The 115,343-nt window shown below is 65.2% G+C and carries 99 protein-coding genes, 3 tRNA genes and 2 pseudogenes (1 of these 104 only partly in view); 37 read left to right on the top strand and 67 right to left on the bottom strand.

Translation table 11 applies throughout. From position 1 onward, the window contains the following. Positions 1-18: 18 nt before the first annotated feature. From U743_RS07370 to U743_RS07415, 10 genes are all read right to left on the bottom strand, one after another. On the bottom strand, positions 19-1,644 hold the full coding sequence (locus U743_RS07370) for an aspartate:alanine exchanger family transporter (RefSeq protein WP_043766921.1): 1,626 nt from the start codon (positions 1,642-1,644) through the stop codon (positions 19-21). Positions 1,645-1,787: 143 nt separating this feature from the next. Then, on the bottom strand, positions 1,788-3,011 hold the full coding sequence (locus tag U743_RS07375; RefSeq protein WP_198021970.1) for an aminotransferase-like domain-containing protein: 1,224 nt from the start codon (positions 3,009-3,011) through the stop codon (positions 1,788-1,790). A gap of 587 nt (positions 3,012-3,598) precedes the next feature. Next, a complete protein-coding gene (locus tag U743_RS07380) occupies positions 3,599-4,387 on the bottom strand; it encodes an OmpA family protein (RefSeq protein WP_198021971.1) in 789 nt (262 codons plus the stop codon). A 116-nt stretch (positions 4,388-4,503) separates the two neighbouring features. After that, a complete protein-coding gene (locus tag U743_RS07385; protein ID WP_052367670.1) occupies positions 4,504-4,905 on the bottom strand; it encodes a DUF4398 domain-containing protein in 402 nt (133 codons plus the stop codon). A 331-nt stretch (positions 4,906-5,236) separates the two neighbouring features. Next, on the bottom strand, positions 5,237-10,870 hold the full coding sequence (uvrA, locus tag U743_RS07390; RefSeq protein WP_043766924.1) for an excinuclease ABC subunit UvrA: 5,634 nt from the start codon (positions 10,868-10,870) through the stop codon (positions 5,237-5,239). A gap of 220 nt (positions 10,871-11,090) precedes the next feature. Next, entirely contained in the window at positions 11,091-11,633 is a 543-nt protein-coding gene (locus tag U743_RS07395) for a hypothetical protein (RefSeq protein ID WP_043766928.1), read from the bottom strand. A 126-nt stretch (positions 11,634-11,759) separates the two neighbouring features. Beyond that, positions 11,760-12,410 carry a glutathione S-transferase family protein gene (locus tag U743_RS07400; protein ID WP_043766933.1) on the bottom strand — a complete coding sequence of 217 codons (651 nt, stop codon included), beginning with the start codon at positions 12,408-12,410 and terminating at the stop codon, positions 11,760-11,762. Positions 12,411-12,539: 129 nt separating this feature from the next. Continuing rightward, positions 12,540-13,220 carry a hypothetical protein gene (locus tag U743_RS18035; RefSeq protein WP_156966363.1) on the bottom strand — a complete coding sequence of 227 codons (681 nt, stop codon included), beginning with the start codon at positions 13,218-13,220 and terminating at the stop codon, positions 12,540-12,542. A gap of 183 nt (positions 13,221-13,403) precedes the next feature. Then, on the bottom strand, positions 13,404-14,714 hold the full coding sequence (locus tag U743_RS07410; RefSeq protein ID WP_043766938.1) for a lipase family protein: 1,311 nt from the start codon (positions 14,712-14,714) through the stop codon (positions 13,404-13,406). Then, positions 14,714-16,297, bottom strand: a complete 1,584-nt coding sequence (locus U743_RS07415) for a M28 family peptidase (protein WP_198021972.1) — start codon at positions 16,295-16,297, stop codon at positions 14,714-14,716. Before U743_RS07415 ends, U743_RS07410 begins: the two co-directional genes overlap by 1 nt. Before the next feature lie 207 nt (positions 16,298-16,504). On the opposite strand from U743_RS07415, the gene U743_RS07425 reads away from it, so the two are divergent. The 3 genes from U743_RS07425 to U743_RS07435 all read left to right on the top strand — a co-directional run bounded on the left by U743_RS07425 (position 16,505) and on the right by U743_RS07435 (position 20,069). After that, positions 16,505-17,338, top strand: coding sequence for a helix-turn-helix domain-containing protein (locus tag U743_RS07425; RefSeq protein WP_043766944.1), 834 nt, complete (start codon positions 16,505-16,507; stop codon positions 17,336-17,338). A gap of 188 nt (positions 17,339-17,526) precedes the next feature. After that, positions 17,527-19,212, top strand: a complete 1,686-nt coding sequence (locus U743_RS07430) for an alpha/beta fold hydrolase (RefSeq protein WP_043766947.1) — start codon at positions 17,527-17,529, stop codon at positions 19,210-19,212. Further along, entirely contained in the window at positions 19,209-20,069 is an 861-nt protein-coding gene (locus U743_RS07435; protein ID WP_084191429.1) for an alpha/beta fold hydrolase, read from the top strand. The genes U743_RS07430 and U743_RS07435 overlap by 4 nt, the downstream gene beginning before the upstream one ends. 148 nt (positions 20,070-20,217) lie before the next feature. On the opposite strand, the gene U743_RS07440 is transcribed toward U743_RS07435, so the two are convergent. From U743_RS07440 to U743_RS07455, 4 genes are all read right to left on the bottom strand, one after another. Further along, a complete protein-coding gene (locus U743_RS07440; protein WP_043766950.1) occupies positions 20,218-21,690 on the bottom strand; it encodes a hypothetical protein in 1,473 nt (490 codons plus the stop codon). A gap of 151 nt (positions 21,691-21,841) precedes the next feature. Then, positions 21,842-22,321 (bottom strand): acyl-CoA thioesterase, encoded by a 480-nt coding sequence (locus U743_RS07445; protein ID WP_052367676.1) that lies wholly within the window; start codon positions 22,319-22,321, stop codon positions 21,842-21,844. Positions 22,322-22,389: 68 nt separating this feature from the next. Continuing rightward, entirely contained in the window at positions 22,390-23,904 is a 1,515-nt protein-coding gene (locus tag U743_RS07450; protein WP_043766953.1) for a SulP family inorganic anion transporter, read from the bottom strand. A 351-nt stretch (positions 23,905-24,255) separates the two neighbouring features. Next, complete coding sequence (locus U743_RS07455; RefSeq protein WP_043771593.1) at positions 24,256-24,603, bottom strand: tRNA-binding protein; 348 nt, start codon at positions 24,601-24,603, stop codon at positions 24,256-24,258. A gap of 243 nt (positions 24,604-24,846) precedes the next feature. Here U743_RS07455 and ilvB point away from each other — a divergent pair, with 243 nt between their 5' ends. After that, entirely contained in the window at positions 24,847-26,547 is a 1,701-nt protein-coding gene (gene ilvB, locus U743_RS07460; RefSeq protein WP_043766956.1) for a biosynthetic-type acetolactate synthase large subunit, read from the top strand. A gap of 103 nt (positions 26,548-26,650) precedes the next feature. Here the strand turns inward: ilvB and U743_RS07465 are convergent. Next, positions 26,651-27,075: pseudogene (locus tag U743_RS07465) on the bottom strand (GNAT family N-acetyltransferase). A gap of 94 nt (positions 27,076-27,169) precedes the next feature. After that, positions 27,170-27,580 carry a hypothetical protein gene (locus tag U743_RS07470; RefSeq protein WP_043766959.1) on the bottom strand — a complete coding sequence of 137 codons (411 nt, stop codon included), beginning with the start codon at positions 27,578-27,580 and terminating at the stop codon, positions 27,170-27,172. Positions 27,581-27,921: 341 nt separating this feature from the next. On the opposite strand from U743_RS07470, the gene U743_RS07480 reads away from it, so the two are divergent. Then, positions 27,922-28,767: a hypothetical protein gene (locus tag U743_RS07480; protein WP_043766967.1), complete on the top strand. Its 846-nt coding sequence runs from the start codon at positions 27,922-27,924 to the stop codon at positions 28,765-28,767. A gap of 153 nt (positions 28,768-28,920) precedes the next feature. Here the strand turns inward: U743_RS07480 and U743_RS07485 are convergent, their stop codons facing one another. Beyond that, entirely contained in the window at positions 28,921-29,229 is a 309-nt protein-coding gene (locus U743_RS07485; protein ID WP_043766970.1) for an EthD family reductase, read from the bottom strand. A gap of 360 nt (positions 29,230-29,589) precedes the next feature. Between U743_RS07485 and U743_RS07490 the strand changes: the two genes are divergently transcribed. The 3 genes from U743_RS07490 to U743_RS18705 all read left to right on the top strand — a co-directional run bounded on the left by U743_RS07490 (position 29,590) and on the right by U743_RS18705 (position 31,841). Next, on the top strand, positions 29,590-30,039 hold the full coding sequence (locus U743_RS07490; protein WP_052367677.1) for a fatty acid desaturase: 450 nt from the start codon (positions 29,590-29,592) through the stop codon (positions 30,037-30,039). 33 nt (positions 30,040-30,072) lie between these two features. Next, a complete protein-coding gene (locus U743_RS07495; RefSeq protein ID WP_043770774.1) occupies positions 30,073-31,041 on the top strand; it encodes an IS5 family transposase in 969 nt (322 codons plus the stop codon). Positions 31,042-31,112: 71 nt separating this feature from the next. After that, on the top strand, positions 31,113-31,841 hold the full coding sequence (locus U743_RS18705) for a fatty acid desaturase (RefSeq protein ID WP_198021973.1): 729 nt from the start codon (positions 31,113-31,115) through the stop codon (positions 31,839-31,841). Positions 31,842-31,899: 58 nt separating this feature from the next. Here the strand turns inward: U743_RS18705 and U743_RS07505 are convergent, their stop codons facing one another. The 3 genes from U743_RS07505 to U743_RS07515 all read right to left on the bottom strand — a co-directional run bounded on the left by U743_RS07505 (position 31,900) and on the right by U743_RS07515 (position 35,563). Beyond that, entirely contained in the window at positions 31,900-33,177 is a 1,278-nt protein-coding gene (locus tag U743_RS07505; RefSeq protein WP_052367681.1) for a PQQ-dependent sugar dehydrogenase, read from the bottom strand. 683 nt (positions 33,178-33,860) lie between these two features. Beyond that, a complete protein-coding gene (locus tag U743_RS07510) occupies positions 33,861-34,736 on the bottom strand; it encodes a diguanylate cyclase domain-containing protein (protein ID WP_043771604.1) in 876 nt (291 codons plus the stop codon). Between the two features lie 107 nt (positions 34,737-34,843). Continuing rightward, positions 34,844-35,563 (bottom strand): SIMPL domain-containing protein, encoded by a 720-nt coding sequence (locus tag U743_RS07515; RefSeq protein WP_043766973.1) that lies wholly within the window; start codon positions 35,561-35,563, stop codon positions 34,844-34,846. Between the two features lie 372 nt (positions 35,564-35,935). Between U743_RS07515 and U743_RS07520 the strand changes: the two genes are divergently transcribed. The 4 genes and pseudogenes from U743_RS07520 to U743_RS07535 all read left to right on the top strand — a co-directional run bounded on the left by U743_RS07520 (position 35,936) and on the right by U743_RS07535 (position 40,200). Further along, positions 35,936-36,814, top strand: a complete 879-nt coding sequence (locus U743_RS07520) for a haloalkane dehalogenase (protein ID WP_043766976.1) — start codon at positions 35,936-35,938, stop codon at positions 36,812-36,814. An 88-nt stretch (positions 36,815-36,902) separates the two neighbouring features. Next, complete coding sequence (locus tag U743_RS07525) at positions 36,903-38,093, top strand: OmpP1/FadL family transporter (RefSeq protein WP_043766979.1); 1,191 nt, start codon at positions 36,903-36,905, stop codon at positions 38,091-38,093. Positions 38,094-38,578: 485 nt separating this feature from the next. After that, positions 38,579-39,847 (top strand): annotated as a pseudogene (locus U743_RS07530) (cytochrome P450). Between the two features lie 32 nt (positions 39,848-39,879). Continuing rightward, the gene (locus U743_RS07535; RefSeq protein WP_043766981.1) at positions 39,880-40,200 is read left to right on the top strand and encodes a 2Fe-2S iron-sulfur cluster-binding protein; all 321 of its coding nucleotides are present in this window, start codon (positions 39,880-39,882) and stop codon (positions 40,198-40,200) included. Between the two features lie 115 nt (positions 40,201-40,315). Here the strand turns inward: U743_RS07535 and pyrC are convergent, their stop codons facing one another. From pyrC to U743_RS18715, 9 genes are all read right to left on the bottom strand, one after another. Next, positions 40,316-41,374 carry a dihydroorotase gene (pyrC, locus tag U743_RS07540; RefSeq protein WP_043766985.1) on the bottom strand — a complete coding sequence of 353 codons (1,059 nt, stop codon included), beginning with the start codon at positions 41,372-41,374 and terminating at the stop codon, positions 40,316-40,318. Positions 41,375-41,439: 65 nt separating this feature from the next. Continuing rightward, entirely contained in the window at positions 41,440-42,246 is an 807-nt protein-coding gene (locus tag U743_RS07545) for an alpha/beta fold hydrolase (protein WP_052367683.1), read from the bottom strand. Between the two features lie 35 nt (positions 42,247-42,281). Further along, positions 42,282-42,839 carry a hypothetical protein gene (locus U743_RS07550; protein WP_043766990.1) on the bottom strand — a complete coding sequence of 186 codons (558 nt, stop codon included), beginning with the start codon at positions 42,837-42,839 and terminating at the stop codon, positions 42,282-42,284. 100 nt (positions 42,840-42,939) lie between these two features. Then, a complete protein-coding gene (locus U743_RS07555; RefSeq protein ID WP_156966366.1) occupies positions 42,940-43,608 on the bottom strand; it encodes a class I SAM-dependent methyltransferase in 669 nt (222 codons plus the stop codon). A 22-nt stretch (positions 43,609-43,630) separates the two neighbouring features. After that, entirely contained in the window at positions 43,631-44,032 is a 402-nt protein-coding gene (locus U743_RS07560) for a hypothetical protein (RefSeq protein WP_043766994.1), read from the bottom strand. A 95-nt stretch (positions 44,033-44,127) separates the two neighbouring features. Then, a complete protein-coding gene (locus U743_RS19055) occupies positions 44,128-44,802 on the bottom strand; it encodes a hypothetical protein (RefSeq protein WP_156966367.1) in 675 nt (224 codons plus the stop codon). 24 nt (positions 44,803-44,826) lie between these two features. Then, complete coding sequence (locus U743_RS18710; protein WP_084191432.1) at positions 44,827-45,591, bottom strand: S1 family peptidase; 765 nt, start codon at positions 45,589-45,591, stop codon at positions 44,827-44,829. Between the two features lie 669 nt (positions 45,592-46,260). Continuing rightward, positions 46,261-47,292, bottom strand: coding sequence for an IS30 family transposase (locus tag U743_RS07570; RefSeq protein WP_084191256.1), 1,032 nt, complete (start codon positions 47,290-47,292; stop codon positions 46,261-46,263). A gap of 306 nt (positions 47,293-47,598) precedes the next feature. After that, positions 47,599-48,348, bottom strand: a complete 750-nt coding sequence (locus tag U743_RS18715) for a cytochrome b/b6 domain-containing protein (protein WP_084191433.1) — start codon at positions 48,346-48,348, stop codon at positions 47,599-47,601. Between the two features lie 226 nt (positions 48,349-48,574). Between U743_RS18715 and U743_RS07575 the strand changes: the two genes are divergently transcribed. Then, the gene (locus U743_RS07575) at positions 48,575-49,540 is read left to right on the top strand and encodes an integron integrase (RefSeq protein ID WP_043766999.1); all 966 of its coding nucleotides are present in this window, start codon (positions 48,575-48,577) and stop codon (positions 49,538-49,540) included. A gap of 231 nt (positions 49,541-49,771) precedes the next feature. Here the strand turns inward: U743_RS07575 and ligA are convergent, their stop codons facing one another. Genes ligA through smc form a run of 3 tightly spaced genes read right to left on the bottom strand, consistent with a single transcriptional unit; the run spans position 49,772 to position 56,093 of the window. Continuing rightward, complete coding sequence (gene ligA / locus U743_RS07580; protein ID WP_043767003.1) at positions 49,772-51,817, bottom strand: NAD-dependent DNA ligase LigA; 2,046 nt, start codon at positions 51,815-51,817, stop codon at positions 49,772-49,774. Beyond that, a complete protein-coding gene (locus tag U743_RS18040; RefSeq protein WP_052367686.1) occupies positions 51,814-52,596 on the bottom strand; it encodes a cell division protein ZipA C-terminal FtsZ-binding domain-containing protein in 783 nt (260 codons plus the stop codon). Before U743_RS18040 ends, ligA begins: the two co-directional genes overlap by 4 nt. Next, positions 52,593-56,093 (bottom strand): chromosome segregation protein SMC, encoded by a 3,501-nt coding sequence (smc, locus tag U743_RS07590; protein WP_043767006.1) that lies wholly within the window; start codon positions 56,091-56,093, stop codon positions 52,593-52,595. The genes U743_RS18040 and smc overlap by 4 nt, the downstream gene beginning before the upstream one ends. 302 nt (positions 56,094-56,395) lie before the next feature. Here smc and queF point away from each other — a divergent pair, with 302 nt between their 5' ends. Next, entirely contained in the window at positions 56,396-56,821 is a 426-nt protein-coding gene (gene queF, locus U743_RS07595; protein WP_043767009.1) for a preQ(1) synthase, read from the top strand. A 106-nt stretch (positions 56,822-56,927) separates the two neighbouring features. Continuing rightward, complete coding sequence (locus U743_RS07600) at positions 56,928-57,416, top strand: Mpo1 family 2-hydroxy fatty acid dioxygenase (RefSeq protein ID WP_052367688.1); 489 nt, start codon at positions 56,928-56,930, stop codon at positions 57,414-57,416. A 19-nt stretch (positions 57,417-57,435) separates the two neighbouring features. Here U743_RS07600 and U743_RS07605 read toward each other — a convergent pair whose 3' ends face one another. Continuing rightward, positions 57,436-58,224: an HAD-IA family hydrolase gene (locus U743_RS07605; protein WP_043771618.1), complete on the bottom strand. Its 789-nt coding sequence runs from the start codon at positions 58,222-58,224 to the stop codon at positions 57,436-57,438. 129 nt (positions 58,225-58,353) lie between these two features. Between U743_RS07605 and gluQRS the strand changes: the two genes are divergently transcribed. After that, the gene (gluQRS, locus tag U743_RS07610) at positions 58,354-59,277 is read left to right on the top strand and encodes a tRNA glutamyl-Q(34) synthetase GluQRS (protein WP_052367689.1); all 924 of its coding nucleotides are present in this window, start codon (positions 58,354-58,356) and stop codon (positions 59,275-59,277) included. Positions 59,278-59,353: 76 nt separating this feature from the next. Beyond that, positions 59,354-59,845, top strand: a complete 492-nt coding sequence (gene phaR / locus U743_RS07615) for a polyhydroxyalkanoate synthesis repressor PhaR (RefSeq protein ID WP_052367691.1) — start codon at positions 59,354-59,356, stop codon at positions 59,843-59,845. Positions 59,846-59,856: 11 nt separating this feature from the next. On the opposite strand, the gene kdsB is transcribed toward phaR, so the two are convergent. The 4 genes from kdsB to msbA are packed head-to-tail and all read right to left on the bottom strand — an operon-like array spanning position 59,857 to position 63,670. After that, the gene (gene kdsB / locus U743_RS07620) at positions 59,857-60,609 is read right to left on the bottom strand and encodes a 3-deoxy-manno-octulosonate cytidylyltransferase (protein WP_043767012.1); all 753 of its coding nucleotides are present in this window, start codon (positions 60,607-60,609) and stop codon (positions 59,857-59,859) included. Between the two features lie 7 nt (positions 60,610-60,616). Then, positions 60,617-60,808 (bottom strand): Trm112 family protein, encoded by a 192-nt coding sequence (locus U743_RS07625; RefSeq protein ID WP_043767015.1) that lies wholly within the window; start codon positions 60,806-60,808, stop codon positions 60,617-60,619. A 36-nt stretch (positions 60,809-60,844) separates the two neighbouring features. After that, the gene (lpxK, locus tag U743_RS07630) at positions 60,845-61,867 is read right to left on the bottom strand and encodes a tetraacyldisaccharide 4'-kinase (protein ID WP_052367692.1); all 1,023 of its coding nucleotides are present in this window, start codon (positions 61,865-61,867) and stop codon (positions 60,845-60,847) included. 3 nt (positions 61,868-61,870) lie between these two features. Continuing rightward, positions 61,871-63,670, bottom strand: coding sequence for a lipid A export permease/ATP-binding protein MsbA (gene msbA, locus U743_RS07635; RefSeq protein ID WP_052367694.1), 1,800 nt, complete (start codon positions 63,668-63,670; stop codon positions 61,871-61,873). A 91-nt stretch (positions 63,671-63,761) separates the two neighbouring features. On the opposite strand from msbA, the gene U743_RS07640 reads away from it, so the two are divergent. Continuing rightward, entirely contained in the window at positions 63,762-64,112 is a 351-nt protein-coding gene (locus U743_RS07640) for a histidine triad nucleotide-binding protein (protein WP_043767019.1), read from the top strand. 320 nt (positions 64,113-64,432) lie between these two features. Beyond that, entirely contained in the window at positions 64,433-65,152 is a 720-nt protein-coding gene (locus tag U743_RS07645) for a uracil-DNA glycosylase family protein (RefSeq protein ID WP_043767021.1), read from the top strand. A gap of 10 nt (positions 65,153-65,162) precedes the next feature. Here U743_RS07645 and U743_RS07650 read toward each other — a convergent pair whose 3' ends face one another. Genes U743_RS07650 through gltX form a run of 5 tightly spaced genes read right to left on the bottom strand, consistent with a single transcriptional unit; the run spans position 65,163 to position 71,016 of the window. Further along, the gene (locus U743_RS07650; RefSeq protein WP_052367695.1) at positions 65,163-65,684 is read right to left on the bottom strand and encodes a DUF1499 domain-containing protein; all 522 of its coding nucleotides are present in this window, start codon (positions 65,682-65,684) and stop codon (positions 65,163-65,165) included. Next, complete coding sequence (locus U743_RS07655) at positions 65,671-66,570, bottom strand: M23 family metallopeptidase (protein ID WP_052367697.1); 900 nt, start codon at positions 66,568-66,570, stop codon at positions 65,671-65,673. The genes U743_RS07650 and U743_RS07655 overlap by 14 nt, the downstream gene beginning before the upstream one ends. 26 nt (positions 66,571-66,596) lie before the next feature. After that, a complete protein-coding gene (locus U743_RS07660) occupies positions 66,597-67,664 on the bottom strand; it encodes a calcium/sodium antiporter (RefSeq protein ID WP_043767024.1) in 1,068 nt (355 codons plus the stop codon). Next, complete coding sequence (gene thrS, locus U743_RS07665) at positions 67,661-69,586, bottom strand: threonine--tRNA ligase (protein ID WP_043767027.1); 1,926 nt, start codon at positions 69,584-69,586, stop codon at positions 67,661-67,663. Before thrS ends, U743_RS07660 begins: the two co-directional genes overlap by 4 nt. Further along, positions 69,583-71,016 carry a glutamate--tRNA ligase gene (gene gltX, locus U743_RS07670; RefSeq protein WP_043767030.1) on the bottom strand — a complete coding sequence of 478 codons (1,434 nt, stop codon included), beginning with the start codon at positions 71,014-71,016 and terminating at the stop codon, positions 69,583-69,585. The genes thrS and gltX overlap by 4 nt, the downstream gene beginning before the upstream one ends. A gap of 49 nt (positions 71,017-71,065) precedes the next feature. Here gltX and U743_RS07675 point away from each other — a divergent pair, with 49 nt between their 5' ends. Continuing rightward, the gene (locus U743_RS07675) at positions 71,066-71,977 is read left to right on the top strand and encodes a 6-carboxytetrahydropterin synthase (protein WP_232226743.1); all 912 of its coding nucleotides are present in this window, start codon (positions 71,066-71,068) and stop codon (positions 71,975-71,977) included. 157 nt (positions 71,978-72,134) lie between these two features. Here the strand turns inward: U743_RS07675 and U743_RS07680 are convergent, their stop codons facing one another. Then, complete coding sequence (locus U743_RS07680; protein WP_052368406.1) at positions 72,135-72,614, bottom strand: transcriptional repressor; 480 nt, start codon at positions 72,612-72,614, stop codon at positions 72,135-72,137. 49 nt (positions 72,615-72,663) lie between these two features. Here U743_RS07680 and hisI point away from each other — a divergent pair, with 49 nt between their 5' ends. Then, a complete protein-coding gene (gene hisI, locus U743_RS07685; RefSeq protein ID WP_043767034.1) occupies positions 72,664-73,140 on the top strand; it encodes a phosphoribosyl-AMP cyclohydrolase in 477 nt (158 codons plus the stop codon). On the opposite strand, the gene U743_RS07690 is transcribed toward hisI, so the two are convergent. From U743_RS07690 to U743_RS07700, 3 genes are read right to left on the bottom strand one after another with little or no spacing between them, the layout of a single operon-like run. Beyond that, positions 73,137-75,407, bottom strand: a complete 2,271-nt coding sequence (locus U743_RS07690; protein WP_043767037.1) for a DNA internalization-related competence protein ComEC/Rec2 — start codon at positions 75,405-75,407, stop codon at positions 73,137-73,139. The genes hisI and U743_RS07690 overlap by 4 nt on opposite strands. After that, positions 75,365-76,102, bottom strand: a complete 738-nt coding sequence (locus U743_RS07695; RefSeq protein ID WP_043767040.1) for an ABC transporter ATP-binding protein — start codon at positions 76,100-76,102, stop codon at positions 75,365-75,367. The genes U743_RS07690 and U743_RS07695 overlap by 43 nt, the downstream gene beginning before the upstream one ends. A 9-nt stretch (positions 76,103-76,111) precedes the next feature. After that, positions 76,112-77,362 (bottom strand): lipoprotein-releasing ABC transporter permease subunit, encoded by a 1,251-nt coding sequence (locus tag U743_RS07700; protein ID WP_232226744.1) that lies wholly within the window; start codon positions 77,360-77,362, stop codon positions 76,112-76,114. Positions 77,363-77,451: 89 nt separating this feature from the next. On the opposite strand from U743_RS07700, the gene U743_RS07705 reads away from it, so the two are divergent. From U743_RS07705 to U743_RS07715, 3 genes are read left to right on the top strand one after another with little or no spacing between them, the layout of a single operon-like run. Then, positions 77,452-77,811: a hypothetical protein gene (locus U743_RS07705; protein WP_043767046.1), complete on the top strand. Its 360-nt coding sequence runs from the start codon at positions 77,452-77,454 to the stop codon at positions 77,809-77,811. Positions 77,812-77,846: 35 nt separating this feature from the next. After that, complete coding sequence (locus U743_RS07710) at positions 77,847-78,857, top strand: agmatine deiminase family protein (RefSeq protein WP_043767049.1); 1,011 nt, start codon at positions 77,847-77,849, stop codon at positions 78,855-78,857. A 4-nt stretch (positions 78,858-78,861) separates the two neighbouring features. After that, positions 78,862-79,752, top strand: a complete 891-nt coding sequence (locus tag U743_RS07715; protein ID WP_043767052.1) for a carbon-nitrogen hydrolase — start codon at positions 78,862-78,864, stop codon at positions 79,750-79,752. Between the two features lie 293 nt (positions 79,753-80,045). On the opposite strand, the gene U743_RS07720 is transcribed toward U743_RS07715, so the two are convergent. From U743_RS07720 to U743_RS07740, 4 genes are all read right to left on the bottom strand, one after another. After that, a protein-coding gene (locus U743_RS07720; protein ID WP_408607396.1) for an IS3 family transposase occupies positions 80,046-81,184 on the bottom strand; the annotation gives its coding sequence in 2 pieces (ribosomal slippage) (positions 80,046-80,929 and positions 80,929-81,184; 1,140 coding nt in all). A 495-nt stretch (positions 81,185-81,679) separates the two neighbouring features. Further along, positions 81,680-82,396, bottom strand: coding sequence for a DNA polymerase III subunit epsilon (gene dnaQ / locus U743_RS07730; RefSeq protein ID WP_043767059.1), 717 nt, complete (start codon positions 82,394-82,396; stop codon positions 81,680-81,682). Next, positions 82,393-82,842 carry a ribonuclease HI gene (gene rnhA / locus U743_RS07735; protein ID WP_043767062.1) on the bottom strand — a complete coding sequence of 150 codons (450 nt, stop codon included), beginning with the start codon at positions 82,840-82,842 and terminating at the stop codon, positions 82,393-82,395. The genes dnaQ and rnhA overlap by 4 nt, the downstream gene beginning before the upstream one ends. Next, positions 82,839-83,576, bottom strand: a complete 738-nt coding sequence (locus tag U743_RS07740; protein ID WP_052367699.1) for a class I SAM-dependent methyltransferase — start codon at positions 83,574-83,576, stop codon at positions 82,839-82,841. Before U743_RS07740 ends, rnhA begins: the two co-directional genes overlap by 4 nt. 43 nt (positions 83,577-83,619) lie before the next feature. On the opposite strand from U743_RS07740, the gene gloB reads away from it, so the two are divergent. The 11 genes from gloB (at position 83,620) to U743_RS07795 (ending at position 95,229) form a co-directional block, all read left to right on the top strand. Beyond that, positions 83,620-84,384 (top strand): hydroxyacylglutathione hydrolase, encoded by a 765-nt coding sequence (gloB, locus tag U743_RS07745; RefSeq protein WP_043767065.1) that lies wholly within the window; start codon positions 83,620-83,622, stop codon positions 84,382-84,384. Next, positions 84,384-85,436, top strand: a complete 1,053-nt coding sequence (locus U743_RS07750) for a transglycosylase SLT domain-containing protein (protein ID WP_052367700.1) — start codon at positions 84,384-84,386, stop codon at positions 85,434-85,436. The genes gloB and U743_RS07750 overlap by 1 nt, the downstream gene beginning before the upstream one ends. Positions 85,437-85,530: 94 nt before the next feature. Beyond that, positions 85,531-87,837: a tetratricopeptide repeat protein gene (locus U743_RS07755; RefSeq protein WP_156966369.1), complete on the top strand. Its 2,307-nt coding sequence runs from the start codon at positions 85,531-85,533 to the stop codon at positions 87,835-87,837. After that, positions 87,834-90,653, top strand: coding sequence for a tetratricopeptide repeat protein (locus U743_RS07760; RefSeq protein ID WP_052367702.1), 2,820 nt, complete (start codon positions 87,834-87,836; stop codon positions 90,651-90,653). Before U743_RS07755 ends, U743_RS07760 begins: the two co-directional genes overlap by 4 nt. Further along, complete coding sequence (locus tag U743_RS18045; RefSeq protein ID WP_052367704.1) at positions 90,637-91,344, top strand: tetratricopeptide repeat protein; 708 nt, start codon at positions 90,637-90,639, stop codon at positions 91,342-91,344. Before U743_RS07760 ends, U743_RS18045 begins: the two co-directional genes overlap by 17 nt. 35 nt (positions 91,345-91,379) lie before the next feature. Further along, positions 91,380-91,736 (top strand): hypothetical protein, encoded by a 357-nt coding sequence (locus U743_RS07770; RefSeq protein ID WP_156966371.1) that lies wholly within the window; start codon positions 91,380-91,382, stop codon positions 91,734-91,736. 49 nt (positions 91,737-91,785) lie between these two features. After that, positions 91,786-92,412 (top strand): MotA/TolQ/ExbB proton channel family protein, encoded by a 627-nt coding sequence (locus U743_RS07775; RefSeq protein ID WP_043767072.1) that lies wholly within the window; start codon positions 91,786-91,788, stop codon positions 92,410-92,412. Continuing rightward, positions 92,409-92,897: an ExbD/TolR family protein gene (locus tag U743_RS07780; RefSeq protein ID WP_052367705.1), complete on the top strand. Its 489-nt coding sequence runs from the start codon at positions 92,409-92,411 to the stop codon at positions 92,895-92,897. The genes U743_RS07775 and U743_RS07780 overlap by 4 nt, the downstream gene beginning before the upstream one ends. Continuing rightward, positions 92,894-93,427 (top strand): biopolymer transporter ExbD, encoded by a 534-nt coding sequence (locus U743_RS07785; RefSeq protein WP_043767075.1) that lies wholly within the window; start codon positions 92,894-92,896, stop codon positions 93,425-93,427. The genes U743_RS07780 and U743_RS07785 overlap by 4 nt, the downstream gene beginning before the upstream one ends. Then, positions 93,424-94,377, top strand: coding sequence for an AgmX/PglI C-terminal domain-containing protein (locus U743_RS19060; RefSeq protein ID WP_043767078.1), 954 nt, complete (start codon positions 93,424-93,426; stop codon positions 94,375-94,377). Before U743_RS07785 ends, U743_RS19060 begins: the two co-directional genes overlap by 4 nt. Before the next feature lie 54 nt (positions 94,378-94,431). Next, on the top strand, positions 94,432-95,229 hold the full coding sequence (locus U743_RS07795; protein WP_043767080.1) for an enoyl-ACP reductase FabI: 798 nt from the start codon (positions 94,432-94,434) through the stop codon (positions 95,227-95,229). 163 nt (positions 95,230-95,392) lie between these two features. Here U743_RS07795 and U743_RS07800 read toward each other — a convergent pair whose 3' ends face one another. From U743_RS07800 to U743_RS07845, 10 genes are all read right to left on the bottom strand, one after another. Then, positions 95,393-96,667 (bottom strand): dicarboxylate/amino acid:cation symporter, encoded by a 1,275-nt coding sequence (locus tag U743_RS07800; protein WP_043767083.1) that lies wholly within the window; start codon positions 96,665-96,667, stop codon positions 95,393-95,395. Positions 96,668-96,696: 29 nt separating this feature from the next. After that, on the bottom strand, positions 96,697-98,610 hold the full coding sequence (locus tag U743_RS07805; RefSeq protein ID WP_052367707.1) for a SurA N-terminal domain-containing protein: 1,914 nt from the start codon (positions 98,608-98,610) through the stop codon (positions 96,697-96,699). 107 nt (positions 98,611-98,717) lie between these two features. Next, positions 98,718-98,794: transfer RNA gene (locus U743_RS07810), tRNA-Asp, on the bottom strand. Between the two features lie 23 nt (positions 98,795-98,817). Beyond that, positions 98,818-98,893: transfer RNA gene (locus tag U743_RS07815), tRNA-Val, on the bottom strand. A gap of 25 nt (positions 98,894-98,918) precedes the next feature. Continuing rightward, on the bottom strand, positions 98,919-99,191 hold the full coding sequence (locus tag U743_RS07820; protein ID WP_043767085.1) for an HU family DNA-binding protein: 273 nt from the start codon (positions 99,189-99,191) through the stop codon (positions 98,919-98,921). A 246-nt stretch (positions 99,192-99,437) separates the two neighbouring features. After that, on the bottom strand, positions 99,438-101,831 hold the full coding sequence (lon, locus tag U743_RS07825; RefSeq protein ID WP_043767088.1) for an endopeptidase La: 2,394 nt from the start codon (positions 101,829-101,831) through the stop codon (positions 99,438-99,440). Positions 101,832-101,949: 118 nt separating this feature from the next. Then, positions 101,950-103,218 carry an ATP-dependent Clp protease ATP-binding subunit ClpX gene (gene clpX, locus U743_RS07830; protein ID WP_043767090.1) on the bottom strand — a complete coding sequence of 423 codons (1,269 nt, stop codon included), beginning with the start codon at positions 103,216-103,218 and terminating at the stop codon, positions 101,950-101,952. 105 nt (positions 103,219-103,323) lie between these two features. Beyond that, positions 103,324-103,950, bottom strand: coding sequence for an ATP-dependent Clp endopeptidase proteolytic subunit ClpP (clpP, locus tag U743_RS07835; RefSeq protein ID WP_043767093.1), 627 nt, complete (start codon positions 103,948-103,950; stop codon positions 103,324-103,326). A 40-nt stretch (positions 103,951-103,990) separates the two neighbouring features. Further along, entirely contained in the window at positions 103,991-105,319 is a 1,329-nt protein-coding gene (tig, locus tag U743_RS07840) for a trigger factor (protein ID WP_232226745.1), read from the bottom strand. Positions 105,320-105,397: 78 nt separating this feature from the next. After that, positions 105,398-105,482 (bottom strand) — tRNA-Leu (locus tag U743_RS07845). Positions 105,483-105,637: 155 nt separating this feature from the next. Here U743_RS07845 and mfd point away from each other — a divergent pair. Further along, on the top strand, positions 105,638-109,063 hold the full coding sequence (mfd, locus tag U743_RS07850) for a transcription-repair coupling factor (protein ID WP_043767096.1): 3,426 nt from the start codon (positions 105,638-105,640) through the stop codon (positions 109,061-109,063). Continuing rightward, entirely contained in the window at positions 109,060-109,650 is a 591-nt protein-coding gene (locus U743_RS07855; RefSeq protein WP_043767098.1) for a CsiV family protein, read from the top strand. Before mfd ends, U743_RS07855 begins: the two co-directional genes overlap by 4 nt. On the opposite strand, the gene U743_RS07860 is transcribed toward U743_RS07855, so the two are convergent. The 7 genes in view from U743_RS07860 to rlmD are tightly spaced (at most 42 nt apart) and all read right to left on the bottom strand, a layout consistent with a single transcriptional unit that may run on beyond the window. After that, the gene (locus tag U743_RS07860) at positions 109,647-111,395 is read right to left on the bottom strand and encodes an EAL domain-containing protein (RefSeq protein WP_052367708.1); all 1,749 of its coding nucleotides are present in this window, start codon (positions 111,393-111,395) and stop codon (positions 109,647-109,649) included. The two genes, U743_RS07855 and U743_RS07860, sit on opposite strands and share 4 nt — an antisense overlap. Positions 111,396-111,437: 42 nt before the next feature. Then, entirely contained in the window at positions 111,438-112,178 is a 741-nt protein-coding gene (locus U743_RS07865; RefSeq protein WP_043767100.1) for an S-methyl-5'-thioinosine phosphorylase, read from the bottom strand. Further along, the gene (locus U743_RS07870; protein ID WP_052367709.1) at positions 112,175-112,783 is read right to left on the bottom strand and encodes a hypoxanthine-guanine phosphoribosyltransferase; all 609 of its coding nucleotides are present in this window, start codon (positions 112,781-112,783) and stop codon (positions 112,175-112,177) included. The genes U743_RS07865 and U743_RS07870 overlap by 4 nt, the downstream gene beginning before the upstream one ends. Further along, complete coding sequence (gene nagZ / locus U743_RS07875) at positions 112,780-113,787, bottom strand: beta-N-acetylhexosaminidase (protein ID WP_232226747.1); 1,008 nt, start codon at positions 113,785-113,787, stop codon at positions 112,780-112,782. The genes U743_RS07870 and nagZ overlap by 4 nt, the downstream gene beginning before the upstream one ends. After that, positions 113,780-114,265: a L,D-transpeptidase gene (locus U743_RS07880; protein WP_043767101.1), complete on the bottom strand. Its 486-nt coding sequence runs from the start codon at positions 114,263-114,265 to the stop codon at positions 113,780-113,782. Before U743_RS07880 ends, nagZ begins: the two co-directional genes overlap by 8 nt. Continuing rightward, on the bottom strand, positions 114,262-114,741 hold the full coding sequence (locus tag U743_RS07885) for a CYTH domain-containing protein (RefSeq protein ID WP_043767103.1): 480 nt from the start codon (positions 114,739-114,741) through the stop codon (positions 114,262-114,264). The genes U743_RS07880 and U743_RS07885 overlap by 4 nt, the downstream gene beginning before the upstream one ends. A 2-nt stretch (positions 114,742-114,743) precedes the next feature. Further along, on the bottom strand, positions 114,744-115,343 hold the 3' end of the coding sequence (rlmD, locus tag U743_RS07890) for a 23S rRNA (uracil(1939)-C(5))-methyltransferase RlmD (protein WP_043767105.1). The gene runs 717 nt beyond the window's last position; only the last 600 of its 1,317 coding nucleotides appear in the window; its start codon lies beyond the right edge, outside the window; it ends in the stop codon at positions 114,744-114,746.

Genomic DNA, 115,343 nt, shown 5'->3' on the forward strand with positions numbered 1-115,343 from the left:
CTCCATCCAGCCAGTACATCACACCACTGCCCCCAGCGCGACCAGCGCGAGGTGCATGCCCTGCACAAGCGCGATAACCAGGATGAGCGCGACCGGGTATACCGACGAATAAGCGACAACCGGGCGCTCGGAGGCGTCCACCTGGCGAATGATGTCGAGGCCGGGCGTGAAGGTCATGCCGCCGCAGATCACACCGAAGCACTCGCTTACCGGTATGCGCATGAGGAAGTGGCCGACCAGGAAGCTACCCGCCATCGGCACCACAGCGAAGAGCATGGCGTAGAAGGCGTAGAAGATGGCCTGTTCATCCAGCGACTCGATGAAGCTCTGGCCCGTCTCCAGCCCCACCTGCACGAAGAACAGCGCCAGGCCGAGCTCTTTAAGCACAGCGGTGGCGTTGCGTGGGAATCGGCCGATGAAGTTTCCGATGCGCCCGAAGTGGCCGAATACGAGCCCGGCAATGAGTGCGCCACCGGCAATACCCAGCGAGAAAGGGCCCAGTGCCGGTATCGGAACCACCAGTCCACCGATGGCAAAGGCCAGGAACAGAACCGCCGCCAGCGACCCGATATCAACACGGCGCTGCACGGTGTGATGCTCGTGGCCGAGAAACAGCTCGAGCTGATCCAGCTGATAGCCCGTGCCCACCGCCACAACGACGTCTCCGAAGATCAGGACCTCGTCCTCGGAGGGCACGAACTCGACATTGGCCCGGATCACCCGTGTCACCGAAGCGTTGAAGCGCAGTCGCACTCCCAGATCACGCAAGGAGCGGTTCACGACCGAGGTGTTCTCCACGACGATCGAACGCGTATCCAGCTCCGATTGCTGGTCGAAGCCTTCATGAATCTCTTCGCCCAGCTCGCTACCGACCGCGGCAACGCTCTCCGGCATGCCCTCCAGGCGCAGTATGTCGCCACGTTGCAGCACCGTGCTGCCACCGGCCGAGCGCACGGTCAGATCACGCAGGATGCCGGATACCGCCACATCGTGTTGCTGGAATATCTCCGCTTCGCGCAGCAATTTGCCGTGAAAAGCCTCGTTCTGAAGCTTGTACACGGCAGCATGCAGCGGGCTTCGCGCCTCCAGCTCCGCCGCCATGCGCGTACGCAGCACGCGCACCGCAACGCTGATGAACACGATGACACCGATCAGCCCGAAGGGATAACCGACGCCGTAGCCGAAGATGACCTCCTGTTCAGGGCTGAACTGCAAGGCGCTGATCAGCGCCGGACTCGAAGTGAAGGAGCCTGCGAAGAGACCGAGCCCCACACCGACCGGAATCCCCGTGATGGCAATGATCGCGACGGTGCTTACGCCGGCGATCGCCAGCAGCACGAGGACATTCGATATGTAGCGCCGCCCGTGCTGCTTGAAGGCGCGGAAGAAGGTCGGTCCCGCCTCCAGGCCCACTGACAGCAGGAAGAGCACGATGCCGAGATCGGCCAGAACGTGGATCGGCTCGAACTGAAAGAAGTAGCCGGCGATCATCGCGACGATCAGCACGCCACTCGCGCCGAAGCCGACGCCCTTGATGGTCAGATTGCCGAAGCCGATCCCCAGCAGGACGATGAGGAAGGTGACGACCAGGTCGGACTTCTGAAAGAAGATCTGGATCGGAACCAGCAGGTCGCTTTCGCCCATCTTCCACGTCTCCCTGCGCGCGCGGATGCCGTGCGCATCCGGTTTCTATACGCGCAGCGTAACAAGGCGCTGCCGCATACCCCCTACTCCCACATCTCGCGCGACCTGCACACACTGCATGGCACGTCAGTCGCCAGCGCAGCTCAGCGCCCGTCAGCTGCGATCGATTGCGACGCCGTGTCCATGAGTGAATGAATCGCCCTGCCCAAACGCTCCATGCCGACGAAGATCGTTTCCGTGTCGGCACAGGAAAAATTGAGCCGCAGTGTCGAATGCCGGCTGCCGCGCACGTAGAAAGGGTCGCCTGGGACAAAAACCACTTTGTCCTCGAACGCGCGCTGGAATAGATCCATCGCCGTCAGCCCTGCCGGCAGCTCCGCCCACAGGAACATCCCGCCCTCCGGGTCCGTGGCCTGGACCTCCGGCGGGAAGTACTCGCGCATCGCATCTTGCATGGCCCGGCACTGCCGTCCATAGACCTCGCGAATGACGGCGATGTGCGCTTCCGGATCGTTGTCGCGCAGATACTGATGCACGATGCCCTGCGTGAAATGGCTGGTATGAAGGTCCGTCGCCTGCTTGGCCGCGAGCAGCTTCTGCATCAACGGCGGTGGCGCCACGATCCAACCGAGCCGCAGCCCTGGCACCAAGCTCTTGGAGAAGGACCCCAGCAGCACGGTGTGTTCGGGAAGCAGCTTCAGGAATGAGGATTTGGGCTGTCCGCGGAAGCGCAGATCGCCGTAAGGATCATCCTCGATCAGCAGGGTCTGCGTGCCTTCCAGTACCTGCGCCAACTCGCTCCGGTTGGCCTCCGAGTAGGAAATGCCCGATGGATTCTGGAAATTGGGGACCGTGTACATCAGCTTCGGACGGTGCTCGGCAAGCTCCGCGCGCAGCGCATCGACATCCATGCCCTCTTCCGAAACCGGCACTGGCAGAAAGCGAGCGCGGTACATGGAAAAGGCCTGGATGGCACCCAGATAGCCCGGTTCTTCAATGACCACGGGGTCGCCGTCGTTCAGGATGACTTTGCCGAGGAGATCAAGCCCCTGCTGCGAGCCGCTGGTGATGAGGATGTCTTCCACCGGCACATCCAGATTCGCCTTCTCGCGATAACGCGCCGATATCTGCTCCCGCAGACCGGGATGACCCTCGGAGCTTCCGTACTGGAGCACATCGCGCCCGTGATCGTCGAAAAGGCGCGCCGTCGCGTCCTTGAGCGCGGCAACCGGAAACAGCTCGCGATTCGGCAGACCGCCCGCGAAGGAAATCACCCCCGGATCCATAGCCACTTTCAGGATCTCGCGAATGAAGGAACGCGGCACATCCGCGATGCGGTCCGAGAAGATGCGGTCCAGCTCGGTCATGACTTGGTTTCAGTGCAAGCAGAGCGCATCACGATGGCGCATTCCGGCCTCTGCCGCCAGCTTCCTACATCAGCCACCCTGTCGCGGCGGGCGACGGCCGCTGCGCACAATGGCACTGCTGCCTTCCGGCGCGAGCTTGCACGCCAACCGCGATGGGGTGCGCTGCCTTCCTGAAGACCGGGACCGACCGACTATCGCGCACCAGCGATTCCGACCAGCCTCATCCCAGGCCGAGAAAGCCCAGGATTGCGAAGACGATGACCACCAGGCCGACGATATAGATGATGTTGTTCACGATGACTGCTCCTAAGAGGGCGAAGAGGAGGCGGCTCCGGCCTAGCGAGTGCTTGAAGCAATAGCGCGTCGGGAACGGATGCTGCCTTGCTCATTGACAGTTGCAGAAGACGCCTTGCGGCGTCGGTTCACCAGCGAACATTGCGCGGGCAAGATTGCTGTGCCCGCGGGCATCAGCAGCGCCGGCGCCATGACAAGCTGCCCGGCGACAACGACCGAGCGGCCGCACAAACGAAAAAGGTCGCCCTCACTCCCGTCGAGGAGTGAGGGCGACCTTTCCGCCCGACTAGTAGCTACTGGCCCTGCGTGTTGTGGGCCTGGGTTGGGTGGGCGATGATGACCTCCACCCGCCGATTCTGCTGGCGACCGGCCGACGTGTTGTTGTCCGCTATCGGCCGCGCCTCACCGATGCCAGCCGTGGCAAGGCGGTTGCCCGCAACGCCGCGTCCGACAAGGTAGTCGCGGACGCTATCGGCACGTCGCAGCGACAGCGCACGATTGTAGTCGGCGCTGCCGGTGCTGTCGGTATGGCCCTCGACCTCGACCGTGCGCTCGGAGTACTTGCGCAGGAAGTCCACCAGCTGATCGAGGTTGCGTCCGGCGCCCGCCTGAAGGGCGTCGCTGTTGGTCGCGAACAGCACATCGCCAAGCGTCAGCACGATACCGCGTTCCGTGGCTTCAGCCTTGAGATCGTCGATCTGCTGCTGCAACTCACGCGCCTGGCGCTCGGCCTCTTCGGCAGACACAGCCTGCTCGGAACGTGCCCGGTCAGCGGCCGCATTGGCCTGACTGGCATCAGCGTGAGCCTTGTCTGCTTCCCGTGTGCGGGCGTCCAGACGGGCGCCATCACGTTCCTGGGCCAAGCGAGGGCGCTCCGACTCGGCGTGCTTCGCGGTCGCTCGGGCGCGGGCAATCGCAACCTTCTGCTCGGCAAGGTAAACGCGGTGCTCACCCAGCTCGGATTCGCTCTCGGACAAGGGCTGCTCGGCAAGACGCACCGCCTCCTCCGCGTCACGGATCTCGACCCGTGCCCGCTCCGCCAGCTCGGGTTCATTCTGTAGCGATACCAGCTTGCCACGCACGTCCGCGGCCCCCTGCGGGGCAACCGGTCCGGTCGCACAAGCGGTAAGCACAAGGGGGAGCGCCACGAGCATGGCGAACACGCCACCCCGTCGTCCCGGGTTTAGAGTCATAGTATTCATTGCTGTTCTCCAGTCCGCTTCATCTCTTCACGCAGAGCTTTCGCGGCCTGTTGCATTTCCTGATTGATATCGGTTGCCTTGGTGGCCTCGGTTCTGGCTGTGGCCAGCTCGGCGGTCACCCGGGCGCGATGTGCCGAGCGTTCGGCCGCCACCATGTCCTCTGCAGCGACAGCCACTTCGGCTTGCTTGAGGTGCTGCTGTGCGTCATCCAGCTCCGCGGGGGCGTACTGCCGGGCTCCGGACTCTTGCGCGATGCTGATGGCATCGCGTGCTTTCGTCATATCGCTGGTCGGCGGCATCGGCGTCGTGGCGCAGGCGGCCAGAAGACCACCCGCAAACAATGTGGCGGCGCCCTTCCACGCGAAGCGAAACAACCCAACCTTGTTCGTGCATTCCATAATCGTGCTCCATTTGCAGCAGGGAACTCGCGCTGGCTATCAGCACGATGGATTCCGGTTCCAACGCTTCGTTGTTGCCGGAGTTCCCTTGAACAGGAACACTAGGACGCAGACAGCTTCGCGGTCTGTGCGGTGCCGCGCACTAAGCGGCTACAAGCCATTGTCAAACGATGGGATTCGCTCTGCGATGGTGTGGCTATCGGGTCGCTCGCGACGGCGAGGCGACAACCACCGATTCCCAACGAGATCGCCCGACTCACCCAGACCCAGCTCGTGACGCGCATCCGCGCGCTACAACCCCCTGCCCGGCATCCCTTCCACGGGCCCGATCTCAGGCACGCTGCCGCGCAGGGCCATCGCGCCGCTGGTGCTCTGCCAGGAAGGCCTTCAGCACACGCACCGTCTCGCTCTTGCGCCGGGTCCTGACGACCTGCTCGGGCGGCCCTTCGACGACTACCCGACCGCCCGCGTCGCCGCCCTCGGGGCCAAGATCGATGAGCCAGTCCGCCTCGGCGATGACATCGAGGTTGTGCTCGATGAGGATGACGCTGTGGCCGGCATCGACGAGGCGGTGCAGCACGCGGATGAGGCGCTCGACGTCGGCCATGTGCAGCCCGACCGTGGGCTCGTCGAGGATATAGAGCGTGTGCGCCTGCTTGTCGCGCCGCAGATCCGGGCGGGCCTTGGTCAGTTCGGTAACGAGCTTGATGCGCTGCGCCTCGCCGCCGGAGAGCGTCGGGCTCGGCTGGCCCAGTGTGAGATAGCCGAGGCCAACCGCCCGCATGAGCTCGAGGGCGTGGTGAATCTTCGGATAGGCGCTGAAGAAGTCGACGGCCTCGTCGACACTCATCTTCAGCACTTCGCCGATATGCTGACCGCCGTAGGTCACCGCCAGCGTCTCCGGGCTGAAGCGATCGCCGTCGCAGACCTCGCAGGGCACGGAGACGTCCGGCAGGAAGTTCATCTCCACGCGCCGCGCCCCCTGCCCCTCGCAGGCGGGGCAACGCCCCTCCTTGGTGTTGAAGGAGAAGCGCCCGGCCGTATAGCCGCGCAGGCGCGCCTCCTCGGTGCGAGCGAAGAGATTGCGGATTTCGTCCCAGAAGCCGATATAGGTCGCGGGGCATGAGCGCGGCGTCTTGCCGATGGGCGTCTGGTCAACCTCCAGCACCCGCTCCAGCGTCTGCCAGCCCTCAATGGCGTCACAGCCCTGCGGCTTCGGCTTGCGACCCGCGCGCCTGGCGGTGAGGCGCCGGAGGTTGTCGTGCAGGACACCGCGTAGCAGCGAACTCTTGCCGGAGCCCGAGACGCCCGTCACACAGACCATACGTTCCAGGGGGATGGCAACGTCCATGCCTTGGAGATTGTGCAGAGTCGCACCACGCACCGTGATCATCTGCTCGGGCGTGTCGCTGCGTCGATGCTCCAGCAAGGGATGACGTATGGGATCAGCCAGACAGCGGCCCGTGATCGAGTCCGGATTGGCGATCAACTCGGCCACGCTACCCTCGGCCACCACCCTGCCCCCGTTCACGCCGGCCCCGGGTCCCAGATCGACAACGTGCTCGGCGCGACGGATGGTCTCCTCGTCGTGCTCGACCACCAGGATGGTGTTCCCCTTGCCCTCCAGCCGGCCGAGCGTGTCCAGCAGCATGCGGTTGTCGCGCGGATGCAGTCCGATGGTCGGCTCATCCAGGATGTAGCACACGCCCTGCAGATTGGAGCCGAGTTGGGCGGCTATGCGGATGCGCTGCGCCTCGCCGCCGGACAGCGTCGGCGCGGCCCGGTCCAGGCTCAGATAGTCCAGGCCCACCTGCCGCAGAAAATCCAGGCGGGCCCGGATCTCGGGCAGGATGTCGCGGGCAATGGCCGCCTCCCGCTCCTTGAGCTTGAGCTTGCCGAAGAGCTTCTCGGCCTGCTTGACGGATAGCTCGGTGTAATCGGCGATCGACCAATCCTGGAAGCGCACCGCGAGCGCCTCCGGCTTCAGCCGCCGGCCTTGGCATGCGGCACAGGCGCGGACTTCGCCTGCCTCACCGTCTTCCAGCCACTCGTTCTCCTCGCCGGTCTGATCCTCGTCGAATCCGGTCAGGGCCAGCCCCGTGCCGAAGCAGCTCCCGCACCAACCGTGCTTGGAGTTGTAGGAAAACAGCCGTGGATCCAGCTCGGGAAAGCTGCACCCGCAACCCGGGCAAGCGCGCTCGGTGGAGAGGATGCTCTCGCCGCGCGCCGTCGCCAGCTTGAGGGTCCCCTGCCCGAACTCGAGCGCCCTGGCGATAAGCGCATCCAGCTCGCCCTCGGTGCCGGCGGTGAGCTTGAGCGTGCCCACCGGCAGATCGATGTCGTGTTCCTGATGGCGCGCCAGGCGTGGCCAGTTGTCGGTCGGCAGGTAGTCGCCGTCCACGCGCAGCGTGGCGAAGCCCTTGCGCGCGGCCCACTGGGCGAGTTCCGTGTAATAGCCCTTGCGCGCGACCACCATCGGCGCCAGCAGCGTCACTTTGCGGTTGCGTGCTTCGCGCAGGATGCGGGCCCGGATCGCTTCGGGCGTCTGCTGGCGGATGGGCACCTCGCAGTCCGGGCAGTACTGCGTGCCCAGCTTGACGAAGAGCAGGCGCAGGAAGTGGTAGAGCTCGGTCATCGTCGCCACGGTCGACTTGCGACCGCCGCGACTGGTGCGCTGCTCGATGGCCACCGTGGGCGGGATACCGAAGACGGCGTCGACATCCGGGCGAGAAGCCGGCTGAACGAACTGCCGGGCGTAGGCGTTGAGCGACTCCAGATAGCGGCGCTGGCCCTCGCGGAAGACGATGTCGAAGGCCACGGTGGACTTGCCCGATCCGGACAGCCCCGTGATCACCGTGAGCCGGTTGCGCGGAATGCGGATATCGACGTTCTGCAGGTTGTGCTCGCGCGCGTGATGGATGGCAATGGCGGGTGGCAAGGCCGCCGGCCCGGGCGCCGGTACAGCGGCTTCGGCGACGATCGGCGCGTCCAGCGCAGTAGTGGATCGTGCTCCCGCCCGCGTGGCTTCCGTGCCGATGCGGGCACGCGCATCGAGATAGTCCCTGAGCGCCTGGCCGGTGTGGCTGGCCGGCGCGGCCATGATCGCCTCGGGCGTTCCGGCCGCGACCAACTCTCCACCGCGATCGCCGCCTTCCGGGCCCATATCGATGATCCAGTCCGCGGCCGCCATGACGTCCTGGTTGTGCTCGATCACCACCATGGAGTGGCCGGCGTCCAGCAGCCGGCGAAAGGCGATGAGCAGCGTTGCCACATCGTCCATGTGCAGGCCGGTTGTCGGCTCGTCGAAGAGGAAGAGCAAGTGCTCGCGACCCGCGCGATGCGCGCCCGCCTTCGCCAGATGTCCGGCGAGTTTCAGGCGCTGGGCCTCGCCGCCGGACAGGGTCGGCACCGGCTGACCCAGCGCCATGTAGCCGAGGCCCACCGCCTGCAAAGGCTCCAGCCCCCGCAACACCTCCGGGTAATCGCCGAAGAAGGCCACCGCCCGGCTCACTGTCATTTCCAGCACCTCGGCGATGGAACGCGGCCCCGTGTCGCAGCCCACGGACGGCGCCAGCGTCACCTCCAGCACCTCCGGCCGGAAGCGGCGTCCGTCACAGTCGGCGCAGCGCAGGTAGACGTCGGAGAGGAACTGCATCTCGACGTGCTCGAAGCCGTTGCCACCACAGGTGGGACAGCGCCCCTGCCCGGCATTGAAGCTGAAGGTGCCTAAGGTATAGCCGCGCGCCTTCGCCTCCGGCTGAGCGGCGAAGATCTTGCGGATGGCATCGAAAGCACCGACGTAACTGGCCGGCGTCGAGCGCGTGGTCCGCCCGATGGCCGACTGATCGATGAGCACGACGTCGTCGATGCGTTCGTGCCCGGCGATGGTCTTGTGTGCCCCGGGTGCCTCGCCGGGATGGCCCTTGATCTCGCACAGGGCTCGGTAGAGCACTTCGGCGATGAGGGTGGATTTTCCGGAGCCACTGACGCCCGTGACCACGACCAGACGATTCAGCGGCAGATCGACGTCGACGTGCTTGAGGTTGTGCGCGGCCGCGCCGCGGATGCGCAGACACTCGCGGGCGGCCGGCGCCTTCGTCTCGTCGCGCCCCGCTACTGCGGGGGACGCATGGGGCCGAACCACCTGGCGCCGGCCGCTGAGATAGTCGGCAGTCAGCGAATGCTCGGCGCGCATCAGCTCGGCGGGCGTGCCCTGGAAGACGATCTCACCGCCGCGCTCCCCCGGACCGGGACCGATATCGAGCACCCGATCGGCAGCGTGCATGACCTGCGGATCGTGCTCGACCACCAGCAGCGTATTGCCGGCGTCGCGCAACCGGTGCATGACGCCGATGATGCGGTCCATGTCGCGCGGGTGCAGGCCAATGCTGGGCTCGTCCAGCACGAAGAGGGTGTTGACCAGCGAGGTCCCCAAGGCCGTGGTCAGGTTGATGCGCTGCACCTCGCCGCCTGACAGCGTCCGCGACTGGCGGTCCAGGGTGAGGTAATCCAGGCCGACCTCCACCAGATACTCCGTGCGCCCCCGGATCGCCTCCAGCAGCAGGTCCGAGGCCGCGTCCAGCGGTGCCGGCAGATGCAGGTGCCGGAACAGGCGCTGCGCACGCGCCAGCGGAAGGCCCATGATGTCGGCGATATTGAGCCCGGGCTGCTGCTGCAGCGTCGCCTCCGAGAACCGCGCGCCGGCGGGCATGAAGCGCTGCGCCGGCTCGAGGACGGCGTCCGCATCCGACTTCGAGCCGACACGCCACAGCAGCGCCTCCGGCTTCAGGCGCGCGCCCCGGCATGCCGGGCACTGGTCGTAGGAACGATAGCGCGACAGCAGCACCCGGATGTGCATCTTGTAGGCGCGCGATTCCAGCCAGTCGAAGAAGCGCTGGACGCCATACCAACCGCCGCGATGCGAGTGCCAGCTCCAGTCCGCGTCGCCCCGAATGACCCAATCCCGGTGGCTCTTCTCGAGCTTCTTCCAGGGCACATCGGTGGGCACATCCGCGCGCTCGCAGTGCCGGATGAGGTCACGCTGGCACTCGAGATAGCTCTCGGTCTGCCAGGGCTTGATCGCGCCCTCTGCGAGCGATTTGTTCTCGTCCGGGATGACCAGCCGGTAGTCGATACCCATGACGCGACCGAAGCCGCGGCAGGTGTCACAGGCGCCCATGGGCGAGTTGAAGGAGAAGGTATTGGGAATGGGATCGCCGTAGTCGCGGTCGCAGTCCGGGCAGTGCAGCCGCTCCGAGAAGCGCCAGTGATCGCTCGGCTGGCGCTCGTCGTCCAGCGGCAGGACGCTGAGGTGGCCCTGGCCCGCGCGCAGGGCCGCTTCCACCGCTTCCGTGATGCGATCCCGGCGCTCGGCTTGCAGCCGCACCCGATCCTGGGTGACGCGCAGGGTGTCGCCCGCTACCGTCTCGACGCGGTTGTAGCCTTGGCGATCGAGTTCCGCGCGTAGCTTGTCCTCCGTCACCTCACCACTCAGCGGGATGTCGAAAGCGATCAGCGCACGCCGGCCCGCGCCGCGATCGAGCAGCTCGGCAACGATGTCGTCTGGGCTGTCACGGCGGACTTCGCGGCCGCAGCCCTGGCAGAACAAGCGTCCGGCGCGCGCGAACAGCAGCTTCAGGTGATCGTTGAGCTCGGTCATCGTGCCCACGGTCGAGCGCGAACTCTTCACCGGATTGGTCTGGTCGATGGCGATGGCCGGCGGGATGCCCTCGATGGCATCCACCGCCGGCTTGTCCATGCGATCGAGGAACTGGCGCGCGTAGGGCGAGAAGGTCTCGACGTAGCGGCGTTGGCCCTCGGCGTAGATGGTGCCGAAGGCCAGCGAAGACTTGCCCGAGCCACTCGGCCCGGTGACCACCGTCAGCTCGCCCAGCCGCAGCTCAAGGTCCAGATTCTTCAGGTTGTTCTGGCGCGCGCCGCGCAGCCGGATTATCTCGTCGGCCATGAAAACTCTCCGCCAGGGTCGGGCGAGGATAGGCGATGCGCAATTCTCGGTCGAAGCATGGCGGGCGTCAGTGTCCCCCGGCCTCGACGTCTCGCCGCTGTGCCGATGGGCGAAGCGTGATCTCCCCGCCGTTCAGTCAGATGGGCGCAGCGAGCCCCTCGCCCGCGCACAAGGTAGCGAAGCGGCTCTCCACAACAGCGTAGTCCGCTACCGCACGCGCTCAGTCATCGAAGCAGACATCGAGCCCTTCGCCGGCCACGGTCAGGTCCTCCATGACCATGCTCGCCTTCAGTCGGATGCTCGGGCACTGGATGGCCCGCCCGTCTGCGTCCCGGCAGCGCAGCGAATCCAGTTCTAGCCGCAGGCTGCGACAGCTATGCCCGGCAATCTCCGGCAGCGCGATATCCCGCGCCCACATCCCGGTGCCGTTGTCCTGCAGCTTGGCCGCGAAAGCCGCCTTGCGCACGACCTCGCCAGCCGCATCCAGCAATCGGGCTTCGCCCTCAAGCGCGCGCAGCTCGCTGTTGGCTGCGATATAGAAGGACAGCTCGGCCTCGCAGGGCGTCTGCACGGCAAAGCCTTCCGCCCCGGAATCGATATTCAGGCGGCCCGGCTCGCTCGTCTTCCGCGCCTCACAGCGCGGCTGACGATGATCGCCCGGCACCGCCTCGGTGCCGAACAGGCTCGCCATAATGGCGAGCAAGCCGGCAATGCCGAGGGCCTGTCCAAGCCTGCGCCAGCGTCGGCTGAAGGCAGCCGTCATCGCTCGAGCATGCCGCTACTCCAAGCCAGCCATTGCGCCCCTGGCCCACCAGCCATGCCTCGACCTCAGCGACTGCGCGTGATGCTCCAGTCTAGCGATGTGTGACCCGTCAGCCGCCAAGTCGTTCTAGAGACGCATGCCGATCTCGCGCCAGCTCGGCGACAGCGAGGCCTCGGCGCTCGGCCTGGCGTTCACGCGATCGAACCACTGATGCAGGGACTCGAGCGCGTCTGGAATCGGCTGACCGACGCTGCCCACGAAGTCCAGCGCGCAGTACAGAACGATATCCGCCAGCGAGAAACGATCGCCGCACAGAAACTGCCGGCCCGCTAGTTGCCCATCGATCCATTCCATGCCGGCGCGCGCCTTGCGCTTCATACCGTCGGCGGCATCCGGCAGACAGAGAATGCGGTCGCGGAAGAGCTCGAGGCCCTCGGCGTAGCGGAAGCCGGCATAGGCGAACTCAGTGATGTTGAACTCGACGCGACGCAGCCACATGCGCGTCTCGGCGCGCTCGCGAGCGTTGCTACCGACGAGCGCCGTATCGGGATACAGCTCTTCCAGATACTCGCAAATGGCCACCGTCTCGCCGAGCCATGTCCCGTCGTCCATCTCCAGCGACGGAAGCTGGCCGGCCGGGTTGTGCTCCGTATAGGGCGGACGCCGGTTCTCGCCCCCGAAGAGATCGACCTCCTCGAGCGGCAGCTCGATGCCCTTCTCATGCAGGAACATCCGCACCTTGCGCGGGTTGGGCCCCACGGCGTTCAGCAGTTTCATGGTGTCTCCTCGGTTTCGTTGTTTCTCGGCCAGTCACGCGCCTGGCCCCGCGCGTCGTTCGACAGTTTGAACAGAGGCACCCTTCCCCGGCCCACTCGTTCGAGTAGGGGCTACCGCGCCAAGGACGGATCAGCGCATAGAAGCCGGCACCGTGCTCGGAACGCGCATTGCCTGCCACCCGCCTGCGGATCCGTCCTGCGCCACCCCTGCGCATTCTCCGGGGTCGGGGTTGGCGGCGGCAGCATCGGCATCGGCCACCATGCGCGCAGCTGGGCCCAGCCCCCAGACCGCCAGACCGACGAAGAAGACTAGCGGCAGCATGTGCGCGTAACCGGCAAGACGGGCCCGCGCGCCACGCCGTATCCGGGTCGGCTTGAACACCCGAGCACCACGGGGCGGATTTTGGCCGTCCCGAATGATGCGCCATCCGCGCCATCCGCGCCATGCCGAAGGCAGGCCGAGCAGAGCAGCGCAACCGAGCGGCAAACCCGCGAAGAGGGCATAGATCAGGACGGTCGTTCCCGGCACGCCAAACAGCTCGCGGCAATGCGCGGTTTCGGCGACCTCTTCCAGGGCCGGAAAGCCAACGCGCTCCATGACCACCATCAGCGGCAGGAGCAGGCCCAGCGTGATCGCAATGAAGGCGACCCGTTGCTTCGTCGAATACAGCTCAGCGTACTCGGCACCCTCGGCGCCATCGGCGAGCGATGGCTCGGCTCGCCCAGCATGCGCTTTGCCACCGCCCAGCCTACGCGCAGCATAGGCGGCCCCGACCGCCGCCGCGCAGCCGAGAAGCGCCAGTGCGGCCATCTCCCAATAGACCATTCCCCCGCCTCTGCCCGCGATCCTCGCGAGACCGGCTTCGACTCGTTCCAGCGAGCCGCGACCATTCATCTCGGCTCGCCACCCGATCGCGCATTCTCCGGCTTGCAGCCGACGCTGTCATGCCCCTACCGCCGAATCGCGGTTAGATGGCCGAACGAAACAGCGAGCCTAGAACCCCCAGCCAGCCAGTTCAGCAACGATGTCGCGGTAGAGGCCGACGCGGCTGAACTCGAAGGCGCTGTTGTCCTCGCCGAGGCAGCTGACACCCTCCATGCCGGGCACCTCGGAGCTGCTGTAGGCCATGTGATCCAGGCCCGGATGCGGTTGCTCGGGATCATTGCTGCTGGCGCTGACCCAACGCGGGATCACTGGGGTCGCGCCACCGCCCGCTGCCGGCCCGTAGGTGGTGAATCGCTGCGAATCCACCGAGATGTTGCCGTCGTTGGGGCCTTCTCGGTTGTTCACGATCTCCCAGTAGAGGCGACTTTCCATGTAACAGGGATGATTGATGTCATCGATCTGCGAGCTGAAGCTCTGGTAGAGGACGGGATGGGCCGGATCCTCGGGAAACGGATAGCGCTCGTTGAAGCTGGGCGGGCACTGTGTCTGATCCGACGGCTCGCACTCCATGTCGGTGGTCACCGTCATGTACTTGCGCGTCAGCGCCACCACCGACTCACCGCCCTGCAGGATCAGCGCCTGATTCTGGAGCAGTGAGGCAACACCGAAGGCCGCGTCCAGCACCAGCGAGCGACAGCCGGGCTGCGTACAGGCCAGCAGCAGCTCCTGCACTGCCTCGGCCTGGGCGGTGCCCTTGTTGGCGCCGGCCATCGACGTCCAGCTGGCGACATGGCGGTACATCAACTCGCCGCTGAACTCGTTGCGCACGGCCGCCAGCATGTAGCGCGAATCCGCACAGCCCTGCGAGTGGCAGATGATGTTGAACTGCAGCCCCTCGCGACAGCTCTGCTCGTCCGCGAAGCCGTTGCGTGCGCGCAGCTCGGGGCGAGCGCAGTAGTCCAGGGTGGCGGCGTGCACACCCTCGACGACCTGCGGATCCGTTCCCTCGCAGAGGATCTCCTCGATGGTTTCGCCGGCGCACTTCTTGTAGAGCAACCGCCCGCGCCGCTCATGCGAGGCGAAGGCCAGCTTGTCCGGCTGATAGACGACCACGCCCTCGGCCTCCAGTGCCTTCTTGACGCCGTAGCGCTCGAACTCGTTGACCGGATGCGGTTCATCTCCCTGAAAGCTGGTGTCGGCGATGCGCGACCAGGCGTGCGAGAACAGCACCGGCCAGCGGGTCTGCACGGCCTTGCCGGTGCTGTCCGGCGACTGCGCGAAATAGCTGCCATCCGGCCCGGCGCCCTTGCTCAAGCCCATGTCCTGACCGGTGGGCTGTGCGCCACTACCGTCCGAGCCGCAGGCGGCCAGCAGCAGAACCAGCAATGTGGCCGCCAAAGTCTTCCATCGCGTGCGCATCAGTCTTCCGCCAGGGTGTCGAAGAGGATGTCGGTCAGCAGCCCGGGAACAATGGGCACGCCGATGGCGTTGGAGGGGGTTTCATCCATCGCTTCGATCAGCTCGGCAAAGGCCTCGGTCACCGGAACCAGATCCTCGCGATGCACCTTGTCCAGGGTGTCGGCTTCGTCATACATATAGTTCGGGCCGGCAATCAGCGAGACCGTCGGCACGCCGGCCGCACAGATGAAGCCGGCATCGGTGGGCATAAGGCCGGCCGGGCACAGCACGTGCCCCTGCAGCAACGCGGTGCGCCGCAGGTCGTACTTCCGCACCACGTCGATAAGCTTCAGCTTGAGTTGCGGCGCGAGATTCTCGATGACGCCGCGAATCTCCGGCTGATCCGTAACCACCAGCTCGCCATCGTCGCCGATCAGCCCCTGCTTGCCGATGTGCTCCAGCGTGACGTTGGCGACGATGTTGTAGGGCGTCTCCTCATTGATGATGTACTTGTAGGTGAAGGCCTTGTGCGCCTGATAGCCGGTGAAATGGCTATCGAAGGTTGCGAACATCATGGTCTTCTCGCGGGATTCGGCCGGCTGCGAGGCGAAGTACTGCGCCTGCGCCAGCACTGCAGCCGTGCCGCTGCCGTCCTCCACCGCGCCGTAGAAGACCGAATCGTGATGCGACTGCACCATGATCGTGTCCTTGGAGGCGCCGGGCAGGAAGCCGATCACGGTACGTGCCTCGGCCTCCTCGCGGCTGCCATGCAGCTCGAGCGTGGCCTCGGGCGACTCCGATTCGGCCATCATCTCGCGGATGCGCGCGCCCTCGGAAGGCGACACCCACATCCCGGGGATCGTGACATCGGTACCCCGGTAGTACTCGTTGTGATAGCGATTGGAATCGAAGTAGTCCGCCAGCACGCCGACGAACCCGGCCGCTCCGGCCTCCATCGCCGCCTCGGCGAATGATTCGTAGGTTGTGATGAAGGGGTTGCCGGTGAAGAATGAAGGCTCCACCACGGTTAGTCCGGGATCCCAGAGGAACTCGATGAAGGGTGTGAATCCGAGCGGCGGCAGAATGAACTTCAGATCGAAGAGCAGGATCTTGCCCTCGACGTCCTGCTGCGCCAGTTGCACGGCAGTGCCCCGGCCGACATCCACGATCTCGGCGGTGAGCCCGTCCGGACCGGTGGAGAAGGTCGAGGCCTCGTCGGTGGTCACGAAACTGTGCGCGGCAGGATAGGCGTCGACAGCTTCCCCGTTGACTGCCAGGCCGTGGCTGCTGAACTGCCAGTTCCAGGAGGTAACGGTCTCGTAGTGCACATCCTCCAGCCCCAAGGACTCGAACTGGCACTTGACGTACGCTGCCGCCTTCCTGCCCTCCGGCGTACCGGTACGGCGATAGCCGATACCGACCAGATCCTCGATCCAGCCGAAGATGCGGTCCTCGCTGGGCATGCCCTGCGCTGCCGGGGAGGTGTCGCGCGCGCACTCGCCCGCCGAAGCGCTCCCCGATGGGCCGGTCTCGCTGCCGCTGCAGGCCGCGAGAAACAGGGTGACGCACGCGACAAGCGCCCAACGCTTCGAGCTCGGTTTCACTGCTCTCCTCCGGTGGGCGTAACCTGTACGCCCTGATTGTTCTGGGGTGCCGGCACGGCGATGCGTGCCTCCGCCACACAATCTATTGCGCCCGAGCCCGCGCGACTTGTACCAAACGCCGGAAGCGCTGGTATCAGATGACGAAATCGTTACAGGCAAGCCCATCGAGGAGACAAAACGCCGCATCCGACGGCGGATACCGCAGCCATGACGAAGCAGAACCGACCGGAGCACCCGGCCCCAGCCGGGGTAAAGATCTATTACTGGCCGTGCAGCCTGCTGCTGACGGCACCTTCACTGCTGCTGGATCGCCCCACCGGCCCACTGTCCGCCACCCTGCGCATCGCCTGCCGCGAGCCCTACACCATTGAGGTCGCCGGCGAGACCTGCGTCACCCGCGCATCGCTGGTCGCACCCAAAGCCGAACGCAAGCGCATCATCGCGCCCAACAGCGATATCGCGCTGTTCTACCTGCCGCTGCAGGCACCGCGGCACGCCGCGCTACGCGCCCTCATCAGCGACCGGAAGCTTGTCGACCTGCCCATCGAGCCCTTCGAGCCGCTGCTGCCGCGCATCCGTGCCGCCATGCAGGAAGTGCAGCCGGCGACCGAGATCAAGGCGCTGGTGCGCGACGTCGTCGAAGCCATTACCGGTCAGCCCGTGCCCGAGCAGGACGACATGGACCCGCGCATCGCCAAGGCCTGCGCCGTCCTCGACGAACTGCCGCTGCGCGACGCGCAGATTCGGACCGTTGCGAGCCGCGTGCATCTGTCGCCGTCGCGGCTGCGCGAGCTGTTCCGCGAGGAAGTCGGCTTCACGATCGGCGAATACGCCCGCTGGCGGGCGGTGTGGCGCGCCGTCCTCTACTGGAAGCGTGGCCTGACCCTGACCGATGTCGCCCTGGAGGCCGGCTTCCATGATCTTTCCCACGCCGACAAGGCCATCAACGAAGTCTTCGGCATCAATCCGTCGACCCTCATCGACCCACAGTTCGTGACCCTTATCAACTGCGAGCAAGACGACCACGTGCTGGTGCAATAGCTCGACAACGGCATGGGTGCCCCCTACCCGGCGCTCACCGAGAGGGCGGCCCCATCCACGCAACCCAGGCACACTGAACGCGCTCGTCGCCCAACACTCCCAACCATAAAGGGCAAGCTCCGCGCCCCGACGGCTGTCATGCCGGCAACGTCAGCTAAGGCGAGGCTGCTGAGCCCAAGGAGACCCCCATGAACGATAGTCGCGAGAAGATTGCCAGCCGCAGCGCAGAGGCCATGCTGGGCCCGAACCCCGTCGTCGGCATGCGGGCACGGCACGTCCTTGGCGAAGGGCTCAAGGCCTTGGGACTGCTGGCGCGCCAGCCACGGCTGACGGCGCGCACGGGCGCGCATCTGGCCGCGAGAATGGCTGAAGTGGCGCGCGGAGACTCCGCGCTGGCCCCTGCCCCGCGCGACCGCCGCTTCAAGGACGAGGCCTGGGAGAACGAGGAGGCCTACCGCCGCTGGCTGCAGGCCTGGCTCGCCTGGACCGAGACGACGCACGAATGGGTGGAGCAGCAGCCGGGGCTGAGCAAGTACGGCCGTATGCGGCTGGAATTCCTGGTCGACCTTCTGAACGATGCGATCGCGCCCTCGAATTTCCCGTGGCAACCGGTCGCGGTCCGCAAGTTCCGGGAGACCGGTGGCGCCAGCGCGCGTGCGGGCCTGAAGAATTTCCTGACGGATTTGCGCGAGAACCGTGGACTGCCGTCACAGGTGGATCGTCGCCAGTTCAAGCCGGGTGAGAACCTCGCCACAACCGAAGGCGCGGTCGTCGAGCGCAACGAGGTCATGGAGCTGATCCAGTATCAGCCGAAGACCGAGAAGGTCCACGCTGTTCCGCTGCTGGTCGTGCCGCCCCAGATCAACAAGTACTACGTCTTCGACCTGAGCCCGGAGAAGAGCCTGGTCAAGGGATTGCTGGAGGCCGGCTTCCAGGTCTTTGTTGTCAGTTGGCGCAACCCCACCAAGGAGCACGCCGACTGGGGCCTGGCCGAATACGCCTCGGCCATCGAATCCGCCGTCTCGGTAGCCTGCAACATCACCAAGCAGAAGCGCGTCAACATGCTGGGCGCCTGCGCTGGGGGCATCACGCTGGCCGCCTTCGTGGCGATGCGCCGGGCCGTCGGCGACGAGCGCATCAATTCAGTCACCATGCTCGTCAACGTGCTCGACACCGGCGCGCTGGGCGATACCGCCCTCGGCCTCTTCGCCGGGCCGCGCGCGGTTGACGCCGCCAAGCGACTATCCAAGCGCAAGGGTGTGCTCGATGGCAAGGACATGGCGACCGCCTTCGCCTGGCTGCGGCCAAACGACCTGATCTGGAACTACTGGGTCAACAACATCCTGCTCGGCAACCCGCCCCCGGCCTTCGACGTGCTGTACTGGAACAACGACAGCACCCGCCTGCCCGCCCGGCTGCACGCCGAGTTTCTGGATATCTACAAGAACAACGCCCTGACCGAACCGGGCGAGCTGCGCCTGCACGGCGTGCCAGTCGATCTGGCGCATGTCGATTGCGACAGCTATCTGCTCGCCGGCACCAGCGACCACATTACGCCCTGGCGCGCCTGTTACCGCAGCACGCTGCTATTCGGCGGCGACACCACCTTCGTGCTCTCCAACAGCGGGCATATCCAGAGCATCCTGAACCCGCCCAGCAACAAGAAGAAGTCCGAGTTCTGGGTCGCCCCCGGCGGTGAGCCCGATCCGAGCAAGTGGCACGAGAACGCCGAGCACGTCGAGGGGAGCTGGTGGCCGCATTGGTACGCCTGGCTCGCCAAGCGCTCGGGCCGCAAGCACGAGGCACCCGCCACAGTGGGCAATGACGCCTACCCGCCGATGGAAGCGGCGCCCGGCCGTTACATCTTCGAATGAGCGACGCTCGCCGCGTTACCAAGCCCACTGACGATTCGCTGCTGCGCGACGCCGGTATCGAGACCGGCGAAGTCCTGGTCGGCAAGCAGCGGCTGCGCTATGCCCTGCGGCCGGGGCACGGTGCACCGCTGCTCTTCTGCAACGGCATCGGCGCCAATCTGGAGCTGGTCGTTCCACTGCTGCGCAAGCTCGCCGAGAGACCGGTGGTGATCGTGGATCTGCCCGGCACCGGTGGTTCACCGTCCGGCTGGTTCTGGCCAAGCCTTCCGCGCTACGCGCGCATGGTCGTCGGCGCGCTGGATCAGCTCGGCTTCGACGGTCCCTTCGCAGTTGCCGGCGTCTCCTGGGGCGGTGGCCTGGCCCAGCAGATCGCCCGCGACTACAAGAAGCGGGTATCGCATCTGATCCTGATGGCCACCAGCCCCGGTATCACCATGATGCCCGGCAAGCCCTCCGCCCTGCTGCGCATGATGACGCCGCAGCGCTACTTCTCGCGCGGGTACATGGCCCGCCATGCCGCCACGCTCTACGGCGGCGAGATGCGCAACCGCCGCGATCATGCCCTGCAGCACGCCTACAGCACGACCGCCCCCAGCGGCCGCGCCTACATCCAGCAGGTCATGGCGATGTACCAGTTCTCCAGCCTGCCCTGGCTGCGCTGCATCCGCTGCCCTGCGCTGGTGATCAGCGGCGACGACGACCCCCTGGTGAGGCCCGTTAATGCCCGCATCCTGGCGGCCGTGCTGCGCGACGCGCAGCTGCACATCGTTCCGGGGGGCGGCCACCTGTTCATAACGCTGCGTCCAAATGAAACGGCGGCCCTGATCGACACCTTTATCGGAGCCGAGCCCCGATGATTCGGGGCGAACCGCGAATCGATGCACGCAACGCGCATTGGCCGCGATTTGCAGCTCGCAGGCCCAGCGCCATTCTTAAGATGGCAGCTCGCGGTCAACCGATAGCGGTTCCTGCGCTACCCTTCTCACGCTTCAGCCGGTCGGCTGCCTAGCGCTCGCGGCGCGACAACAGCCGGCTGGTTGGGCTGCGCATGCGCGCCTTCAGGCCGGTGACCGCTTCGAATTCGCCCGAAACCTGGCGCTGCTGAACCGAGCCGTCGCCGAAGGTATCTATGGCATTCATGGTCAACGCAAAGCTACCGGCGACGCTTTCATCACTGACGTCGTCAATCGTCACCGAGCCGGTGTCCGTGCTGGCGTAGATCGTCAGCGAATCGCCCTGCTCGATCACGGCTAAGGCCTGGTAACTCTGCGCCTGCGCCTTCAGCGCCTCGGTCGACATCGCTTGCAGCGTCTCGGTGCTGGCCTGCGCAGCGGTATCGAAACGGCCTGGCCCGGGCGATCCGTGGTGTGGGCGCATCAGCATCAGCATTCCCTCGGCGCCTTCGCCGTCATTGAACACGCTAGCGATCGCCAGGTCGCCGATCTCGTTCACACGGAAATGGGAAGAATCCGCCTTCAGCGCCAGCGGTACCGGCCCACTCGTACCGAAACGAATTGCTGCGCTGCCGTTGCCGTTGCCGTTGCCGTTGCCGTTGCCGTTGCCGTTGCCGTTGCCGGCCGGAGCCTGGCTCAGCATCTCGGCCAGGACCAGCGCTCCGGCAGCCACGCGGTCCTGTGACTCGGGGATGGCCGGCCATCCCGCGTAGTGCGTCATATCCGTATCTGGCGCCGCCTTGGGCTCCGAAACTTCGACCGTAACCGGACCATCGTTCGTTTCGAGCCTGCTACGCACTAACATCCCGGCGGAGTGCAGCTTGTCATTCAAACGCACGTACACAGCCTGATTCACACGCTCTCCGCCCTCAGAGCAGAAGCAGACGAAACGCTGATCATTGCCGATCTGCAGTGGAAGCATTTGCAGGGGCGAGAACGGGAAACGCTCGGCGAACCAGAAATCACGACGCGACTCGACGCGTTCCTCGGTTCTTTCACCGTCGTCGTGGTCGATGCGCCGATAGTTATAGGACACGGTCAGCGTGTAATGCCGAGTCGCCAGTCCAGCGACCTTGCCATCCTCTTCACCACGCACCCAGTCAACCGACAGATTCTCTATCCACCACTCGCGCTTGTAGGACTCATCGCGCGGACCCGGCGGATCGATCAGCTGAGAGTAGTGCCTGCCCTCCTCCAGGGGTTGCGGCTCGTTGATGCGGAAATACCACCGATTCAGTCGCTGCCCTTTGGCCAGCTGCCCGCCCGTACGCGGACCGGAGGCATAGGGAACCCCGGTATAGGCCATTGTTTTGCCGCCGCTTTCCGTCTCCCGGAAGGCTGACTTATCCGCCGGATTGGCGACGCCGACGGACAGGTCCTCCGTCTGGTGCACCGTTATCGTATGCGGCTCCTGGTAATAGAAGGGCGCGTTGATCGCGTAAAGAATAGGCAGCGACTCCGGCGCAGCACTCGCCAGCGGCGCGGCGATCGTCAGCAGAATCAGAGAAAGGCGTTGACTTCGCACTGGGGAGCCCCGGATCCGCTTGAGTGCGATCGCGCAACGCTCCGAGCTGCCTATCTCTGATGGACCGCGTGGCTTTCACACCCTCCGAACCATGCCACAGGTTGCATTCGCCAAACCAGCCGTCTCACGGGCCGGGCGAAAGCGCACGCGCCTATTCCAGAAGCTCCGCCGGCAGCGCAGGCGACACCGGCTCCGAACCCGTCACTTCCGCGAAGACTTCGGCGGGGTTGACCGTTCCAGCCGCCCCCGAGAAGGCGCAGCGCAGCTGGCCACTGGCGACCACTTCCTCGCCGCGCAGGAAGTCTTGCGCCACGAAGAAGCGGCGCTCGGTCCAGCCCAGGATCTGCGTACGCAGCGAGAAGCGCTCCCAGGGCTGCAGTGAGCGGCGGTAGTCCATCGCGCAATTAGCCACCGGAATACCCAGCCGCCGACGCATCGCAACGCGGGCGATACCGGTACGCAGGAAAAGCTCGTTGCGCGCCCGGTTCATGAGCTGCAGGTAGCGCACATTGTCCATATGCAGGCCGATGTTGAGATCAGTGGGCCAGACGAGCGAAGACACCACCAGCGGCGCATCGAGTGCGAGCCGCGGCTGGGTGGTCAGGCGCAGGGCGCTGCCGAGAAGGCGCATTGTTCTATCCAGGGAACTAGTGGTTAGGCACTCGCCTCAGAAGGCAGCGAATAATAGCGAAGCCAGCCTCAGGCGAGTTTGTCATCCGCCACGCGATAACGCGGATCCTCGTAGTAGTCGACGACGATCATGCGCCGGGCCTTGTCCATGAGTTCCGTGCAGTCCGGGCTGAGATGGCGCAGCGACAGGTGCTTACCGGCCCGCTGGTAGCGCTCGGCCAGGGCATTCACGGCTTCGATCGCCGAATGATCCATCAGCTTGGCGTTGCGAAAGTCGATCTCGACCTCGTCCGGGTCATCGCGCGGCACGAACTGCTGCTGAAAGCTCGCGACCGAGGCGAAGAACACGGTTCCTTCCACCTCATAGATCTTTCGGCCATCCGGTCCCTCTCGGCTGTTTACGCGCACCTGCTTGGCGTGCTCCCAGGCAAACACCAGCGCCGAGACGATGACCCCGACCACCACGGCCGCGGCAAGATCCACCACTACCGTAACGGCTGCGACCAGCAACCCGACCAGCACATCGGCGCGCGGCACCTTGCCGAAGAGCCGGAAGCTGCCCCATTCGAAGGTCTTCTCGGCCACGACGAACATCACGCCAATCAGCGCGGCCAACGGGATCTGTTCGATCAGCGCCGAGCCGAACATGATGAAGGACAGCAGGAATAGCGCCGTGGCCACTCCGGATATCCGGTGAAGCGCGCCGTTGCTGACGTTGATCATGCTCTGACCGATCATGGCGCAGCCGCCCATGCCGCCAAAGAAGCCGGTCACGACATTGGCTGCACCCTGCGCCGCGGAGTCCTTGTTGGGACGGCCGCGCGTCTCGGTCATGTCGTCGATGAGATTGAGCGTCAGCAGAGACTCGATCAAACCGATCGCGGCCAGAATCAGCGAGTACGGCAGAATCACGCGCAGCGTCTCCAGATTCCAGGGCACTGACGGCACGTGGAAACTCGGCAGACCACCCGCAATCGAACCGAGGTCCCCCACCGTCCGGGTGTCGATGCCAAAGCCCAGCGTCAACAAGCTGACCGCCACGATGGCAACCAGCGTAGCCGGCACGGCCTTGGTCAGTCGCGGGAAGAGATAGATGATGGCCACGGTCAGCGCCGTCAGCCCCATCATCGTGTACAGCGGCATACCGGACAGCCAGACCTGCCCACCTTCCGGGCCTTCCACCTTGAAGTGACCGAACTGCGCCATGAAGATCACGATGGCCAACCCGTTGACGAAACCCAGCATCACCGGGTGCGGCACCATCCGGATGAACTTGCCGAGGCGACAGGCGGCGAACACCAGCTGGAAGACGCCCATCAGCACCACGGCCGCAAACAGATACTCCACGCCGTGAGAGGCCACCAGACTGACCATCACAACAGCCAGTGCACCGGTCGCACCCGAGATCATGCCCGGCCGACCACCGAAGAGAGACGTGATAAGCGCCACGATGAAAGCTGCGTAAAGCCCCGTGAGCGGTGAAACCTGCGCCACCAGAGCGAAGGCCACGGCCTCCGGCACCATCGCGAGCGCAACCGTCAGGCCGCTGAGAATATTGGTCTTGAACACGGCCGGAGACATCATCTAAGCACTTTCCTCCAGATAAAAAGGGGCCATCTCGGCGACGGGCGTCGTCGAGCCAGTAAAAAAACGGAATCGCGGTGGAGCGGGAGCGGGTCAGGCGCTATCGCACCAGCGCGCCTCAAAGCCAAGGCGCAGCAGTACCGCTACAAGCACCGCATGCTGCAGCGCACAATTGTCCACGAATCACAGGCTGGAGTCCACCCCGAGACGATGCGAATCAGGTGCCCTAACGGCTGTTTGCGCCCTCGGACTACATGCCCATAACGCGCAACAGGACCCAGGCTGAGTACTCATTGCGCCGCGCTCGTCGCTGAACCGTCGCACCACGCGTCGGCTGTTCGGCAGCCGCCATCACGCCAGGCGCGCACCATTCGGCACCGGCGCATCGGGCACCGCCAACACCACCGCACCGTCCTCGCGGTGGAGGCCGGTCACCAGGCACTCGGAACGCATGGGGCCGATCTGCTTCGGAGGGAAGTTGACCACCGCCAACACCTGACGACCCACGAGATCGTCGGGCTGGTAGCAATCCGTGATCTGGGCACTGGACTGCAGAACGCCGACCTCGGGCCCGAAATCGATGCGCAAGCGGTAGGCGGGCTTGCGTGCCTCGGGAAAGGCACGCGCTTCGACAACGGTCCCGGCGCGTAGCTCGACGCGCTCGAAGTCACTCCACTCGATGGTTTCCCTTGTCACCATGCGCTCCACCTGCATCGGTTCGAGCAATGATCTTAGCGACGGATTGACGATCAAGGTCGAGCCGCTTATCTTTAGCGTATGCATAACGCAGATTCCCTCACCGCCCTTCTGGTAGTAGCTGCCGTCGTCTCGGACGTCGCGCGGTAGGGGCTGCCTGCATTCATTTCTCAACCCCCGCCGGCGCAGCCGGCGGGGGTTTTTTGTTTCTGCCGGTATGCGTCCGCGGGTTCCCAAGGAACCGACATGGACACCGAAAACGCTTTACCAACCGGCGCGCAATGGATCACCCGATTTCTGGAGGCACGCGGCGTGCGTCGTGTCGCCGGCATTCCCGGCGGCGCCGTGCTACCGCTCTACCGCGCCCTCGCAGACGCCGGCATTGACCACGTCCTGACCCGCCACGAGCAGGGCGCCGCTTTCGTCGCGCAGGGCATGGCGCGCGTCTCCGGCCGCGCCGCGGTCTGCATCGCGACTTCCGGCCCCGGTCTTACCAACCTGCTCACGGCGCTGGCTGACGCCCACGCGGACTCGGTGCCACTGGTGGCAATCGTCGGTCAGGTGCCGCTCGCGTTGCGCGGCACCAACGCTTTCCAGGAAGTGGACACCACCGCGTTGGTCGAGTCGATCTCAAAGAGCTGCATCGCCATTCGCGACGCAGCCGGGCTACCCGAGTGGATGCACGAGGCTTTTCGCATCGCGGAGAGCGGCCGTCCCGGCCCGGTGGTAATCGAACTGCCCAAGGATCTGCAGACGGCACCTGTGCCGAATATCGATACCTCGCCGAGGACCCCCGCCACGCCGGCGGTGTCGCTCGACGGCGAGTTGCTGAACCAAGCCGCGACGATGATTGATCGCGCCAGGCAACCGCTGCTTTACCTCGGTGGCGGCTGCCGCGGCGCATACGAGCATGCCCGACAGCTCGCCGAGCGCAGCGACATTCCGGTGGCAACCACGCTCATGGCCCTGGGCGCCCTGCCCCACGGCCACCCGCTCGCTCTCGGCATGCTGGGTCAGCATGGCGCGCGCTCGACCAATCACGCCATCAACGAATGCGATCTGCTGATCGCGGTCGGCGCCCGCTTCGACGACCGCGTCACGGGCCGCGCCGACACCTTCGCACCGCGTGCACGTGTCATCCATATCGATATCGATCCCCGCGAGCACGGCAAGATTCGGCGCCCGGAACTCGCCCTCGAGGCCGACGCCGGCGAAGCTCTGGCCGGGCTGGCTGCACGCGCCACAATCGTCGAACGAAACAGCTGGCGAGCGCGCATCGAAACCCTTCGTGCGCAGGATCGCACGCACCCCGCGGCACCGGCAGGCCAGCTGGCGCCGCAGGATTTGATCCGCGCCTGCGCAGCCGCGCTTGGCCCCGACACCATCGTCACCACCGACGTCGGCCAACACCAGATGTGGGTGGCCCAGCACTACCCCTTCGCGCGTCCGGACCGCTGGTTCACCTCAAGCGGGTTGGGAACGATGGGCTTTGGGCTGCCGGCAGCTATCGGCGCCGCTCTGGCCGAGCCGGACAGCCGCGTGCTGTGCGTTTCGGGGGACGGCTCGTTGCTCATGAACGCCCAGGAGCTAGCGACGCTGGCCGAACGTGGACTGGACGTGAAGATCGTCGTCATGGACAACGGAGGTCTGGGTCTGGTCCGCCAGCAGCAGGCCCTGTTCTACGAGCAGCGCTACAGCGCATCCGGCTACGCGCGCACGACTGACCTGTGCGCCCTGGCGCGCGCCTACGGCGTCACGGCCATCGACCTGGACGGCGAAGCCGAGCCCGAAGCCGCCCTTGTGAAAGCGCTCACCGCGCGGGGCCCGGTGCTCGTGCGTGCCCCTATCGACCCCGACGCGCGCGTGCTGCCCATGGTGCCAGCCGGCGCCTCAAACACCGAGCCCGTCGACTACGACGCGGTCAGCGAGCTTGTCGAGTCCTGTTAGCGAAAAACGGCCGACGTCGCGCTACAGGAGGCGCGGCGTCGGCCACTCCGCTCCATCAGGTGGAACCGTTTCGCACCATCCGCTCGAGACCAGTAAAGCTGACCTACTCCCCTTGGTCTGCTACCGGGATATCGAAATGCATAACCTCCTCTCGCAAGCCAAGCTTGAAGTAGAGGGCAATAGCTGCCAGATCCTCGACGCCCGTATCCGCCTGCACGGAAATGACATAGGCGCCGCGCGTGGCACCGATCCGGTTGAGATTATCGATCAGTGCCGTCGCAATACCGCAGCGCCGAGGCTCCGAGACAACCACTAGGTCATACAGATTGATCTCGCGACGCGCCTGTTCGAACTTCTTGAGCTCGTAGGCCGCGAGACCACCGACGACCCGCACGCCCTCCATCGCCACCACCGCAATGAAGGTGTCGCCACCGAGCAAGCGCCGCGTGTAGTCCTCGCCGTCCTGCTTCCGGCGTAGGCATCCTGCTGACCGAGGACCTCGCCAAAGGTATCGAGCAGCGCGTCCATCAGCCCCGGGTCCTCCGGCCCAGGCTGCCACAGGCTGTATTGGTTGCTAGTTGCTGAGGCCCTCACTCTGTCCCAGACCACACCGACACCAACTTCACCGCACCGGTCGCAAGCCCCAAAGTGAAAGCACCGCCGCAATCACCGAGGCGACGCCCACGCTGCCCAGAAGAACCAGCACCACAATTTCAGCGATCCCTGAACCTTCCAATCCTCCGGAAGCCAGCGGCGTTGCGCGCCCGGCCCCGAAAACCGCGCCCACCAGGCACCCGAGCCAGTTGGCATAGCTGGAGTAGATCCACGACCATTTCAGCCATTGCTGCTGCATACCGGACAGCTGGAAGTGCTTCCAGATCGCCCCCACCGCAATCAGCAACACGCCGCTCATCATCCCAATGGTGTGCGCAGAAAGCGCGAGCCTCGGAATTGCCATTGCGGGCACGAAGAAGGCCCCGACGAGCGACAAAAGGACGAGCACGAAGGCCCACCGAAACAGGCTGATATTCATTTCCCCTCTCCGATAACTACGGCATGCCCCTGATCAAGCGCTGCCCCTTCCCCCGCTTAGCCACGACGGTTGCTGGCAAGGCCGCGTAGCACGAAGGATACTGCGACTTGCGCATTGCCAGACTGCCGCCAATCAGCCCCGCAAAAGCCATCATGAAAAGGAGCCCGTCGAGCAGCAACACCATGATGAATCGCAAGGATGGATGACTCATCGACTCACGGCAGTTAATGCTCGACGACAGTCCGGGCTCAATATCTGGACGGTGTTCCGAGGGTGCTACGGAGCGTGCTTGCGATCTACACTCGAAACACATTCGTCTACAGGCAAGGACGCGTAAACCCATGCTCCAGCAGGTCGCGTTTCTATTGGCCGGTTTGACGCCCGTACTCGCTCTGGCTTCTCCTATCACGGTGGGCGGCGTGCCTGTCGAGATGCCGAACCCGGAAGGGTTTGTGGCGGTCACTGATGATATGACCGAGCTTGCCACGCTACAGCGACGTTTCGTCGCCCCCGGCAACAAGCAATTCGTCACTTTCATCCCCCATGAGGCAGCTTCGAACGCCCGACAGGGCGGCTTGCCGGACTTCGTGCGCCGTTTCAGCGTCCAGACCGCGATCGACATCGCCGACCTTGATGTCGCCGCAGCGGATTTTCGCCAGCTTCAGCGCACGATCCGCGAGCAGAACGAAGAGATATTCGCCTCCAATCAAGCCGAGATGAAGGCTGTGATGCAAGACATCAACAAAGGGCTCTCAGAGGACCTCGGCCAGGAGCTCAATTTGTCGATGGGAGAGGCTGTCCCGCTGCCCCCGCATAGGGAGACTGATCGTACGATCGCCTACAGCATGATCACGCGTTTCGGAATCAATGACGCATCCGGCCAACCGACGAACATGCTGGTGGCAGCCACGACCACGGTCGCGCACGTCAAGAATCGGATCCTCTTTTTCTACACCTACGCGGATGCGGACTCTCTGACGTGGACTCGGGAAGCCTCAGAGCAATGGGTTGATAAGGTGCTCACAGCCAATCCCGTTACTCATAAGTTCCGGGTCAGCACACTCTGGAACCGCTTTGTCACCCGGATCGACTGGGCGCAAGTTCTAGGTAGCGCCGGCGCAGGCGGACTGCTGGCACTCGCGGTCAGCTTGGTCCGCACGCGACGACGACGCTCCAACGACTGCTGACCCTCAGCTATTGCTAGCGCCTGCGGCAACTCAACCTGGCCACACACCCCGCCGTATCGATCCGGGCGCAGAGGATGTCGAATGAGAAACTGACCGGCATCGACCCGGCCAGCGCAGGCAGTAGGCGCGCGAAGCCCGCCGTGAGGCATTCCGCTACTCCAGAACCTCATCGATCTGCATGATCGGCTGGATGTTGGTGAAATTCGGAACGTCGCCGATGATCTCCGCGCCGTGCTCGGCCATCGTCGCCTGAAAATCCTCGACCGACTTGATCCAGAAGTTCGCCATACAGACGAAGGCCGGTGCCGAACCGTCCGGCGACGCGACTCCCTTGCGGATCTCTGCCTTGACCGAGTTGTCGCCGACATAGCGCGCGACCAGCGGTACATGCTGCTTGGCGTAGTAGTCGAAATCGAAGCTGGCACCGTCTTTCTGGGGGTAGGCAACGGAAACGCAGAACATGGATCGTGCTCCTTCTGGTCAGAGATCAAGGCAAGCATCCCATCGGCAACTCTGAGAGGCTGACGGACACTTGCACCGCGACAACAGACCTCAGCGTGCCGTAATCCCGAAACGCGTGCACGCAAAGGCATTCTGCACATGGCCGTGGATGACCTCGAGCCGCCCTGAGAGCGCTTCGCCAATCCGTGCGACGACGTGCTGACGAAGGCGGCCCCATCCTGAGGCGGGCGCGCAAGGCCAACACGACCGCACTCCTTGATCTGGATCAAGAAGCGTGGCGATGCAAGCGCGCAGGCTTCGTTCCGCTCCATTCAATATTCATGACGCGTCTCCTCTGGAGTGTCGTCAGGGACGCAGAACATGCCCGATTCCGCTGCAACAAACCCGGCTGAAGCCACGACCTCCGCCGACCCGCTGCACCAGCTCCGGCGCACGAACTTGCGCGAGGTACGCGCCACCGTAAAACCGGATCGGCTGGAACGATCCACTGCTCGCGCGTTGTTCGGGCTCGGCGTGGATTTCACCGGCTATCTGCTGTGCATGGCCGGTGTCTTCGTGGCGGATGCGCTGTGGCTGCAGGGGCTGAGCGGGCTCGGTGCAGGCTGCTTCGTGGCCTTTCTTTTCGTTTGGGCGCACGACGCCGCGCACGGTGCACTGTTCGAGAACCGGCGCCTCAGCGAGTTCCTGGGCACCATTGCGATGCTGCCCTCCCTGAATGTCTACCGACTGTGGGCCTTCGGGCATAACCGGGTGCATCACGGATTCACGTCGCTTAGGGAAACTCTGATCAATCGCCCCGATCTGGGATGATGCCGGGGCACGGAGACGATGGTGAGCCAGTCGATGAAGCAGCGGACGTTCGCGGATCTTGAGCAGGCGCACAAGAAGAAGGTGACGCGCCGCGAGAAGTTTCTGGCGGAGATGGATGCGGTTATTCCGTGGTCGCGCCTGGAGGCGTTGATTGCGCCGCACTACCCGAAGCCCAAGGCGGGCAAGCCGGGGCGCCGGCCGCTGTCGCTGGCCACCAAGCTGCGCATCTACTGCCTGCAGCAGTTCTACGGGCTGTCGGATCCAGGCGCCGAAGAGGCGCTTTACGACTCCGATGCCATGCGCCGCTTTGCCGGCATCACGCTGACGGATGAGGCGGTGCCTGACGAGAGCACGATCCTGCAGTTCCGGCGGCTGTTGGAGCGGCACGGGCTGGCCGAGCAGATCTTTGCCGAGGTCAATGCCCACCTGCGCGAGCGGGGCCTGATGCTGCGCGAAGGCACGCTGGTGGACGCCACGCTGATCCACGCGCCCAGCTCGACGAAGAACCAGAGCGGTACGCGGGATCCCGACATGAGTCAGACGCGCAAGGGCAACCAGTGGTACTTCGGCTGCAAGGCGCATATCGGCGCCGATGCCCACAGTGGCCTCGTGCACACCGTTATCGGCACAACGGCCAAAGTCGCCGACATCACCCAGACCGAAGCCCTGCTGCACGGCGAAGAACGCATCGTGCTGGGCGATGCCGGCTATCGACGCACGGGCCGCAGCCTGGATGCCCCGGCGCCCGATAGTGGACCGCGCATCGTCACGCCTTACGTGCGCAGTGCCGGCAAGGCGCTGCTGGAATGGCAGCGCGCCGCCAACCGACGTCTGGCGTCTCTGAGAGCCCGGGTCGAGCATCCGTTTCGGATTGTCAAATGCCAGTTCGGCTACACCAAGGTCCGCTATCGCGGCCTGACCAAGAACACCGCGCACCTGCACAGCCTGTTTGCCATGGCCAACCTCGTGGCGGCCCGAAGACAGCTGCTGGCGGCAGGATAGGTGCGTCCAATGACAACGAAATCGGGCTTCTGCAGAGGCTGAAGCCCCCGAAACAGCCTTCATTTCACCCGGTGTGCAGCCTGCAATGTCTTCGCGGTCACTCATCCGACTTTGATCAGACATTCCTTAGCGCCATCGACTGGATCTGGCGCCCCTGGACCCCACAGGAGTACGCCGACGCCTCCCCCCGGGCGCGCTGGCTGTATCGCATTGAACGCTCGCTTCCCGGTTGCGCCCTGCACTACCTTCGACGCGTGTGGTGGGACGGCATGGTTCGCTTCAACCCGGGTCAGACACCGGAGCAGCGGCGCTCGATGCGAGTCGGCAAAGGCATCACTCTGGCCTTCTTCATCGTCATAAGCGCCATCGCCTGGCGCTACGCGGGGGGCTGGGCTGGCGTGCTCGCCGGCGTGCTGGTGCCCTTCATCGTCTTCAACTACTTCATCGCCTTCTTCGTCTACCTTCACCACACCCACCCGCACATCCCCTATTTCCTCGATCGCGAGCAATGGGGGCCGGCAATCGGTCAGGTCTATTGCAGCACCGTGATTCACTTTTCACGGCCGATGGCGTGGCTGACGCACAACATCATGGTGCATGTACCGCACCACGTGCACCCGCACATCCCCTACTACCATCTGCCTGCCGCCTACGCCGATATCAAGGCGCGCTTCGGCGGCTACATCCATGAATACCGCTTCCGTTGGCGCGACGTTGCGAAGATCTTCAATCAGTGCAAGCTCTTCGACTTCGAGCAGCGACGCTGGTACCGATTCGACGGCTGCCCGGCTGCCGCTTAGAGAGGAGCAGCGCGGCGCTATCCTCCCGCCCGGCATGACATAGCAGACCCGAGCGCATTCACTTCAGGCCGACGATGCGCAGAATCTGATCGCCGTTTCGGCGGCAGTGGTTGGGGTTCCAGGCCAAGCGCCCGCGCGTGTCGCAATTGGTGGTGGTGACGTAGAGATAACCGTCGGGGCCCTCCGCCACGGTGCGAAGGCGTCCATAACGCTGCTTCAGGAACACCTCGCGCTTCTCGACCAGGTACGGGTTGTCGGGGCTTAGCTGAATGCGGTGCAGATGCTGCCCTTCATCGGGCAACCAGGGCAGGCCTTGCGTAGCGGTAAAGAAGCTTCCGGTCCACTCCGGAATGGCGTCGCCACGATAGAGAGTGGCGCCACCGGGCGGGAAGGAGCGTTCCCATACGACCACGGGCTCGGTGATACCCGACGCTGTGTCGCACCCATGCACCTCGGGCCATCCGGAGTTCTCGCCGGCCTTGAGAACGTTGAACTCATCCCAACCCTTCTCGGTGGGTCCGCCATCGTCATTGAACGTCGGGCCGTGCTCCATCACCAGCAGATGGTGCGCGTCGAACCAGTCAAAGCCCTGCGTGTTGCGAATGCCGGTCAGGAAGACGTAGCTCCCGGCTGTCGGATTGTCGTCCGGTATCGAACCGTCGAGGTTCATGCGCAGCATCTTGCCGGAGACGTCGTCGGGCACCTGCGCCAGCGGTGCTTCGTAGGCGCCCACACCGAGGTAGAGCTTCCTGTCGGGACCGATGCGCATGCACCCACCGGCGTGATGAATGCCGCCCGGAATGTTGTCGATGAGAATGCGGTCGAGCTCGGCACTGCTGAAGTCCTCGGACATCGTGAACAGGCCCAGGCGGTTGATCAGGGAGTCGTCGGGCTCGCGCGCAGTCCAGTACATGTAGAAGCGCCGGTTCTCGGCGAAGTCCGGATGCAGCAGGACGCCCAACAAGCCGCCCTCGCTGCCCAGATCGCCGAATTCCTCAGCCCACGTGATCTGCGCGATGTCCACCTCGGCCACAGCACTCGTCTGCAACTGACCATTCCTGACTATCCGCAGCTGGCCCTTGTCGCGCTCCGTGAAGACCATATCCCCGTTCGGAAGCCAGGCAAGGCCCCAGGGAATCTCGACCCCCTCCACCACCACCTCGACCTCGATCTCGGGCCCCGCTTCAGCGCCGTCACCGGCCACCGAGGGAACGAGCTGACAGGCCAGCCGGGACTGTTCAAGATTCGACGTGTCCTGGCCGCAACCAATCAGCAACAGAGCCGAAAGCAGGAAGTAGCCGGTCGTTGGACGCAGGAGCTGCGCGTGACGCCGCATGCGGGGCACCGGGATGGATATATACCCGCAATAAGTAACATATGTTTGTTTTGTGGGCAAGCGAAAGCCTGTTCCCACGCAACTGGACCCAGAACGAAGACGAAGCGCCGAAGCGCTTCCGCCGGAACAGCCCGTCACTGAAAAGCTGAACGACCGCGCGCAGCGACAAGCGAATCGCACCTTGACGCGCTGTCACGCGAGTCGGTTTGGCTCACGCGGGCACAGCATCGGAACCACCCCTACTCAATGGGTCGTTGCAAGAACCTATTCGTTCGCTGTGACGCGGTCTGAACAGGCGGACAGTTCGGCCCGATAGCCTTCAAAGCAACGCGCGTCGGCAGACACTCCCGGGCGGGTCAGTCCTGCATTGACCAGAGCCGCCCGACCGGGTGCGGTCATTTCGACCGCGCCCAGCGCACCGATCGATTGATAGGCATTGCGGCAGCTGGAAGTCAGGCGCTCATCAGATTGTCCTGCCAAAGGCCCCGGCCAGGGTGGTAAGGGATGCGTTCATCGAGGTTCAGCGCACTGCCGAGTGCGTTCCAGCATCGGCCCATGCATGCCTTCATGTCTTCCAGCCCCTTCATTCCGCAACTTTTCAGTACTTCCGAACCGTCGGACACTCATCAGACAGATCAATGGAGACGCGCTCCGTCGCTGTCATATCCTGCTTGATCGTAGCCCTAGTGGGACCGTCTCCCAGATCCCGAGCGATGCCTTTTCTGCCGGTACATGTCGTTGTCTGCGTAGCTCAGCAGGGAATCGGCATCCTCGCCATGCTCTGGATAACAAGCCACGCCGATGCTGCAGGACAGCGCCCTTATCTCGCCGAATTCGGTATCCAATGGCTCGGTCATGACCGTACCAATCTGTTTCACCTTCCTGGAAACGGCATCCGCCGACTGGATTTCGGTCAACAGTACGACGAATTCATCACCGCCCATCCGGGCTACCGTGTCCGTCTCGCGTACGCAGCCTTCCAGTCGTCGTGCGATCGTGCAGAGCACACGGTCCCCCACCGCATGTCCATGGGTATCGTTAATGGACTTGAACTCATTCAGATCCAGAAACAGCAAGGCCAAACCGCCCTGATAGCGATGCGCCGCACGCAGAGCCATTTCCAGTCGATCATTGAGCAACGATCGGTTACTCAGCCCGGTCAGCGGATCATGATGGGCGAGGAAATGCAGGCCTTCCTCAGCCTGTCTGAGGGCCGTCACGTCCCGAGCCACGCCGATCCGCACGCCCTCCTCCTCGGACCAGCGGGCAGACCACAGAATGTGGACGGTGGAACCATCTTTGTGGATATAACGGTTCCGGAAGTCGCGGTGCGGCTGACCACTCATGACCCGGACGATAGAGGCCCGTGTAACCGCCAGGTCGTCAGGATGCATATAGTCGGTGATCGGGGTGCCGATCAGCTCGTCGGCACGGTAACCGAGCAGTGCCTCACAAGCATCACTCACAAAAGCGATCCGGTCGTCTTCGTCGATCACGAAGACCGCATCCATTATCAGATGAATAAGCTTAGGGTAAAGCGACTCTAGGTCAATGGGCATAATTCGGTGCAACTTGCTTGCCCGCCCCGGCATCACCTCTGCATCGGCCGCGGCCGTTCACTGTCTTATGGCTGCCGGTAGGGCTTCGCCTGCCGGCAGCCGGTGCGTCAATCCTCCAAGGCGTAATCCACGGTGGTCACCACGCGCACGCGCTTGACTTCCGGCGTATAGCTGTCGAGATCATTGATGGAGAAATAGCCCTGCGTAGCGCGACGGATTTCACCTACGCTGCTGCCCGCATCCTGTGCGAACTGCTGCGCGGCACGGCGGGCGTCGGCAGTGGCCTCGGCAATCATCTCCGGCTTGATAGCCTCGAGGCCCGTGAAGAGGAACTCGGTGCGGTACTCGTAAGTGGGTGACAGCAGCACGCCTTCGCGCACCAGCTCGTTGACCCTGGACACCGTTTCGCGCACACCGGCGACATTGCTGGTGCGCAGCAGAACGGTGGCTTCTGCGGAGTAACGCAGCTCCGGACGGCGGTCGCCATAGGTATTCCGCGCATGATCAGTGATGCGCGGCGTGGTGACGCTGATATCGGCCTCGTTGAAATCTGCGGCGAGGAGGAAATTGCTGATGCGCTCACGGTCCCGTTCGAGGCCTTTCTGCAGTTCACCGAGGGTATCGGCATCTACGGTGTAGTTGAGCGGCCAGAGCGCAAGGTCCGCCGGGATCTCGCGTTCCGCCAGGCCGCGCACGGTAACGGTGCGCGAAGACTGCTGCCAGATGTCGGCTGCCTGGGCGATGTAGCGCCCGCCGCCAATGAGGCCAACGATGAGCCCCAGGGCGACGAGCGCACCAAGGACCGCGGAACTCCGGCTATCGCCCATCGCGAGACTCCTCAATCGAGACCCCCATCTTACGGCGCCTGGCCACCGCGTGTAACAGCGCCATAAGGCTTCGCCCCGAGGTTTTTGCGCTTGTCGTGGCCCCGAGGCCACCGTACTGCCGGAGGCCACAACTTCCGAACGGAAAACCGCACCGCTACAAGAGCAATCGCTGCCCCTGGAACTCGGGCGATTCTTCGCCTTTTTCCTGTTGGACCCCACGCCCCCTTGGGCAGCCCTGCCTTTCGGCAGGGGGTGCGTCGGCATCGTGCAAGGCATGCTCCGCACGCTATCCACAGAGGGACGGCGAGCGCGAAGCGATGGCAACGCACCATCCGCTCGACGTACACAAGAATGCAACGAGGAGGGTCACCCATGCCGTCAGAGCTACCGTCGCAGCAGCGCGTCACCATCAACGGCCTTTCCATGGCTTACGCCGAAAGCGGCCGTGGAGCCCCGATCTGGTTGCAACACGGCAACCCGACATCTTCCTACCTGTGGCGAAACATCATTCCGCACCTCAGCGAGCTCGGGCGCTGCATCGCCCCGGATCTGATCGGCATGGGGAATTCCGACAAACGCCCTGGCCAGGATCCGGACCGCTATCGCTTCGTCGAGCACCGCGCCTTCATTGATGCCTTCATGGATCAGGTACTGCCCGACGAGCCCGTAATCCTGGTCCTGCACGACTGGGGCTCGGCGCTGGGCTTCGACTGGGCGCGCCGCCACCCCGAGCGGGTGCGCGGGATTGCCTACATGGAGGCCATCGTCAAGCCACTGAGCTGGGAAGAGTGGCCCGAAGGCTTCCGAGAAACCTTCCAGGCTCTGCGCAGCCCTCAGGGCGACAGCATGATTCTCGAGCAGAATCTGTTCGTCGAGAGCATCCTGCCCAACGCGATCCTGCGCGATCTCAGCGAAGAGGAAATGGCGTGCTACCGCCAGCCCTTCCAGACCCCGGGCGAAGACCGCCGCCCCACACTGACCTGGCCCCGCGAGCTTCCGATTGCCGGCGAGCCCGCCGATGTCGTCGATCTCGTCACGCAATACGGCAAATGGCTGGCAAGCAGTCCGGTACCCAAGCTGTTCATCAACGCCGAGCCGGGCGCGATCGTGACCGGCAATGCCCGGGACTTCTGCCGCAGCTGGCCGAATCAGCAAGAAATCACGGTACCCGGCGTGCATTTCGTGCAGGAAGACGCGCCCGACAGCATCGGCCAGGCCATCGCGCAGTGGATCACGCGCCTCGGCAACTAGCGCCACAAGCCGGAAAGCGGAGCCGGCCCGTAGCGCCAAACGCAGCCGGCCCAAGCAGCCGGCGCACAGAACAAGGGGAAAAGCAGCCATGACTCGAATCGACACTCGCGCCCTCGGCAGACTGACAGGCGCCCTGCTCGCCTGTACGGTCATCTCGGCGCAGGCCTCACTCATCGTATCGCCGCACACCGCGACGCGTGACGGCGACCTTGCCGGGGCAGCCGGCGCCTCACCGGACGACGCCGGTAGTGCCTCGCTGACGAATCCGGCCGGCGTCGTCGGTCCGCTGAGCAAGCAGATCGTCGGCGCTGTCGCAGCCATCAGTTTCACTGCGCATTACCGCGACGACCGACGCGGCTTCGACCAGATCAGTAACGAGACCCCGCTTTTCATCAATCTCTGGTACGGCCTGGGCGAAGTGGCGGGCTGGCACATGGGCATCGGCGCCTATGGCTCGGTAGGCACCGCCTTCGATTTCGCCGCAGACGGTGGGCAGGACACGCCTTTCCTGGGCAAGCTCGCCCTCGTCAACGTCGGCTTCCTGGCCGGACGGCAGATCACGCCCGATTTGCGCGTCGGCCTGCAGATCGCGCCCAACTACGCCGAGCAGAGCGTGAAGCTGCCGAGCCCCCTGGGGCCGGTCGAGTTCGACGGCCTCAAAGGCGCCGGCATCGACGGTGCGCTCGGTTTGGTCTATGACCCCTCCGAGAAGCTCTCCTTGGGCCTTAGCTATCGCACCCGCGGTTACACGCGGCTGGAAGGCGACGGCCACGTCGGCGGTACGGAACAGGACCTCGTCCTGGATCTCTATACCCCGCAAAGCGTAACCGCGGCCTTCGATTATGAAGCCATGCCCGGGCTGCACATCATGGGGCAGACCAAGTGGACGCGTTACGACGACTTCGAATCCGGCCATTTCGACTTCGAGAAGAGCGACCCCCTGGATCAGCCCTATATCGCGAATGCCACCAATCGTTTCCGCCATTGGCTGGCCGTCGAGTACACCGGCCTCAGCAACCGGGTGCTGCGCATCGGTTATACCCAGGAGCCGTGGATGATCGAACCCAACGCGGTGCGGCCGACGCTGTTCGATACGGCCGACAAGATGATCATGGTCGGCTACGAGATGCAGTACGAAAGCTACAACATCGGCTTCACGTACGGATATACCAGCGGGCGCCAGCGCGACATATCCCCTGAGCAGAACCCCGATTTCGCAGGCAATTACCACAGCGAAATCCGCACCGGTTTCGGTGTGCACTTCACCTGGAAGCCGTAACGCAATCGAATCAGAAGTCACATCGGGGTAACGGGAAAGCGCCAGGTCGCGCGTCCTTGACCAATATCTCTCCCGTAATGGGGCGGAGGGCCTGAGGCCACCGCCCCTTTTTTGGTTTGCCCGCCGTACCGGACATCGCACCACCGTGCCCGAAACGAACCACGGCCTCCGTCGTTAGGTGCGTCGCAACGCTTCTGCCGAAACAGTTGCATCCCCTCGCGTGCGTGGTGGTCTCATGGGGCTCTAAGACCGCGAGGCGCTAGACGCGCACGCCAATTGCCTGCAGCGAGGATCTCCGCTCAACCACGCACCGCTCGGTCACCCGCTGCCCCAAGGCTTCCACGGTCACCGGATGCAGCGACGGCGCCGCAAATACCCTCCCTAAGGCAGGGGCTGCCTCCGTATCCGGGGCCAAATCTTTCCCCAGGTGCTACGACGACATCGTCGTGATTCCAATCCACCAATGCACCCGGAGGCCAGACACCATGGAAGCAAGCGTCGCGCAGCGTGAAGATGCCCACTCATCGGAGGCCTATATCGGCCCCATTGAAGCGATTGACGTCAGTCAACCGGAGCGCTTCGCCGAAGACAGCATGTGGGACTACTTTTCACGGCTGCGCAACGAGGACCCCGTTCATTACTGCAAGACCAGCCAGTTCGGCCCGTACTGGTCGGTGACGAAGTTCAAAGACATCATGCATGTCGAGACGCACCCCGAACTGTTCAGCTAAGAGAACCGGGACGGCGGCATCACCATCATGAGCGACAATTCTATCGGCAGCCTCCCCATGTTCATCGCCATGGACCCGCCGAAGCACGATGAGCAACGGGCCTCCGTAAGCCCCATCGTCGCACCAGACAATCTTGCACGCCTTGAGTCACTGATACGGCAACGCACACGCGACGTCGTGGAAGGCCTCCCGATCGGCGAGAGCTTCGATTGGGTCGAGCGCGTCTCGATAAACCTTACGACCAAGATGCTGGCCACGCTTTTCGACTTCCCGTGGGAAGACCGGCACCTCCTGACCTACTGGTCCGATGTCGCGACGACGCTTCCCGGCGCCGGCCTCATCGAGTCAGAAGAAGAACGCCAGAAGCCAATGCAAGACTGCGCGGTCTACATGACGCGGCTCTGGAACGAACGCGTCAATTCGGAACCGGGCAACGACGTTCTGTCGATGCTCGCGCACTCTGACAAGACACGATGCATGAATGAGGCCGAATTCCTCGGGAATATCTTCCTCCTCATCGTGGGTGGCAACGACACGACACGCAATTCCATGAGCGGCGGTCTCTATGCATTGAACCGCTATCCCGAGCAGTACAAGAAGTTGTGCCAGCAAAAAGATCTGATCCCGAGCGCAGTCTCGGAAATCATTCGCTGGCAAACCCCGCTGGCTCATATGCGGCGCAATGCGACCGCTGACACGGAGCTGGGTGGCAAGGCCATCAAGAAGGGCGACAAGGTTGTCATGTGGTACGTCTCCGGCAATCGCGACGAGGATGAATTCGACCGGCCCGAGGAGCTGGTCATCGACAGGCCGAGTGTTCGTCGGCACCTCTCATTCGGATTCGGCATTCATCGCTGCGTAGGCAACCGGCTTGCCGAGATGCAGCTGCGGATCCTGTGGGAGGAGCTACTGAGCCGCTTCCCCAACCCCGGGCAGATCGAAGTGATCGGCGAGCCAAAGCGCGTGATGTCGTGCTTTGTCAAGGGTTATGAATCCCTTCCCGTCCGCATCCATAACGGATAACCCACTACGACTCCGGAGACAACGAGTTCATCATGGTAAAAATCACGTTCATTGCGGCAAACGGGGCCGAACGGACCGTCGAGACCCCCGACGGCACCTCGATCATGGAGGCGGCAACCGGCAATCTTGTTCCCGGCATCGACGGCGACTGCGGTGGCGAAGCCGCTTGCGCCACCTGCCACGTCTACATCCGCCCCGAATGGGCGGACCGGCTTCCCCCCATAGGGAGTCAGGAAGAGACCATGCTGGGGGTCGTGGACGGGCGCAAGGAAAACTCCCGGCTCGGGTGCCAGATCACGCTCGGCGAGGAGCTCGACGGCTTGGTCGCGGAACTACCGCTAGCACAGCATTAGCCCCGCCTGCGACGGGGACTGCCTGTCTTTATCCGCCCACTGATTTCCGGAATTCGGCCGACGCACGCCTCACGGTCGCTCCGCTCCTCTGGCGTCGCGGCCCGACCCGCCTCGCTCAGTCCGCGCGAAGCACGCGCCAGCCGAGACTCTGGCCGGCATGGAAGGGTCGGATGCGCAAGCCGCCTGCCTCGACGATCTCCGGCACCGTCCAGGCGCAGCGCTCCAGCGTCACGCTGCCCTCGTTCAGTGGCAGGCCATAGAAGCGCGGCCCGTTCTCGGAAGCGAAAGCTTCGAGTTGCTCCAACGCCCCTTCCTCCTCGAAGACCTTGGCGTAGCTTTCCAGCGCCACCGGCGCGCTGAAGATGCCGGCGCAGCCGCAGGCACTTTCCTTGTCGGCAATCGCGTGCGGCGCGGTATCCGTGCCCAGGAAGAACTTCGGGTTGCCCGAAGTAGCCGCCTCGCGCAGGGCGATGCGATGCTGCTCCCGCTTGGCCACCGGCAGGCAGTAGTTGTGCGGGCGGATGCCGCCCACCAGCAGATCGTTGCGGTTGAGCTCCAGATGGTGCGCGGTGATGGTCGCAGCCACGCGCTCATCCGCGGCACGCACGAAATCCACCGCCTCGCGCGTGGTGATGTGCTCGAAGACCACCTTCAGCGCCGGAAAGCGCGCCAGCGTCGGCGCCAGCACGCGCTCGATGAACACGGCCTCGCGGTCGAAGATGTCGATATCGGCATCCACCACCTCGCCGTGCACCAGCAGCGGCATGCCGATTTCCTGCATGCGCGCCAGCACCGCATCCAGCCGACGGATATCCGTCACGCCCGCGGCCGAGTTCGTCGTGGCACCCGCCGGATAGAGCTTGCAGGCCGTGAACACGCCTTCCGCATGACCGCGCGCGATCTCTTCGGGGTCGATCTCGTCGGTCAGGTAAGCCGTCATCAGTGGCGTGAAACCGGCCTGCGCCGGCACCGCCGCGAGGATGCGATCCCGATAGGCGCGTGCCGCGTCCACCGTGGTCACCGGCGGGGTCAGATTCGGCATGATGATCGCCCGCGCAAAGGGCCACGCCGTGTGCCGAGCAACCATCGTGAGCGTATCGCCGTCGCGCAGATGCACATGCCAGTCATCGGGGCGGCGCAGCACAAGGCGCTCGGCAGAGGGGTCGACCGGCATGGGTTTTATCCGCAGGCAAACGGCGCCGAAGTCTAGCAGGGAGCCGCTGAAGGCCCGCTAGCCCTTCACCCGCGGATCCCTTCGATAAAGCGCGCAAGATCGGAGGCAAAGCGCTCGGGCTCTTCCCAGTGAAGACCGTGCCCCGCGCCCGCGTAGACCACGAGCCGCGAGCCGGCGATGACCGCGATGAGAGCATCCTGGTCCGCTCCGGGAACCATGGCGTCGGCATCCCCCCAGACGAGCAGCGTCGGCGCCCTGATCGTGCCGAGCGCCTCCGAGAAATCGCCTTCCAGTACGCCGGCCACCGCGGCCCGCCACACGTCTGCCGGCAGCTTCAGACTCTCCTGCACGATGGTCTCGAAGAAGGCCTGCGGCATCGGCTGTGCAAGCGTGCTTTCCTGAAACTCGCGCACGAAGCCCGGATCCACCGGATCCTGCATCGTCGCCACCACCTCCGAGAGCTCCCGCGGAACCGGACTCTTCGGCAAGCTCGCGAACGCGGCTATCAGGACAAGCCCCCGGACACGGTCCGGGTAATCAACAGCGAAGCGCTGCGCAACGGCACTGCCCAGCGAGTGGCCGACAACGACGGCAGCTTCCACGCCGAGTGCGTCCATGAAGGCCGCCACGTCCGCCGCGTAATCCTGGAAACGGTAGCCCGCCTCGGGTCGACTCGAATCACCATGCCCCCGCAGCGTCAGGGCGAAAGCACGAATCGAGCCCGGTAGATGCGGCAATACCCGTTCATAGGAGTACCAGGAATCACTGAGCCCGTGGAGCAGCACTACGGGGGTGCCCGCGGCATCACCCTGCTCGGCGTACTGAAGGGTCACGCCAGTGGGCAGCTCGACAGATGGGGTCTGGGGCGCCATCTCCGCCTCCTTTGCTCATGCCGATGCTCAGCAATCTAAGGCCGCGCTCGCGCTTCGAGCGCACGCAGCGCACTGATTGCTGCGAGCAGCATGAAGAAAGCACCGGGGATAAACAAGATGCCGTAGCCGGACATGCCGACAGCAATCTGTGCCGTGAGCAGCGCTGCCGCAAGCGCCTGGAAAAACGGGCGGATGCTCATGGCAAAGAAGACGAGCGGGAAAAGCACGATCAGGACCGGCAACGAGAAGAAAATGGCGGCTCCCCGGCGGCGTTGCCGCTGCCACTGCCTCGCCACATCGCCTTCCATGACCACCGTTTCATCCGGTGCGGCAACGGGAGCTGATTCGATTCTGATCTGAGCGCCCTCGGAAGCCACAGGACCGGGCGATTGCGTCTGAAACAGATAGCCCGAAGCGAGCGCCGTAAACACCACTGCCAGCGCAACCAAGACCTGCTCAGGCCGATTCTGACAAAGCGGCAGGATCTTCCTCTTCAACAGCACAACGCGAACCAGTGACCAAAGCGCCACGGCCAAGCTTGCGACAACCACGAAGGCGCCCGAATGCAACATTGCCGTGACAAACGCGTTCACGCCTTTGCCTCCCAACGCCTGCGTTCAGCAGCGTTCACGGCAACAACCTTTGTCGCTGGCAACACGGCGAACCAGCCCAAACGCGCGCTGCAACGCCCCGTCAGCTTCCGCCTGCACCAGGCTTCAAGGCATTGAGCGTGTAGGCCCAGCGCCAGCCCAGCTTCTGCAGCGGCACGAAGCCGTGCGTCCTAAGGCATTCCGCGACCTCCTGGGCGTGCTCGAAATCCGGGTCGGGATGGTGCTCCGTGATGGACAGCACCCCACCCGGCCGCAACACGCGCGCGGCTTCCTGCAGAAAGCCTTCGCGATCTTCGATCTCGCCGAACACCGTCACCAGGAACAAGGCATCGAAGGCCGCATCGGCAAAGGGCAGCGCCTTGCCATCCGCCTGCCTGGTCGAGAAATTCCGGATACCGGCAGCCTTCAGCTTCTCGGCGCAGATATCCAGCATCTGCTGCTGGATATCGAGCAGCGTCAACGTCCCCTGCGGAATCTTTCGGGCGACCTCCACACTGTAGTAGCCCGACCCCGCCCCGACTTCCAGCACCTGCGCATCCGGCGCAACCGGCAAACGCTCAGCCACCGTGCGAGCCGACATGATCACGGCACGACCGGGAAGATCCAGTACCCAAGTCATCTCGTGCGGAAAAACGCCCCGCCCGAACGCGCGAGACCATGTCTCCAATTGATTGATTATTTTCATAAATTCCCTTCTATAAGCGGCCTCCAAAGAAGACCCGCGGTGCGCACACACCGTGGCGCGACGCACATGCTGCTACCGGCCCCTCATCCTACAGCCAGCCCCTGACCTTCGCGGCCAACCAGGGAGCCAGAGCCGTAACCAACAGCACCAAGGGCCAGATGTTCCCACCCTCGAATGAATAGGCCTCGAGGAGTACGGACAGGGGCTTGCCCTGCGCCAAGCCGAATGAAAACTCAAAGACGAGCGTCAGCACCAGCCACATAAGACCGATACCAATTAGCTGACTACCCCCGAGAACACCAAGCCAAGGTAGCGACAGGTACGTCACGAACAGGATGAGACAAGAAAGCAGCACGCCACTGACCACCAGGCCCGGTACCTCGCCCAAAGTCGCGGTCAGAACAACCTCTCGAAACATACCGTTGGCAATGGCTAAGCCGAGGATAGCCACCCAGACAGAAAATGCTTTTCCGACTACTGCCAGCGCCATATTTCTTCGTTGAAACCTAACGCGAAGCTAAGCGGCGCCACGACAGTGGCGTCCGGTGGACCGCCGTCAGGCCGGGAACAAACTTAAGCGACTTGTTAAATAATTTCGAACTCATGATCTCCGTACGCTCCAAGCAGGACATCCTCATGGGTTTCTTCCATTTGATTGTCAAAATAGCCCCAGTGCGTAAAGCCGAGCTTGCTCGCCAAACCAAGCACTTCGCGAACTGCAGCTCTTGAGACCCTGTGGTCGATGGCTACACTTCTTTGAAGTGGCAAGCTATCGGTGCCGAAGCTTGTGCATGAAACCACACCTGCAGACGATAGCTCATTCTTTATACTTTCAAGATCACCAAAGTTTTTATTAACACCGAAGCTCAATTCCTTTATCAACTCACCCTGACTGTCTGAGGTAGTGGGCGTAACTCTATCCTCCAGCTCGCTAAGTTTTTGAAATATCTCTGTAAGCTGGAAATCACTTTTTGGAACTTTTACCGTTTCATTGGTCTTTTGACTCAAATACGTTGAATAGTAATGATCTTCCTGCAGTTCCGGTCTAAATTTTGTTTGGAGACGAAAAACTGAAAACAAAAACAAAGGAACATTAAGAATTGCCGCCAGAACAAGAGAAACCGACTCGAAAGAACCTTGCTCCATATTGGCAGCGGCAAAAAGAAACCCACTGTTAACCGTAAAAAGCCCAGCCAACCACGCACCAAGTAGTTGGATGGGCTTGTTAATTTTCTCTGGGCTTATCTTGGATGCGGTCATAGAAATCCAACTTTAACGCGTGAATTAGCCCGCGGCATCGGAGCCGCTCCAGAATCCATCCCAACCCTCCGCCTGGATGGCCGGCAGTATTCCGTGATGCGACAAACAAACATAAACCGGCTCAATCGAGATTACGGCAAGATAACCAGATTCCGCCGCCGCGTCCCCCTCAACCAGTGACTCCGTAACAACACCCAACGAGAAGTCCCACTCAATGAGGCACGGCCCACCACTGAAGCCACCACGAGCAATTGAAGAAACAATAAAGTGAGGATGTCCACCAGTGTACTTATCAATGATGGCGTTGACCTCAGCTCGGCTTGCGATAAGCGTGGGCTCACCGGAAAACGGAACCGGTGGATATCCCATGACTACGACTTCTGCTAGAGAAAACGCTTCGTCATTTATCCAGTCGTCCAGATGTGAGCCCATAGGAATAACTGGGCACTCCAAGCCTTCGACCACAAACGCGGCAATATCGACCGAATCGTCAGGATGAAACATTGGCCCGCGCACCACTCGACCAGCCGACGGGAAAATCGACCGAACCTTACCTTCGACTCCATGGATGGTCGTATTCCCGCTCTCATCTGGCACATATCGTATAATGGTATTCGCCACCTCAAGAATCTGGTTCCCATCAACTACGTGGCGCGCAGTAACGAACACGCCTTCTCCTACATGGAACGCGGATCCAACGGACTGATCCCCATTAGGCAGTTCAACGCAGACGTAAACGACAGCAGCCGCATAGCTTTCAAATAGTTCGCGTGGGGTAAGTGATGGCATGAAGTAGGAGAGCGGGCTAACGCCGCGTTCACCGGCTTGTCCGGTGCAACGCTTGGTTATCCGTATTATCTATCGTATACCACTTGCATGGGCCACCCTCGTTAGCCCGCCACGAACTTGCAAACTTCACTAGAGTGCTCCCGAAGAAATGCCTGTTTATTTGGTAACGGCTCGGTAGCGTGCGGCGGTGGCTGATCCATAAACGAGAAATGGCCGGCACCTTCAGTAATGCGAACATCCACTGCTTGCGAACCACTAATGGCATGAGCCAGCCATTCAGTTTGGCCAGGAGGAGTGATGCTATCCTCGGAACCCACCCATGCCAGAATTGGAACTCTTACCGCATCAAGTGCACCAGGCGCTTGGAAAAAGCCGGTGGGTGACGCCAATAGAGCGAGCCGAGTCAATCTGCTATCCGGTACAATATTAACGCGCCGACCAGGTCCCAACCACATCTGTGCTCCCGCTAGAGCGATAAGCGTGGCTGCGCCGATAGAGTGTCCAGCACCTGATACTTTAGCACCGGGCTGAGCGAAGGCGTCTAGAGCGAGGGATAAACGTCTTGCGCGAAGGATCAAATCTGTTTCGCTAGGCATTGGCGAGGTAAGTCGCTCAAAATGTGGTGCGACCACCGTGAAGCCTGATTTAGCGAGTGAGCCCAGGCTGGTCTCAAGAATCAAGTGCAACGCTTTCGTGAAATTTCGCCATTTCGTGGGCCATGACTTCTTCAGGCGTTTGCCAGTCCAGGGTTTTGCGTGGTCGCCCGTTGAGCAGGCGGGCGATGTCGTTGAGCTGGGTCTGGCTGACCGAGGAAAGGTCGGCGCCCTTGGGCAGGAATTGGCGCAGCAGGCCGTTGATGTTTTCGTTGCTGCCACGCTGCCAAGGCGCGTACGGGTCGGCGAACCAGATGTCGAGCTTCAGGCGTCGGGCGAGCTCGTCATGACGCGCCATCTCGCTGCCCCGGTCGTAGGTGAAGCTCTCGCGCATGAAGGCGGGGACCTTCTTCATCTGACGGGTAAAGCTCTCCAGCGCCGCATCGGCGCTGCAGTCGGCCATCTTGCAGAGCACGACGAAGCGCGTCTTGCGTTCGACCACGGTGCCGACAGCCGAGCGGTTGTAGGCGCCCTTGATGAAATCGCCTTCCCAATGGCCCGGCAGTTTGCGCTGCGTCACATCCTCGGGGCGATGAACGATGCGCAGATCGTCCGGCACCACCATGCCGCCTTTGCCGGCGGCGGTACGCCGTTTCTGGCCGCGCTGCGGCTTGTGCTGGCGCAGCGCCTCGACCATGGCCTTCTTCAGCGCCCCCTTGGGGTGCGCGTAGATGGCCGCGTAAATGGTCTCGTGGCTGATCTGCCAGTCAGATTCGTCGGGAAACATGCGTTCCAGTCTGCAGGCGATCTGCTCCGGCGACCAGGCGAAATAGATCAGGCGGTCGTGGACGTACTGCCACAGCGGCATGCCGGGTTGCAGCTTCCGATGCCGCCCGCAACGATGTCGTCGCTGCCGGTAGGCCGCACTCGCTGCCGTGGCGTCGTACGCCTTGCCGGCCAACGCATTGCGCCGACACTCGCGCGATATCGTCGACGGCGAGCGCCCCAACCGCCGGCTGATCTCTCGCGTCGTAACCTTCTGCTCAGCCAAGAGCATGATCGCCGCCCGTTCCTCCGCCGAGAGATGGCGGTAGCTTCTTCTTGTCATCGCAACACCGTATCTGCATCAGAGGTGGGTGTTGCACTTGGTTATTGAGTCTAAGAAGAAGTGAGGAGTGACGTGCCGGATCGCCTCCCGATCCTACTGCGAAAAGCACCACCCGGGAGACACTTGTGGCTTCGAATACCGAGACTTCAAATGACTCGGCCCCATCCTGCAATATCTGCGTCTGCATTAAACTTTTGCTCCTTGCGCCGATTGATGCCGATACGGATAACGCCGCGCTCACCGGCAAATTTGGAGCGCAGCGCAAAATTTGTCCGAGTGCAGCGCTTTGTTAGACACAAAAACTAACTAACTTTCACCATGGTCGGAATCATTCTCATCTATAGGTTTTTGGCTCAATATCTTTTTACCAGTGAACATCGCAGAAATTATGCTCCCGCCCTCTCTTACTTCAGTTAGTATTACCGCTGCAATATGTAAAAAGATGACAAAGCCCAAGACGAAGAAATTGTATTCATGAGTCGTAATAAATGGTTTACGGAAGGAACGCATACGTTCGTAGGCTGCAGCGTCATACATTTCCCGCGCATAAGGCACTAATGTATCCGGGTTAACGCTAGGCGCGGCTATCCACTGCGCAATCGAGCCCCCAAAAGGAGGGTAAAATAAATCTGTGCCGGCTAAAACTAACCCAGTGATCGCTTGGATAGCAAGAAGTATAAACAAAACAAAAACACTTAAGCGCCCCAGTGGATTGTGGCCAAGATATTGTTCGGGCCGACCGGAAATAAAAGCGATAACATAGCGATGCACTGCCTGCTTAAATCCCTTTCCTCCGGGCAGAATGGAGCGCCATCTGGCATAACGATTTCCCCAAAAAGCCCAAATAAAGCGCCAAAAAAGGTTCAAGACAAAGATATAGCCAATTAGGGTATGAACTTCTTTTAGCGAAATTTTTCCGTCATCAGATAAGCCGAGAGAACTTGAATTGAGAATCACCAGGCCCACAGCCATAAGACTGAAAACGCACAGCACGTTAATCCAGTGAAACCATCGAGTCCAAGAATCCCATACAGCATAAGATTTCAGATCATTCATAGAAATTATCCTAGTTGTCTAACAGTGATTGGGCTGCACGCTGCATGATTGCATCACACTGCGCGCTTCATAACTCCGGGGCGCCACGGATGTGCAGTTCGCACGTTCCTTAAATATTTCAATAAGTTGGCGCATACCGCTCGAGCGCGGCTTGTGTTCGTTTGACTGCGGCATTTTGCTCATTCAATAATACTGTATGTATGTTCACCATGCGTGAGGGCCAGTCATGGATGGGCACATTCGGCGTCCGCGACTGCGGGAGCAGCTTCGCGAGGTCATTCGAACCCGTCGCTACAGCCGGCGCACAGAGAAGACGTACTGGTACTGGATTCGGTACTTCATCCGCTTCCACGGCATGCGGCATCCGTCGGAGATGCGCGAGGAGGAAGTACGCGAGTTCCTGACCTGGTTGGCAACGCAGCGCAACGTCGCGGCGGCCACACAGAATCAGGCACTGAACGCGCTGGTGTTTCTCTATGCCAGGGTGCTGGATCAGCCTTTGGGGGACATCAACGGCACGGTACGGGCGAAGCGCCCGCCGCGACTGCCTGTGGTGCTGTCGCATGCAGAGGCGCGAGAAGTGATCGGCGGACTGGGGACTCCATACAAGCTCATGGCTTCTCTGATGTATGGCGCCGGATTGCGGGTAACCGAGTGCGCGCGTCTTCGGGTCAAGGATCTGGATTTTTCGCGGCGGGTGATCACGGTTCGTGATGGCAAGGGCGGCAAGGATCGAACGACGCTTTTGCCGGACTCTCTGATCGCGCCGTTGCAGTCCCGCGTTGAATCGATAAGCGCTGGGCACCGCGAACGACAGGATGGGGACGAAATTCCGGTAAGCCTTCCGTTCGCGCTGCGCCGCAAATACCCGAATGCGGGCACGTCGCTGCAGTGGCAATGGTTGTTCCCTTCCGATGGCCTGTGCCGGGACGACGATGGTCGCGTCGTGCGGCACCACATCCATGTCAGCAGCGTGCAACGGGCCGTGAAAGCTTCGGTAAAACGCAGCGGTGTTCACAAGCCAGCCGGTTGCCATACCTTCCGCCACAGCTTCGCCACCGAGCTGCTGCGCCGTGGCACCGACATTCGAACGGTGCAGGAATTGCTCGGGCACTCGGATTTGCGCACCACGCAGGTATACACGCACGTGCTCGGACGCGGGTTTGCGGGGGTGACGAGCCCGCTCGGCTAGCAGCCTACCCCGCAATTCCGGACCCCGCCTTAGGCGGCCAGTTCGCACCGCCGTCCGAGCGCCGAGCGTGAAACGGAAGCGCGCCCTCGCCGACACTCTCGCTTCCGAAGAAATATCGATTGGTCAAACGCTGCGCATCTGCGCGCCCCGGCATCCCCCGCCCCCAACGCCACGTTGACTGGCAGCGTGCCGGATCGTCGCGCGGAAATCCAACGCGCCTACCGGATCAGCTCATTGCAGTAGTGACTGCAATTGCTCCCAGCCGATCACGGTCACACCCAGGCTCTGCGCTTTCTCCAGCTTGCTGCCGGCGTTTTCGCCAGCCAGCAGGTAGTCGGTATTCTTCGAGACCGAGCTGGATACCTGGCCGCCCTGGGACTTGATGAGCGCGGCGGCCTCGTCGCGGGTGACGTCGGGCAACGTGCCGGTGATGACGAAGCGCTTGCCGGCCAGGGCGTCGCCGCGCGGGCTCTTGGGCTCGGGCCAGTGGATGCCGGCTGCCAGCAGGGCGTCGATGACGGCCTGGTTGTGCGGCTCCTTGAAGAAGTCGCAGATCTCGGCGGCGACGACCGGGCCGACGTCGGGCACGGCGGTGAGCTGGGGGAAGCGCTTGGTGGCGGGTTTGATGTCGCGCGTGCCGTCGTCCGCTGCGGCGGCTTCGCGCAGGGCCTCGATGCTGCCGAAGTGCTCGGCCAGGGCCTGGGCGGTGGTTTCGCCGACATCCGGGATGCCCAGCGCGAAGAGGAAGCGTGCCAGCGTGGTGTTGCGGCTCTTGTCGATGGCGGCCAGGAGATTGTCGGCGGACTTGTCTGCCATGCGCTCCAGGCCCAGCAGGGTGTCCTTGTCCAGCTTGTAGAGGTCGGCCGGGGTTTCGACCAGGTCCTGATCCAGCAGCTGGGTGAGGATCTTGTCACCCAGCCCGTCGATGTCCATGGCGCGGCGGGACACGAAATGCGCCAGGGCGGCGTGGCGCTGCGCCGGACAGGACAGGCCATTGGTGCAGCGCGCGACCACCTCGCCTTCCGGGCGCGCGACTTCGGCGCCGCAGACCGGGCACTGGTCGGGCATCTGCGCGCGCCGGGCATCCTGGGGGCGCTTCTCGGGGATGGCGCGGACGACCTCCGGGATGACATCGCCGGCGCGGCGCAGCACGACCGTGTCACCAATGTGGATATCCTTGCGCAGCATCTCGTCGGCGTTGTGCAGCGTGGCGTTGGAGACCGTCGCGCCGCCGACGAAGACAGGCTTCAGCCGTGCCACCGGCGTGACTGCGCCGGTGCGGCCGACCTGGAACTCGACGGCCTCCAGCACGGTTTCGGCTTCCTCGGCCGGGAACTTGTGCGCCAGGGCCCAGCGCGGGGTACGCGCGAGGTGGCCAGCCTCTTCGCGCAGGGCGATGTTGTCCAGCTTGTAGACGACGCCATCGATGGCGACGTCCATGATGTGGCGGAATTCCAGCAGACGCTTGTAGTGCGCCAGGCAGCCTTCGACGCCGGAGACGAGGGCGGCATAGTCGCTGGTCGAGAAGGCCCACTGAGCAAGACGCGCGATCAGGTCGGCCTGGGTGGGCAGGCCCAGCTCGCCTTCGCCGCTGCCGAGGGCGTAGGCCATGAAGGACAGCGGCCGGCGGGCGGTGACGGCGGGGTCGATCTGACGCAGGCTGCCGGCGGCGGCGTTGCGCGGGTTGACGAAGGTTTTCTCGCCGTTGGCGGCCAGTGCGGCGTTCATGCGCTCGAAGGCGGACTGCGGCATGACGACCTCACCACGGACCTCCACCAGCGCGGGCGCGTCGGCGCCCAGGCTCAGGGGAATGTCGCGCACCGTGCGTAGGTTGGCGGTGATGTCCTCGCCGGTGCGACCGTCGCCGCGGGTCGCGCCGCGCGTGAACTTCCCCTGCTCGTAGCGCAGCGTCACGGCCGCGCCGTCGTACTTGGGCTCGGCGAAGTAGTCGAGCTGCTCGCCGCCCACCAGATCGCGCAGGCGGCGGTCGAATTCATGGACTTCGTCGGCATCGAAGGCGTTGGCCAGCGACAGCATGGGCGTGCTGTGCTGCACCGTCGAAAAAGCGTCCGACGGTGGCGCGCCGACGCGCTGGGTGGGCGAATCCTCGCTCTGCAGCTCGGGGTGGGCGCGCTCCAGCTCGACCAGCTCGCGGAAGAGCCGGTCGTACTCGGCGTCGCTGATGGCGGGGGTGTCGTCCTGGTAGTAGCGGCGGTCGTGCTCGCGGATGGTCGCGCGCAGCTCTTCGATACGCGCGCTGGCCGCTTCGGCGCTCATGCCCGTCGCTTGTGCCAGTCCAGAACGTCGTTGCGCAGGCGCTGGGCGGCCTCGGCATCCAGTGGACGGCGCTGCTCGTCGAGCAGCACTGCGTCCAGGCTCTCGGCGATGCGACCAGCCGTAGCGAGGACATCGTCGATTACCGCCAGCGGATCATCCTGGCCGTCGAGGAGCGCGAAGAGGCTCAGGCCCGGTGTCTCGAAGCGGTCGGCCTCGCCCGGGTCCAGATAGCCCGGCTTGCGCATGTTGGCGACATGGAACCAGGTGGTGCCATTCACGCGGCGCTCGTAGGTCAGGCGCTCGCCGGGCTCCAGGCCCAGCCCGTGCAGGCAGCGGTGGATGGCGGGGCCGGCGATGGGCTGGCCCTCGCTCTGCACCAGAAAGAGCGAGACGATGTAGTCGTCCTGCGCCGGTGCGGGGCCGGCATCCTTCTTGGGCGCCGGCGACTCTGCGACGGGCTCGGGTTCAGGCTCAATCTCAGGCACAGGCCGCGGCTCCGGAACCGGCGCGGACGCCGGGGCGGGAGCGGTGTCGGCCTCGGGCGCCTGCGCGGCGCGGCGCTTGCCGCCGACGCTGCGCGGTTCGCCGACACCGAACTCGTCGAAGCCACCGGCAGCGCGTTGGGATTTGAGCAGGTCGAGCTGTTCCTCGCCGCCGCCGCCATCGACGCGCGGCGCCTTGCGCTCGCGCGGCGCCTCGTTGCGGCGATAGCTGACAAAGCCGACCACCGCGATGGCGACCAGCGCGAAGATGAGCAGGGACAGTTGTAGTGCAGTCAAGCGGCTTCTCCGGCCAGGCTGGCGGCTTCCTGCACGTTGACGCTGACCAGGCGCGAGCTTCCCGGCTCGGCCATGGTCACGCCGTGCAGATGCTCAGCGAGCGCCATCGTGATCTTGTTGTGGGTAATGATGACAAACTGAACGCTCTGGGACATCTCGCGGATGACATCGCAGAAGCGGGTGACGTTGGCATCGTCCAGCGGCGCATCGACCTCGTCGAGCAGGCAGAAGGGCGCCGGGTTCAGCTCGAAGAGCGCCAGCAGCAGCGCCACGGCCGTCATCGCCTTCTCGCCGCCGGACAGCAGGTTGATGGTGGTGTTGCGCTTGCCGGGCGGCCGCGCCATGACGCGCACACCGGCGGCCAGCAGGTCGTCGTCGGTCAGTTCCAGCGAGGCTTCACCGCCACCGAAGAGCTTCGGAAAGCGCGCCGAGAAGCGGGTGTTCACCATCTCGAAGGTCTCGCGGAAACGCTGGCGCGTCTCGCGGTCGATCTTGCGGATCGCCTCTTCGAGGGTTTCCAGCGCCTCGGTGATATCGGCGTGCTGCTTGGCCAGTTCTTCGGCGCGCTCCTGGGTCTCGGTCAGCTCGTCGATGGCCGCGAGGTTGATGGCACCCAGCCGCTCGATGCGCCGCTGCAGCTGCGCCAAGCGCTCCTGCCAGGCTTCGGCCTCGGCGCCCTCCTCCATCTTCTCGGCTACTTCGGCGCGCGTCACGCCGAATTCCCCGAAGCGCGCGGCCAAGGTCTGGCGCTTGGAGTCCAGCGTGCTGTAGGCCAGCCGCGCCTCCTGCAGGGCGGATTGCGCCGTTTCGCGCTCGCCCTGCGCTTTCTGCTCGGCCAGACGCGCCTGCTGCAGCGTCTGCTCGTGATTCTCCATTTCCGTGCGCGCCGCCGCCAGCGTCTTGCGCGCTTCCTCCTGCTTGCCGCGGGCAGCCTCGACGGTCTTCTGGGCCTCGGAGACCGCCGTCTCGCGCGCCGGCTCCTGGCGACGCTGAGAGAGCGTCTCGGCGAGCTGGCGGGCGCGCGAGGCTGACTCCTCGGCCTGCTTGCCGGCGGACTCGGCCTCGCTCTGCGCCGCGGCCAGACGCGCCTGCAGGTCCGAGACGCGCTTCTGCTGCTCGGCCAGCTTCGTGCGCGCGGCTTCGCGCGCCTCCCGCGCCTGCTTCTGGGCGGTGGCGAGCTGCTCGCGCTTCTCGCTCAGCGCCCGAGCGCGGGCTTCCTGCTCGGCCAGCGATTCGCGCAGCTGCGCGCAGTCGGCCTCACGCTCGGCGTGCTCGCGCTCGACCTCGGCCAGCGCCTCGTCCAGGCGCTGGCGCTGGGCACTGTGCTGGTCGAACTGTTGCTGGGCCTTGTACTCGGCGGTCTGGGCACGGGCGTGCGCCTCGCGGGCGCGTTCGGCCTCGGCGCTGGCGCTGCGTCGCGCGGCCACGGCCTCGGACTGCTCGGCGGCGGCGGCCTCGGCGCGCGTCTCCAGATCCTGCAGGCGGGCACTGACATCGGAGAGTGCGGCCTCGATGCGCTCCAGCCTGCGGCTGCGCGCGATGACGCCCTCGCCCTCGCCTCGGGGTGGCGTCCGCAGCCAGCCGCGCGCGCGCCAGACGCCGTCGGGCGTGACCACGCTGACGGCGTCGTCGGCAGCGTCGAGCACGGACTGGGCGCTGGCAGCGTCACGCGCGCAACGCACATCGACGAGCAGCGCACGCACGCCGGCCGGGGCGTCGACCTGTGCGGCCAGCGAATCCTCGTCACCAGCGCCGCCGGCGGCGGCGTCGCGCACCACGGCGGCACCGGCTTCGGGCGCCTGGTCAAGGGCGGCCAGGGACTTATCCAGATCAGGCGCCAGCGGTGCCTGCAACAGACGGCCGAGCACATGCTCGACAGCCGTTTCCCAGCCCGAGGCGACGCGGATGCGTTGGCCCAGGCGCTGCGCCTCGCCGAGCCCAACGGCGTGCATCCAGTCATGCAGCGCCGGGTCGTCGTCGCCCAGTGCGGCGGACTGCAGTGTCTGCAGCGAAGTCTGCTCACTCTGCAGGCGGGTGTGCTCGTTGCGGCATTCGGCGAGCTGCTCCTGCAATTCGCCGCGGGCGGACTCGGCCTTTTCGGCGCGCGACTCGGCCGCCTCGGATGCCTCGCGCGCGGCCTTGAGCTTGTCGGCAGCCTCGGTGGTGGCCTGGCGCGCGGCTTCCAGCCCTTCGGCGTCCGGCTCCGGCGTGCGCGCGCGCTCGGCCTGCAGGCGCTCGCGCCGCTGATTGAGCTGCTGCAGACCGGATTCCCGCTCGCGCAGGCGCGTGCGCTCGCCGGCGAGCTGCTCCAGCGGCTCGCGGCTTTCGCTGTCGTGGGCGGCCAGCGCGTTGTCGGCCGCCTCGGCGGCGGCCTCGGCCTGCTCCAGCGCATTGCGGGCGTCTGCCAACTCGCGCTCGGCGGCTTCCCGCTCGGCCTGCAGCTGCTGCTGGCGGTTGCGCGCCGTTTCGGCCTGCTGCTTGGCCTCGGCCTGGCGCGCCTCGGCACGCTGCTGCTCGTCGCCGAGATTGGCGATCTCGCGATCGCGCATCTCGGCCAGCTCGCGCGCGTGGCGCAGGGACTGCTCGGCACGGGCGGTCTCGGCCTCGGCGGCGTAGTAGGCGCTCTGCGCTTCGTTGAAGCGGCCTCTGGCGGCCTCCAGCTCGGTCTCGGCGCGCAGGCGCGCGTCGCGGGCCTCGTTCAGCGCGACGCCGGTGCTGCGCTCGGCGGCCTCACCCTCGCGCACGCGCTCGGCGGCGGCTTCGGCCTCGGCCTCGGTGTCGCGGGTGTTGAGGAAGTGGATCTCGACCTTGAGCTTTTCCTCCTCCTCGCGGTAGCGCTTGTACTTCTTGGCGTTCTCGGCCTGACGTTCCAGCGCCCGGGCGCGGGCGCGCACCTCGCCCAGCAGGTCGTCGAGACGCGACAGATTCTCGCGGGTGCTGCGGATGCGCGATTCGGTCTCGCGCCGGCGCTCGCGGTAGCGCGAGATGCCGGCGGCTTCCTCCAGCCACTGGCGCAGTTCCTCGGGCTTAGCCTCGATCATGCGCGAGACCATGCCCTGTTCGATGATGGCGTAGCCCGAGCGCGTACCCAGGCCGGTGCCCAGGAAGAGGTCGACGACGTCGCGGCGCAGACACTTGGAGCCGTTGAGGAAATACTGCGACTGGCCGTCGCGCGTCAGCTCGCGCCGCACGGCAACTTCACTGTAGTGCGCGTAGGGCCCCTGCAGCGTGTGGTCGCTGTTGTCGAAGGACAGCTCGATGGAGGCGCGGCCAACCGGCTTGCGCGAGCGCGAGCCGTTGAAGATGACGTCCTCCGAGGAGGCCGAGCGCAGCTGCTTCATGCTGGATTCGCCCAGCACCCAGCGCACGGCGTCGATGATGTTGGACTTGCCGCAGCCGTTGGGTCCGACCACCGCCGTCAGATTGGACGGCAGCGGCAGCGTCGTGACATCGACGAAGGACTTGAATCCGGCGAGTTTGATCTGCGAAAGGCGCATGCGGCGGGTTCGGACACCGGCTGCAGAAGATTGGTCGGACCTGACGGAACCGCTATTTCCGGCAGATCGGGTTTCAGCCCGATGACAGCGCCTGCAAATGGGCGGGGCTGTCGGGCTGAAGCCCGACCTACGGAGATGTCGGAAATATCAGGATGTCGGAATTATGACGCGATGAAGAATCATTGCGGTGCCCTAGTGTAGTGCCTCGCGCCGAAGCATCCGCTCGCGTGCGGGCGAACAGGCCGCGCCGGGGCCCGGGCGCTGGTTTAGCATGAGCGCCCCACCCCTCCCCGCCAGCCGTCATGACCACGCAGCCCGACCGCAGCCTCGAGCGCTTCGACAACCCCGCGCCGCAGCGCGACTACACCATCCGCATGCGCCTGCCCGAGTTCACCTGCCTGTGCCCGAAGACCGGCCAGCCGGATTTCGGCACGCTCTATCTCGAGTACGTACCGGAGGCGCACTGCCTGGAGCTGAAGGCGCTGAAGCTCTACGTCTGGGCCTTCCGCGACGAGGGGCACTTCCACGAGGCCGTCACCAACCGCATGCTCGACGACATGGTCGCGGCTATTTCCCCGCGCTTCATGCGCCTGACGGCGGTCTTCAACGTGCGCGGCGGCGTCTACACGCACGTCGTGGTCGAGCACCGCGCCGAGGGCTGGCAGGGCGCGCTGCCGCCGGCGGCCTGGCATTCGGACCCTACCGCGGCGGCACTGCCGGGCGGCTGAGCCGTCACGACTCCGACAAATCCATTACGCAGAATCTACGAGTGACGCGGCACGATGCCGGGTGCACCATTGTGTACAGTCATTCACACCCCGGATTCGCTCCACGATGAAGACACTCAACCAGTATCTCGACGCTTACGGCGTCAGCCACCGCAACCCGACGAATCGGCTTATCCATTTCGTCTGCGTGCCCCTGATCTTCTTCGCCACGTTGGGGCTGCTGTGGTGCCTTCCGCTGGGCGCCTGGTTCGGGTTGGAAGGCGCAATCGCAGATTGGGTCAACGGCGCCACTGTTCTGGCTGCGGTGTCGGCACTGTTCTACCTGCAACTGTCGTTCAGCGCGGCGCTGATCATGGGTGGTTGGCTGACCGTCAGCATCGGCGGCATCCTGCTCATCGCGGCCAGCCCGCTGTCGCTGCTCTGGACCAGCGCAGCGATCTGGGTGGCGGCCTGGGCCGCGCAGTTCTACGGCCACAAGGTCGAGGGCGCCAAGCCCTCCTTCGCCGAGGATCTGCTCTTTCTGCTGATCGGGCCGCTCTTCGTGGTGGATGAGCTCTGCGGCGGCTTCTTCACCGAGACGCCGCAAGCGCGCTAACGCGAGACCGGAGGCGCGCTCAGGCCAGACTGGCGTGTCGCTGCTGCGCGGCGCGCAGATCCGCCAGCGTCACCCAGCCTTCGTTGAGCAGCGTCGGCCGCGCCAGTGTGGTTGGCGCTTCCGGCTCGCCGAGGCTATCGACGACCAGATCCGCGCCGGAGAAATCCTCGTTGCGCGTGATCTTGTTGAGGGTCACCACCGTGGCCATGCCGGCATCCAGCGCCGCACGCAGACCAAGGCGCGAGTCCTCCACCGCGATGGCTTCATCCGGCTGTACGCCGAGTTGGCGCATGGCTTCAAGGTAGAGATCCGGCGCCGGTTTCTTGGCGTAGCCCTCGTCGCCGCATAGAACAACGTCAAGCTGGCCGCCGATGGTCTTGCCCAGGCTGTGCGCCAGCAGCGAGGCCACCGTGCCGCGGCTGGCGTTGCTGACCACCGCCAGCTTCACGCCTGCCGCGCTGGCCTCGCCGATCAGTCGCTCGACACCGGGGCGCAGCGGCACCTCGCCCTTCTCGACAATCTTGTGGAAATGCTGCGCCTTGCGCGCATGCAGATCGCGGATCAGAGCCTCCGGGTCGCTGGTGTCCAGCTCCATGGCCTCGGGCCATTCCGGCTCGTAGCTCTGCATGTAGTGGCGCAGACGATCGCGCCCGCCGCCGGGGTGCTGCAGGAGGTCGCGGTAGAGCTTCGCGGTCCAACGCCAGCCGAGACCGGCTTCGCGAAAGGCGCGGTTGTAGGCCGGACGATGACCGAGAGGCTCGGTATCGGCAAGGGTGCCGTCGAGATCGAAACAGATCGCCCGAAGCATGTTCACCGCCGAGCTGTTACGCCCGATCTGCCCGGAGCTGTCCGGTTGTTCTGATGCCGCTGTCTGCGTCTCCATCGCTGTAATAGCTTAGCAATACCGGCTGCCCGCCGCTGCCCTACCATGCCCCTCATGACGGCCTCTCATCCGGTCTACCGCGGCCGCTTCGCCCCCACCCCCTCCGGACCGCTGCATCTGGGCTCGCTGCTGACCGCGTTGCTCAGCTATCTCGACGCGCGCGCGGCAGGCGGCGCGTGGCTGTTGCGCATCGACGATCTCGACGGCCCGCGCTGCGATCCAGCACACAACGACCGCATTCTCCATCAGCTGGAAGCGCATGGCCTGTACTGGGACGAGGCGCCGCGCTACCAGAGCGCACATCGCGCCGAGTACGTTGAGGCACTGGCCGAGCTGCGCGCAGCCGGGCGCGTTTACGGCTGCGACTGCACGCGCCGACGCCTCAAGGATGAATCCACCACAGGCGCGTGGGGGCCGGTCTACAGTGGCCGCTGCCGCAGTCGCGGCCTGGCTGATGACGGCGACGACGGTCTGGCGCTGCGCCTGCGTGCGCCGGTCGGTGCAGCGCGCCTGGAGGACGACTGGCAGGGCGTGCTGAGGGGCGACTGGCAGCGCGATGTCGGCGACTTCGTGCTGCAGCGGCGCGACGGCATTCCGGGGTACGCGCTGGCCTGCGCGGTGGACGAGCGCGCCATGGGTATCACCCATGTCGTGCGCGGCGCGGATCTTCTTGTGCCCACCTTCATGCACTGGGCCGTTCTGGACGCGCTGCGCCATGCGCGGCCGCGCAGCCGACATGGTCCGCTGCTGCAACGCGCTGACGGCGCCAAGCTCTCCAAGCAGAATCACGCTGCGCCCATCGACGAGACACAGGCCGCCGCCTCGCTGCTGTGGTGCTGCGGCTGGCTGGGCGTCGCGCCCAAGGAAGCGGATGCAGGCAGCGCGCCCGCCGACATCCTGGACGCCGCCGTGGTCAGCTGGCGCGCGCGCACCGCCTCCTCTGTGCCGCAAAACATCGTTGTCGACAACGACACGTAATAGTGCACACATAACGCGCGTGCTAACGTCCCCGCCGATTTATAATGCACCGCAGCATTTTCCGGACAGGGCACCCATGAGCGACGTGCGCGTCATCAAGAAGTATCCGAACCGCCGTTTGTACGACACGGCCATCAGCCGCTACATCACACTGGAGGAGATCCGTCAGCTGGTGCTCGACAACCGGCCCTTCCAGGTCATCGACAAACGCACCCACGACGACATCACGCGCTCGATCCTGCTGCAGGTCATCGCCGAGCAGGAACAGGGCGGCGACCCCATCTTTCAGACCGACCTTCTCAAACACATCATCCGCTTCTACGGCGACCCGATGCAGGGCAGCATCAGCCGCTACCTGGAGCTGTCGATGCAGATGTTCCTGGAGAAGCAGCATCACTTCTCGGACCAGCTTCGGACCATGCTCGGCCGTGCCGAGCAGCCCTTCCATCAGCTGCGTGAGATGGCCGAGGAGCACGTGCCGATCTGGCGCACGGTGCGTCGTGAATTCTTGAAGAACCTGGGCCGAGAAAAAGCCGCGCGCGACGCGCGAAACGGCCAGAAGCAGTAAGCCGCCGGAGCTCAGTCGCCGGCGAGTAGCGCGCGCACCGATTCCAGATCCGCTTCCGTATCAACGCCGCGCCCCGGCGCGGCGACGACCCGCGCCACCGCGATGGGCATGCCCTGCTCCAGTGCGCGCAGCTGCTCCAGCGCCTCCAGCGCCTCCAGGATTCCGGGCCGCAGGCTGGCGAAGCGGCGCAGCGCCGCCACCCGATAGCCGTAGACCCCGATATGGCGCAGCGCGCTTTCCGGGCAGTCGGCGCCATCGGCGTCGCGCGGGAAAGGGATGCGCGCACGCGAAAAGTAAAGCGCCCGGTCACGCGCGTCGCAGACAACCTTGACGACATTGGGGTTGGCGAAGGCCTCCGGATCCGAAAGAGCGTGCGCACAGGTACTGATCGCGGCCTCCGGATCCTCCACCAGCTTGCTCGCGCAGGCCGCCACCACCTCGGGCGGCATCATCGGCTCATCGCCCTGCAGATTGACGATGCAGCGATCGTCCTTCCAGCCGCGCGCGGTGGCGACCTCATGCACGCGGTCGGTGCCGCTGTGATGCATGGGCGAGGTCAGCTGTACATCGGCACCGAATGCGCGGCAGGCTTCCACCACGCGCTCGTTGTCGGCAGCGATAACCACCGAGCGCGCTCCGGCCTCGACCGCGCGGTCATAAACATGCGCGATCAACGGCCGCCCGCCAATATCGGCAAGCACCTTGCCGGGCAGGCGCGTGGAACCCAGCCGCGCCGGGATGACGACGTCGAAGTCGGCGCTCACAAACGACTCAGTCGCGGACCTGGTCCAGCTCGGCTTCGCTCAGCGTGCGCGCTTCCTCTTCCAGCATGACGGGGATGCCGTCACGCACGGGATAGGCCAGCTTGCCGGCCTTCGACCACAGCTCCTGGTCGGCCTCGCGCCAGATCAGCGGCGCACCGGTCACCGGGCAAACGAGAATGTCGAGCAGATGCTTGTCCATGAAGAGCCTGGGGCAGAGAAAGGGAAACGATAGCGCTTATGCGCGCAGCGCGATGCGGGTCAGCAGTCCGTCGATACGCGCCGCACCATCACCGGCCCACTGCAGCCGCGCGGCCACGGCGAAGCAGGTGCGGCCGACGACGCGCTCGGGCGGCAGTTTGACGGCGTCCTTCTCGGTCATCAACAGCGGCGAATCGCCGGCGGCCGCCAGCACGGCATCCGGCACGGTTTCGTGATCGGCCAGCGGGTGCGTGACGACATCGAGGCCCGCTTCGCGCAGCGCCGTGAAAAAGCGCTCCGGATCGCCGATGCCGGCGGTAGCGTGCACGCGCTGGCCATTGAAGGCGGACAGCGGCACATGCCGGTCGTCGGCCATCGCCAGGGCCTCGTCCAGTATCAGGTCGAAGCGCGCACCGTTGTGCGCCGCGCGCAACGCTTCGCCGCGCTCACCGGAGCCGTTGACAGCCACCAGATCGCAGGCCGCCAAGCGCGCCTCCGGCTCACGCAGCGGCCCGGCGGGCAGGCGCCAGCCGTTGCCCAGACCGCGCCGACCGTCGACCACGCAGAGCTCGGCTACGCGCGGCATGCGGTAATGCTGCAGGCCGTCGTCGGCGATGACGAAATCGACATCGCCACGCTCGGCGAGTTGCTGCACAGCCTGGCGCCGGTCGCGCGCCACGCAGACCGGCGCGCCCGTGCGACGCGCAATGAGTAGCGGTTCATCACCGACCGCGCCGGGGTCGCTGTCGGCGCGCACGAGAGCGGGCGCCGCCCCTGCCCGGCCGTAGCCACGGCTGACCACGCCGGGACGAAGCCCGCGCGCGCGAGCGCGTTCCACCAGTTCGATGCACAGCGGTGTCTTGCCGGCGCCGCCGGCGGTGATATTGCCGACCACAACCACTGGCAGCGGCAGCGCTTCCACGGCTGCGCGCTGGCGGGCAGCACGGCGGTCGGCGATGCGGCCGTAGAGCGCGGCCAGCGGGCGCAGCGTCGCCGGAGGCGGCGCTTCGGCGTACCAGAGCGCGTTGCAGCGCGCCTCGATGGCTGCCCGCAGGCTCATGTTCTAGGCATCCGCAGCAGCCTCCGCGGCGGCTGTGCCTTCGGCCTCTTCGCGGAACTGCATGGCGTAGAGGCTGGCGTAGACCCCGCCGTGGGCGAGCAGCTGCTCGTGCGTGCCGACCTCCATGATGCGGCCGTCGGCCATGGCGACGATTTGATCCGCGTCACGCACGGTGGAAAGCCGATGCGCGATGACGAGTGTCGTGCGCCCCTCCATCAGCCGCGCCAGCGCGCCCTGGATGTATCGCTCGGATTCGGTGTCCAGCGCCGAGGTGGCCTCATCCAATAGTAGCAGCGGCGCGTTCTTCAGCAGCGCGCGCGCAATGGCGAGACGCTGGCGCTGGCCGCCGGAGAGCAGCACGCCGTTGCTGCCCACATGCGTTTCCAGACCGTCGGGCAACTTCTCGATGAATTCCCACGCGTAGGCATCGCGAGCGGCCGCCTCAATGGTGACGTTGTCCGGACGCGGCTGCAGGCCGTAGGCGATATTGTCGGCAATACTGGCATTGAAGAGCCGCACCTGCTGGTCGACCATCGCGATCTGGCTGCGCAGCGCGCGGCGGTTGTAGTCGCGCAGATCCTGGCCATCGAGCAGAATGCGCCCGCCGATCGGATCGTAGAAGCGTGGCAGCAGAGACAGCAGCGTCGACTTGCCGGAGCCGGAGCGCCCAACGAAAGCCACGGTTGATCCCGACGGGATGTCGAGCTCGACTTCCTGCAGCACAAGCTCCTCGTGGCCGGGATAGCGGAAGTCCACCGACTCGAAGCGCAGCGCACCGTCGACTTGCGTCGGGTGCAGCGTGCCGTCGTCGCGCTCCGGCTCGGCTTCGAGCATGCCGAAGATTTCCTGCGACGCCGCGATGCCGCGCTGGATGCGCTCGTTGACGCGCGTCAGCTCCTTGATCGGGTTCATCAGCGACAGCATGGCACCGACGTAGGAAACAAAGGTGCCCGGCGTCAGCGACTCGATCATCCCCGGCGTGGTGGCGTAATAGACCACCGCGGCCAGCGCGAAGGAGGCAAGGAACTGGACGATGCCGGAGGACATTGCCTGCGTCGCCGCAAGCTTGATCTGCAGTTTACGATTCTGGCGATTGGCGGTCAGGAACTGGCTGCGCTCGAACTCCTCGCCGCCGTAGATCTTCATCGTGCGCTGGCCGGTGATGACCTCTTCAGCGACGTGGTTCAGACCGCCCACCGAGCCCTGAATGCGCGTCGAGATCTTCCGGAAGCGCTTGGCAACGTAATTGATGATCAGCGCCACGAAGGGCACCACCGCCAGTGTGAAGAGCGTCAGCCGCCACTCCAGATAGAACATCAGGCCGAGCAGACCGATGACCGTCAGGCCTTCCTTGATGATCGCCGTCAACGCCGTCGTGATCGACTCAGCCACCTGCTCGACGTGATAGGTCAGCCGCGTCAGCAGCTGGCCGGAGCTGTTGTGGTCATAGAACATCACCGGCAGCGTCAGCAGGTGATTGAAGAGATCCTGGCGCAAATCCCGGATGACGCCGCGGCCGACATAGGCCATGCCGTAGAGCGCGCCGAAGTTGGAGCTGGCGCGCAGCAGGAAGAGGCCGATGATCGCCAGCGGAATCCAGGTCACATCATCGCGGTTCTTGGCGACGAAACTCTCGTCGAGCAGCGGCTGCATCATGGCGATGAAGCCGACGTTCGAGGCCGCGAACAACGCCATCGCAATGATGGCCAGCACGAAGGGGAGCATCAGCGGCCGCAGGTATCTCAGCAGGCGGTGATAAGCCTCGCCGGCTTCGATCGGCTTGAGGATTGCGGAATACGTCATGGTCGGCGACGACGGGCCTGGGCGCGTTATGGTAACGCCTACGGCGCGCGACCCCGCGCGCCTCCTTTTCCGCAGCAAACCGGCATCCCTCATGTCCGAACAAGACAAGACGCTTTTCCAGAAGATCATCGACCGCGAGATCCCCGGCACGATCGTCCACGAGGACGAGCACTGCGTGGCTTTCCGCGACGTCAATCCCGGCGCGCCCACCCACATCCTGCTGGTACCGCGCAAGCCGATCCCGCGGCTGTGCGACTCCGAGCCGGCTGACCAACAGCTGCTGGGACACATGATGCTGGTCGCCCCGAAGATTGCCGCGGACGAGGGCTTCGGCGAGGCCTTCCGCCTGGTCGTCAACAACGGCGCCGAAGCCGGCCAGAGCGTTTTCCACCTGCACCTCCACATCCTGGCCGGCCGGCCGCTGGCATGGCCGCCGGGGTGATCGCAGCGGGCGAGCGCCCGGGCCAAGGATGGCCCGGGCCGGGGCACTTAACGAGGTCCGGATGACCGAGTTTAGTGCCCGCGGCAGCCGATGAGGCGCACGGCCAATGTCTCTTGGCGGCTCGCGCACCGCCGAAGGGCCGGGGCACGGACTGCCGGCGCCGGGGCACTTCGATTCGCGAGCGAGGAACAGCGAGCGGCCCAACGAAGCACAGCAAACTCGGGCTAAAGCCGTCCCCCTGAAGCGCGCCTGCGGCAGGAGCCCCTACCTGCCACCAAGCAATCCGCCACAATCTGCGGCGAGTTCCTGACAACACCCCCATGAGCCTGACCACAATCAGCCGCGACCTCAGCGCCGCCGTCTCGAAGCTGCGCTTCAGCGACCCGGTCGCCTACATCTACAACCCGCTCGACTACGCCCGCGAGCCGCACGAAACCTACCTAGCGCGCTTCGGCACCGGGCCGCGGGAAATCCTCATGCTGGGCATGAACCCGGGGCCCTTCGGGATGGCGCAGACGGGCGTGCCCTTCGGCGATGTCGGCATCGTGCGCGACTGGATGGGCATCGAATCCGAGGTGGGCAAGCCGGATCCGGAACACCCCAAGCGTCCCGTGCAGGGCTTCGACTGCCCACGCAGTGAGGTCAGCGGCACGCGGCTGTGGGGCTGGGCGCGCGAGCGCTTCGGCAGCCCCGAAGCCTTCTTCGCGCGTTTCTTCGTCGCCAACTACTGCCCGCTGGTCTTCATGGAGGACAGTGGCCGCAACCGCACACCGGACAAGCTGCCGGCGGCCGAGCGCGAGGCGCTCTATGCGGTCTGCGATGACGCGCTGCGAAAGACCGCCGAGGCGCTGCAACCGCAACTGATCATCGGCATCGGTGCCTTCGCGAAGCAGCGCGCGCAGGCGGCACTAAGCGGGCTCGGCTACGAGATCGGTAGCGTCCTGCATCCCAGCCCCGCCAGTCCGGCGGCCAATCGGGGCTGGACCGAGGCCGTCGAGCGCCAGCTGCGCGATGACCTGAGCGTGGCGTTACCCGACTGACATTGCGCGCTTAGCGAGAATCGGCGCCGCTGCCCTCGCCCTGAGAAGCGGCCTCGTTCAACCGACGGCGCAGTTCCTCGACGCGCTCGCGGTTGACGCCGAAATCGCGATAGCCGAAGCGCGAGGCCGAGCGCACTGCGATCTCGCCGTCGTCGCGCAGCTTCAGCTCCAGATCGTCGCGAAAGCGCATCGTCGGCGTAACGAAGACGGCGTGCATGTAATCGCCCTTCGCGCTCATGCGATAGAGGCCCGGCATTTCCAGCACAGCCATTGTCAGCTGCTGCCAGGCAGTCTCCGGGTCGGCGTCCACTTGCAGCGGCTTGATGGCGTGCGGCGCCTCATCCGCGCCGCTGAAGACGCAGCTCGGCCGCGATGGACAGCGCGCAAGTTCGCCGTCCGGACCGGCCAATGTCGCCGGTGGGGTAAGCGTGGCATAGAGGCCATAGGCTGCGATAAGTACAAGCAGGCCGATGACCGGCACGGCGATACGGCACAGCATGACACTGCCGCGCTGTCGATCAGGAAGGCTCATGCGCTGCGGTCTCCTCGGTGGCCGGCTGATCCTCGGGCAGCAGCAGCGCCGGGTCCAGCCGCTTGTCGAACCAGTTGTAGCGGAAGCAGAGGTGCGCGCCGGTAACGCGCCCGGTAGCACCGACAGCTCCGATGGTCTCGCCCTGCGCGACGCGATCGCCTTCGGCGACGTCGAGGCGGGACATGTGCAGGTACGTGCTGGACAAGCCGTGGCCGTGATCGATGATGACGGTGCCGCCGGTGTAGTAGAGATCCGTCTCGGCCATGCGCACGATGCCTCCCGCAGTCGCGCGGATAGGCCGGCCTGTCGGCGCGGCGATGTCGATGCCGTAGTGCGGCTGGCGTGGCTCGCCGTTGAGAATGCGGCGGCTGCCGTAGACGCTGCTGATGGGGCCAGTCACCGGCCAGACAAAACCTTCGTGCGCCGATTCCAGACCCGAGTCGTGCGCACGCGCGGAGCGGACTCGAGCGGCCTCCTCGCCAATCCGCTGCAGCACCGATTCCGATGGCGTCACCATGCTGCTCGGCAGGCCGTCGATGCGCTGAACCTGATATTCACGCTGGTCGATAGGGAAAGCGCGTTCAGCGACCTCGCCGTCGGGCGGCTGCACACGCAAGCGCAAGCGCTCCGGGGCGTCGCGATGCAGACCTACGACAAAGCGCCCCTGCCCATCGACGCGCAGCTCGCGCTCATCGCGCCAGACTCTGGTGCCGGAAGGCACCTGGCCGCGCAGCAGGCCGCCCTGCTCGAAGCGGCTACCCGGGAGCCAGTCGACGGCAATCCGCTCGCCGTCCGAGACATTCTCAGCGAGAGCAGGAACCGGCAAAGCGAGCAAGCACGCGGCCAGCGGCAGGAGCAATGCGGCGAAGGATGAAGTTTTCGACATGGGCCCAATGATGCCCGCGCAGGGACTCACTGCGAAGCCCGCACCCGCAACACGCTGCCCCCCTGCACGAGCAGGACGAAGATTGCCGCCGCAGCGCCGATCTGCCAGATGGCCGCCGTCGAGAACAATTGCCCGCGTGCCAGCAGCACCAGCACGCTCAGATAGCCTGCGAGCAGCAGCAGCATCATGGCGCCGTCGGCGCGGCTGATACGCAAGCCGATGAAGAAGATCGGCACGCAGAGCAGCGACACCGCAACCATAACCGGAAAATCCAGCGCGATGGCCTGCGCCGAGATCAACAGGCCGCCGGGGGCGATGAGCGCAGTCAGGCCCAGTACTGACAGGATGTTGAAGAGATTGGAGCCGACGATATTGCCCACCGCAATGTCGCGTTCACCCTTGATAGCGGCCATCAGCGAGGTCGCAAGCTCCGGCAGAGAGGTACCCAGCGAGACGATCGTCAGGCCGATGACCAGCTCGGAGACGCCGAGCAGCCGTGCCAGCTCGACGGAACCGGTAACCAGAAAGTCGGCGGCCAGCACCAAGCCGCCTATACCCGCGACAACGCTGAGCAGGTCGATCCACAGCGCGCGCGGCTTCTTCTGCGCGGCTTCCTGCGCTTCCGGATCGAGCTCGGCGCGGCCCTTGCGTACAGCCATCACCAGCCAGCCGAGGTAAGCCGCCAGAATCGCGGTCAATAACAGGCCATCCGGTGTACTGATGCGGCCGTCGACAGCCATCAACCAGGCCAGCGCCGCCACGCCAATCATCAGCGGCAGATCGCGCTTGAGCACATCCGCGTGCACGGCCAGCGGCAGGATCACCGCCGACAGCCCCAGGATCAGCAGGATATTGAATATGTTGCTGCCGACGATATTGCCGACGGCGATGTCCGCCGAACCGCTGAAACCCGCGCGCAGCGACACAGCCAGCTCCGGCGCGCTGGTGCCGAAGGCCACCATGGTCAGACCGATGATGATGGCCGAGATACCTATCCGCTGACCCAGGCGGGCGGCACCTTCCACCAACCAGTGCGCAGCGACAACGAGGCCTACGAGCCCACCGCCGATCATCAGGAAGATGGACAGCGTCATACGCCGGGCGGCCTCGATTCCTTTAGCAGCTGGTTGACGGCATCGTCGGCGGAAAGCGTTTCCTGCTCCTTGCTGCCGAGGCGACGCAGCGCCACCGTGCCCTCCTCGGCCTCGCGTCTGCCCACGACGGCGATGATCGGTACCTTGGCCAGCGAGGCTTCGCGCACCTTGAGGTTGATCTTCTCGTTGCGCAGGTCGGTTTCGGCGCGCACGCCGGCGCGCAACATTCGCGCGCAAAGCTCGCGGGCGTAGTCGTCAGCATCCGAGACGATGGTGGCCACCTGCACCTGCACCGGCGACAGCCACAGCGGCAGGTTGCCGGCGTGGTGCTCGATGAGGATGCCGAAGAAGCGCTCCAGCGAGCCGAACATGGCGCGGTGGATCATGATCGGCGTGTGCTTGGCGCTGTCCTCGCCGACGTACTCGGCGTCGAGCCGGCCGGGAAGATTGAAATCCAGCTGCAGCGTGCCGCACTGCCAGTCGCGCCCGATGGCGTCTCTGAGCACGAACTCCAGCTTCGGGCCGTAGAAGGCGCCCTCGCCCTCGAAGACGCTGTACTTCAGCCCAAGATCATCCAGCGCGCGCGCCAATGCCAACTCGGCCTGGTCCCACAGCTCGTCAGCGCCGATGCGCTTTTCGGGCCGGGTGGAGAGCTTGATGACGATGTCCTCGAAGCCGAAATCCTTGTAGATATCAAGGGTCAGGCGCGTGATATTGATGCACTCTTGATGCATCTGATCGCGTGTACAGAAGACGTGGGCGTCGTCCTGCGTAAAGCTGCGCACGCGCAGCAGGCCGTGCAGCGCGCCGCTGGGCTCGAAGCGGTGCACCTTGCCGAACTCGGCGATGCGGAAGGGCAACTCGCGGTAGGAGCGCAGACCCTGATTGAACACAGCGACATGGCCGGGGCAGTTCATCGGCTTGAGCGCAAGGATGCGGTCCTCGTCGCGCTCGCTCGTGAACATGTTCTCGCCGTAGTTCTCCCAGTGACCGGAGCGCTTCCACAGCTCCAGGTCCATCATGTCGGGCGTGTTGACCTCGTGATAGCCGGCGGCCTGCTGCTGGCGCCGCATGTAGTCGATCAGGCTCTGGAAGACCGTCCAGCCCTTGGCGTGCCAGAAGACCGAGCCGGGCGCCTCTTCCTGGAAGTGAAAGAGATCGAGCTGGCGGCCGAGCTTGCGGTGGTCGCGCTTGGCGGCCTCCTCCAGCATCTGCAGATGCGCCTTCAGCTGCTTTTCGTCGGCGAAGGCCAGGCCGTAGATGCGCTGTAGCTGGGCGTTGTTCTTGTCGCCACGCCAGTAGGCCCCCGACAGCTTGTGCAGCTTAAACGCCGTGCCCAAGCGTCCCGTCGAGGGCAGATGCGGGCCGACGCAGAGGTCGCCCCAGTCCTCGCCCTGGGTATAGACGGTGATCTCGGCGTTCGGGTCGATACCCTCGGCGATCCATTCCGCCTTGTAGGTCTCGCCGATATTCTTGAAATGCTCGATGGCCGCGTCGCGATCCCAGACCTGGCGCTGGATGGGCAGATCGCGCTGCACGATCTCCTTCATGCGCTGCTCGATGGCCGCCAGATCGTCCTCGCTGAAGGGCTCCTCGCGAACGAAGTCGTAATAGAAGCCGGTGTCCGTCGTCGGGCCGAAGGTGATCTGCGTGCCGGGATACAGCTCCTGAACGGCCTGCGCCATGACGTGGGCGGCGTCGTGGCGCAGCACTTCCAGCCCATCCGGCTGATCGCGCGTGACGATCTCGATCTGGGCGTCGTGCTCGATGGGGCGCGTCAGGTCGCGCAGCTCGCCGTCGATCTTGACGCCCACGGCCTTCTTCGCGAGGCCGGGACTGATCTGCTGGGCGATATCGAGGCCGGTGGGCGGCTGCTCGAAGGACTCGGTGCGCCCGTCGGGGAAGGTGATGGCAATGCTCATGAGCTGGCGGCTGCGTCGGCGTTGGCGGAAAGCCAGACGATGGCGGCGTCGATGCGTGCGAGCACATCCTCGCGCGTCATCAGCGCCAGCGTCTGATCGATGGGGGGAGTCACGGCAGCACCGGACAGCGCCACGCGCAGCGGCTGAGCGACCTTGCCGAGGCCAAGCTCGTTCGCGCCCGCGACCTCGTGCACGACCGCATGCAGCGCCTCTGCCTGCCAGTCGGCCTCGGCCAGCCGACCGCGCAGCGCCTGCAGCACCTCCGGTGCCGGCTCCTTGAAATGCTTCTTGGCGTCCTTCTCGGCGTATTCCTGCGGGGCGCTGAAGAAGAAGACCGACTTCTCGGCCATCTCCGCCATGCTGCGGCAGCGCTCGCGCTGGGCATCGACGATGGCGGGCAGACGCGCGTCGCTCTCGGCGTCGATGCCGAGGCGCTGCAGGTGCCAGACCAGCTCGGGCACCAGGATGTCGTGCGGCGCCTGCTTCAGATACTGGTGGTTCACCCACCAGGCCTTCTCCATGTCGAAGCGCGCCGGGCTGGAGGAGATGTGCTCCAGATTGAAGTGCTGAATCATCTCCTCGCGCGAGAAGACCTCCTGGTCGCCATGACTCCAGCCCAGGCGCACCAGATAGTTCAGCAGGCCGTCGGGCAAAAAACCCATGGCGCGGTACTCGGTGACGCTGACCGCGCCGTGGCGCTTGGAGAGCTTCACCCCGTCGGGGCCGAGAATCATCGGCACATGCGCGTAGACCGGCGGCTCGACACCCAGCGCCTTGAGGATATTGACCTGACGCGGCGTGTTGGCGACGTGATCGTTGCCGCGGATGACGTGGGTGATGCCCATGTCCATGTCGTCGACAACCACGCAGAGGTTGTAGGTCGGACTGCCGTCGGCGCGCGCGATGATCAGGTCATCGAACTCGGCATTGTCGAAGCGCGTCACGCCCTTGATCTCGTCGCTGACCACGACCTCGCCCTCCAGTGGATTGGCGAAGCGGATCACCGGGTCGACGCCGGCCGGCGGCTCGGGCAGCTCCTTGCCCGGCATCGGCCGCCAGCGGCCGTCGTAGCGCGGCTTTTCCTTGCGCGCGCGCTGCGCCTCGCGCATGGCGTCCAGCTCCTCCTTGGAGGCATAGCAGCGGTAGGCCAGCCCCTCGGCCAGCAGATGGTCGATGACCTCGCGATAGCGCTCGCTGCGCGCGGACTGGTAGACGGGCGCCTCGTCAGCGTCCAGCCCCAGCCAGCTCAGGCCATCGAGAATGGCCTGCACGGCCTCGTCGGTGGAGCGTTCGCGATCGGTATCCTCGATGCGCAGCACGTAGCGGCCATCGCGACCGCGCGCGAACAGCCAGGAAAACAGCGCCGTACGCACACCGCCGATATGCAGGAAACCGGTCGGGCTCGGGGCGAAGCGGGTGGTCACGGACATGGCTGAGGAGGCGCGCTTGCGGCAGGAATGCGGCGCGCAATCTTAAACTATGGCAGCGGCCGCCACCGACGGCGCCGCCTGGAGCGAGATGGCCTGTCTCTTCGTGAATCGCCTGTGCATCGCCGACGTCGCTCTCCTCGACGGCGCGCGCGGTCTGGTGGGCGAATCCTGGATCGTCGACGTGGAGCTGGAGGGCGAGCTGGACGACCAGTCCATGGTGCTCGACTTCGGTCAGGTCAAGCGCCGCATCAAGCAGGCCATCGACGACAGCATCGATCACACCCTGCTGGTACCCATGCAGGCCGACGCGCTGCAGTTCCAGAGCCGCGATGGCGGCACGCAGCTGCTCTTCCCAAGCGCCATGGGCGCGGTCGAGCACGTCGGCCCGCCCTGCGCGATCTCCGGCATTGACGCCGAGGAGATCACTCCCGAGACCGTCGCCAAGCGCTTGCAGGAACTTCTGCAGCCCTTGATGCCACCTTCAGTGACACGGCTGGGTATCCATATACGCAACGAGGTCATCGACGGGGCCTACTACCACTACTGCCACGGGCTGCGGAAGCACGACGGCGCCTGCCAGCGCATCGCCCACGGCCACCGTTCGCGCATCGAGATCCACGCCGACGGCAAGCGACGAAGCGACCTGGAATCCGAAATCGCGCTGGCCTGGACGGACATCTATCTGGGCGTGGCCGAGGATATCGCCGCCCGTGCCAACGGACGCATCCGCTTCGCCTACGACGCGCCCGAAGGCCACTTTGAACTTGCCCTGCCCGAGCACTGCGTCGACATGCTGACGACCGACAGTACCGTCGAATGTATCGCTGCCGAGCTCTACCGGCGCCTGCACGCCCGCGACAACATCCCGCCCGAGGCCGTACTAGAGGTGCGCGCCTTCGAGGGTGTGGACAAGGGCGCTATCGCCGGTGGCGAGAGAGCCGAAGTTTCACCTAAATCATAGAAAGCAATATTTAGTCGTTGTTTTTCAGGAAACAATTAGCCATTCCTGAATAACTGAGGCCTTCTAAAGCAGGTCGGGCTGAAGGCGGCTTACAGACGATCGCTCCGTGGAATCTGTTGGTTCTCGGAAGCGATCAGGCGCTAGGCGCCACAGCCGATCAGCCAGCTTCCGAACACTCCGCGCATAGCCCGTAGACCTCGACCACCTGGCGCTTGGGCACGAAGCCCAGCGAGCTGGCGCGCTCGTTGAGGGCGTCGCGGACTTCCGCGTGGTGCTCCTCGCGCGAGGCGCCGCATTCGCGGCAGACGAAATAGACGCTCTCGTGACGTTCACCAGGATGCTCGCAAACGACGAAGGCGTTGCGCGACTCGATGCGGTGGATGAAGCCCTCTTCCAGCAGGAAGTCCAGCGCCCGGTAGATCGTAGGCGGCGCCAGGCGCTTACCGGTGGACTGCTGCATGCGCTCGAGCAACTCGTAGGCCGAGATCGGTGCGGCGTACTCCACCATTTCCTCATAGGCCGCTCGCCGCATCGGCGTCAGCCGCACGCCACGGCGCTCGCAGGCGACTTCTACGTCGCGGGTGGCGGCGCTGCTAGCCGCCGGGTCGCTTGCTGCCTGGAGGGCTGGCTTACTCATGGCTGACATCATGATATAACACGCGCCCGCCGCAACCCGCCGCCGTCCGATGTCCGACTTCATCCGCTTTCACGCGCGCAACTCGATCGAGCAGGTCGAGGAAGGCAACGAGCTCGCCCCCCGCTTCGACGAGCACGGCCTGATCCCCTGCATCACCACCGCCTACGGCACCGGCGAAGTGCTGATGCTCGGCTACATGAACGAAGAGGCGCTGCGCCAGACCATCGCCACCGGCGAGGCCCACTACTGGTCGCGCTCGCGGCAGGTGCTCTGGCACAAGGGCGCCACCAGCGGCCTGGTGCAGACCGTCGAGGAACTGCGCATCGACGACGACCAGGACGCCATCTGGCTGCGCGTATCGGTGGCCGGCGACGCCTCCTGCCACGTCGGCTACCGCTCATGCTTTTATCGCGCCGTGCCGGTGGGCGAAGGTGGCGAGGAGAGGCCGCTGGAGTTCCGCGAGCACGAGAAGAGCTTCGACCCCAAGGAAGTCTACGGCGACGCGCCGAACCCGACGAAGCTCTAGGGTTCTGAGGGCTTCGCAGGCGGTGCCCGCCAGATGCGACGGCTGTCGCGGGCGCGTTGCAAGCTCGGCGTGTCAACCCCCTGCCCCAGCCTGAGCCAGAGGCTGCCGGCGTAGCCGGTCACGTCGATCCGCGTGTCGACCGCGCGCCAACGCTGCAGGACCTGCGCGTCCGGGTGCCCGTGCCGATTGCGCCAGCCGGCCGGCACCAACAGGTGCTCGGGCCGCGTCGCCGCCACGAAGGCCGGGCTTGAGGAGGTGCGGCTGCCATGATGCGGCGCCACCACCACTGTGGCGCTTAGCGGCTCTGCGCCCTGATCATCGACCAGACTGATCTCGGCAGCCGCCTCGATATCGCCGGTCAGCAGCACCGTGTGCTCGCCCGCAGCGATACGCAGCACGCAGGAGCGATTGTTGCCTTCCCAACCGGCGGCGGCAGGCGGATGCAGCACCCGGAAGTCGACGTCATCCCACTGCCAACCCTGTCCACGTTCGCAACCACCATCCGCCTCGCTCGTCACCCGGCGGCCAACCAGCAGCGCATCGGCAAGCGCTTCCAGCCCACCTGCGTGATCGGCGTGGCCGTGCGAGTTCAGCAGGCGATCGATCCGATCAACGCCGCGATGCCGCAACCAGGGCAAGACGATGGCCTCGCCAGCGTCGAAGCCACCCGGCCAGGCTGGCCCGGCGTCGTAAACCAGCGTGTGATTGCGAGTGCGCACCACCGTCGCCAGTCCCTGCCCGACGTCCAGCACAGCCAGCTCGAACTGCCCCGGCGGCAGCTTCGGCGCCGGCCACAGCAAGGGCAGGAAGCACAGCAGCGCCACGCCACGCACCGGGATAGCCTGCGGCGCGAGCAACAGCGCCGCACCCACCGCGGCGGCTGCAACAGTCAGCGGCTCGGGCGCGGCCTGCACCCAGAGCAAATCACCCCGCTCGGCAACCCAGCCCAGCGCTTGGCGCAGCATCGCCAGCGCCTCGGCGACAGGCCACAGAGCAGCGCCCCCTCCACCGAGCAGCGCCCCAACCAAGGAAAGGAGAAGCACCGGCAGCAGCAGCCCGAATAATGGAATGGCGACGGCGTTGACCATCGGCGCCAGCAGACTCGCGCCCTGGAAAAAGAGTAGCGTCGCCGGCGCCAGGGCTACCAGCAACGCCATCTGCAGGCGGGGAATACGGAGCCAAGCGCCCAGGCCGGCCGCACGATCGCTGCTGACGAGGACGATCGCGGCCACCGCGATGAAAGACAGCCAGGTGCCGGCCGACAACACCGCCAGCGGATCCACGGCCAACACCGCCAACCAGGCTAGCAGCAGCACGTGTGCGGGCCGCACCGCACGCGCCGACCACAGCGCCACGGCGAGCACAGCCCACATCAGCAGCGCGCGCTGCGTGGGCACCGCGAAGCCGGCGAGCGCGGCGTAGGCCAGCGCTGCCAGACTGCCGATGAGCACGCCGGCCCGCGGCGCCGGCAGGCGGGCGCAAAGCCAGGCCGAGCGCCGCCAGAGCCAGCGGCCGAGAACAAGAAAGATGCCGGCGACCAGTCCCACGTGCAGGCCGGATATCGCCAGCAGATGCGTCGTACCGGTGACGCGCAACACGCGCCAATCGGCATCATCGATGCCGTTGCGGTTGCCGACACTGAGCGCGCGCAGCAAGGGCAATCCGGGGTGTCCTTCGAGCCATTGCCCCAGCTGCGCGTTGAGGCCGGCGCGTGCCGCCCGCCACCACGGTTGCGGCCGGGCGCCGCAGCGCTCGGCTTCGCGCACATAGGCGGTGGCGGTGTAGTTCTCGGTGAGCAGCCAGCGCTCGTAATCGAAGGCACCCGGACTGACCGATCCGCGCGGCGTGCGCATGCGCAACTGGAGATCCAGGCAATCGCCGGCGGCCAGTGGCTGCTCAGCGCGGTACCAGCTCACGCGGATGTCGCCGGCCACGGGCCCGTCGTCGGGATGGAAGCGGAAGCGCCAGTCCTCGCCGCGTGCCTCCGGGATATCAGCGACGACGCCACGCAGCTGCACATCCTCACCGTGGCGTGCGGTGGGCCAGCGCGCATCCAGCCGCTGCCCGGCCTCGAGCGCCGCCCAGCCCGCGCCCAGCAGCAGACAGAGCAGCAGCCAGCGGATGCGCGCGGGACTGAGCAGCGCCACGGGCAGGCCGGCGGCCAGCGCCAGCCAGGGCGGCAGCCACGGCGCCCAGAGGACACCGAGAATGCCGAGGCTGAAAGCTAGTCCGCCACTGCCGAGACTGCCTGCGGGTCGTCGCTGCATGACGCGGGGGGAAGCTCATCGAGCGAATGGATGCGCTGCATGCGCGCCGCCAGATGCTCGTCGTGGGTGACGACTACCAGCGCCGTGCCTAACTCGCGGTTCAGTGTCAGCAGCAGATCGAAAACGCGGGCGGCGTTGTCGCGGTCCAGATTGCCGGTGGGCTCGTCGGCGAGCAATGCGCGCGGGCGCGTAACCAGCGCGCGCGCCACGGCAGCACGCTGGCGCTCGCCGCCGGAGAGTTCGGCAGGCTTGTGTGACTCGCGGTCGCCCAGACCGACGCGCTGCAGCACATCGCGAGCCGCCTCACGGGCTACCGGCAGCGATTCGCGCCGCAGCAGCAAGGGCATGGCGACGTTATCCAACGCGCTGAACTCGGGCAGCAGATGGTGGAACTGGTAGACGAAGCCCAGCGCGCGATTGCGCAACCGGCTGCGGTTGGCGTCGGAGAGCTGCGCGATGTCCGTGCCATCGATATGCACGCTGCCCTCGTCGGGGCGGTCGAGGCCGCCCAGCAGGTGCAGCAAGGTCGACTTGCCAGCGCCGGAAGCGCCAACGATGGCCAGCGACTCGCCTTCGCCTACCGCCAGATTCACCTTCTCGAAGACGGTAAGCGTGCGCTTGCCGTCGATAAAGCGCTTAGCCAGATTGCTGGCCGCGATAACGCTATTGCCGATCCCTGTTGTGGCCTCGTCCATGCCGCGCTCCTATTCGTGCCGCAGGGCTTCGGCCGGCATCGTGCGCGAGGCGCGCCAAGCCGGATAAAGGCCGGAGACGAGCGCCAGGCCGAAGGCTAGGCCGGCGATCTTCGTGACATCGCCGGACTCCACATCCGAGGGCAAATCGCTGATGTAGTAGACGTCCGGGGCAAGGAACTGCTGGCCGGTGGCCGCTTCGATGAAGGGCACGACCACGTCGATATTCAGCGCCAGCGCCAAGCCACCGCCGACCCCCAGCAGCGTGCCGATGGCACCGATCAGCATGCCCTGCACGAGGAAAATCAGCAGAATCATGCGCGGCGTCGCGCCGATAGTGCGCAGGATGGCGATATCCGACTGCTTGTCCTGCACCACCATGACCAGCGTCGAGACGATATTGAAGGCCGCCACGCCGACGATCAGCGAAAGGATGATGAACATCACGATCTTCTCGGTACGGATGGCGCGAAAGAAGTTGGCGTGCTCGCGAGTCCAATCAGAGATGCGATACCGCCCCGGTAGATTGCCGACAACCTCGCGCACCACGCGCGGCGCCATGAAGAGATCATCCAGCTTCAAGCGCACACCGGATACCGTCGACGGCATCCGCATCAGCGCCTGCGCGTCGTTCAGATGCAGCAGCACCAGACCGCGGTCGAATTCGTACATGCCGACCTCGAAAACATCCGCCACCTCGAAGCGCCGGAAACGCGGCATGACGCCAGCCGGCGATACGGAGGCCTGCGGAATCATCAGATCGACCGAATCGCCGATACCCACCCCGAGCGAGCGCGCCAACTCGCTGCCGAGCACGATGCTGAAGGCACCGGGCTGCAGCGTATCCAGCGACCCACTGCGCGCGTACTCGGCGATGCGCGAGACGTCGTCCTCCATCTCGGGCAGCACCCCGCGCAGCAGCGTGCCGCTGGTGCGCCGTCCCGAGCGCAGCATGGCCTCGCCGTCGACATAGGGAGCCGCCGCCAGCACTTCCGGATGCTCGCGCGCGCTGTCGGCCACCCGCTGCCAATCATGCAGCTCGCCGTTGTCGCCGGCGATGGTGGCGTGCGACGCCATGCCGAGAATGCGGCTGCGCAGCTCCTGCTCGAAACCGTTCATCACCGAAAGCACCACGATCAGTGCCATCACGCCGATTGCGATGCCCAGCATCGAGACCACCGAGATGAAGCCGATGAAGTGATTTCGCCGCTTCGCGCGCACATAGCGCAGGCCGATGAGCAGCTCGACGGGTAATGAAGGCAATGACATGGCCGCAAATTAGACCACAGCTGGCCTGCCGGGCATGCGCGTGCTGCGCTATGCTGCACAGGCACTTCGCCGGATCTCCGGACATGGTCGTCAACCTGCCTCGCTGTCTCGCCATCGCCACGCTGCTGTTGTTGCCGGGCTTCGCTGCCGCGGATGTTTTGCACATTCCGCAACAAGTGTCGTCGCCGATCTCAGTCCCCGAGCGCGGGCGCACGATGCAGCAGGTGGAAGCGCGCTTCGGCACCCCGCAGGCCCGCCATCCGCAGGTCGGCGGCGGACATCCCCAGCGACCGCCGATCACGCGCTGGGATTATTCCGAGTTCAGCGTGGTCTTCGAGCGCGACCGGGTCATCAACACCGTGCGCCGCGACGGGCAGACCGCGCCGACGCGCGGCCAGGAATCCCTCGAAATCTCCAGCGAGACGCTGCCCGCCGCCGACTGAGCCGCGCGCGCCCCGCGCATCACAAGCGAATCACCATGTACCTTCCCGCCGAATGGGCGCCGCAGCAGGCCGTCCAGCTCACCTGGCCGCACGCTGGCACCGATTTCGCTCCGCATCTGGCAGCGGCTCAGAAGCAATTCCTCGCCATCGCCGCCGCCATTGCCGAGACGACACCACTAATCGTCGTCGCGCCCGAAGACGACGATGACCTGGAAGCCGGTCTCGATGCCGCCGGCGTGCCGGCCGACCGCCGGCGACTTCTACGCCTGCCCTGCAACGACATCTGGGCGCGCGACCACGGCCCGATCACCGTCATCGATGACGGCCGACTGATCCACCGCGATTTCCGCTTCAACGGCTGGGGCGGCAAGTATCCGGCCACTGCCGACGATGCCCTAACCGCCGCGTTGCACGCCGCCGGCGCGCTGCCCGGCGTGGTGGATGCCGTGCCGCTGGTGCTGGAGGGCGGCGCCATCGAATCCGATGGACAGGGCACGATTCTCACCACCGAGCGCTGCCTGCTCGACGACGCGCGCAATCCCGGCGCCACACGCGCCGACATGGGGGCCGCGCTGCGGCGCTATCTGGGCGCCGAGCGCGTGCTCTGGCTCGACCCCGGCCAGCTCGAAGGCGACGACACCGACGGTCACATCGACACGCTGGCGCGCTTCTGCGATCCGACAACCATCGCCTATCAGGCCAGCGAAGATTCGGGCGATCCCCAGCACGCCATGCTGCAGGCGCTCGCCGACGAACTGCGCGCGCTGCGAACTGCCGAGGGGGCGCCCTATCTCCTGATTCCGTTACCGCTGCCGGCGCCCATGCACGACGCGGACGGACGCCGCCTGCCAGCCGGTTACGCCAACTTCCTGATCAGCAACGAGCAGGTGCTGGTGCCCACCTACGACGATCCGGCCGACACCGAGGCGCTGGCGCGTTTGCGCGAGGCTTTTCCAGCGCACAAGGTGCACGGCGTCGATTGCCGCACGCTGGTGACGCAGAATGGCAGCCTGCACTGCGCCACCATGCAGATACCGGTCCTCTAGCACCATGACCGCCACCGACACGCTCAGCATCGCCGTCGTCCAGCACGCCTGCGAGCCCGACCGGGCGACCAATCTCGATCGCTCCATCGCCGGCATCCGCGAGGCGGCGAAGCGCGGCGCGCAGCTCGTATTGCTGCCGGAGCTGCACTGCTCGCGCTACTTTTGCCAGCAGGAGGACGCCGACTGCTTCGATCTGGCCGAAGCGATTCCCGGGCCGGGTACCGAGGCCATCGGCGCCGTGGCCGCCGAGCTGGGCGTGGTCGTCGTCGCCAGCCTCTTCGAGAAGCGCGCGCCGGGGTTGTACCACAACACCGCCGTCGTTCTGGACGCGGATGGCCGGCTGGCCGGCCGTTATCGCAAGATGCACATCCCCGACGACCCGGGCTATTACGAGAAGTTCTACTTCACCCCCGGCGATCTCGGCTTCGAGCCCATCGATACCGCGGTCGGCCGCCTCGGCGTGCTGGTCTGCTGGGATCAGTGGTACCCCGAAGCCGCGCGGCTGATGGCGCTGGCCGGCGCCGAGATCCTGCTCTACCCCACCGCCATCGGCTGGAATCCCGATGACGCGCCGGAAGAACAGCAGCGCCAACGCGAGGCCTGGCGCACCATCCAGCGCGCCCACGCCGTGGCCAACGGCCTGCCGGTAGCGGTCGCCAACCGCTGCGGCTTCGAGCCCGACCCGGCCGGCCAGCACGCCGGCGCCGACTTCTGGGGCGACAGCTTCATCGCCGGCCCGCAGGGCGAGATCCTCACCGAGGCCGGCGCCAAAACGGGCGTGCACCTGGCCGAGATCGAGCGCGCCAACACCGAGCGCGTGCGGCGCTGGTGGCCCTTCCTGCGCGACCGGCGCATTGACGCTTATGGCGATCTGGTCAAGCGCTGGCGGGATTGAAAGCACGCCTCCACTAGCCTTGATGGCCAGCGCAAGAACTGCAGATTTCACCGGTTGACGCGGATAAGTCAGAGTTGATTAGGCGTTGTCGCGAAGCGACGAGCCGGACCAACTACGTGCCCTTGAGGGTGGCCGAGGCGGGCGTCGCGCGCAGGGTGATGCGTGACCGACTTGCCGGTGGCAAGTCGCAGCGCGCATCACGGCTGGGCCATGGAAGGCCCAGCCAGGGTCACTTGGCGAGGTCCGGATGACCGAGCCTAGTGTAGTTGCCCCTATATCCCCGGACACGGCACCTAACTTCGTTGCTGCCGGCGGAACTCGCGTGGCGAGCGCCATTTGAGTGCCTTGTGCGGGTGATTTTCGTTGTAGTCGTCGAACCACGCGCCGATGCTTTGTAACACGCTCTGGGCATCCGGCTTCGGCTGCACGTCCACGTAGTCGCGCTTGAAGGTTTTGACGAAGGCTTCGGCCATGCCGTTGCTCTGTGGGCTGCGCACGGCTGTGCGGCAGGTGACCAACCCGATGTCCTGGGCGAAACGGCGGGTCTCGCGAGAGACGAAGGGCGATCCGTTGTCGGAGAGCCATTCGATCGGTGTCGGCAGCTGATCGATCAAACCGAAGCGCTGTTCTACGGCCTGGAGCATCAGGTCCTGCACCATCTGCTCGTCGACGCCCCGGGTGGTCGCCGCCCAGCTCATGGCTTCGCGGTCGCAACAGTCCAGCGAGAAGGCCACGCGGATCGGATCGCCGTTATCGCAGCGGAACTCAAAGCCGTCGGTGCACCAGCGCTGGTTGCTCGCCTCGGTCATGATCCGCCCATCGTGGACGGGGCCCGGCCGATAGCTTTCCGGCTCGGCGAAGAGCAGGTCATGGGCTTTCATGACCCGGTAAATGCGCTTGTGGTTGACCGGCGGCGCCCCGCTTTCCCGACGCCAGCGCTGCAGGCGCGCATGAATGCGGCGGTAGCCGTAGGTGGGCCGTCGCAGCAGCTCGACCTTGATCTCGGCCAGCACCGCTGTGTCATCCAATGCCCGCCTGCGCCGGCCATCCCGCCAGCCGGGCGGCCGGTGGAGCCGATCGTGGATATGCGAGCGCGCCACGCCCATGGCCGCGCACACCGCCGTCACCGGGAATCGTCGGGTGGCAGCAACGGCGAGCGCGATATGTACTTTTTTCTCTGGCCGACCTCGACGGCCTCTTTCAGGATCTCGGTCTCCAGCGTCTTCTTGCCCAGAAGCCGCTGCAGCTCCCGGATCTGCTTCTGCGCCTGGGCCAGCTCCGTGGCCGGCACGACCTGCTCACCGCTGCCCACCGATGTCAGGGCACCGTCGCGATGCAGCCGCCGCCAGCGGAACAGCTGGTTCGGTGCCACGCCGTTGCGCCGCGCAACGTAGGACACCGAAGTGCCCGGCTCGTAGGTTTCTTCCACCATCCGGACCTTCTCGGCCGGCGTCCAGCGTCGCCGCCGCTCCGGCCCCACCACATCCACATCTCGGTAATGACTAGTCTTATCCACGGTGTTTGTCCTATCACTTATCGGAACACTACACCGTGTCCGGAGATAGAAGGGGCCAGCTCACCTAGTGACTGCGGCGAACTTCGCGCTTCGAAGCACAAGAGCTATCCGGCACAAGCGTTACTGCCCAAACTGCCGCTGTCACTAAGCTCGACTCCTACCTACCTAAGTGACTCGGCCCAGACGTCCATGTCCGGGCGTTCACCCGCTGCGAAGCGCCACCGGCGCTTCGGTCGGGCTCACCCGCGCCGGTCGCGCGGCAACATCCGATAGCTCAGTAGCTATGAAGCGCGGACCCCCGAGCAGGAAGAGATCCCATTGCCACCCGATGCCTTAAACGAAGTCGAGGCGCAACCACCTCCGTGCGACTTGTGACCGTGGCCTCGCGTGAATCCGCGAGTCGACCGCCCCTCAGCCCGCCTCCGTCCAGAGACAATGCCCGGCCTTGTCTCGAATCTCTCCCAGACGCGCATCGTGATCGGCACGCTCAACTTCGCTGGCTTCGATGACCGGCAACGGCCCCGATCCGGCCTCGGCCACCAGGGCCTGCACGGCCGGCGGCAGCGTCGGGTGGGCGTGATCGCCGTCGGCGTGCAACGCCAGGCTTTCCTGGCCGCCGGTAAGCGCCAGATAGACCTCGGCGAGCAGCTGCGCGTCGAGCAGCGCGCCGTGCAGCTCGCGGTTGGAGTTGTCGACCATGTAGCGCTTGCACAGCGCGTCCAGGCTGTTCTTCTGCCCGGGATGCTTGCGTTTGGCCATCGCCCAGGTATCGGTGACCGTGCACAGTCCACCAATGCGCTCAGACAGGCCGGCCAGCGCCAGCTCGTGATCGAGGAAACCGACGTCGAAGTCCGCGTTGTGGATCAACAGTTCGTGACCACGCAGGAAATCGAGCAGTTCGGCGGCGCGCTCGGCGAAGCGCGGCTTGTCGGCGAGGAAGGCGCGTGAGATGCCATGCACGGCAAAAGCACCCTCGTCGATATCGCGCTCGGGGTTCAGATACCAATGCAATTGATCGACGACACGGCGCTGCTCCATGACGACGCAGCCGATCTCGATGATGCGATGGCCCTCGGAAGGCTCCAGGCCGGTGGTCTCGGTGTCGAGAACAATCTGCCGCTCACTCATGCCGACTTCCGGGACTGGGCGTCCTCAAGGCCTTGATTGGCCAGCGCATCCGCGCGCTCATTGCCGGGATCGCCGGCGTGGCCGCGCACCCAGCGCCAGTCGATCTGATGCTGCTGCGCGGCGGCGTCGAGTCGCTGCCAAAGCTCGCGGTTCTTCACGGGCTTGCCGTCGGACGTTTTCCAGCCGCGGCGACGCCAGTTCGCCATCCACTGCGTGATGCCGTTGCGCACATAGGTGGAGTCGGTATGCAGGGTGACACTGCAGGGCTCGCGCAGCGCCTCCAACGCACTGATGGCGGCCATCAGTTCCATGCGGTTGTTGGTGGTGTCGGCCTCGCCGCCGCTGAGCTCGCGCACGCGGCCGCCGTGGCGCAGCAGTGCGCCCCAGCCACCCGGCCCCGGGTTGCCGCGGCAGGCGCCGTCAGTATGAATCTCTACCGTCTTCAAGAGGTCTCGCGCTCCCAGCGCTTCCGGAAATTTCCGGCCACGACGCCACCCGGCGCCGCAGCAGGACGCAGTCGCTTCTGCGGCACGCGCTGCGGTGTTATGGGTGCCACGCGCTTGCGCGCCACGAGGGCATAGCAGTCCGCCAGCGGCACCATGGGCGCCCAGCGCGCCTGCCCGCGCCACGGCCATCCTGTGGCGAAGCCGAGTCGATTCTCGACCTCGAAGTCGAGCAGATCGAGCCAGTCCTGCAAGCGCCCCGGCCGCACCAGACCCGCGCCGCGAGGCAACGCCCGGCCGGACAAGCCGAGCAGGCGCGGCCAGGCGGCGACGCTCAGCGGCGATTGGCCGAGCACGACGAGCACGCCGCGATCATTGAGCACGCGCTCGGCTTCGCGCACCAGCCGGTGCGGCCGCGTCGAGAACTCTAGCGCAAAGGCGAGGATGACGGCGTCGCAGCTGTCACTGGCAAAGGGCAGCATGCACTCGTCCGCAACCAGATCGCCGTCGCTGCGGCTCCAGGGCGCACATGCCACGCGGCGCAAGGTGCCGGCACGCTCGCCGAGATTGCGCTGGCAGGCGCCGATCTGCAGGCACCAGCGGCCGAAGACATCGCCCAGCGCCTCGCTGAGCAGGGTCTCGGCGAGCGCCTCGATGCCCTCGCGCCGCTGGCTATGGCGCCACCGATGCCGCGCCTGAATGCGGTGCTGGGCAGGTGTATCCGCCGGCGAATTCATGACAGGGTTTGACCGGAAGGCAGGCATCGCTGAGCATCTTAGTATGAAAGATGCCATTCCACTCCCCGCCTTCACGGACAATTACATCTGGGCCTGGCACCGTGACGGCCACGCCGCGGTGGTCGATCCGGGCGACGCTGACGTCGTGCGCGCCTGGCTCGCCGCCGAGTGCGTGCAGCTGTCCGATATCCTGATCACCCACTGGCACCCCGACCATATAGGCGGTGTCGCCACTCTCGTCGCCGAGACCGGCGCACGCGTATGCGGGCCAGCCGCGGAAGCCGACCGCATCCCGCCCATGGATCGACAGCTGGCGGACGGCGACACGCTGGAGGTGCTCGGCGATGCCTTCCGCGTCATGGCGGTCCCCGGTCATACGCTGGGCCACATTGCATTCGTCGGTGACGACTGCGTCTTCTGTGGCGACACGCTCTTTCACATGGGATGCGGCCGGCTCTTCGAAGGCAGCCCGGAGCAGATGCAGCACTCCCTGGCGGCTCTGGCGTCGCTTGACGGCGACAGCCTTGTGTACTGCACGCACGAGTACACGCTGGCGAATCTGGACTTTGCGCGCCACGTTGAGCCGGAGAACCCGCGCCTGACGGCCATCGAGGAGGCCGCGCGCGCGGCCCGCGCCGAGCATCGCCCCACTCTGCCGACAACCATCGGTGAGCAGCGCGCGGCCAACCCCTTTCTGCGCAGCGAGGAGCCCGAGCTGGCCGAGGCGGTCTCGCGCCAGCTTGGCGAGAAGGTCGCGCCGGGCTTGCCTACCTTCAGCGCGCTGCGTGCCCTGAAGGATCAATACTGATGCGCGCCCTGCGTGGCGCGCTCGCCGCGACTGGTCTGCTACTAATATCCGCCGCTCAGGCCGGCGAGGTCAACGCTTGGGAGCGCTTCTGCGCGCAGACGGCGCTGACCTCTGAGACGACACCCGCTGTCGATGGCGCGGCGCAGGCTCTGGCGCGCTCGCCACTTCATTTCCGCGAGCTGATGATCCGCGGTGAGCCCTGGTTCTGGCCGATACTGCAGCAGACGCAGCAGCGCGGCATGCCGGCCGAGATTGCGTTGCTGCCGGCTATCGAGAGCGGCTTCCAGGCCCGCGCCGAGTCCCATCGCGCGGCTGCAGGGCTCTGGCAGCTCATACCGTCGACCGCCCGGCGTTTCGGGTTGCGCGTCGACGACGGCCTCGACCAGCGCCTCGACGTCGGGCACGCCACGCGCGCAGCGCTCGACTACCTGGAATATCTGCACGGCCGTTTCGGCGACTGGCCGCTGGCGCTGGCCGCCTACAACGCCGGAGAGGGCCGTATCGTCCGTGCCCTGCACGCCGTCGGGGCGAGCCCCGGTGCCAATGTGCGGCGAGAAGCACTGCAGTTGCCTCCCGAAACGACCCGGCACTATCGCCGACTGCTCGGGATGACCCGCGTGGTCTGCGCACCCGAGGCACACGGCGTGCGCCTGCCCACCCTGCCCGCGCGCTCCCTCATTCGCTTGGTGCACCTGGATCGGCCCGTGGATCTCGCCGAGATTGCCGCCATCGGACGGATGTCCCGGCAAGAGCTGGAAAGCATCAACCCGGCGCATTCCGAGCAGCCTTCCAGCGCGCCCCATCGCTTGTGGATTCCTGCCCATCAGGAGAGGAGACTGCGCGAGCATCTGAGCCAGACGGACGGACCGCAGCTCGTCGACTTCGGCGCCTACCGCGTGCGCCGTGGTGACACGCTTTCGCACATCGCGCTGCGCCACGGCACCAGCACGAGCCAGCTTCGCTCACTCAATGAACTGCCGGACAGCCGCATTCGCATCGGGATGGAGCTGCGCGTACCCCTCGCGAGCGGCGATGGCCGGCGCGAGCTGTAGGCCAATCCTGATAACTGCGCGCAATCGGCGGTCAGGCAAAGAAGCTTTGCTACACTCCCTGCGCTTGCGTTCCCGCACCGAAGGCATACCGGAAGTGACCCGAAGCCCCATCGCCGGCCTGTTGTCGCGGCTCATGCTGTCCTCCCTCCTCTGGCTGCCCCTTGCGGCATCCGGAAATAGCGACACGCGCGTCGAATTGGACCGCTCGCTCAACGAGGCCAAAAGCGCGCTTCTGGCGCAGGAAGCGGGGCTGCGGCAACAGGAAACCGCACTGCGCTACCCACCCCATGCGCGCACCAGCATCTATGTGGACAAGCGCTCCGGCGGCTTCATCCTGGAATCCCTGGAGGTACGCATCGACGGTCGCACCGTCGCCAGCCAGGACTACGGCCTGACCGAAGCCCGCGCTCTCGCCGACGGCGCGATGCAGCGCATTCTCCGTGTCGCCTTGCCGCGCGGCGATCACGAGATCAGCGTGCGCTACAACGCGCGCGCCCTCCGAGGCGGCGATGGCGAGCCGGTTTCCGGTGAGCTGCAGGGCCGCTTCGAGAAAGGTCCAGAGGCACTCGACGTCATCGTGCCGGTAGCCATCAGCCCACAGCCGATCGAGTATCGGCAGATCGCCCCCGATGCGCGCGGGGACGCCAGCGGCAAGCAAGGCATCGATCGTGTTGTCGCCGGCAGCGAGAAGGACCCTAGGCTCGGTCACGCCCGCTTCCTCAATGGCACCGGTAGCAACTTCGGCGCGCTCGTCGAGCTGCGCCAAGTCGACAGCGGCAGCGGCGACGCCGCCCTTCCGGAAAGCTTCGACTGGCTGCTTGCACGCAGCTACCTCAATTTCGGCATGCACGACGAGGCGCGCCGCGCCTACCGAAGGCTCGGCCAGCGCACGACCGACCGCGAACGCTTGAATGCAGCGCTGCTCGACCTCGCAGAGTTCGAGTACGAGCGCGGCTACGTTTTCGAGGCTGTCGAGCGTCTGCGCGACCTCCGCAACCAAATCGCACCGGAGCAGATGACCCGCTGGCAGGACATCACCAGCCGCGTGCTGTTGGCGCAGGGGCGCTACGGCGAAGCTGCGGATGTGCTGCGCGAGCGCGCTGATCGCAGCGATCACAGCGTTTTCATGCGCTACAACCTCGGCGTCGCGCTACTCAACGACGGGCAGCTCAATGAGGGACGCAGCACGCTGGATGCCATTTCTCGGACGCGCATCAACGACGACGCCGAGCGCGCGTTACGCGACCGCGCCAACACAGTCCTGGGCTACCACTTCCTGCGCGCCGAGCAGGGCGGCACGGCGCGCCCTCTGTTCTCGCGTGTACGCACCGAAGGCCCCTTCTCGAACCGCGCCCTGCTCGGCATGGGATGGGCGGAGCTGGCGCCGCGCGGAAGCCGGCAGGATCGACAGACGCTGGTTGAGGACGAGGACTCGGAAGGCTTCCGAGACGTCGCATCACTAGGCGTTCTTATTCGCCCGGGCTTTTTCGAGGCCGATATCTACGAGCGGCTGGCCAACCGCCCCTTCCGGCGGGACAACCTTGGCGAAAGCGAAGAAGAGTCCTTGCTGCGTGCGCTCGTCGTGTGGAACGAGTTGGTCAAGCGCGACCCCATGGATGCCGCTGTCCAGGAAGGCATGCTGGCGATCCCCTACGCCCTCGACCGCCTCGGCGACTACGAGCAGGCCATGCAGCGCTACCAGAAGGCCATCGACGTCTTTGAGGAAGCGCGCAAGCGCATCGATCAGGGCATTCGCTCGGTCGAAGGCGCGCTCATGCTGAACACCATCGTGCGGCGCGATGCCTCTGCGCAGTCCGGTTACAACTGGCGGCTGCTCGATCTTCCCGATCTTCCCGAAACCTATTGGCTGAATCGCCTGCTGGCCGAGCATCGCTTCCAGGAACAGCTGAAGAACTTCCGCGATGCGCGCCTGCTGGCGCAACGCGTGGAGGCGATCCGGAACCAGGTTGACGACATCTTCATGGCAGCGTCTGCACTGCCGGCGCCGCCGGACAGCGAGATACTCAGCGGCGGCTACAGCATGCTCGATCGTCGCGACCTGCCCGCTCTGCGCCTGCGCAGCGACATGCGCCTGCGTATGCGTGACGTCCGGGACCCCGCTGAAGCAGCGCCCGTGCACATCCCGCTGCGGGCTGCCGCGCCACCACTAAACTTCGATGGACGCCGTGAAGCCTATGCACGCGCAGCGTCCGATCTTGCGCCGGCACAACAGCGCCTGGAGCGCATCGCCCGTGAGCAAAGCGAGGCCGTACGCGCCATGGCCATCGAAGAGCTCGAGGAGCAACGCGAAGTGCTGGAACGCTATCTGCTCGAAGCCCGTTTCGCCGTAGCCCGTCTCTACGACCGGCGCCTGCGCGACGACCGGAACCCGAATCCATGATGCGAAAGTCGTTATATCGCCTGTTCCCAGTTCCCGCAATCTTCCTCGCCGCTTGCGGCGGATACGGCGGCGGCGCCGAGCGCGAGCCACAGACCATTCGTGACCTCGAGCGACAGGAAGCACCGCAGGAGCGCGATATCCGTGTAGAGGAATCGCAGGCGGTCGAGGCGAATCCAGAACTGGCGCTCGAGAATTATCGCGAGCTTCTCGAACTGTCAGGCGACGAAACGACGCGTGCGGAAGCGCAGCGTCGGATGGCGGATCTCCAGCTGATGATGGAGGACACCGATCCGGACGCACAATCCGATCGGCGTGTGCGTGAGGCCATAGCGCTCTACCGCAATCTGCTCGACCAACGTCCGAACGATCCGGGCAATGATCGAGTGCGCTATCAGTTGGCCCGGGCGCTGCAGAACGTTGGAGAAATCGATGCCGCGATCACGACTCTGCGCGATCTGATCGAGAAGCATCCCGACAGCCCTTACGCCGCCGACGGCCGCTTCCGCCGCGCCGAACTGCTCTTTTCAAGCCGCCGCCACGCGGAAGCCGCCGAGGAGTACGAGGCGGTCATCAGCCTCGCCGGGCAGACGCCTTTCTTCGAGGTGAGCCAATACAAATACGCCTGGACGCTCTACAACCTGGGACGCCACGAGGATGCCCTGGAGGTCATCTTCAGCATCCTCGACCGCGAACTTCCCGATGGCGAGCCGCACGAGCCTGCGGCAACTCTGGCCGAGGTGCCGCAGGCTCAGCGCGATCTGGTGCGCGACGTGCTTCGTCTGAGCAGCCTCTCGCTGAGCGCCATGGGTGGCGGCGAGGCCGCCAACGAAGTCATGGCCAGTCGTGAGGAGCCACGCTTCTATCCGCTGATCTACGCCGCGCTCGGCGAGTTCCTCCTCGACCGTGAGCGCTACACGGATGCGGCCGATGCTTACGCTGCGTTCATCGCGCGTTATTCGCAGCACGAGCTGGCACCCGAGTTCCAGGTGGATGTCGTTGACAGCTACCGTGCCGGCGGCTTCGAAGCGTTGCGCCTGGCCGAGCAGGAGCGCTATATCAACACCTACGATCCGGCCGCCGACTACTGGGGCGATAACGCTGCCAGCGAGGGCGTCGTCGCCACGCTGCGCGACTATCTCGACGATCTCTCCAGCTACTACCACGCCCGCGCCCAGGAATCCACGCGTGACGCCGAATGGCCCGCTCCGAAGGAGGATTTCCTGACCGCAGCCGGCTGGTATCAGCGCACCCTCGACATCTTTCCGGACGCCGAGGATGCCCCCGAGGTGCACTTCCTGATGGCGGAGACATTGCTCGCCGGCGGCGAGACCGTGGCCGCAGCCGAAGCCTTCCACGCCAGCGCCTATGACTATCCGTCGCACGAGCGCAGCGGTGAAGCCGGTCACGCCGCAGTGCTCGCCTACTACGAGGCCGTAGAGGCGATCGGAGAAGGCGATCGGACCCAGGCACTGCGCCGCGCAGTAAGCGAAGCGACCCGCTTCGCCGAAGGCTTCCCCGAGCATCCGCAACGGCTGCCGGTTCTGACACGCGCGGCAGAGGATCTCTACCGCATCGCTGATTACGAGAACGCGATCAGCGTCGCCTCGCGTGTTCTCAACGAGACCGGGGTCCCGACCAAACTTCTGCGCAGCGCGCTCACCGTCCGGGCCGACGCCGAATTCACCCTGGAACGCTTCACCGCAGCAGAAAGCTCCTACATCGATCTCCTGGGCATGCTGAGCGAGACTTCCGGTGAAGAGCGCACGCGTGTCGCAGACCAGCTCGCGCTCAGCATCTTCAGGCAGGGCGAGGCACTGGAAACGGAGGGCGACAAGCGCGCAGCGGTCGCCCAATACCTGCGCATCGGCCAGATCACACCCGACGCCGAGATCCGCCCCAACGCAGAGTACGACGCAGCCGTGCTGCTCGCCGAACTCGAGGACTGGGAAGGCGCAGCACGTGTGCTGGAAGGCTTCCAGTCGCGCTACCCGGAGCACGAACTCGCGCCGGACGCCGACAAGCGTCTGGCCACCGCCTATGAGGCTTCCGGGCAGCCGGCGCGCGCGGCCAACGCCTACGCCCGTATCGCAGGACGAGCGGGTGAAAGCCCGGAAGTCCGCGAAGAAGCCGCCTGGAAGGCCGCCTTGCTCTTCGATGACGCCGGGCAATCCGGAAGAGCGGTTGCGGCCTACGAAAACTACATGGGGGCCCCACAGCGTCAGAGCGCGCGTGCCACACGCGCGCTGCGCCGCCTCATTGCACTGACTGAGGGGCGTGACCCGGCTGCCCACCGGCGTTGGCTGCAACGCGCTGCGGGCGCTTCCGGCAACACTGCCGAAGCGCAGCTATTGGCAGCCGAATCACGCTTGGCGCTGGGACGGGCCGCAGCCGAAGAAGCACGACAACTCCAACTCAGCCAGCCGTTGCGAGACAGCATTGCCGCGCGCCAGGAAAAGGTTCGCGAAGCACGCGACCATCTGGATCGCGCCGCGAGTTTCGGCTTCGAATCGGTGACCCCTGCAGCCACGCTGGCGCTGGCACGGGTCTACCAGGACTTTGCCGAAGCGCTGCTGGTGGCCGACCCGCCCTCCGGGCTCAGCGGTATCGAGCGCGACGAGTACACGCTACTGCTAGAGGATCAGGCCTTCCCGCTTGAGGAGCAGGCCATTTCGCTGCACGAAGCCAACCTTCGCCGCATACCCGAGGGAGCTTGGAATGCCGATATCCGGGCATCCTGGCGTGCCCTGGAGGAGTTGGTGCCTGCCCGTTATGGCGAGGAGCCTATCCTGGAGGATCACTATGACGCGCTGCGCTAAGGGACTCACCATCGCCCTGTTGGCGATGGGCGTGGCAGCTTGCGGTACCGGACCGAAGCGTGGGCCAGCGCCGGAGCCGGCCGACGATATGGTTCCCGCCGAGCCGATCGACCGTGGTCCCTCCCCGGAGGGTGACGCTCCGGAAACCGTCGAGTCACGCTATGACGAAGCTATCGGCTTCCTGCGCAGCGGGCGCAACGACGCGGCCCGACGCGCCCTTGAATCCTTGATGCAGGAGCTGCCTGAAGCGTCCGGACCGCCTACCAACCTCGGCATCCTGCAGGCACGCGAAGGGCGGCACACTCAGGCACAGGCGCTGCTCGAGGAAGCCATCCGGCGCAATCCGGACAATCTGGTGGCACGCAACTGGCTCGCCCACAGCCACCGCGAGAACCGCCGCCCCGAGAGTGCCGAGCAGGTCTGGCTGCGCGCCCTGGAGCGCGCGCCTGATTACACCGCCGCGCATATCAACCTCGGGCGCCTCTACGAGGAGGTTCTTGCTGACCTCCCGGCCGCTATCCGACACTATCGCGCTGCTTTCGAAAGCAGTAACGGCGAGGCGCTTCGCGTCCTGCCCTGGATAGCGCAACTGGAAGAACGCCTACAAGAAGGTAGGCGATCCAAGGACGCGCCGGCAGGCGCAGACGCGCAGAATGCGTCGGATACCGCCTCCGCAAACGAGGAACCGTGATGCAACCACGAATCCACCAACTGCTGAGCGCCGCCTTGGCCTCGATGCTGCTGGCTGCGACCGCCTTCGCGCAGAATGAAGGCCCCGCCCTCGACACCAGCGCCGGCGAGTTCGAGCCTCCGTCCGACAGCGGGGCCGAACCAGCCGTCGATACGCCCCCCCAAGGCAGCGGTGGCTCAAGCATCATCGGCGATAACGAATCCCCGATCGGCCTGTACATCATTCCATGGCGCGCGTCTTCGCCGACCCCCCAGCTCGACCGCCCTGCCCGCTTCGTGGATGCCGCGCAGGAGGCCGTTGATGAGAAACAGTTCCGCCGCTTCGTGGAGTACCACGAGGCGCTGAGCCGGCACCGCGCCGCGCAACGGCGTAACGAGACCGCGCAACCGTGACGCGCCACCCCCTCTTCGTATTCACAATTCCGGTGAGAGCAGACATCACATGAGCACCATTCTCGAATTCCTGGGTCGCGGCGGGCCCTTCATGTATCCAATCGGTATCGTGCTGATACTCGGGCTTTCCATCACCATCGAGCGCTGGATCTTTCTGACCCGCGCACAGCGTGAGAACCGCCGGATGTGGAAAGAATTGCAGGCGAAGGTCGACGCTGGGCAGGTCGAGCAAGCCAGTGAGCTGGCCGCCAGTTCGGACAGCGCGGTAGGCAAAGTGCTCGCGCTGGGCCTCGCACGCGCCCACGGACGCACATCCCGGCAGGACATGGAAAGCGCGATGGAGGAGTCGCTACTCGAAGTGACACCGTTGCTGGAGAAGCGCACGCACTATCTCGCCACCTTCGCCAATATCGCGACCCTGCTCGGGCTGCTCGGAACGATTATCGGCTTGATCCGGGGCTTCTCGGCCGTGGCCAATGTCGATCCGGCGGAGAAGGCCAACCTTCTGTCAGCCTCCATTTCCATCGCGATGAACACCACCGCATTCGGTCTGATGGTGGCGATCCCGCTACTGCTGCTGCACACCTTCCTGACGACGAAGACCAATGACCTCATCGACAGCCTGGAAATGGCTTCGGTGAAGTTTGTCAACGCCTTGTCGCACCGTCACGGATGATATCGAGGCTGCACAGGCGCCGGCGCTCGCCGACGTCGGAGCTGCAGATCACCGCCTTCATGAATCTGATGGTGGTGCTCGTGCCGTTCCTGCTGATCACTGCCGTCTTTTCGCAGATGGCAGTGCTTGAGCTCGCGTTGCCGGAACCCGCCAGCGAGGAAGCCGATACGCCACCGCCGGATCCGGGGCTGCGTATCGAGATCCGCGAGGCCGCAGTGGTCGTGCTCGACGGCGGCGGTCCATTGCAGCGCATCGACCGACTCGACGACGGCAGCGTCGACACCGAAGCACTCGCCACACTGCTCGCGGAGATCAAGAGCCGCATGCCCGAAGAGGAGAGCATCACGCTGCTGCTCGAGCCCCGCGTCCCCTACGAGGACCTGGTTCGCGTCATGGATGCGGTTCGCATCGATCCCGAAGACCCTGAGCAAGCCATGTTCCCTGACATCGCCATCGGCGAAGCGCGCCACGAGGATCCGGCGTGAGAAACAGCACGAGCTTTCGGGGCAAGCGCCTGGAGCGAAGAGCCAGTGAGCAGCGGCGCGGCGGCACGCTGAACCTCGTGTCGCTGATGGATATCTTCACGATCCTCGTCTTCTTCCTGCTTGTGAACTCGGCGGCCGTCGAGGTTCTGCCCACCCCGCAGGCGATGACCCTGCCCAACTCAAGCGCAGAAGAGCGCGGACGTGAAGTCCCGGTGGTCATGGTCACGCGCGAACAGGTGCTGCTGCAGCATGCCGGTCGCACACTGTCGGTCGCGCGACTCGACGAACTCAATGAGGGCGACAAGGGCGCCTTGCCCGCTCTGCGCGTGGCGCTACAGCGCGAAGTCGAGTTGCTACCCATTGAGAACGATACCGAGCGCCGCACCCGCGGCGAGCTCAACCTCATGGCGGACAAGGGCACACCCTTCGCGACGCTCAAGCGCGTGATGCAGACAGCTACTGAAGCCGACTTCGCCAACATCTCGCTCACGGTCCTGCAATCGCAGGGCGGCGGCCAGGGGGGATCGTGAAGCTATACGGCATCACTAGCGAACTCGCGCCCTATGCCGAAGCTGCCGATCGCCGCTTTCGGCGCGTGCTGCTCGCGCTCAGTCTGCCTTTCCTCATCCTGTCGATCGTCATTCCCTTTCTGCAGATCCCGAATCTCGACGACAACGAGGGCGAGGACGACACACAGCGTTTCGCCCGTCTGCTTGAGCAGGAGGAGCCGGTCCCTGAGGAGGAACCGACGGAGGTCGTCGAAGCGGAAGAGCCTGAACCGGAACCTGAGCCGGAACCCGAACCGGAACCGGAACCTGAGCCGGAGCCGGAGCCGGAGCCGGAGCCGGAACCCGAGCAAGCCACCGAGCCCGAGCCGGACCCGCGCGAAGAAGTGCGTCGGCGTTTTGCGAGCGACTTCGAGGGGCTCGACGATCTGCGCGACGACAGTCTGGCCAACTCGGAGCAACCACTGCGTAGCAGCGAGGATGTGCTGCGAGCTGAGGACAGCGGCATCCGCGGTGGGGCCGTTGCCGATTCGGCGCGCGAGCGCTCGGAAGGTGCCAGCGGCGCGCGTACCGCGCGTGCCGGCAATACCGAGCTGGGCGATCGTGAGCGCACGCAGGTCGACCGCCGCGTGTCCTCCAACCAACCGCGCGCGAGCAGCAGCGCAGGCGGCCAACGGCGCGCAGCGGGCCGCAGCATGAATGAGATTGAGCTGGTCTTTGACCGCAACAAGGGTAGCTTCTACACCCTTTACAGCCGGGCGCTGCGCCAGGATCCCGGGCTGCGCGGCAAGGTCACGCTGCGCCTGACCATCGCCCCGAATGGCAGCGTCACGAACGTAGAGATCATCGACAGCCAGCTCAACAATCCCGGGCTGGAGAGCCGCATCCTGACACGCGTACGGACGCTGAATTTCGGCGCCAAGGATGTGGGCACGGTGACGGTGACCTATCCGATGTACTTCATGCCGAGCTGAGCCGCGAAGCGATCCGCGGGGCCGGCCGGCCACAATTTCAGGGAGACAACAGGCATGGCATTTCTGCAGGGCAAGACGGCACTCATTACGGGCTTCGCGAGCGAGCGCTCCATTGCCGCCGGCATTGCACGCGCGATGCGGCGCGAAGGTGCGGAGTTGATCTTCAGCTACCAGGGCGAGAAGCTCGCTCCCCGCGTTACCGAGTTCGCCGCCAGCCTGGGCAGCGACAGCGTCCATCCCCTCGACGTTAGCAGCGATGACGATATCGAGGCACTGGCCGCGGCCATCAAGGAGCGGCACGGCGGCCTGGACATCGTCGTGCATTCCATCGGCTTCGCGCCGCGCGATGAGCTGCAGGGACGCTTCGTGGACAACGTCACGCGGCAGGGTTTCGGCGTCGCTCAGGACATCTCGGCCTACAGCTTTGCGGCACTGGCGCGCGCGCTGCTGCCTCTGATGCAGGGACGCCAGGGCGCGCTGCTGACCTTGAGTTATCTCGGCGCCGAGCGCGCGGTACCGCGCTACAACGTCATGGGCCCCGCCAAGGCCTCGCTGGAATCCACCATGCGCTATCTGGCTGCCGATCTGGGGCCGGAGGGCATCCGCGTCAACGCCATCTCGGCGGGCCCGATCAAGACGCTGGCCGCAGCCGGCATCAGCGGCTTCCGCAGCATGCTCTCCAAGGCCGAAGGCATGTCGGCACTGAAGCACAACGTCAGTGCCGACGAAGTCGGCAACGTCGCCGCCTTCCTCTGCTCGGACCTCGCTTCAGGTATCACCGGCGAAGTCACCTATGTCGACGCTGGCTTCCGCATGATGGGCTTTACCGAGAGCGGCGGCGAGGAGAAGTAGCCAACGGGCCTGATCCACAGATTGCATAGATCAAAAGGATTATCCTTTTGTGCACGCAGACGATGTCGGCGCACAACCACCGAAGGGCAACGCTAATGCTGATTGACTTCCTGGCTCGGTGAGCAAGGCTTCTGAATCTGAAGCTGTGATGTTTTCTTGGCTCTCAAGCGCTCTGACCAGAGGTTCCGGAATAGGGTGACTCGCCTTCAGCCCGCGCGATGATGACCGCACCGCAGGTATCGCTGTAGACGTTGACCGAAGTGCGCATCATGTCGAGGACACGATCCACCGCCAGGATCAAACCGACACCTTCCAGCGGCAAGCCCACTGCGCCTAGAATCATGGCGATGGCGACCAGGCTGGCCGAGGGCACGCCGGCCACCCCCACCGAAGTGAGCAGTGCCAGCAGCACGACCAGCGCCTGGCTGATCAGGCTCAGTTCCAGGCCGTAGGCCTGCGCGATAAAGAGCACCGCCGCGCACTCGTAGAGCGCTGTGCCGTTCATGTTCACAGTCGCGCCCAGCGGCAGCACGAAGCCGGCCGTGGTGGAGGAGACACCCGCTCGACGCTGGACGCAGTCCAGTGATACCGGCAGCGTCGCAGCCGAGGAACTGGTCGAGAAAGCGGTGAGCAGTGCCGGGATCATCGCGCGCAAATGCATCAGACCGCCGACTCCGCTAAGTACGCGCAGCAGCGCGGGCAACACGATCAACAAATGAATGAGCAGAGCGCCGGCAACGCACGCGAAGAAGAGGATCAGCGGCCCGAAGGCGCCCCATCCGGTTCGGGCTACCGTCGCGCCAACCAGCGCGAACACGCCTATCGGCGCGAAGCGCATGACCAGGTCGGTGATGCCCAGCATGACTTCGTAGGTACCCTGCCAGAAGCGTTGCTGCGCGGCGCGGAGTTCGGAGCCAAGCCGGGTTGCGAAGTAGCCGAAAAGCAGGCTGAAGACGATGATCCCGAGCATCTGATTCTCGACAGCCGCTTCGACGATATTGGGCGGGAACATACGCAGGAAGATGTCGGCCATATCGCCTGTCGCAGCGCCCTCGACCTGCTCGGCCACGCGCTCGGTGCCGGCGTCGAGACCGAGCACATCCCCCGCCGGCTGGCCGTCAATCACGCCGGGACGTAGCAGGTTCACCAGCGTCAGCCCGACCAGCACAGCCATCAAAGTCGACAGACCGATCCACCCCAGCAGCCGTAGCCCCATCCGACCTACTGCGCTCGCAGCGGGAAGGTTGAGCATCGCCTGCATCATCGAGGCCGCGATAAGCGGCACGATAAGCATGCGCAGCGCGTTGAGGAAAAGCTCGCCGAGAAAGTCAGCAACCGTTAGAAACGTCGCGTTCCCAGCGAGCAGCCATCCCGCCAGCACCGCGGCCACTAGCGCTGCAGCGATCTGCCAATGCAGGGCGGGAAGTCGGCGGAGCATGGCCGATCAGCCGGGCTGGGCGCGCGCGATCAGCGCTGCGCGCCCTCCGGTTCGGGAAGATCATCTGCGCTGTGCTGGCGCTCCACGGTCACGGCCTCGGCAATATGGTTTTCCACGCCGGCGAACTCGGCCCCCGCCACGCGACCACGCAGGCGGCGCGCAAGCCCTTCGTCGATACCTTCGGCTTCACCGTCATGAACCGCACGCAGCCGTAGCACGCCGATACCGTCATCACCCGGATCCACGCGGCGGGCGACCACACCGTCGGCCTGCGCCGGACGCGGCATCGCGAAAACCGCGCTCAGGATTCGGCCCTGCCATGCCCCGCTGCCTCGTGTCACGTCTTCTGCGGTGCGCAGCTCGAGCGACTCTTCCTCGGCAAGCGCGGAGAGTTCGACACCCTCGCGCAGACCCTCCAGCATTCGCTCGGCAACCTCGATGGCGCGCTCGCGCGCGCGCTCGCGCCGCAGCCGAGACGCCACATCCTCGCGCACCTCTTCGAAATCGCGCACACGCGCTTCCTGATACTCGGCCTGCCGGATGACGACGACGCGACCCGGTGCAAGCTCGATGGGACGCGAGTTCTCGCCAGCGCGCAGCGATTCGCTGAAAGCGGCTTCGGCGACTTCCGGATGCGCGAGCAGAGCCTCCTCGCTCCCGCGGGGAAGCCACTCCGTTGTCTGCACCTCGAGGCCGGCTGCCTCGGCCGCAGGCTCAAGCGAAGCCGCCTGCTCGAAACTGATCTGCTCGACAGTCTCGTAGATCTCTCGGAAAACCACATCGGCTTCGCGCTCACGGTAGATGCGCAGCAAGCGCTCCTGCACCTCCTCGTCCTCAAAACCGCGCGTACGGGATTCCTCGATCTCGTCGACCTGAATGAGATGCCAGCCGAACTCGCTTTCCACCGGATCGCTCACGGCCCCTTCATCGAGTGCGAAAGCCGCTTCCTCGAAGCCGGGCACCATATCGCCACGCTCAACCCAGCCCAGGCTACCGCCCTCTTCGGCCGATCCCGGATCGTCGGACAGCTCAGCCGCGACTTCGCCGAAGTCAGCGCCATCGGCGATGCGCTGAGCGGCTTCTTCCAGCTTCGCGCGCGCACCCTCGCCTTCCACGAGGATGTGGCGTACGCGCCGGCGCTCCGGCTCGGAGAAACGGCTCTCGGCTTCCGCCTCGTAGATGCGTCGCAGCACGCTCTCTTCGGGCATCGCCTGCTCGCTGGCAAGATTCTCGCGATCGATCTCCAGGTAGGCGAGTCGCACGCGCTCCGGAACTTGCCAGCGGTCGCGCTCGGCCTCGTAGGCTTCGCGCACGGCGGCTTCCTCGGGCTCGGATTCGCCGAGATAACGCGATACCGGCACGCGCACATAATCGAAATCACGACGCTGGCTGCGCAGCGCGCCCACGCGCTCGGCCTCCTTCGGCACCACGAAAGCGGAACTCACCACGGCATTGCGCAACTGCTCAGCACGCAAGCCTTCTCGCAGCTGCCGCTCGTAGCGCTGCGGGTCCATGCCCTGCTGTGCCAATAGCTGGCGATAGCGCTCGCTGGAAAAGCGGCCGTCCTGTTGGAAGGCGGGCACACTCTTCAGGAAGTCGACGACGGCCTGATCGCTGGTGCGCCAGCCCTGCCGCTCGGCATACTGCAAGCGCGCCTTCTCCTGAATCATGCTCTCCAGCACACCTTCGCGCAGCGCGCCTTGATCGAGCTGACTGACGTCGAAATCCTCGCCCAGCATCCGGATCAGCCGCTGATAGCGCTGGTTGTAGGCGTTGCGGAACTCCCGCATCGTGATTTCTTCATCGCCCACGGTCGCGATCTCCGGATCCGGATTACCGGTCGCGAACTGCTCGATGCCGAAAAAAGCGAAGGGAATGATCAACAAGCCGACGATGAACCAGGCCACCAGGCCGGACGTTCGATCACGCAGTGACTGCAGCATGGATTCTCTCTAGGCAGAACGCGGCACGCGCATCATTGGACGCTGCCGCGGGAAACTCGAAGCCAGAAACAACAAAGGCGCCACAGATGCGGCGCCCTTGCAGGAATTGGCGGAGCGGACGGGACTCGAACCCGCGACCTCCGGCGTGACAGGCCGGCATTCTAACCGACTGAACTACCGCTCCGCGTTAACCCAGGAATCGGGGCTTGGTGGGTGCTGACGGGATCGAACCGCCGACATTCGCCTTGTAAGGGCGACGCTCTACCAGCTGAGCTAAGCACCCCTTACAGGCAGCCCCGATAAGACGCTTAGTTTACAGCGTCCTTGAGCGCTTTGCCAGCCTTGAAGGCCGGAGTTTTGCTTGCCTTGATCTTCAGCGTGGCACCCGTCTTCGGGTTGCGGCCAGTGCGGGCAGCGCGCTCGCGCACTTCGAACGTACCGAAGCCGACAAGCGAAACCTTGTCGCCCTTCTTCATCGCCTTGGTCAAGGATTCGATCGTCGCGTCAACCGCGCGCCCGGCATCAGCCTTGGAAAGATCCGCACTCGCGGCAACCGCGTCAATCAGTTCCGACTTATTCATCTTGAAAGATCCCCTCGATGGTCTTGGTAGTCAAAAAAAGCACAGCCTGTGACTCGCGAATGGCGGGCCCGTGGAGGCGTGCGAAACGGCACAGCTGTTATCGCACGCGGCCTGCTGGACCGTCAACGCCATGGCGAAGGATCATGCCAAAAAAATGACGACCGCGCTGCCGCATGGTGTCGGTAGATGGGCGACACGCGCATCGGGTTCCGCGCTTGCAGCCATCGCTTGCCCGTGCCGCAACATCTAATGGGCGCGCGCCGCGTCTGCCGCAGCCGGCGAGTCGGCCGCCGGAGCACCCTCGGCAAGTGGCTCTGGAACGCGTTCCAGAGCCACCGCAATGACCTCGTCGATCCAGCGCACCGGCCGGATGTCGAGCGAGCCCTTGATGTTGTCGGGGATCTCGGCGAGATCCTTCTCGTTCTCCTGCGGGATCAACACGGTCTGGATGCCGCCACGGTGCGCGGCGAGCAGCTTCTCTTTGAGACCGCCGATGGGCAGCACCTCACCGCGCAGCGTGATCTCACCCGTCATGGCGACGTCGGCGCGCACCGGAATGCGTGTCAGCGCGGAGACTAGCGCCGTGCACATACCGACACCGGCGCTTGGGCCGTCCTTGGGGGTCGCTCCCTCGGGCACGTGCACGTGCACATCATTGTTGGTGTAAAAATCCGACGGGATGCCGAGTGCCGGCGCACGGCCGCGCACGACAGTGAGCGCCGCCTGTACCGACTCCTGCATGACGTTGCCCAGGCTGCCGGTTTGCGTGAGCTTGCCCTTGCCCGGTGACAGCGCTGCCTCGATGGTCAGCAGCTCGCCGCCCACCTCGGTCCAGGCCAGCCCCGTAACCTGGCCGATCGCATTCTTCTCTTCGGCGAGGCCGTAGCGGAACTGGCGCACGCCGAGATACTTGTCGATGTTCTTCTCGGTCACGCGCACACGCTTCTTCTGCGTGCTCGAAAGCAGCTCCTTGACGACCTTGCGCGCGATCTTGCTGACCTCGCGTTCCAGATTGCGCACACCGGCCTCACGGGTGTAGTGGCGCACGATGGCGCGCAGCGCGCCGTCCGTGACGGCCAGCTCGCCCTCGTGCAGGCCGTTGGACTCGATCTGCTTGGGCAGCAGATAGGTCCTGGCGATATTGACCTTCTCGTCCTCGGTATAACCGGGGATGCGGATGACCTCCATGCGGTCGAGCAGCGCCGGCGGGATATTCAGCGTATTGGCGGTGCAGATGAACATCACGTCCGAGAGGTCGATGTCGACCTCTAGATAGTGATCGTTGAAGGTGCTGTTCTGCTCGGGGTCCAGCACCTCCAGCAGCGCCGAGCTGGGATCGCCGCGGAAGTCCATGGCCATCTTGTCGACCTCGTCGAGCAGGAAGAGCGGATTCTTCTTGCCGGTCTTGGCGAGGTTCTGCACGATCTTGCCGGGCAGCGACCCGATGTAGGTGCGGCGGTGGCCGCGGATCTCGGCTTCGTCGCGCACGCCACCCAGGCTCATGCGCGTGAACTTGCGGTTGACCGCTTCGGCCACTGAACGGCCCAACGAGGTCTTGCCCACGCCAGGCGGCCCGACGAGGCACAGGATGGGGCCTTTGAGCTTCTTGACGCGGCTCTGCACGGCCAGATACTCGATGATGCGCTCCTTGACCTTCTCAAGGCCGTAGTGGTCGCGGTCGAGGATCTCCTGAGCCTTGTCCAGGTCGATGCGCGTGCGGCTGCGCTTCTTCCAGGGCACCTGCACCAGCCAGTCCAGGTAGTTACGCACGACGGTGGCCTCGGCCGACATCGGCGACATCATCTTCAGCTTGTTGTACTCGGCCAGCGCCTTGGTCTTGACGGCCTTGGGCATGCCGGCCTTTTCGATCTTGTTACCCAGCTCCTCCAACTCGTTGGAGCCATCCTCACCCTCGCCCAGCTCCTTCTGGATCGCCTTCATCTGCTCGTTGAGGTAGTACTCGCGCTGGGACTTCTCCATCTGTGACTTGACCCGTCCGCGGATCTTTTTCTCGATCTGCAGCGTGTCGATCTCGCCCTCCAGCGCGGCGAGCACATGCTCGAGCCGGGCATGCGCGCCGCCGACCTCGAGCACGGCCTGCTTGTCCTCGAGCTTGAGATTCAGATGCGCGGCAATGGTGTCGGCCAGTCGGCCGGGCTGATCCATGGCGCTCAGCGAGGGCAGCAGCTCGGCCGGCACCTTCTTGTTCAATTTGATGTACTGCTCGAAGAGCGCCACCGTCGAGCGCATCAGCGCGTCGGTTTCGCGCCCCTCGCTGGCACTGTCATCCTCGTCGAGCAGCTCGATATCGGCCTGCAGATAGTCGCCTCCCGCGCCGAGTTCCTGGATGCGCGCGCGCTGCGCGCCCTCGACCAGCACCTTCACGGTGCCGTCGGGGAGCTTCAGCATCTGCAGCACGCTGGCCAGAGTGCCGACCTCGTAGAGGTCCTCGGCGCCCGGGTCGTCCTTGTCGGCTGTGCGCTGAGCCACCAGCAGGATGCGCTTGTCATCCTGCATGGCCGCCGACAGCGCGGCGATGGACTTCTCGCGCCCGACGAAGAGCGGGATCGCCATGTGCGGATAGACCACCACGTCGCGCAGTGGCAGGACGGGGGTGTTGGATTCTTGGCTGCTGCTCATGACCGCATTACCTCGTCATCAAAACGAAGACGGCGCCCCAAGGGCGCCGTCAGTGGAGCTCCGTCGCTGTAGATCGGGGCGGAAGCGGGCATTTTCAAGTGCCCGCCTACCCCGCCCGTCAGGCGCTGGACTTGACGTCGCGCTGGGCGTCGTTGTTCTCGTAAACGATATAGGGCTTGGACTCGCCCCGCACGACCGCGTCGTCGACCACCACCTTGGAGACGTTCTCCATACTTGGCAGGTCGTACATCACGTCGAGCAGGATCTTCTCCAGGATCGTACGCAGACCGCGCGCGCCGGTGCCTCGCTCGCGCGCATTCTTGGCGATGGCGCTCAGCGCCTCGTCGCGGAATTCCAGCTCGACATTCTCCATCTCGAAGAGCTTGCTGTACTGCTTGACGAGCGCGTTCTTCGGCTCGCGCAGGATGGTCACCAGCGCCTCTTCGTCCAGCTCCTCGAGCACCGCCGCTACCGGCAGACGGCCGACGAATTCCGGAATCAGCCCATAGCTGACCAGATCCTCCGGCTCGACACCGCGCAGCAGCGAGGTGTCGCGTCCTTCCACGGCGCTGCGCACATGTGCCCCGAAGCCGATGCCGGCGCGCTCGGTGCGGTTCTGAACGACCCGCTCCAGGCCCGAGAAGGCACCGCCGCAGATGAAGAGGATGCCGGAGGTATCGACCTGCAGGAATTCCTGCTGCGGATGCTTGCGGCCACCCTGCGGCGGGATGCTGGCGGTGGTGCCTTCGATCAGCTTGAGCAGCGCCTGCTGCACGCCTTCGCCCGATACATCGCGAGTAATGGAGGGGTTCTCGGCCTTGCGCGAGATCTTGTCGATCTCGTCGATGTAGATGATCCCGCGCTGCGCCTTGTCGACGTCGTAGTCGCACTTTTGCAGCAGTCGCTGAATGATGTTCTCGACGTCTTCACCGACATAGCCCGCCTCGGTCAGCGTGGTCGCATCAGCGATGGCGAAGGGCACATCCAGCAGCCGCGCCAGGGTCTCGGCCAGCAAGGTCTTGCCCGATCCGGTCGGGCCGATCAGCAGGATGTTCGACTTCGAGAGTTCGATCTCGTCCTTGTCGTCCTTGCTGTTCAGACGCTTGTAATGGTTGTAGACCGCGACCGAGAGAATCTTCTTGGCCTGCTCCTGGCCGATGACGTACTCGTCCAGCACGGAGCGGATCTCCTGCGGCTTGGGCAGGCCGGCATGCTGCGGCCGCGCCTGCACCTCCTCGCGGATGATGTCGTTGCACAGATCGACACACTCGTCGCAGATGTACACCGACGGGCCCGCAATGAGCTTGCGCACTTCGTGCTCGCTCTTACCGCAGAAGGAGCAGTAGAGCACCCGGCCGTTGGCGGTTCCGCGATTGTCGTTGCTCATGATTAACCTCTGACTGCCCGATCCCGGGCTAATTCCATTATTAGCATGCCGCTACCGCCTTGCAAAACCCGTGCACATACCGTCCGGACCGGCCGGAATGGCCGATCAGCGGTTGCCCTCAGCCGCTGCCACGCGCTCCGTCATGATCGTATCGATAACGCCGTAATCCTTCGCCTGCTCCGCGGACATGAAGAAATCGCGGTTGCTGTCGCGCTCGATGGTCTCGACCGCCTGGCCCGTGCACTCGGCGAGGATCTCGTTGAGCCGACCGCGCAGATAGAGGATCTCGCGCGCCTGGATCTCGATGTCCGAGGCCTGGCCCTGGGCACCGCCGTGCGGCTGGTGGATCATCACGCGCGAATGCGGTAGCGCATAGCGCTTACCCTTGGCACCCGCGGCCAGCAGCAGCGAACCCATGCTCGCAGCCTGGCCGACGCACATTGTGGCCACGTCCGGCTTGATAAAACGCATGGTGTCGAGAATCGACAGCCCCGCCGTCACCACGCCACCCGGCGAGTTGATGTAGACGTGGATGTCCTTCTCGGGGTTGTCCGACTCCAGGAAGAGCAGCTGGGCCACCACCAGATTGGCGACGTGGTCGTCGATGCCGCCGGTGATGAAGATGACGCGCTCGCGCAGCAGGCGCGAAAAGATATCGAAGGAGCGCTCGCCCCGGGGGCTCTGCTCGACCACCATCGGAACGAGGTGCTGGGCGCGCACGGAATCGGTCATTCGTGTCTCCTGGAAGGGATGAAGGCGGCAGGGTCAGAGCTTACTGCTGCCCGCCCTGTTGATTGAGAAGTTCCTGCAACGGAACGGTCTTGTCGGTAACGGTGGCGGAGGCCAGGACATGGTCGATGACCTGCTCCTCGATCACCATGGCACGAATGCCCTGCAGCATCTGTGGTTGCGAACGGTAATGCTGCTTGACCTTTTCGGGCTCGTCGTACTCAGACGCAAGCTCGTCGAGGGTCTGCTCGAAACGCGCTTCATCCAGCTCGATGTTGTGCTGACGAATCAGCTCACCCAACAGCAGGCCCAGCGACACGCGGCGGCTACCCTGCGGCTGCAGCAGCTCGTCCGGGATCATCTGCTGCAGCTGCTCGGCCGATAGCTGCGCGGCGTTGAAACGCTCTGCCGTCTCTTGGCGCAGCCGGCCGATCTCGTCGTTGACCATGGCCTGTGGCACATCAAACTCGTGCATCTCGAGCAGCTGATCCATGACCGCCGCCTTGAGCTTGTTGCGCGAGGCCTTCTTCTGCTCGCGCTCCAGCGCCTCGCGGCACTTCGTGCGCAGACCTTCAAGGCCAGCTTCTGGATCGACGCTGTGGGCCTGCAGGAACTCAGAGTCAATTTCCGGCAGCTGGACCTCGTTGACTTCCTTCATGCTCACCGAGAAGACCGCCTCGCGACCGCGCAGATCCTCGGCCTGATAGTCCTCTGGGAAGGTCAGCGTGACGTCGAATTCCTCGCCGGCGGCGTGGCCGATCAGGCCCTGCTCCAGATCCGGCAGGAACTTGCCTGCGCCAATCTCGACTTCCTGATTCTCGCCGGAACCGCCGTTGAACGCCTCGCCATCCATGCGGCCGACAAAGTCGATGCGCACGCTGTCGCCTTCGGCCGCAGCGCGCGGCACGGTTTCCAGCCGGCGCTTCGATTGACGCAGGTTCTCGACCAGCCGATCGACATCCTCATCCGTGACCTCGGCCACCGGGCGCTCAACGGCGACCTTCTCCAGATCGGCCAGCGTGATCTCGGGATAGACCTCGAAGCTGGCGCTGTAGACCAGTGGCTGCCCCTGCGTCTCGTCGGCCACTTCGAAGCTGGGCTGACCGGCCGGGCTGACCTCGGCCTGCTGCATGGCTTCCGGCCAGGTCTCGCGCACGATCTCGCTGATGGCGTCGGCCCGGGCCTGTTCGCCGTACTGCTGGCGAACAACCTTGAGCGGAGCCTTGCCGGGGCGGAAGCCGGGCACTTTGGCGCGTGTGCCGAGCTGGCGCAGGCGCTTGTCAACAGCATTGTCGAAACGCTCTGCCGGCACCGAGACGCGCAGCACGCGCTGAAGGCCACCCGGGTTCTGCAACTCCACTTCCATGCTCATCCGATCCTGTTGGTGATGATGAATCTGCTCGAAAGGCCGCCGGACGCGCCCTGTGGCACATCCGGCGGTAGCGAAAACTGGTGCGAAAGGCGAGACTCGAACTCGCACGCCTTGCGGCGCTGGTACCTAAAACCAGTGCGTCTACCAATTCCGCCACTTTCGCGTGTCTGATAGCCGACCGCTCCAGGGCTTCCGGCTTTGATCAGCCAGTATATCAGCGCTGTCCGTGCCGCCCGATCGGTAGTCCGAGGAGCGTGACATAATCCGCGCCCCCGTTTTCCGGCCGCGCCGCCCGTGTCCGACAAGCCGCCAGAGCCGATGATTCCCCGCCTGCCGCTGCCCGATGCCCGTTCGCTGCGAGTGAAATGGCCGCGCCTGCCCGAGGTTGCCCAGGCGCTGGCCCTCTGCGAGCACGCCGTTGACGGCACGCCACTGATCGTTGTCTGCGCCAACGAAAGCGAAGCCTACCGGCTGGAGTCCGAACTGCGCTTCTTCGCTGGCGAAGGCTTGCCCATCCGGCATCTGCCCGACACGGAGGTGCTGCCCTACGACGCCTTCTCGCCACATCAGGAGCTGGTCTCGGACCGCATGGCGGCGCTGGCCGCCCTGCCCGGCATGACGCGCGGCATCGTCGTAACCACCACCGAATCGCTGCTGCTGCGCCTGCCGCCGCACGACTGGCTGGCCGCCCGCCGCCTGCGCCTGGCCGAAGGCGACCGCCTGGACCCGCAGGCCTTCCGCGCCCAGCTGGTCGCCGCCGGTTACAGCTCGGTTTCCGAGGTGCAGACACAGGGCGAGTTCGCGCTGCGCGGCGCGCTGGTCGACCTCTTCCCCATGGGCAGCAACCGCGCCTACCGCATCGATCTTTTCGACGAAGAAGTCGAATCCATTCGCTGCTTCGATCCGGAAACGCAGCGCTCCACCGAGCGGGTCGCGGCCATCGATCTGCTGCCGGCCCGCGAATTCCCCACCGACGCCGAAGCCATCGAGCGCTTCCGGCGCAACTATCGTGCTTACTTCAGTGGCGATCCGAGCCGCTCCAAGGTCTACGAATCGGTCAGCCGCGGCATCATGCCGGCCGGCATCGAAGCCTACATGCCGCTCTTCTTCGAGCAGACGACCACTCTGGAGGCCTATCTGCCCGATGGCGCTGTGCTCTGCCTGCCACCGGAAGTCGAACGCGTATTCGAGGAACAGTGGCAGCAGATCCACGAACGCCACGAGCGCTACAGCGGCAACATCGAGCGTCCGCTGATGGCACCCGCCGACCTCTTTCGCGGCCCGGAGCCGCTGTTCCAGGCACTGGACGGGCAGGCTCGCGTCCTTTCCGGGGACGACGCCTCCCCACAGCAGACTGAGACACTGGAGGGCGATCAGGCCGATCTAGCCGCGGCGCTGGGGAAAGCACCACGCTCCTTGCTGGTCGCAGAGTCGCCCGGACGCGTGCAGGCGGTGCAGGACTGGCTGAAGCCGCAGGGCATGGAGGCCCGGCATTGCGCCGATTGGGCGGACTTCCTGCAGGGCCCTGGCCGCATCTGCATCGCCCAGGGACCGCTGCAGCAGTCGCTGCGGCTGGCCGACGGCACGCTGATCCTGGCCGAGACGCAGATCTTCGGCCTGCGCGCCCAGGTATCCCGACCGCGAGCGCGCGTGCGCGACCCGGATACGCTGCTGCGCGATCTCTCGGCGCTGAATCCGGGCAGCCCGGTGGTGCACGTCGAGCACGGCGTCGGCCGCTATCAGGGTCTGACCACGCTGGATGCCGGCGGCGTGTCCACCGAATACTTGATCATCGAGTACGCCAAGGGCGACCGCATCTATGTGCCGGTGGGCCAGCTCAATCTGGTCCATCGTTACACCGGCGCCGAGGACGAGGCCGCGCCACTGCACGGACTGGGCAGCGAACGCTGGAAGAAAGCCACTGCCCGCGCCAAGAAGCGCGCCTTCGACGTAGCCGCCGAGTTGCTACAGGTGCAGGCCCGCCGCGCAGCTACCGCCGGCAGCGTTATGCAGGTCGAGCCAGACGACTACGCCGCCTTCTGCGAGGACTTCCCCTTCGACACCACAGCCGACCAGCAGTCGGCCATCGAAGCGGTTCTGGCCGACATGGCGGCCGCCACTCCCATGGACCGCGTCGTCTGTGGTGACGTCGGCTTCGGCAAGACCGAGGTAGCACTGCGCGCGGCCTTCGCGGCGGTGACCAGCAACCGCCAGGTCTGCGTGCTGGTACCCACGACCCTGCTCGCCCAGCAGCACTACAAGAACTTCTGCGACCGATTCGCCGGCATGCCGGTGCGCATCGCCGCCGCCTCGCGCCTGCGCGGCGAAAAGGAGCTGAAGACCATGCTGGCCGATACCGCCGCCGGCAAGATCGACATCCTCATCGGCACGCACCGCCTGCTGCAGCCCGATGTGCGCTTCGACCACCTGGGCCTGGTCATCGTCGACGAGGAGCACCGTTTCGGCGTGCGCCACAAGGAGAAGCTCAAGGCCATGCGCGCGCAGGTCGACCTGCTGACACTGACCGCCACACCCATTCCGCGCACGCTGAACATGTCGCTGGCCGGACTGCGCGATCTCTCCATCATCGCCACCCCGCCCGAGGGCCGCATGGCGATCAAGACCTTCGTCGCCGACTGGGAGCAGGCGCTGGTGCAGGAAGCGCTGCTGCGCGAGCTCAAGCGCGGCGGTCAGATCTACTACCTGCACAACCAGGTCAAGGACATCGAACGCGTAGCGGCCGACCTGCGCAAGCTCGTGCCTGAGGCGCGCATCCGCGTCGCCCACGGCCAGATGCGCACCCGCGAGCTGGAGCAGGTGATGCTGGACTTCTATCACCATCGCTTCGATGTGCTCTGTTGCACCACCATCGTCGAGTCCGGCATCGACGTGCCCAACGCCAACACCATCGTCATCGACCGCGCCGATACCTTCGGCCTGGCCCAGCTGCATCAGCTGCGCGGCCGCGTCGGTCGCAGCCACCATCGCGCCTATGCCTACCTGCTGGTACCGTCGCGCAGTGCGCTGGCGGGCGACGCCGAGAAACGCCTGGAGGCCATCGAGAACCTCGGCGATCTCGGTTCCGGCTTCCAGCTCGCCACACACGACCTGGAGATTCGCGGCGCCGGCGAGCTGCTCGGCGACGAGCAGTCCGGCCAGATCGAGGAAGTCGGCTTTACTCTCTACGCCGATCTTCTGGAGCGCGCCGTCAAAGCAGTCAGAAGCGGCGCACTGGAGGACAGCGAACTCGCCGGCAGCGACTGCCACATCGATCTCGGTACCAGCGCGCTCATGCCGGAGGACTACGTCCCCGACGTGCACACCCGCCTCGCCCTCTACCAGCGGCTGACAGCGTGCGAGGACACCGCGGCGGTCGACGCGCTCAAGAGCGAGACCATCGACCGCTTCGGGGCTCTGCCTGAAGCCGCCGAGAACCTATTTGCCAATGCCGGGCTGCGCATTGCCGCGCGGGCACTTGGCATCACGCAGCTGCGCGTCGGTGACAGCTCGCTCAGCATCGACTTCGGCAGCGACAATCCGCTGGATCCGGTTGCGATCATCGGTCTGGTCCAGTCCGACCCCCGCGCGTGGCGCATGGAGGGCGAGAACCGTCTCATCCATCGTCAACCGGCCGAGGACGGCGCCGCGCGGGCCGCGCATGCGCGCGAGGTACTGCAGACCCTCACCGGCACCCGTCGCGAGGCCGCCGGCTCGGGACGGTCGCCTGCTACCCTAGACGCATGAAAAGACTGCTGACGGGGGCGCTGCTCGCCTGCGCCGCAAACCTCGCGCACGCCGACGACTGGCGCGTGGACCTGCTGATCTTCGCGCATGAGGAGTTTGCCGGCGACGAAGCCGGAACGGCGCCGGGCCCGTTGGACGCGGAAGAGGCCATTCCGCTCGACGAGCGAACCCGGCTCGAGGCCAACGGCATCCGCATCCTGTCGCCCGAGAACTCGCGCCTAAGCGCGCAGTGGCGCGGCCTGCAGAACGCCACCGCCTTCCGTCCACTGCTGCGCCTGTCCTGGCTGCAGCGCAACCCGCCGCAGCGCGGCGGGCCAACGCTGCTGCTGCGCCATGGGCAGCCGCTGCTTTCGCTGGATGGCGAGCCCGTGCGCCAACTCGAAGGCACCCTGCGACTCACGCTGCGTCGTTATCTGCATCTCGACGCGGATCTGCGCTGGAGCGAGCGCAGCGACACGGGCGCGTTAGTGCGCAGCTGGCCGCTGCGCGAACAGCGACGCATGCGCTCGGAGACGCTGCACTACATCGATAGCGCGCGACTCGGCCTGCTCGTGGAAATCCAACGCGTCGAGGGCACGCAGAACTAGCCCGTCGCAAGCCCCGGAGCGGCGACTTCACCGGCGGACCTGGCTGGAAACTCGACCTCCCGCGCCACACCCCAACCCTGCGCCAGATGCACACCCAGCCCTGCCAGCTGCGGCAGCATCGCCCGGTCCTCGACATGCTCGGCGATGCAGACCATACCCGCCGCCCGCGCCACATCAGCGATAGCCCGAACGACCTCGGCATTGAAGGCGTTGTCAGCGATGTCACGCACGAAGCTGCCATCGATCTTGAGGTAGCGCACCGGCAGCGAACTGAGATAGCCGAAGGAGGACATTCCGACACCAAAGTCATCAAGCGCGAGCTGTACCCCCATGCGGCTGAGCTGCTCGAAGAAGATGCGCGCAACCCCGAGCTGACGCACGGCGGCGGTCTCGGTCACTTCGAAGCACAGCCGACGGCGCAGGCAGGAGCGAGCCTCCAGACGCTCAATCAGCCAATCGCGGAAGCTGGGGTTGCTCAGCGACTGGCCGCTGAGATTGACCGCATGCAGCACACCATCGTCCGGCATCGACTCGATGGCCTTCAGCGCAGCATCCACCACCCAGCGGTCGATCGCGTCCATCAGAAAGTAGCGCTCGGCGCCCGGAATGAAATCTCCCGGCGGGACCATCCGACCGTCGTCATCGCGCATACGCACAAGCAGCTCGCGATAGACCGCCCGCGGCTCGCCGCTGACCGGTTGCACGTCCTGGCTGTGCAGCAGAAAGCGGCCGTCATCCAGCGCCGACAGCACGCGCGAGACCGAGGCCACCTCCGCGTCGTGCTGGCCGGCCGCATAGCTTTCGTTGGCGAAAGCCACCTGACCGCGCCCGCTCTCCTTGGCCTCAAAGCGCGCGCGCTCGGCCAGGCGCATCACCGATTGCACATCGCGGCTCGTGCTCGACAGCGGCGCCGCGCCGATGGTGATGGTCGAAGGCAGGTCGCGACCCTGCCAGCTGAATTGCAGTCCGCCAGCGGCATCGGACAATCGCTGCAGCAAAACACCCGCCTCGCGACGCGAGCAGGGCTGGATGAAGATGCCAAATTCGTCCCCGCCGATGCGTGCGAGCTGGTCGCCGGAGCGCAGCACGCCACGCATCGTCCCGGCCACAGCGCGCAGCAGCGCATCGCCCGCGATATGACCGGCCGCGTCATTGATCAGGCGAAATCGGTCCACGTCGGCATAGGCTACCCAGTACGGTCGATTGGGCGGAGTCCCGTCAAGCTCGCAGACCGTCACGCTGCGCTCGAAGTGCTCACGATTCGGCAACCCCGTCACGGGATCGTGATCGCGCGCGAAATCCAGTGCACGCGCGGCTTCGGCGGCTGCCGAGAGGTCGCTCATGGCGCAGACCGCACCACAGACCGTGCCATCGGGAGCCGCCAACGCGGCGAAGCGCGCCCGCACCGGTAGAGCACGCCCGCTGAAGACCGCGCAGAGGTGATCCATGCTCTCACCGCGCCAGCCGCGCTCGATCGCCCAGCGCACGGGCTCGACCACCAGCGCATCCGAGACCGGCGCCCCCGCGGCAAGCCGCGAAGCCTCGACGAAGCGCAGTACCGCCGGAAGTGCCTCGCCGCACAGCGAAGCGTTGTCGCTATCGAGCCAACGCGCTGCCGTCTCCGAGACCGCGTGAATGCGCTGCTGCGCGTCGACGACAATCACCGCGTCCACGGCGGCACGCATGATGCCGTCCACCACCGCATCCAGACTTTCCGCAGAAGAGGCGTCGACCAGTGGCTTCATGCTGGCGATGCTCGCGCCTACGGCACGCGCACACCACCGCTGTCAGGACAAACGGGGGAGAACAGCCGAAAGATGGTCGCGCAAACGTGCCATGCCGCGTGCAGCGTGCTCGGCAATCTCGCCGTGGATATCACCGCTGCCCATGCCGGCGGCCCAGTTCACGCAGACGGTTACCACGGCATATTCCAGGCCGAGCTCGCGAGCCAGAGCGGCCTCGGGCATGGTCGTCATGCCCACCATCCCGCAGCCGTCCTTGACGAGCCGGCGCACCTCCGCAGCGGTTTCCAGCCGCGGGCCCTGTGTGACCGCCAGCACGCCACCGTCGTGACGGCCTTCCTCGGCGCCGGCAAGCGCGATCAGGCGTCCGCGCAGCGGATCAAAAGGCACAGTGAAGTCGATGTGCTGCAGGGGCGCATCGGCGCTATCCGAGAAACTGTGGCTACGACCCCAAGTGTAGTCGACGACATCGTCGGGCAGCGCGATATGCCCCGGCGGAAAAGCGTCCAGCATCGAGCCGACCGCGGCCACGGCAATGACACGCGTAACCCCGGCCTCTGCCAGGGCGTGCATGTTCGCCCGGAAGTTGATGCGATGCGGCGGTATGTGATGCCCCGGACCATGCCGCGCCAGGAAGATGACCGGCGTATCTGCAAAACGGCCGGATTGCAGCGGCGCCGAGGGCGCACCCCAGGGCGTGTCCACGTCACGGGCCCCAGCGGCCTCGAAACCCGGCCACTCGTTCATGGCGGTTCCACCAATGACGGCGATACGTGCCTGGCTCATACCTCACCCGCTTTCAGTGCCCGCACCTCTGGAAGCTGACGCCAGAAGCCGTGGACATCCATGCCACAGCCGAAGACGTAACGATCCGGCACGCGCAGACCGACGAAGTCGGCGAGCCCCTCGTCCACACAGCGCGTGTGCTCCTTGCGCAGCAGCACGGCCACCCGCACGCTGGCCGGCCCGCCGGCGCGCACGGCCTCAACGATCTCCTGCAGCGTGTGCCCCTCATCGAGAATGTCATCCACGATGAGCACATCGCGACCGGCCAGGTCCGCGGGTGGCGCCACTTTCCAGACCAGTTCGCCGCCACGCGTACCGCCCCTATAGCGCGTGGCGTGCAGATAGTCGACATACATGGGGTTGGGCAGCCGCTGCAGCAGTTCGGCGCAAGGGTAGAAGCCCCCGTTCATGACCGATAGCGCGTGCAGCGGGGCATCGCCGTAGCGATCACGGATCTCGGCCGCCATGGCATCCAGCGCCGCCGCGACTTCGGAGGGACCATGAATGCGCTCGGAGGCGGCGAGCAGCGCGCCGGCCTCTTCGGCCACGGACTGCCAATCGCTTCGGCCGGTCTGGATCGTTTCGGAGGCTATCGGTGTGCTCATTCGGAGGGTTCCGGATGGGATGGGAAAGAGATGTCGATCGCGCGTGCCTGCAGGCCTTCCAGCCGGGCGCTGGCGGCGCGACTCACCGCCGGCAGCGGCGTGTCCAGCGCGCGCTCGGTTGCGGTGCGGTCGTTGCAGAAAAGAATCAGCTCGCAGCCAGCGGCATGCGCTGCCGCGACGCGCTCGGCCGGATCAGCAATGACACCGGCCGCGCCCATGCCGAGGTCGTCGGAGACGATAACGCCCTCGAAACCCAGATCGCCGCGCAGGATTTCGTCCAACCAGCGCCGCGAGAAGGTCACGGGCTGGCCATCCACCGCCGGGAACCGGATGTGTGCGGTCATCAGCGACGGAATCCCGCGCCGAATCATGGCGGCGAAGGGCGCCAGGCAGCTGGTGCGCAGCTCCTGCAGGGAACGCGGGTCTTCCGGCAGGGCTTCGTGCGAATCCATTGTCACACCGCCGTGCCCCGGAAAGTGCTTGCCGGTGGCCGCCATGCCGCCGCCATCGATGAGCCCATCGCAGAAGGCACTGGCCAGCGCGACGATGGTGTCGCCATCGGCGGCGATGGCGCGGTCGCCGATAACCGCGGCGACGCCGCGGTCGCAATCCAGCACCGGTGCAAAAGGCAGGTCGATGCCGCAGGCAGACAGCTCGGCGGCGATGACACGACCCTGCTCGCGTGCCGCGGCCAATGCATCGCCGGGAGCCTCGACCGCGCGCGCACCGATCTCGCCCATCGGCGGCAGCGCGCTGAAGCCTTCCCGGAATCGCTGCACACGCCCGCCTTCGTGATCCACCGCCACCAGCAGCCGCGGGCTGCGCAGGGCGTGAATCTCGGCAACCAGGGCGCCAAGCTGCGCACGGTCGCGGTAATTGCGCGTGAAAAGAATCACGCCACCGACCTGCGGATGCCGCAGCAGATCCCGGTCGGACGCATCAAGCGTTTCACCCGCGATGTCGACCATGAGCGGGCCCAGGGGCATATCGAGCGCATCACTCATGGATTTCCACCGTGCAGCCAACCGGGGTGATCTCGAAGAGCGCCACGACATCCTCACAGGCCATGCGGATGCAGCCATGCGAGGCTGGCACGCCGAGCGGCTGATCCGGCGGCGTGCCATGGATGTAGATGTAGCGACGCATCGTGTCCACTGCGCCGAAACGGTTGCGGCCCGGCTCGCGCCCACTGAGCCAGAGGATGCGGCCGAGAATCCAGTCGCGCGCCGGATGCGCTGCCGCCAACTCGGGCGTCCAGCACTCGCCGGTCGGTCGCCGGCCAACGAAAACGGCCATCGGATCCGCGCCGGCGCCTATGCGCGCGCGCACGACATGCCGGCCACGTGGCGTGCAGCCGCTGCCGTCACGCTCACCGGCACCGGCGGCGCCGCTGGAGATCACGAAGCTCCGGCACGCGCCTTCCGGCCCGTTCCAGTGCAGGCGCTGCCCGCGGAGGTCGATCTGCAGCCGGACCGCGCTCATTGCGCCGCGGCCCACTCCCGGTAGGGGTGCATCGCCAGCGCATGGTTGTAGTAGCAGCGCTGCTCGGTGACTTCCTCGCCCAGCCAGTCGGGTCGGGCGAAGCTTTCGTCCACCGCCCCGAGCTCGATCTCGGCCACGACGAGCCCGGCGTTAGCGCCCTCGAATTCGTCGACTTCCCAGCAATGCCCCTCGAAATCAACGAGATGGCGCGTCTTGTCGACGACACCCACGCAAAGGGTATCGAGGATCTCTTCGGCGTCGGCGCGAGGAATCGGGTAGTCGTACTCGGCGCGGGCGCTGCCCACGACGGCGGCCTTGATGTTGAGCCGCGCTTCATGGTCGTCGACGCGCACGCGCACGGAGGCGCGACTGCCCTCGCCGCCCAGATAGCCCTGGCGCATGCGCCGTGCCGAATGCGCGTGCGCGCGCCAGCCGTCGCCGCACAGCAGGAACTTGCGTTCGATTTCCAGCGCCATGCTCATCTCGTCAGGAGGGCCATGGATTCCACATGCGCGGTGTGCGGAAACATATCCATCACGCCAGCGCGCTCAAGGCGGAAGCCGTATTCGTGCGCAAGTATGCCGACATCGCGCGCCAGCGTTGCCGGATGGCAGGAGATGTAAACGATGCGCGACGCCTCTGAAGCCGCGAGCGCGGGCAGAATCTCTCGCGCGCCGGCGCGCGGCGGATCAAGCAGCGCCGCATCGAAGCGCCGTCCCTGCCAGCCCGCCGGTCCTCCCTCGCCAAAGAGATCGGCGCACTGCCAGTCCACCGTCAGCCCGGCCGCCTCGGTATTGGCGCGCCCGCGCGCCACCAGACCGGCCTCGCCTTCCACGGCGGTAACTTCGGCCCCGCGCGCTGCCAGTGGCAGCGTGAAATTGCCCAGACCAGCAAAGAGCTCCAGCACATGCGCTCCCGGATCCGGCGCCAGCCAATCGAGCGCCTGATGCACCATAACCTCGGCCAACGGCCCGTTGACCTGGATGAAGTCGGTGGGGCGCAGGGCCAGCGAATGCGCGCCGCCATCCGGCACGTAGCGGGGCAAGGGCGCCTTGCCCAGCGGGGCGGCCGTGTCGAC

Origin of the sequence: Algiphilus aromaticivorans DG1253, from assembly GCF_000733765.1 — a bacterium.
In the GTDB taxonomy this organism is placed as follows: domain Bacteria; phylum Pseudomonadota; class Gammaproteobacteria; order Nevskiales; family Nevskiaceae; genus Algiphilus; species Algiphilus aromaticivorans.

Coding starts and splice junctions, on each gene's coding strand:
- ilvB (WP_043766956.1), top strand. CDS start 24,847: ATGGACACCGAAAACGCTTTACCAACCGGCGCGCAATGGATCACCCGA.
- U743_RS07395 (WP_043766928.1), bottom strand. CDS start 11,633: ATGACGGCTGCCTTCAGCCGACGCTGGCGCAGGCTTGGACAGGCCCTC.
- U743_RS07640 (WP_043767019.1), top strand. CDS start 63,762: ATGTCCGAACAAGACAAGACGCTTTTCCAGAAGATCATCGACCGCGAG.
- smc (WP_043767006.1), bottom strand. CDS start 56,093: ATGCGCCTTTCGCAGATCAAACTCGCCGGATTCAAGTCCTTCGTCGAT.
- U743_RS07880 (WP_043767101.1), bottom strand. CDS start 114,265: ATGAGCGCGGTCCGGCTGCAGATCGACCTCCGCGGGCAGCGCCTGCAC.
- ligA (WP_043767003.1), bottom strand. CDS start 51,817: ATGAGCGCCGAAGCGGCCAGCGCGCGTATCGAAGAGCTGCGCGCGACC.
- U743_RS07430 (WP_043766947.1), top strand. CDS start 17,527: ATGAACGATAGTCGCGAGAAGATTGCCAGCCGCAGCGCAGAGGCCATG.
- U743_RS07370 (WP_043766921.1), bottom strand. CDS start 1,644: ATGGGCGAAAGCGACCTGCTGGTTCCGATCCAGATCTTCTTTCAGAAG.
- U743_RS07515 (WP_043766973.1), bottom strand. CDS start 35,563: ATGGGCGATAGCCGGAGTTCCGCGGTCCTTGGTGCGCTCGTCGCCCTG.
- U743_RS07425 (WP_043766944.1), top strand. CDS start 16,505: ATGACGAAGCAGAACCGACCGGAGCACCCGGCCCCAGCCGGGGTAAAG.
- U743_RS07715 (WP_043767052.1), top strand. CDS start 78,862: ATGACCGCCACCGACACGCTCAGCATCGCCGTCGTCCAGCACGCCTGC.
- U743_RS07750 (WP_052367700.1), top strand. CDS start 84,384: ATGCGCGCCCTGCGTGGCGCGCTCGCCGCGACTGGTCTGCTACTAATA.
- U743_RS07820 (WP_043767085.1), bottom strand. CDS start 99,191: ATGAATAAGTCGGAACTGATTGACGCGGTTGCCGCGAGTGCGGATCTT.
- mfd (WP_043767096.1), top strand. CDS start 105,638: ATGATTCCCCGCCTGCCGCTGCCCGATGCCCGTTCGCTGCGAGTGAAA.
- U743_RS07870 (WP_052367709.1), bottom strand. CDS start 112,783: ATGAGCACACCGATAGCCTCCGAAACGATCCAGACCGGCCGAAGCGAT.
- U743_RS19055 (WP_156966367.1), bottom strand. CDS start 44,802: ATGACCGCATCCAAGATAAGCCCAGAGAAAATTAACAAGCCCATCCAA.
- phaR (WP_052367691.1), top strand. CDS start 59,354: ATGAGCGACGTGCGCGTCATCAAGAAGTATCCGAACCGCCGTTTGTAC.
- U743_RS07435 (WP_084191429.1), top strand. CDS start 19,209: ATGAGCGACGCTCGCCGCGTTACCAAGCCCACTGACGATTCGCTGCTG.
- U743_RS18035 (WP_156966363.1), bottom strand. CDS start 13,220: ATGGCCGCACTGGCGCTTCTCGGCTGCGCGGCGGCGGTCGGGGCCGCC.
- U743_RS07805 (WP_052367707.1), bottom strand. CDS start 98,610: ATGCTGCAGTCACTGCGTGATCGAACGTCCGGCCTGGTGGCCTGGTTC.
- U743_RS07455 (WP_043771593.1), bottom strand. CDS start 24,603: ATGGTGACAAGGGAAACCATCGAGTGGAGTGACTTCGAGCGCGTCGAG.
- U743_RS07675 (WP_232226743.1), top strand. CDS start 71,066: ATGGCAGCGGCCGCCACCGACGGCGCCGCCTGGAGCGAGATGGCCTGT.
- tig (WP_232226745.1), bottom strand. CDS start 105,319: ATGAGCATGGAAGTGGAGTTGCAGAACCCGGGTGGCCTTCAGCGCGTG.
- U743_RS07780 (WP_052367705.1), top strand. CDS start 92,409: ATGATATCGAGGCTGCACAGGCGCCGGCGCTCGCCGACGTCGGAGCTG.
- U743_RS07495 (WP_043770774.1), top strand. CDS start 30,073: ATGAAGCAGCGGACGTTCGCGGATCTTGAGCAGGCGCACAAGAAGAAG.
- U743_RS07655 (WP_052367697.1), bottom strand. CDS start 66,570: ATGTCGAAAACTTCATCCTTCGCCGCATTGCTCCTGCCGCTGGCCGCG.
- U743_RS07695 (WP_043767040.1), bottom strand. CDS start 76,102: ATGGACGAGGCCACAACAGGGATCGGCAATAGCGTTATCGCGGCCAGC.
- U743_RS07560 (WP_043766994.1), bottom strand. CDS start 44,032: ATGGCGCTGGCAGTAGTCGGAAAAGCATTTTCTGTCTGGGTGGCTATC.
- U743_RS07480 (WP_043766967.1), top strand. CDS start 27,922: ATGCTCCAGCAGGTCGCGTTTCTATTGGCCGGTTTGACGCCCGTACTC.
- U743_RS07775 (WP_043767072.1), top strand. CDS start 91,786: ATGAGCACCATTCTCGAATTCCTGGGTCGCGGCGGGCCCTTCATGTAT.
- U743_RS07660 (WP_043767024.1), bottom strand. CDS start 67,664: ATGACGCTGTCCATCTTCCTGATGATCGGCGGTGGGCTCGTAGGCCTC.
- U743_RS07375 (WP_198021970.1), bottom strand. CDS start 3,011: ATGACCGAGCTGGACCGCATCTTCTCGGACCGCATCGCGGATGTGCCG.
- clpP (WP_043767093.1), bottom strand. CDS start 103,950: ATGACCGATTCCGTGCGCGCCCAGCACCTCGTTCCGATGGTGGTCGAG.
- pyrC (WP_043766985.1), bottom strand. CDS start 41,374: ATGCCGGTCGACCCCTCTGCCGAGCGCCTTGTGCTGCGCCGCCCCGAT.
- msbA (WP_052367694.1), bottom strand. CDS start 63,670: ATGACGTATTCCGCAATCCTCAAGCCGATCGAAGCCGGCGAGGCTTAT.
- gluQRS (WP_052367689.1), top strand. CDS start 58,354: ATGACGGCCTCTCATCCGGTCTACCGCGGCCGCTTCGCCCCCACCCCC.
- uvrA (WP_043766924.1), bottom strand. CDS start 10,870: ATGGCCGACGAGATAATCCGGCTGCGCGGCGCGCGCCAGAACAACCTG.
- U743_RS07760 (WP_052367702.1), top strand. CDS start 87,834: ATGATGCGAAAGTCGTTATATCGCCTGTTCCCAGTTCCCGCAATCTTC.
- hisI (WP_043767034.1), top strand. CDS start 72,664: ATGTCCGACTTCATCCGCTTTCACGCGCGCAACTCGATCGAGCAGGTC.
- U743_RS18710 (WP_084191432.1), bottom strand. CDS start 45,591: ATGCCATCACTTACCCCACGCGAACTATTTGAAAGCTATGCGGCTGCT.
- U743_RS07855 (WP_043767098.1), top strand. CDS start 109,060: ATGAAAAGACTGCTGACGGGGGCGCTGCTCGCCTGCGCCGCAAACCTC.
- U743_RS07885 (WP_043767103.1), bottom strand. CDS start 114,741: ATGGCGCTGGAAATCGAACGCAAGTTCCTGCTGTGCGGCGACGGCTGG.
- U743_RS07505 (WP_052367681.1), bottom strand. CDS start 33,177: ATGCGGCGTCACGCGCAGCTCCTGCGTCCAACGACCGGCTACTTCCTG.
- thrS (WP_043767027.1), bottom strand. CDS start 69,586: ATGAGCATTGCCATCACCTTCCCCGACGGGCGCACCGAGTCCTTCGAG.
- U743_RS07570 (WP_084191256.1), bottom strand. CDS start 47,292: ATGACAAGAAGAAGCTACCGCCATCTCTCGGCGGAGGAACGGGCGGCG.
- U743_RS18045 (WP_052367704.1), top strand. CDS start 90,637: ATGACGCGCTGCGCTAAGGGACTCACCATCGCCCTGTTGGCGATGGGC.
- nagZ (WP_232226747.1), bottom strand. CDS start 113,787: ATGAGTGATGCGCTCGATATGCCCCTGGGCCCGCTCATGGTCGACATC.
- U743_RS07860 (WP_052367708.1), bottom strand. CDS start 111,395: ATGAAGCCACTGGTCGACGCCTCTTCTGCGGAAAGTCTGGATGCGGTG.
- U743_RS07650 (WP_052367695.1), bottom strand. CDS start 65,684: ATGAGCCTTCCTGATCGACAGCGCGGCAGTGTCATGCTGTGCCGTATC.
- U743_RS07545 (WP_052367683.1), bottom strand. CDS start 42,246: ATGGCGCCCCAGACCCCATCTGTCGAGCTGCCCACTGGCGTGACCCTT.
- U743_RS18715 (WP_084191433.1), bottom strand. CDS start 48,348: ATGAATGATCTGAAATCTTATGCTGTATGGGATTCTTGGACTCGATGG.
- U743_RS07410 (WP_043766938.1), bottom strand. CDS start 14,714: ATGCGCACGCGATGGAAGACTTTGGCGGCCACATTGCTGGTTCTGCTG.
- U743_RS07385 (WP_052367670.1), bottom strand. CDS start 4,905: ATGGAATGCACGAACAAGGTTGGGTTGTTTCGCTTCGCGTGGAAGGGC.
- lon (WP_043767088.1), bottom strand. CDS start 101,831: ATGAGCAGCAGCCAAGAATCCAACACCCCCGTCCTGCCACTGCGCGAC.
- U743_RS07470 (WP_043766959.1), bottom strand. CDS start 27,580: ATGAATATCAGCCTGTTTCGGTGGGCCTTCGTGCTCGTCCTTTTGTCG.
- gloB (WP_043767065.1), top strand. CDS start 83,620: ATGAAAGATGCCATTCCACTCCCCGCCTTCACGGACAATTACATCTGG.
- U743_RS07535 (WP_043766981.1), top strand. CDS start 39,880: ATGGTAAAAATCACGTTCATTGCGGCAAACGGGGCCGAACGGACCGTC.
- U743_RS07575 (WP_043766999.1), top strand. CDS start 48,575: ATGGATGGGCACATTCGGCGTCCGCGACTGCGGGAGCAGCTTCGCGAG.
- U743_RS07600 (WP_052367688.1), top strand. CDS start 56,928: ATGAAGACACTCAACCAGTATCTCGACGCTTACGGCGTCAGCCACCGC.
- U743_RS07795 (WP_043767080.1), top strand. CDS start 94,432: ATGGCATTTCTGCAGGGCAAGACGGCACTCATTACGGGCTTCGCGAGC.
- U743_RS07510 (WP_043771604.1), bottom strand. CDS start 34,736: ATGCCCATTGACCTAGAGTCGCTTTACCCTAAGCTTATTCATCTGATA.
- clpX (WP_043767090.1), bottom strand. CDS start 103,218: ATGAGCAACGACAATCGCGGAACCGCCAACGGCCGGGTGCTCTACTGC.
- U743_RS07520 (WP_043766976.1), top strand. CDS start 35,936: ATGCCGTCAGAGCTACCGTCGCAGCAGCGCGTCACCATCAACGGCCTT.
- U743_RS07605 (WP_043771618.1), bottom strand. CDS start 58,224: ATGCTTCGGGCGATCTGTTTCGATCTCGACGGCACCCTTGCCGATACC.
- U743_RS07800 (WP_043767083.1), bottom strand. CDS start 96,667: ATGCTCCGCCGACTTCCCGCCCTGCATTGGCAGATCGCTGCAGCGCTA.
- queF (WP_043767009.1), top strand. CDS start 56,396: ATGACCACGCAGCCCGACCGCAGCCTCGAGCGCTTCGACAACCCCGCG.
- U743_RS07740 (WP_052367699.1), bottom strand. CDS start 83,576: ATGAATTCGCCGGCGGATACACCTGCCCAGCACCGCATTCAGGCGCGG.
- U743_RS07690 (WP_043767037.1), bottom strand. CDS start 75,407: ATGCAGCGACGACCCGCAGGCAGTCTCGGCAGTGGCGGACTAGCTTTC.
- U743_RS07485 (WP_043766970.1), bottom strand. CDS start 29,229: ATGTTCTGCGTTTCCGTTGCCTACCCCCAGAAAGACGGTGCCAGCTTC.
- U743_RS07490 (WP_052367677.1), top strand. CDS start 29,590: ATGCCCGATTCCGCTGCAACAAACCCGGCTGAAGCCACGACCTCCGCC.
- U743_RS07705 (WP_043767046.1), top strand. CDS start 77,452: ATGGTCGTCAACCTGCCTCGCTGTCTCGCCATCGCCACGCTGCTGTTG.
- U743_RS07710 (WP_043767049.1), top strand. CDS start 77,847: ATGTACCTTCCCGCCGAATGGGCGCCGCAGCAGGCCGTCCAGCTCACC.
- U743_RS07450 (WP_043766953.1), bottom strand. CDS start 23,904: ATGATGTCTCCGGCCGTGTTCAAGACCAATATTCTCAGCGGCCTGACG.
- U743_RS07445 (WP_052367676.1), bottom strand. CDS start 22,321: ATGCGCCTTCTCGGCAGCGCCCTGCGCCTGACCACCCAGCCGCGGCTC.
- dnaQ (WP_043767059.1), bottom strand. CDS start 82,396: ATGAGTGAGCGGCAGATTGTTCTCGACACCGAGACCACCGGCCTGGAG.
- U743_RS07525 (WP_043766979.1), top strand. CDS start 36,903: ATGACTCGAATCGACACTCGCGCCCTCGGCAGACTGACAGGCGCCCTG.
- U743_RS07680 (WP_052368406.1), bottom strand. CDS start 72,614: ATGAGTAAGCCAGCCCTCCAGGCAGCAAGCGACCCGGCGGCTAGCAGC.
- U743_RS07400 (WP_043766933.1), bottom strand. CDS start 12,410: ATGAAACTGCTGAACGCCGTGGGGCCCAACCCGCGCAAGGTGCGGATG.
- gltX (WP_043767030.1), bottom strand. CDS start 71,016: ATGTCCGTGACCACCCGCTTCGCCCCGAGCCCGACCGGTTTCCTGCAT.
- U743_RS07625 (WP_043767015.1), bottom strand. CDS start 60,808: ATGGACAAGCATCTGCTCGACATTCTCGTTTGCCCGGTGACCGGTGCG.
- U743_RS07645 (WP_043767021.1), top strand. CDS start 64,433: ATGAGCCTGACCACAATCAGCCGCGACCTCAGCGCCGCCGTCTCGAAG.
- lpxK (WP_052367692.1), bottom strand. CDS start 61,867: ATGAGCCTGCGGGCAGCCATCGAGGCGCGCTGCAACGCGCTCTGGTAC.
- U743_RS07865 (WP_043767100.1), bottom strand. CDS start 112,178: ATGAGCCAGGCACGTATCGCCGTCATTGGTGGAACCGCCATGAACGAG.